Source organism: Pseudomonas sp. EB271-G4-1, assembly GCF_058791355.1.
Genome location: NZ_JBYTEO010000004.1, coordinates 1 through 113,544, shown reverse-complemented (window position 1 = coordinate 113,544; position 113,544 = coordinate 1). Strand labels below are relative to the sequence as shown.

Sequence of the window (113,544 nt, the reverse complement as noted above, 5' to 3'; positions counted from 1 at the left end):
TGAATAAAAGATATTGTTCGGGAATAAAAAATCCCGGTATTGTCCGCGTCACGCCAGCGATAGCACTTCACTGGCACCTAAATATCTAGCCGTCGCCACAAGCGACCGTGATTTTCGATAAGGACACTGCATGAAAAAGGTTCTGTTGTTCACCGCACTGGCGGCTGCCCTGACTGCGGGCCTGGCACAGGCTGGCGAGAAACTGGTGGTTGCGGCGACCCCGGTTCCACACGCCGAGATTCTCGAACTGATAAAGCCAACCCTCGCCAAAGAAGGCGTGGACCTGGAAATCAAGGTTTTCACCGACTACGTTCAGCCAAACGTGCAGGTCGACCAGAAGCGTCTGGACGCCAACTACTTCCAGACCCTGCCGTACCTGAAGAGCTTCAACGAAGGCAAAGGCACTCACCTGGAAACCGTGATCGGCGTTCACGTCGAACCGTTCGGTGGCTACTCGAAGAAAGTCAAAACCCTGGCCGAGCTGAAAGACGGCGCGACCATTGCCATCCCTAACGAAGGCAGCAACAGCGGCCGTGCCCTGATCCTGTTGCAGAAGGCTGGCCTGATCGAGTTGAAAGACCCGAAGAACGCCCTGGCCACCCCGAAAGACATCGCCAAGAACCCGCACAACTTCAAGTTCAAGGAGCTTGAGTCCGCCATGCTGCCGCGTGTGCTGGACCAGGTTGACCTGGACATGATCAACACCAACTACGCGCTGGAAGCGGGCCTGAACCCGGCCAAGGATGCACTGGTGATCGAAGGTGCCGATTCGCCTTACGTCAACTTCCTGGTTGCTCGTCCTGATAACAAGGACAGCGTCGCCATCCAGAAACTGGCCAAGGCCCTGACCAGCCCGGAAGTGAAAGCTTTCATCGAGAAGAAGTACAGCGGCGCGGTTTTGCCAGCGTTCTGATTCACGAGGTAAACCCGTTCCAGGTTGCCAACGCCGACAGCTGAGACAGCGTCGGCGTGATCGTTCCCACGCAGAGCGTGGGAACAATCCATGTGCCTCAATCCGGCCAATACCACGCCGGCTCATCCAGCATCCGCTGCCCGACAATCCCGGTTTGCCCGAGGTTTTTCTCCAGCACGATGCAATTGCACTGCGGGTCCTCTTGCAGTGCCGAAATCAGGCGTCGCGCATGGGACACCACCCACACCTGGCATTGCTCCGACGCCCGGATAATCAGCCTCGCCAGCGCTGGCAGCAGATCCGGATGCAGACTGGTTTCCGGTTCGTTCAGCACCATCAATGTCGGCGGCCGGGGCGTCAGCAGTGCCGCCACCAATAGCAAGTAACGCAACGTCCCGTCCGACAACTCAGCCGCCGACAACGGCCGCAGCAAACCTTCCTGATAGAACTCGATAGCAAAGCGTCCGCCGGGAAGCGGTTCGATGTGCAGTCGTGCACCGGGAAATGCGTCACTGATCGCGTTGCGCAATGCCTCGGGGTCGCCGATTTCGATAATGGTCTGCAATGCTGCCGCCAGGTCCCGACCGTCGTGGTGCAATACCGGGGTGCGGGTGCCCAGTTGTGGCTGACGCACCAGAGCGTCGGCATCGCTGCGAAAGTGATCGTAGAAGCGCCAGCGGCGGATGAACTCACGGGTCTCCAGGACTTCCGGCGAAGTACGCAGGCTGCCGACCTGATCGAACAGGCTGTCGAAATTCGGCGTGTGTTGCGCCAGCACGTCCCAGCTGCGGTTGGACCGACTGCGAATCAGCGGGCCGTCACGATCTACCAAAACGCTTGCTGGGCGATAGAACGTCCCGGCCCACAGACATTCGCGCTTGATTTGCGGGTCGAGGCTGAAACGTGACGGAATGGGTAAAGGGTTTCCAGGGAGCATGAAATGACCATTCGAATCGGGCAGCCCCAGGCTGATCGAGTATCCGAATTCTTCTCCGGTAAATCCCAATCGCAAACGCTTCACGCCCTGTCGCACCGACGTCTCTACCGGCACTTCGCCATTGCGCATGCGCCGGGTGATGGTTTCCGGGCCGGCCCAGAAGGTCGAATGAAGTCCACCCTCGCGAGCCAACGCATTGACCACGCCACCCTGAGCCGTTTCCGCCAATAGGCGCAGCGCGCGGTAGAGATTGGATTTACCACTGCCGTTGGGGCCAGTAATCAGGTTCAACCGACCCAGCGGAATGACCAGTTTGTTGATCGAGCGGTAATTGGCCACCGCGAGGGTCTTGAGCATGAAGGACGTTCTCTGTAGGCGCTGCCGGAGACTGCGATCTTTTTTGATTCTTATCATTTAAATGCAAAAGATCTCAGCCTTTCGCAGCTCCTGTGTAGGAAATGACGATTATTGCGTGGGCGAAGGTTAATCCCTGTTCTAAGCTCACATGCGAATCGCGCCCGTTAAACGCAAAGGAGTCTGCATGGTTGTTCCCGGATTGAAAATCGCGCTTGGCCTGAGCCTGTTGGCTTTGCTGAGCGCATGCAGTGAAGAGGCGCCGGTCGAAAAGAACCGGCCCCGGGTTTTCGTGCAAGAGGTCAAGCTGGCCGACTACGCCGTCAACATCACGTTGACCGGTGATGTCCAGGCCCGGGTGCAGACTGAGTTGTCGTTCCGCGTCGGGGGCAAGATCATCCAGCGTATGGTGGATGTCGGTGACCGGGTCTCGGCCAGGCAGGTGCTCGCCCGGCTCGATCCCAAGGACCTGCAGACCAACGTCGATTCGGCCCAGGCCCAGGTCGTCGCCGAGCAGGCCAAGGTCAAGCAGAACGCCGCGGCCTTCGTGCGCCAGCAGAAATTGTTGCCCAAGGGCTATACCAGCCAGAGCGAATACGATTCCGCCCAGGCGGCCTTGCGCAGCACCCAAAGTTCGCTCGCGGCTGCCGAGGCGCAACTGGCCAACGCCCGTGAACAATTGAGCTACACCGCGTTGATCGCCGACGCACCGGGCGTGATCACGGCGCGGCAGGCCGAGGTCGGCCAGGTGGTGCAGGCCACGGTGCCGATTTTCAGTCTGGCCCGGGACGGGGATCGGGATGCGGTGTTCAACGTCTACGAGTCGCTACTGGCCGAGCCACCGTCGGACAGGGCGGTGGTGGTCAGTCTGCTGGATAATCCGGCGGTCAAGACCACCGGGACCGTGCGGGAAGTCACTCCGGCCGTCTCCGAGCAAACGGGTACGGTGCAGGTCAAAGTCACCCTCGACAGCTTGCCGCCAGGGATGCAATTGGGCTCGGTGGTGAGTGCCACCGCCAATACCCGGGGCAAGTCCGCCGTGGAGCTTCCGTGGTCGGCGCTGACCAAAAATGTCAGCGAGCCGGCGGTGTGGCTGGTGGATGGGGAGGGCAAGGCGCAATTGCACAACGTCAAGGTTGGCCGCTACCTGACCGGTAAAGTCATCATCAGCGCCGGACTGACCGGCGGTGAAAAAGTCGTCGTCGCGGGCGGTCAGTTGCTGCACCCCGGTGTGACGGTGGAAATCGCCGAAGACACCTACAAGGATTTGTCTGTGGGGACTGCGCAATGAAGCGTCTGTTAGTGGTGCTCGCCGGTATGATGCTGCTGGCCTGCTCGAAAGAAGAACCCGCCCCGGAAATAGTGCGTCCAGTGTTGTCGATCACGGTCCAGGCCCTGGATGAGCAGAATCTCGGGCGTTTCGCGGGCAGCATCCAGGCCCGTTATGAAAGCAATATCGGTTTCCGAGTGCCGGGGCGCATAGCCAGTCGCAGCGTCGATGTCGGTGCCGAAGTCGACAAAGGGGCCTTGCTCGCCACGCTTGATCCCACCGACCAGCAGAACCAGTTGCGTTCGGCCGAGGGCGACCTGGCGAGTGTCCAGGCGCAACTCATCAACGCCCAGGCCAGCGCCCGGCGACAGCAGCAATTGTTTGATCGCGGGGTGGGCTCCCAGGCGCAGCTCGACAGCGCACTCACCGACCTGAAAACCACCCAGGCCTCGCTCGACCAGGCCAAGGCCGCGGTCAGCCAGGCCAGGGACCAGCTCAACTATGTCGAGTTGCGCGCCGATCACAAGGCCGTGGTCACGGCGTGGAGTGCCGAAGCCGGGCAGGTCGTCACCGCGGGTCAGCAGGTGGTCACTTTGGCGCAGCCGGACATCAAGGAAGCGGTGATCGACCTGCCCGACACCTTGATCGACCAGTTGCCCGCCGACGTGGTGTTCCAGGTTGCCTCGCAACTGAACCCGAACATTGCCACCACGGCCATTGTGCGTGAAATCGAACCCCAGGCCGAAAGTGCGACCCGAACCCGGCGCGCACGCCTGACGCTGACCGAAACACCGCCGGCGTTTCGCCTCGGCACGGCGATCAGCGTGACCTTGAGTAGCGCGATCAAGCCGCGCATCGAGCTCCCCCTGAGTGCCTTGCAGGAGGTCGACGGCAAAAACCGCGTCTGGATCATTGATGCGCAGACGCAAACGGTTTCTCCAAGGGATGTCAGCATCGTCAGCCGTACGCAAACTACGGTGGTGCTGGCCAACGATATCAAGGCTGGCGAGCGAGTCGTCAGTGCCGGTGTGAACAGCCTCAAGCCGGGGCAGAAAGTGAAAGTCGATGAGGGCAACCCACAATGAAAGGGAGTTTCAACTTATCCGAATGGGCCCTCAAGCATCAGTCGTTCGTCTGGTATTTGATGTTTGTTTCTCTGCTGATGGGCGTCTTCTCGTACCTGAACCTGGGTCGCGAGGAAGACCCGTCGTTCACCATCAAGACCATGGTGATCCAGACCCGCTGGCCCGGTGCAACCCAGGAAGAAACCCTCAAGCAGATCACCGACCGTATCGAGAAAAAGCTCGAAGAGCTTGATTCCCTCGACTACGTGAAAAGCTATACCCGCCCTGGCGAATCCACGGTCTACGTGTACTTGCGCGATACCACCAAGGCCAAGGACATCCCGGAAATCTGGTACCAGGTGCGCAAGAAAATCGGCGACATCCGCTACTCGTTTCCCCAGGGCATTCAGGGGCCGTCGTTCAACGACGAGTTCGGTGACGTGTTTGGTTCGATCTACGCCTTCACCGCCGATGGCCTGTCGTTGCGCCAGTTGCGCGATTACGTCGAGCAGGCGCGCGCCGATATCCGCGGTGTGCCGGGGCTGGGCAAGATCGAGATGGTCGGCCAGCAGGACGAAGTGCTCTACCTGAATTTCTCGACACGCAAACTGGCGGCGCTGGGCATCGACGAGCAGCAAGTCGTACAAGCCCTGCAGACCCAGAACGCCGTGACGCCGTCCGGGGTGATCGAAGCCGGTCCGGAGCGAATTTCCGTGCGCACGTCCGGGCAGTTCATTTCCGAGAAGGATCTGGCCAACGTCAACTTGCGGCTCAATGACCGTTTCTATCGCCTGGCCGATATCGCCGATATTCGCCGTGGTTACGTCGACCCGTCGACCCCGGAATTTCGCTTCAATGGCCAACCCGCCATCGGTTTGGCCATTGCGATGCAAACGGGCGGCAACATCCAGGACTTCGGTAAGGCCCTGCACCAGCGCATCAGCGAGCTCACGGCGGATCTGCCAGTAGGCGTCGGTGTGCACAACGTGTCCGATCAGTCTGTCGTCGTGGAAGCGGCCGTAGGCGGGTTCACCAGTGCGTTGTTCGAAGCCGTGGTGATCGTGTTGGTGGTCAGCTTCATCAGCCTCGGCGTACGCGCGGGGCTGGTGGTGGCGTGCTCGATCCCGCTGGTGCTGGCGATGGTCTTCGTGTTCATGGAATACAGCGGCATCACCATGCAGCGAATTTCCCTCGGCGCATTGATCATCGCTCTCGGACTCCTGGTGGATGACGCGATGATCACCGTCGAGATGATGGTCTCGCGTTTGGAACTGGGCGAAACCAAGGAACAGGCCGCGACCTTTGCCTACACTTCGACCGCCTTCCCGATGCTCACCGGTACGCTGGTAACAGTGGCGGGTTTCGTCCCCATTGGTCTCAATGGCAGCTCAGCCGGTGAATACACCTTCACCCTGTTTGCGGTCATTGCAGTGGCCATGTTGGTCTCGTGGGTTGTCGCGGTGTTGTTCGCCCCGGTGATTGGCGTGCACATCCTCAGTACCAATGTGAAGCCGCACTCGGCGGAGCCCGGGCGCCTCGGGCGGGCGTTCAATGGCGGCCTGCTGTGGAGCATGCGTAACCGCTGGTGGGCGATCGGCATAACGGTGCTGCTGTTCGGGTTGTCGGTGGTCGGCATGCGCTTTGTGCAGAACCAGTTCTTCCCGGCCTCGGATCGCCCGGAAATCCTGGTGGATCTGAACCTGCCGCAAAATGCCTCGATTGATGAAACCCGCAAAGCCGTGGATAAACTTGAAGCGACCCTCAAGGGCGACCCCGACATCGTGCGCTGGAGTACCTACATCGGCCAGGGCGCGATTCGTTTCTACCTGCCCCTCGACCAGCAACTGCAGAACCCTTACTACGCTCAGCTGGTGATTGTGAGTAAAGACTTCGAGACGCGCGCAGCCCTCAGTGACCGCCTGCGCGAACGCCTGCGCAAAGACTTCGTCGGCATCGGCAGTTTCGTCCAGGCCCTGGAAATGGGCCCACCCGTGGGGCGGCCGATCCAGTACCGCGTCAGCGGCCCGGACATCGACCAGGTGCGCAAGCACGCCATCGATCTGGCCAGCCAACTGGACAAGAACCCGCACATCGGTGAAATCATTTTCGACTGGAACGAGCCAGGCAAGGTACTGCGCATCGACATCGCCCAGGACAAGGCGCGCCAGCTCGGCTTGTCGTCCGAAGACGTGGCGAACCTGATGAACAGCATCGTCAGCGGCTCGACGGTGACCCAGGTCGACGACGATATCTATCTGATCAACGTGGTCGGTCGCGCCGTGGACGCCGAGCGGGGCTCACCGGATACCCTGCAGAACCTGCAGATCCTCACACCGGGCGGCACCTCCATTCCACTGCTGGCGTTTGCCTCCGTGCGCTACGAACTCGAGCAACCGCTGGTGTGGCGTCGCGACCGCAAACCGACAATCACCATCAAGACGGCGGTCATCGGTGATATCCAGCCAACCGATCTGGTGACACAGCTCAAGCCGGATATCGAAAAATTCGCCGCCTCGTTGCCGGCTGGCTACAAGGTCGCCACGGGCGGTACGGTGGAGGAAAGCGCCAAGGCCCAGGGGCCGATCAACAAGGTGGTGCCGTTGATGGTGTTCCTGATGGCCACCTTCCTGATGATTCAGCTGCACAGCGTGCAGAAGATGTTCCTGGTGGCCAGCGTCGCGCCGCTGGGGCTGATTGGCGTGGTGCTGGCGCTGGTGCCGACCGGAACGCCGATGGGCTTCGTGGCGATCCTCGGCATCCTGGCGCTGATCGGTATCATCATCCGCAACTCGGTGATCCTGGTGACCCAGATCGATGAGTTCGTGGCACAAGGTTCGTCACCCTGGGATGCGGTGGTGGAAGCTACCGAGCATCGTCGTCGACCGATCCTGCTGACCGCGGCGGCGGCGAGCCTGGGCATGATCCCGATTGCCCGGGAAGTGTTCTGGGGGCCGATGGCCTACGCGATGATTGGCGGGATCATCGTCGCCACCTTGCTGACGCTGCTGTTTTTGCCGGCCTTGTATGTGGCCTGGTACAAGATTCGCGAGCCGAAGAAAGAAGTGCGCTAAGACGAGCGCTGCGCGCTCATCGCGGGCAAGCCCGCGATGGCGTCAGTACTGACTACGAAGACTTGCGCCATACACTCGCCAACCAAGGCTGCTGCTCGCGCGGCAGCCCCGCTGGCCGGTAGTAATGCTCCAGCTCCACAAAGCCCGCTTCGGTCAGCAATTGCTGCCATGCCTTCAGGTCGTGATACGACCCATAGCGTGGCCCGTTCCAGCCTTCCTGGTTGTCGCCACGGGGATTGGAACTGAACAACACACCACCTGCCTTCAATGCCGTGCGCAGCTCTTTCAATACCCGGGGCAGCTCCTGGCGCGGGATGTGAAACAACACCGCATTGGCAAAAATCCCATCGAAGCGTTCCTGAGGCAAATCCAGCTTCAGGAAGTCCTGCTGCCAGACCTCGCAACCGCTGTCCTCCCGGGCCATTTGCGCAAACTTCTGCGAGCCATCAAGGCCTACCGCCGTGTGGCCCATGCGCGTAAAGGTCTGCAGGTCGCGACCGGGACCACAGCCAAAATCGAGAATGTCGAACGGCGGCTCGCCCTGAATATGCCGCAACAGCGCGTCGATGTTCTGGCTGACATCGTGATCGCGGGTGCCTTCGCGGAAACTTTCGGCCACCGAGTTGTAATGGTCCAGAGTCGTGGACGTGATCTGCTCGAGGTCGGCGGGAGTCTGTTTCATGGTCGGCTGCGCAGGTAAAGGGAGATGCGCAAACTATAAGCGCTTTCGCGCTTTAAAGATCGCAGCCTGCGGCAGCTCCTACAGAGGAGCTCCCTGTAGGAGCTGCCGAAGGCTGCGATCTTTTGATCTTGATTCAGCTCTTCTTCATCCCCAGGCACTCAATGGAATGATCCACCATCGCCTTGGCAATCTCCAGCAAATGCCAGACCGAGAACACCATTGCACGGTCGGCGCCCTTTAGATGGTCGCCACATTGATAGGCTGTGACCGAGGCGCAGCGCAGCAGATCGGCGATGTAGAGTTGGGTGTCTTCGAAGCTCACGTCTTTGCTGACGTTGTAGAACCGCAGTTCGTCGGGCGGGGAGGGTTGATCGCCGGTGAGGTAGAAATCAATGGCGCGGTAGAGCGCTGATCGATCCCTGAGCGGGTCTTTTTCGGGGGGTGGGTCGGGTACTGATCTTTCCATGTGTTGCTCCTATTGCTGCATGGGAGCCGACACTTTTCGCCTACTAAACGATTGGGTGGCGGCTGTACGCAGGTTAGTAGGCCGGTCAATAGGAGAAACCGGTGCACCCGAAGGTACCCCACGCACAGCCACCATTTTCTGCATGCGGCAAAGTGCCGGACATGAGCATGGAATTGCTATGCGCCTATTGTTCCGGGCTACTAAACCCGATCACTGATGAGCAGTGACGGACCGAGACTAACCACGGAGTTTGGCAGGCGCAAGCGAGCGGAATAATCTAGGAAACGTCCTGCAAAGGAAAGGGATTGAGCCTTCAGAATTGCCGATTTTCTTGTACGAAATATCGCCAAGATCGCAGCCTTCGGCAGCTCCTACAGGGTGTACACATTCCCTGTGGCGCCACCCTGTAGGAGCTGCCGAAGGCTGCGATCTTTTGATCTTGATCTAACGTTTGTTCAATCCCCGAGCCAACCGATCCCCACCCAACTGAATCACCGCCACCAACGCCACCAGCAACACGATCACCGTCAGCATGATCTGGCTATCGAAGCGCTGATACCCATACCGATAGGCAATGTCCCCCAACCCACCGGCACCAATCGCCCCCGCCATGGCAGATGAGTTGATCATCGTCACCAGGGTGATGGTGAAGCCCCCGACAATCCCCGGCAGCGCCTCAGGCAACAGCACATGCCAGACGATGTGCTCACGTCGGCAGCCCATGGCCTGTGCGGCTTCGATCAAGCCGTGATCGACTTCGCGCAAGCTGACTTCAGCGATGCGCGCAAAGAACGGCGTAGCGGCGATGGTCAATGGCACCACGGCTGCCCAAACGCCGTACGTGGTACCGACGATCAAGCGAGTGAACGGAATCAACGCCACCATCAGGATCAGGAACGGAATCGAGCGGAACAGGTTTACGAAGGCACCCAGTGCGCGGTTAAGCGCCGGGGCTTCGTAGATGCCGCCCTTGGAACTGGTGACCAGGATCACTGCCAGCGGAATGCCCGCCAGCAGTGCAATCAACGACGACACGCCGACCATCAGAAACGTGTCGATGAAACCCTGCAGCAAGCGATCAAACCACATAACCCAATACCTCTACCTGTTGCGCCCAATGGCCGGCGCGTTCGCGCAGTTCTTCGGCGCCGAGGGGCGAACCTGTCACCGCCAGCAGCAGTTGCCCGAGCGCATGCCCCTGAATCCGTTCCACGCCACCCTGCAGCAAGCGCACGCGGCCACCGAGTGCACTGAACAGTGCGGCAAGGTCCGGTTCGGCCTGGGCCGTTCCGGTGAACTGCAGGCGCAGTACCACCGCGTCCTCTGCGGACTGCGGTTGCGGATGCAAGCGGCTTTGCAGCTCTGGCGGCAGGGCGTGTTGCAACGGTGCGAGCAGGGTCTTGCTGACCTCATGCTGCGGGTTGCCGAAGACTTCCCACACCGGGCCTTGTTCGACGATGCGCCCGTGTTCCAGCACCACGACGCGATCACAGATCTCGCGGATCACCGCCATTTCATGGGTGATCAGAATGATCGTCAGGCCCAGGCGCTGATTGATCTCGCGCAGCAGGCCGAGGATCGATTGCGTGGTCTCCGGGTCCAGTGCCGAAGTGGCTTCGTCGCACAGCAGAATCGCCGGGTCGTGAACCAGGGCGCGGGCGATGCCGACGCGCTGTTTCTGGCCGCCGGACAGTTGCGCCGGGTAAGCCTTGTGCTTGGCTTGCAAGCCCACCAGTTCCAGCAGTTCACGAACCTTCTGCTCGCGCTTTTCCTTGGGTACACCGGCGACTTTCAGCGGCAGCTCGACGTTCTGCCAAACCGTCTTGGCGGACATCAGGTTGAAGTGCTGGAAGATCATGCCGATGCGCCGACGCAATGCCACCAGACGGTCTTCATCGAACTCGCCGATGTTCACTTGATCGATCAGCACGCGCCCCGACGTCGGCTGTTCGAGGCGGTTGATGGTGCGGATCAGCGACGACTTGCCGGCGCCGCTACGACCGATGATGCCGAACACTTCACCGTGCTGGATCGCCAGGTCGATGCCCTGCAACGCGGCCACCGGACCTTGCTTGCCGTCATAGGTTTTACCCAGGCCGATGAAGCGCACGTGAGCGCGGTTCAGGTCCGGGTGCAGTTCGGTCTGTTCAGCTTTCTGGGGCTCTGGAATATCCAGTCGCCGTTGGATCGCAGCTGTCATGCTCAGCTCTCCCAACCGGCTTGGTAGAGCTTGCCGTGGGCTTTATCCAAGGCTGCGCGAACGGCTGGCGAGTGCTGGTAGATGTCGACGAACTTGATCAGGCGCGGGTCGGTTTTGCTCTTCGGCTGGATCACGAACTGGATCACGTATTCCTTGTGGTCGAGGCCGTCGAACAGCAGGGCAGAACCGGCGTCGAAGGTTTTAGCCAGGCGAATATAGGCCGGGTAGCCCTGGACGAGATCGGCGTCGTCGTAGGCACGTACCAGTTGCACGGCTTCGACTTGCAGGATCTTGATGTTCTTCGGGTTGGCGATGATGTCTTCTTCGGTGGCCTTGTAGCCGACCCCCGGTTTAAGCGTGATCAAGCCGGCCTTGGCCAACAGCTGCAAGCCACGCCCGCTGTTGATCGGGTCGTTGGCGATGGCCACGCTGGCGCCTTGCGGTAGCTCGTCGAAGCTTTTGTACTTCTTCGAGTAGAGACCGACATTGTTGATGATCCCCGGTGCAAAGGGCACCAGGTCAAACCCTGAGGCATTCTTGGCGTTTTCCAGGAACGGGATGTGTTGGAAGTAGTTCACGTCGATGTCGCCGGCGGCGAGGCTGACGTTGGGCGCGATCCAGTCGGTGAATTCCACCAGTTCAACTTTCAGGCCTTGTTTGCCGGCCTCTTCTACGGCCGCTTCCAGAGGAATGGCGAAGGCGGCGGTGGTGCCGATTTTCAGCGGCGCGTCGGCGGCGAAAACCGTAGAGCTGAACAGGCCGAGGGCCAGGGCCAGTGCTTTGACTGGGTTAGAGAGAGAGTGCTTGGTCATGATGTTTATTCCAGTCAAGTTATGGCCGATCGTTCCCACGCTCTGCGTGGGAATGCCTCTCGGGACGCTCCGCGTCCCTGCGGCTGTGACGCGGAGCGTCACTGGCTGCATTCCCACGCAGAGCGTGGGAACGATCAGTTACAAGGGTTAGTGTCGGTAGTGAGATCCGGTGTGTTGCTCAGGCAAATGCGCCCCTTCGTGAAACAGCTTTTCGCGCAACGAGCCACCGTCATAGGCGGTCTTGTACGACCCACGCCGTTGCAACTCCGGGATCACCAGCTCAATGAAATCCACATAGCTTTCCGGTGTGACGATGCGCGTCAGGTTGAAGCCGTCCAGGCCGGTTTCGGCGATCCACGATTCCAGCTCATCGGCCACTTGCCCGGGCGAGCCGACCACGGTGATGTAGCGGCCACCCAGGGCGTGTTGCTCCAGCAATTTGCGCCGGGTCCAGTCGTTGTTCTGCAGGTTTTTGGTCGCCGACTGGATCGCGTTGCTCTTGACGTACTGGATCGGTTCGTCGATGCCATACTCGGAAAAATCGATGCCGGTGGAGGCCGAAAAATGCGCCACGCCGGCCTCGGCGCTGGCGTAGCTCAGGTATTCGGCGTGCTTGGCCCAAGCGAGTTCTTCAGTTGCGCCGACGATCACGTTCAAGCCCATGAACACTTTGATGTCCTCAGGGTTGCGCCCGGCCTCGACGGCGCTGGCGCGAACCTTGTCCACCTGGACCTTGGTCGACGGTTTGTTCTGGCCGCTGATGAACACGCACTCGGCGTGGCGCCCGGCGAACAGCAAACCGCGATCGGAACTACCCGCCTGGAATAGCACCGGGGTGCGCTGCGGTGACGGCTCGCACAGGTGATAACCCTCCACCTGATAGAACTCGCCCTTGTGTTCGACCTTGTGTACTTTTTCAGGCGCAGCGTAGATGCGCTGCTGCGGATCGTTGAGTACCGCGCCGTTTTCCCAACTGCCTTCCCAGAGTTTGTAGAGCACCTCCAGGTATTCATCGGCCTGGTCGTAGCGGCGGTCATGCTCGACTTGTTCGTTCAGGCCCATGGCCTTGGCCGCGCTGTCGAGGTAACCGGTGACGATGTTCCAACCGACTCGACCGCGACTCAGATGATCCAGCGTCGACATGCGCCGGGCGAACAGGTACGGCGGTTCGTAGGTGAGGTTGGCGGTGAGGCCGAAGCCAAGGTTTTTCGTCACCGCAGCCATCGCCGAAACCAGCAGCAACGGGTCGTTGACCGGCAGCTGGATCGACTCTTTGAGCGGCACGTCCACCGAGTTCTGGTACACGTCATAGACGCCGACGATATCCGCGATGAATAAGCCGTCGAACAACCCGCGTTCCAGCACCTGTGCCAGTTCGGTCCAGTATTCGATCGTCTTGTACTGGGTCGAGGTGTCCCGTGGATGCGTCCACAAGCCATGGTTGATGTGCCCGATGCAGTTCATGTTGAACGCGTTGAGCAGGATCTTCTTTTTCGCCTCGGCCATCAGATGGTCCCCCGCAGTGGCGGGTTTTCATCGTTGAGGTAGTAGTTGCCGACTGCGTGATATTTCCAGCGCACCGGGTCGTGCAGGGTATGCACCCGGGCGTTGCGCCAATGGCGATCCAGACCGTGCTCGATCAGGGTGGCCTGGCTGCCGGCCAATTCGAACAAGGTGGTGCCGGCGGCGAGGGAAATTTCAGTGCTGATGGCGCGAGCCTCGGCGACCGCAATCGACGCGGCAGCGACGCTCTCGGCATGAGTATCGGCCTGGGCCTTGTCGAGCAATTCACCAGCGCGCTCAAGCAAGGCTTCGGCAGCGTGCAGACGAATGCTCAAATGGCCGAAACTCTTGAGGGTCAGTGGGTCGTCGCTGGCTTTTTCATGGGTGGCGTCGATCCATGGCCGGGTTTTGGTGCGCACGAAATGCAGCGCGTCTTCATAGGCCGCGCGGGCGATGCCGGTGTCGATGGCGGCATGGAGAATCTGCGCCAGCGGGCCGACCGGTGTCGGCCGCTCGAAGGCGGTCTGGAACGGAATCACGTCTTCGGCGGCCACAAAGACCTCTTCGAACACCACCGAGCCGCTACCGGTGGTGCGCTGGCCGAAGCCGCTCCAGTCGTCGATCACCGTCAGGCCCTTGCTGTTGCGCGGGACAAAAGCCAGTTGCTGCACGCCGTTTTCATCGATCACCGAGGTCGGGATGCGCTGGGCGTAGATCGCGCCGGTGGCGTAGAACTTTCGACCGTTGATGCGATAGCCATCGCCATCGCGTGTCAGACGGGTGACGCGATCATGGGCGGTTTTTGTCCCCAGCTCTGCCAGTGCATTACCAAAGCGCTGGCCGGCCAGTACTTCGGCGTACAGGCGCTTTTTCTGCGCTTCGCTGCCATTCACGCGTAGCACTTCCAGCGCATAGAAGTGGTTCTGCGGGATTTGCCCGAGGGAACCATCCGCTTGGGCGATCAGTGCGATGACCTTGGCCAGGGTGACGTTGGAAACGCCCGCGCCGCCATACGCCTTCGGCACGCTGATGCCCCACAGGCCCGAGCGGGAGAACACCTCCAGCTCGGGGTGTGGCAAGCGACGTTCACGGTCGCGCAGGGCGCTGTCGCGTTTGAAATCTTCGGCCAGATCGCTGGCGACGATCAGGGCTTGCTCATCGCTGGTGATGACTGCGACGTGTTGAGAAAGGGTCATGTGTTTCTCCAGAGCTCTGGTAAAAAAGTGTCTGGCCGTCAAATCCAGGAATGCCGAGCCGGCAACGTGCCGTTCAGGTAATAGGCGCCAACCGCGTGGTATTTCCAGCGCACCGGGTCATGCAGGGTGTGCACCCGGGCGTTGCGCCAATGGCGGTCGAGGTTGAACTCGGCAAGGGTGGCGCGGCTGCCGGCCAGCTCGAACAGCTTTTCACTGGCCAGCAACGAGATTTCGGTGGTCAACACTTTGGCTTCGGCGACGGCAATCGAAGCGCGGGCAGCGGACTCAGCGGTGAGCGGTGCGGCGCTCACCTGGTCGAGCACCTGCCCGGCCTTGCGCAGCAGCGCTTCGGCGGCGTGCAGTTCGATTTTCAGCTTGCCGATATCGGCGATGACGTACAGGTCATCGCTGGCCCGTTCAACGTTGGCGTCAACCCATGGCCGGGCGCGGGTTTTCACGAACTTGATGGCGTCATCAATCGCGCCCCGGGCGATGCCGGCATCGATGGCCGCCTGGATCAGTTGCGAAACCGCGCCCTGAGTATTGGGCTTTTCATTGATCTTCCAGTTATCCACCACCAGCTCGGCGTCGACTCGCACGTTGTTGAGCAAAATGGTGCCGCTGGCGGTGGTGCGCTGGCCAAAACCGGACCAGTCATCGACGATGCGCAACCCCGGCGTACCGCGACGAACGAAGGCCAGCACTTGCTTGCCGTCGTCATTGAGCGCCTTGACCGCGACCCAGTGCGCGAACAGCGCGCCGGTGGAATAAAACTTCTGGCCGTTGAGGACAAAACCGTCGCCATCGGCAGTGATGCGCGCCTTGAGTTCAAGGGTGTTTTTAGCGCCACGTTCCGGTCCGGCATTACCAATGCGCCAGCCTTCGAGCACGCTTTTGAACAGCTGTTTTTTCTGCGCTTCGGTAGCGCTGCCGAGTATCAGGTTCAGGATGCCGAACTGGTTCTGCGGAATCTGCCCCAAGGCCGGGTCCGCCGCGGAAATGATCGCGAACACCTCGGCGAGGGTGACGAAGGAAACCTCTGGACCACCGTACTCGCGGGGAATGGCAATGCTGCCCAGGCCGCTTCGAGTGAATTGTTCGATTTCCGACCACGGCAACTTGCGTTGCTGGTCGCGCCTGGCCGCCTGCAAGAGAGCGACTTGCGCCAGTTCATGGGCGGCCTTGATGGCTTGGGCGTCGTTGCGCAGCACTTGCGCGGGCAACAACAATGGGGCGATGTCCAGGTCACTCTGGACGATTGCATCAGCCAGACTGGACATCAGTGCCACTCCTTGGCTACACGCAATGCCCTGGCGATCTGCACTGGGGTGATTGTGTTCCGGACCATACCTACCTCACATCTCATGAAAACGCCGCGGGGTGCGGCGAACGAAAACAAGAATGTCCGGTGGTCCGGTGTATATACCCTAATCTTGTATAAATATTTTTAAAACTAACTTTTAGGAATATGCATAGAAGGTCCCAAGATCGCAGCCATCGCTAGCGATGTTCCGCGGCCTGGAGGTGATCGCTCTTCGGCTCCTTGAGGTAGGGATTGGCACAACCAATCTTCAATGTCCGTGCGGGTGCCCAGCGAGAATTGTTGCCTACGCGATCGAGGATGCAGTAAGTCACTTCAAGTCGCAGGTCTTCGCCGGCTTCCAGAATGATCGCCGGAGGCACCCAGACCTGAACCGGCTGGCCCACATCGCGTTCCTTGAGTGGGGGCAAATCCATGCGGGCATCGCCCCATCGCAAGGTAATTTCGTCATCGGCGGCCATGTTCACATAGGGCTCGATGGTCACCGGCACGCCACGCTTGATCTGGTTAGGGTTCACTCCCTGGCGTCGAATTGTCCCGGGAATGTTTACCGGGGCCAGGCTCTGATTTTCGTCACCACTGAACGCAGATACCTGCCCGCCCGGACACTCGAGCTTGGACTGCACGCGCTGGGCGGGGGATACGATCGGTGCTTGTCCTATCTGCATGATTCGATAGTGGACGTATGAAGAGCCGCTAGCGATAAAACTCTCGGGTACCCGTAGCTGGACGGGTTGGCCAATCTCGTTGGCCGTCAGGACCCTGGAAGCGACGAAGCAGTTGTCCCAGAACAGTTCGATCAGGTCGCCTTCGTCCATCGCGGGGTAGGGCGGCACCTCGATCAGCAAGTGCGTCGCCGAGGCGAGGTTGATCCCTACCTTGTGCGATTGCGCGAGAGTCGGGGCGGCAAGTCCTGTTTTAGTTGAGGTGCTTTTCATGGAAGTCTCCTTGATGTTTTGCAATGAAGTCCGTTTGGGGAAAACAAAACGTGAATTCGAACAGCAAAACCGTTCATTACTTTGAGTTTAAATAATGACTGGGCGCGAGCGGTGCCGCTGGAAAGAGACTAGATAAGAGTTAGCTAGAGTAAGTGTCAATAGAGTGGGTTGGTTAAAAGGGATGTCTGGCGTTATTCAGAATTATCCTACGCTTTGAAGTTAATAAACTGTCCAGATACGTCGAATATACTTGCCAAGGGCGCCATCTTTTGAGGGTTGGTGTTGCTTGGGCGGTGGTCGAGAATCAGTCATTAAACTGTTGCGCTATACATATATGTATCGAGTGCACTGACAAAATATGCTTGTCGCGCACAGGTATATAAATATTCTAAGGATTGGGTTTTGTGGCAGGAAGGTGTCACTTCCATCCATGGAAGTTGACAAGTGTTACGAGGGATTTAATGGTGTGCGTTGTTCAGGAACTTGCTGAGAAACTGTTTCGTGCGCTCTTCCTTGGGGTTGGCAAACAATGCCTTGGCCTCGCCTTGTTCGACGATCACACCCTTGTCAAAAAACACCACGCGATTGGCCACGTCACGGGCGAAAGCCATTTCGTGGGTGACGATGACCATGGTGCGGTTCTCGTCGGCCAGGCCGCGGATGGTCGCCAGCACTTCACCCACAAGCTCCGGGTCGAGTGCCGAGGTCGGTTCGTCGAACAGAATCACTTCCGGTTCCATCGCCAGCGCGCGGGCAATCGCCACGCGCTGTTGCTGACCACCGGAAAGGCGGCGCGGGTAGGCGTCCTCCTTGCCTGCCAGGCCGACCTTGGCCAACAGCTTTTTACCCAGGGCAACGGCGTCGGCGTGCGGGATCTTCTTGACGATGATCGGGCCTTCGATAACGTTTTCCAGGGCTGTGCGGTGGGGGAACAGGTTGAAGTTCTGAAACACGAAGCCCACGTGCTGGCGCAAACGGCGCACCAGGCTCTGTTGCTGGTTCAATGGGCGGCTGGTATCGACTTCGATGTCGCCGACCTTGATCCGGCCGCTGGTGGGTGCTTCGAGGAAGTTCAGGCAGCGCAGGAAGGTGGTCTTGCCCGAGCCGCTTGGCCCGATGATTGCCACCACCTCACCTTCCTTCACTTGCAGATCGATGCCGTTGAGCACGACTTGACCCTTGAACTGCTTTGTCAGTTTTTCCACGACAATCATGGGGTCAGGACTCCTGGTCGTGCCGATTGACCCGTGCTTCCAACTGGTTCTGCAGGTGCGATAGCACCGTGGCCAGGACCCAGTAGATCAGCGCGGCGGCAAGGTACATGGTGAACACTTCGAAGGTGCGTGCGGTAATCAGTTGCGCCTGGCGGAACAGCTCCGGCACTTGGATGGTAGCGGCCAGCGCGGTGTCCTTGACCAGCGAGATAAAGCTGTTGCCCAGTGGCGGCAATGCGGTACGCATCGCTTGCGGCAGGATGGCCCGGCGCAATGTTTGCGCACGGGTCATGCCGATACTGGCAGCGGCTTCCCACTGCCCGCGTTCAATCGAACCGATCGCGGCGCGCAGGATTTCGCAGGCGTAGGCCGCCATGTTCAGCGAGAAGCCGATCAGGGCCGCGGGCAGTGGATCGAGTTCCATGCCCAATTGCGGCAAGCCGTAATAGATCACGAACAGTTGCACCAGCAACGGCGTGCCGCGAAAGAACGACACGTAGATGCGGGCCAGCCAGTTGACCGATTTGAAGCGCGACAGGCGCATCAACGCCAGACCGAACCCCATCACCAGGCCGAAGAACATTCCGCCCAGGCTGAGGATGACCGTGTAATACGCGCCCTTGAGCAGAAAGGGCGCGGAATCCAGTGCGAGTTGGAAAGCAGCTTCCATTATTTGGTGACGTCAGCTTGGAAGTACTTTTCCGAGATCTTGGCCAGGGTACCGTCGGCACGCAACTCGTCGAGAGCCTTGTTCACGGCAGCCAGCAGTTCCGGCTCGCCTTTGCGCAGGGCAATACCGGCTTCCTGGCGGGAGAACGCCTGGCCGGCAGCGACGGTTTTCGGTGCTTTCTTGGCGTATTCAAGCGCGGCGAGGCGGTCAATCAGGATGGCGTCTGTACGACCGTTGTTGAGGTCGGCGAACTTGGTCGGATCATCGTCGTAGGTGCGCACGTCGGCGCCTGGTACGTTGGCTCTTACCCACTGTTCGTAGTTGGTGCCAAGGCCCACGCCGACTTTCTTGCCGGACAGGTCAGCGGCGCTCTTGATGTTCAGCGCGGCTTCCTTGTCCTTCAGCACCAACGCCTGGATACCGGAAACGGTGTATGGCTCGGAGAAGTCATACTTCTTCTTGCGTTCGTCGGAGATGGTCACCTGGTTGACCACTATGTCCAAGCGCTTGGATTCGAGAGCGGCGAGAATGCCGTCCCACTTGGTTGGCTGAATCTTGGCCTTGACGCCCAGCTTCTGGGCCAGGGCTTCGGAGAGCTCGACCTCGAAACCCGAAAGCTTGCCGTTTTCATCGACGAAGCTGAACGGAGGATAAGTACCTTCCAGGCCGACGTTGATCACGCCTTTATCCTTGATCTGTTTCAGTTGCTCACCGGCCCATGCCTGGCCGATCAGGCCGGCGCTCAGCGCCAGACCTAGCGAACCCACCAGCAGATTTCGACGTAGTGCGGAAAAATTCATGACAAGCCCCTGTGTTTTCTTATGGAAGACGCTTAAGGAAAGTTGGCAAAATCGGGATTTGGACGACTGCGATATCCTGCCTTAAAGCAGCGCACGCGTCTCGTTACAAATTCGCCTGGGGCGTGACTATATGATGGCGCTTTTAGATTAGAAAATAATAAATTCTATTTTTATTATTTCTTAAGGGAATATGTGTTGCCCGGGAAGATCGCAGCCTTCGGCAGCACCTACAGAGGCTGCGATCTTTGATCTTGGCTCTTTACAGAAAGCTTGTATAGGCGAACAACGCTGGCGCTCCACCAGTGTGCAGGAAGATGATCGGCCCTTCATTGAAACGCTGGCGCCCGATCCCGTCCAACAACCCCGCCATGGCCTTGCCCGTGTAGACCGGGTCCAGCAGCAGGCCTTCCTGACCAGCCACCAGCTTCACCGCTGCCAACGTCCCGGCATTGGGCTCGCCATAGCGCGGTGCGAAGTATTCATCCCACAACTCAACCTTGAAGCTCGCCGGCAATGGCATCTCCAGCAACTCGGCGGTACGCTCGGCCAGGCCCTGGACTTTTGGCCGCTGATCTTCATCGCTGCGAGAAACGGTGACGCCGATGACTGGCAAATCCGGCAACGCTTCACTCAACGCCAGTGCCAGGCCACTGTGTGTCCCGGCACTGCCCGAGGCCAGGACGACGGCGGCGAAATTCAACCCGGTGTCCTTGATCTGCTCGGCCAGTTCCAGCCCGGCTCGTACATACCCCAAGGCACCCAGCGCATTCGAGCCACCGATCGGCACCAGGTACGGCTTCTTGCCGTTGCTGCGCAGACGGTTGGCCAAGGCTTGCAGTTGCTCATCGGCGTTATCCAGGTTCTCTACCAACTCAACCTTGGCATCGAACAGGTCCAGCAACAGCCGATTGCCGTTGCCGACGTAGTTGGCGTCGTCGGTGCCCAGCGGGTTTTCCAACAGGGCCACGCAACCCAGGCCCAGCTTGGCGGCAATGGCCGCGGTCTGGCGCACATGGTTGGACTGCAGAGCCCCGGCAGTGATCAATGTATCGGCGCCTTGGGCCAAGGCGTCGGCTGCCAGGAATTCAAGTTTGCGCAACTTGTTGCCGCCCATCGCCAGTGGCGTCAGGTCATCGCGTTTGACGTAGATGTCGCGACCCAGCCAGGCCGACAGGCGTTCGAGTTTTTCCAGGGCGGTGGGCTGACCGAGCAGGTCGAGACGATTAAAGCGGGCAAGCTGTTGTTTGATCATGGGTCCGTACTGGCGGTGGAAGGTCTCTGGACTATAGGCACGCCACTTTGTCGGGGCAACCGCCAATCGCTTATAGCCGTTTGTGCTTATCACAGCACAATTGGTTCTTAATTTGGCTTGCGGGCCTTGCCGTAAAGTAATCGCCGTTAGTGCGGCCAGACAGTCCGGCCGCCCGTGAGGAGTTTTTACCGTGAGTGAACGTTCCAGCCATTGGCAATTGCAAACCATCGTCAGCCAACTGCGCACGGCACGTGAGCAGTGGCGTGCACAAAACGGCCGCGCCAGCGGTGAGCAGGGTGGTCGCGAATTGCCGTCACGGGCGGCCATGGCGGATATTCTCGAAGCGCTCTGCGGTGCGCTGTTCCCGATGCGCCTGGGGCCGGTGGACTTGCGCGAAGAGAGTGAAGATTTCTACGTCGGCCACACCCTTGATGTGGCGTTAAATGCGTTGCTGGCCCAGGCGCGGCTTGAATTGCGCTACGCCGCACGGCACAGCGCCAAGGTCGACACTGAGGTCGAGGCTAAAACCATCCAGATCATCCAGGACTTCGCCCTCGCGTTGCCGGGGCTGCGCAGTCTGTTGGACACCGACGTCCTGGCGGCCTATCACGGCGACCCGGCGGCGCGTAGCGTCGACGAAGTGTTGCTGTGCTATCCCGGTATTCTGGCGGTGATTCACCATCGCCTCGCGCACCATCTGTATCGCGCCGGGCTGCCGTTGCTGGCACGGATCAGCGCGGAAATCGCCCACTCGGCCACCGGCATCGACATTCACCCGGGCGCGCAGATCGGCCGCAGTTTCTTTATCGACCATGGAACCGGCGTGGTGATCGGCGAGACCGCGATCATCGGCGAGCGGGTGCGGATCTATCAGGCGGTGACCTTGGGGGCCAAGCGTTTTCCCGCGGACGAAGACGGCCAGTTGCAGAAGGGCCAGGCACGGCATCCGATCGTCGAGGATGACGTGGTGATTTACGCCGGCGCGACGATTCTGGGGCGGATCACCATCGGCAAGGGCTCGACCATTGGCGGTAATGTCTGGCTGACCCGCAGCGTACCGGCAGGCAGTAACCTGACCCAGGCGAATTTGCAGCTTGATGACGGGGCGCAGAAGTAAGTCCTGAGACCTCCGCTGCTCGATATGCCGCCTTCGCGAGCAAGCCCGCTTCCACATTAGATGCGTACCTGCCTGGCAACTCGGTCTAATGTGGGAGCGGGCTTGCTCGCGAATGGTTTCAAGGCGAACCCTGGTAATGGCGTCCAGCAATTTTGCGGTGGGCCAATCCTCCAAAATCCGCGTAATACACCTCCTTGAGCTAGTGTTCAACCACGACCGCCGAACCTTGCGATTAGTCCTTAGCACCCTATTCATGTTTAACTTGAACGTTCATTCAAGTTAAACCGGTGGTTCGCTGCCCGCTCACAACAGGAGGCTTGCCTTTGCTGAGTCCGATTTCTACAGCCACGTCCAACCCCTTCGAGGTGCACCTTCAATGAGTGCATCGTCCATTCCCCCAAGCGGCCTGGTCCGCATGAATCCGCCGGTTTTCTACTTCGCGGCGACCTTCATTCTGTTGTTCGGTGTCGTGGTCATGGCCATGCCCGAACAGGCCGGCGCCTGGTTGCTGGCGGCGCAAAACTGGGCAGCCAACACCGTTGGCTGGTACTACATGCTGGCGATGACCCTGTATCTGGTCTTCGTGGTGGTCACCGCGTTATCGGGCTACGGCAAGATCAAACTCGGTGCCGACCACGACGAGCCCGAATTCAGTTATCTGTCCTGGGCCGGCATGCTGTTCGCTGCCGGAATCAGCATCACGCTGTTTTTCTTCTGCGTGTCCGAGCCCCTGACCCATATGCTGCAACCGCCTCAGGGCGAGGCGGGCACCGCGGATGCGGCGCGGCAGGCGATGCAGATCCTGTTTCTGCACTGGGGCCTGCATGGCTGGGGCGTGTTCGCCTTTGTCGGCATGGCGCTGGCCTACTTCGCCTACCGACATAACCTGCCGCTGGCCTTGCGCTCGGCGCTGTACCCGCTGATCGGCAAGCGCATCAATGGCCCCATTGGCTACGCGGTGGACGGCTTCGGCATTATCGCCACAGTCTTCGGTCTCGGCGCCGACATGGGCTTTGGCGTGTTGCACCTCAATTCGGGTCTGGACTACCTGTTTGGCATCGCTCACACGCAGTGGATTCAGGTCGGGCTGATCACGCTGATGATGGGCGCGGCGATCATCGTGGCGGTGTCCGGTGTCGACAAGGGTGTGCGAGTGATGTCCGACATCAACATGCTGCTGGCCTGCGCGCTGCTGCTGTTCGTGTTGTTCGCCGGGCCGACCCAGCACTTGCTCAATACCCTGATCCAGAACATTGGCGATTACCTTGGCGCCTTGCCGATGAAGAGTTTTGATCTCTACGCCTACGACAAGCCCAGCGACTGGTTGGGTGGCTGGACGGTGTTCTACTGGGCTTGGTGGATCGCGTGGTCGCCGTTCGTGGGCCTGTTCATTGCGCGGATCTCCCGTGGCCGGACCATCCGTGAGTTTGTCTTCGGTGTATTGCTGATTCCGCTGGGTTTCACCCTGGCGTGGATGTCGATCTTCGGCAACAGTGCCATCGACCAAGTGCTCAACCACGGCATGTCGGCGTTGGGCATGTCGGCCATCGACAACCCGTCGATGACCCTCTACCTGCTGCTGGAAACCTACCCGTGGAGCAAAACCGTGATTGCGGTCACGGTGTTCATCAGCTTCGTGTTCTTCGTCACCTCCGCCGATTCCGGCACCGTGGTGTTGTCGACGCTGTCCGCCAAGGGCGGCAACCCCGATGAAGACGGACCGAAATGGCTGCGGGTGTTCTGGGGCGCGATGACCGCGCTGGTGACCAGCGCGTTGCTGTTCTCCGGCAGCATTGATGCATTGAAGTCAGCCGTGGTCCTGACTTCATTGCCGTTCTCGCTGATTTTGCTGTTGATGATGTGGGGGCTGCATAAAGCGTTTTACCTGGAGTCGCAGAAGCAGATTGCACAAATGCATTCCCTGGCGCCGGTGTCCGGCTCGCGGCGTGGTGGCTGGCGGCAGCGCTTGAGCCAGGCGGTGCATTTCCCGTCGCGGGATGAGGTCTATCGCTTCCTCGATTCGACGGTGCGCCCGGCCATCGAAGAGGTGTCGGCGGTGTTTATCGAAAAGGGCCTGAGCGTCGTGACTCATCCCGAACCGGTCAACGACAGCGTCAGCCTGGAAATCGGTCACGGCGACGAACACCCGTTCATCTACCAGGTACAAATGCGCGGCTACTTTACGCCGTCGTTTGCCCGGGGCGGCATGGGCTCCAAGCAGCTCAACAATCGTCGCTATTACCGGGCTGAAGTGCATCTGAGCGAGGGTAGCCAGAATTACGATCTGGTGGGCTACACCAAGGAGCAGATCATCAACGACATCCTCGATCAGTACGAGCGGCACATGCAGTTCTTGCACCTGGTGCGTTGAGCGGCTCTTCAGGTCTCGGTGGTCAACACCATGAACAACACCAGCGCCGCCACCGGGATACCGAACACGGCGCTGCCAACCATCACCTCCGTGCCTAATGGCTGGCGGGCATGCACGATGCCCACCGCGCCATTGATCAGCGTCAGGGCCAGCCACAGCACGATAAAGCTGTAGGCGAGCACTTGGCGGGGGAAGCCGATTTTTTCGCCGATGTACAACATCAAGGCAAGCAGGATCAGCCCGAACGTGATGATGATGGTGGTGTGCATGGTGTTTGCCCCCCTTCAGGTGTGTGCTGCCACAAGATTCACCGCGATCCCTGTGGGAGCGAGCCTGCTCGCGAATGGTGTCGCTGCGGTTTTAGTGTGAGCATAGTTAAACCAGCCCGCCATTCACCCGCAGAATCTGCCCATTGACCCACGCCGCCTCCGGCCCGACCAGGAACGTCACGACACGGGCAATATCCTCTGGTTGCCCTAGGCGCTCCAGCGGCGCCATTTTGGCGAAATTCTGGATCTGCTCTTCGCTCTTTCCATGCAGGAACAAATCGGTCGCCACCGGCCCCGGTGCCACGGCATTGACCGTGATATTGCGCCCGCGCATCTCCTTGGCAAATACCTGGGTCAAAGATTCCACCGCGGCCTTGCTGGCGATGTACACGGCGTAGCCCGGCAGATTCAGGCCGACGGTACTGCTGGAAAAATTGATGATCTTCCCGCCGCTATTCAAGCGTGTGGCCGCTTCGCGCAGGGTGTTGAAGGTGCCGCGCGCATGGATGTTGAAGTTCTGTTCGAACAATTCGTCGCTGTGCTGCGCCAGGGGCATGACCTTGAGGATACCGGCGTTATTCACCAATACGTCGACCTTGCCCAACTGGGCTTCGGTCTCGTCGAACATCCGGCGCACGTCATCCGCACTGGCCACGTCGGCCTTGATCGCTATGGCTTGATGTCCGGCCTGACGCAACTCTACAACCAGTCTTGAAGCTTCGCTGGCGCTGCTGGCGTAGTTGATGGCGACCGCGAATCCTTCGCTGGCCAGTTGCCTGGCAATGACCGCACCGATGCCGCGGGAGGCGCCAGTCACGAGGGCCACCCTGGAAGTTTGAGTAATCATGCGATGCTCCTGTTGATGGGGTGTGGGGGCCAATTTCACATGTTTACCCAAGCCGATAAATGCAGCAGAGTTGCCTTGACTGTTCAATAATCGCCAACAATCAAGGGGGTCGCCGTGGATCAGGTCAAAGCGATGAAGGTGTTCGTGCGGATCTATGAGCGCAGCAGCTTTACGTTGGCTGCGAATGACCTGAATTTGCCGCGCGCAACCCTGACCCACACGCTGAATCAATTCGAAGCCTGGCTGGGCACACGCTTGCTCGAGCGCAGCACGCGCAAGGTGCGCCCCACGCTGGACGGCGAGACGTACTACCTGCGTTGTGTGCAACTGCTGGCAGAGCTGGAAGAGGCCGAATTGGCGTTTCGCGGCGTGGCGCCAAAAGGACGGCTGCGGGTCGACTTGCACGGAACCCTGGCCAAACATTTCGTGATCCCGGCCTTGCCGCAATTCATGGTGCGCTACCCGGACATCGAACTTTCCATCAGCGAGGCCGACCGCCTGGTTGACTTGATCGCCGAAGGGGTCGACTGCGTGCTGCGCGCCGGCACGTTGAGCGACTCCGCTCTGATCGGCAAACGTGTTGCCAGCCTGCGCCAGATCACCTGCGCCAGTCCCGCTTATCTGCGCAAATACGGCGAACCGAAAAGCCTCGACGACCTGAAAAATCACCGCGCGGTGAATTACGTCTCACGCACGACGGCCAAATTGTTCCCGTTCGAATTCATGGTCGATGGCGAGCTCAAGGAAGTGCCCATCGACGGTGCCGTTTCGGTATTCGGCGCGGAGATCTACGCGGCCTCGGCGATCGCCGGATTGGGCCTGATCCAGTGCCCGCATTACCGGATGGAAACGCAGATCGCCCAAGGGCTGATAAAGGAAGTCCTTATTGAAACACCGCCGCCACCGATGCCGGTTTCAGTGCTTTATCCACACAACCGGCACATGTCGCCACGAGTTCGGGTGTTTGTGGATTGGTTGGGGGAGGTGTTTGCGGATGCCGGTTGAAGATCGTTCCCACGCAGAGCGTGGGAACTATCGGCCATGAAACGTTTCAGCTTTTTTCGAATCCAGGGTTTTCTGACGTTTGTCCGGGCGTATGCTGGGCAACCAGATTCAAGACAGACAAGAGAGGATTCGATGACTTACACCGCTGCCGAAAACCGCTACGACTCCATCCCTTACCGCCGCGTGGGCCGTAGCGGGCTGGTACTGCCGGCGCTGTCCCTGGGCCTGTGGCACAACTTTGGCGACAGCACGCCGATCGACACCCAGCGTGCGTTGTTGCGCACGGCGTTCGACCTGGGCATCAACCATTTCGACCTGGCCAATAACTACGGTCCGCCGTACGGCAGTGCCGAGATCAACTTCGGGCGTTTGCTGCGTGAAGACTTCAAGCAGTACCGTGACGAGTTGATCATTTCGAGCAAGGCCGGTTGGGACATGTGGCCCGGTCCTTACGGTCAGGGCGGCGGTTCGCGCAAGTACGTGCTCGCCAGCCTTGACCAGAGCCTGCAACGCCTGGGCCTCGACTATGTGGACATTTTCTATTCCCACCGTTTCGATCCGGATACCCCGCTGGAAGAAACCGCCAGCGCCTTGGCTACTGCCGTACAACAAGGTAAAGCGTTGTACATCGGTATCTCGTCTTATTCCGGGGTGAAAACCCGCGAAATGGCGGCGCTGCTCAAAGAATGGAAAGTCCCGCTGTTGATTCACCAACCGGCCTACAACTTGCTCAATCGCTGGGTCGAAAAGGACTTGCTGGACACCACCGATGAGCTCGGTACGGGGGTGATTGCGTTCACGCCGCTGGCTCAGGGGCTGCTGACGGACAAATACCTCAACGGCGTGCCGGCGGATGCGCGAGTCAACCGTCCGGGCGGTGATTCGTTGCAGGCTTCGCACTTGTCCGAGGCCAACATTGCCCATGTGCGTGCGCTCAATGAGATCGCCAAGCGTCGCGGTCAAAGCCTGGCGCAGCTGGCGCTAGCCTGGACCCTGCGCGATCCGCGGGTGACTTCGGCGTTGATTGGCGCGAGCCGACCGGAGCAGATCATCGAGAACGTCGGGGCGTTGAAGAATTTGAGCTTCAGTGTTGAAGAGTTGGCGCAGATTGATCGGTTTGCCCAGGAGGGTGGGATCAATCTTTGGGAGAAGCCGTCGACCGCGGAGTAAGCGAGCACTGATCGTTCCCACGCAGAGCGTGGGAACGATCGGTTCAGCGAAAGAACGGCACATCCCCCAGCACCGTCGCCCGCTGCATCACCCGGCGCGCTGGGCGGTAATCATCCACGGCGTAATGCTGAGTCACGCGGTTGTCCCAGAACGCGATGTCGTCTTTCTGCCAGCGCCAGCGAATGGTGAATTCCGGGCGGGTGGTATGAGCGAACAGGAACTTCAAGATCGCCTCGCTCTCGGTTTCCGATAATTCGTTGATTTTCGAGGTGAAGCCCTCGTTGACGAACAATGAACGGCGCCCGCTCACCGGATGCGTGCGGATCACCGGGTGAGACAGCGGCGGATTCTTGCGCCGAGTCTCTTCCCATTGGGCCAGTGCTTCAGGTGTGTTGCCATAGCGCTCCAGTGGAAACGAACGGGTGAAATCGTGGGTGGCGGTCAGCCCTTCGAGCAGGTTTTTCATGGGCGCCGATAAGGCTTCATACGCCGCAATGCCGCTGGCCCACAGGGTATCGCCGCCAAACTCCGGCAGCAGCTTGGCGCTGAGGACCGCGCCCATGGCCGGGGTCGGGAGGAAGGTCACGTCGGTGTGCCAGATCGCGTTGTCACGCACGTCGGTGACGGCGGTGTCGAGGACCAGCACCTCCGGTTGCTCCGGCACGTTCGGGTAGATCGGATGGATGTGCAGGTCGCCGAAATTGGCGGCGAATCGTGCCTGCTGCTGCGGGGTGATCGGTTGGTCACGGAAGAACAGCACCTGGTGCTTGAGCAGCGCCTGCTCGATGGCGTCGCGTTGTTCCAGGTTCAGCGGCTGGCTGACGTCGACGCCGCTGATCTGTGCGCCGAGGGCCGAGCTTAGAGGGACGATGGTCAGGTTGCTCATGGTGGTTCTCTTCAATCCGGGTATCGAACAAAAACAGGAGGCATTAGTGAGCCTGGCCGTGCCATGGCACCAGCTTGCGTTGCAGGGCACGCAGGCCCATCTCCATCGCGAAGGCAATCAGCGCGATCACCAGAATCCCCAGCACCACCACATCGGTGACCAGGAACTGCGCAGCGGACTGCACCATGAAACCCAGGCCGCTGGTGGCGGCAATCAGTTCGGCGGCCACCAGCGTCGACCACCCCACGCCCAAGCCAATGCGCACCCCGGTCAATATGTCCGGCAAGGCGCTCGGCAGGATCACATGGCGGATCAATTGTGCACGGGTCGCGCCCAGTGACTGCGCGGCGCGCAATTTGGCCGGGTCGACGGTGCGCACGCCAGTGGCGGTAGCGATGGCAATCGGGGCGAAAATGGCCAGGTAGATCAGCAGCACTTTCGACAATTCGCCAATACCGCACCAGATCACGATCAGCGGCAGGTAAGCCAGCGGTGGAATAGGGCGGTAGAACTCGATCACTGGATCGAGAATGCCGCGTGCAATGCGGTTATGTCCGATAGCGATACCGACTGGCACGGCCGTCAGCACCGCAAAGCCAAGGCCCAGGCCGATGCGGCTGAGGCTCGCGCCCAAGTGCTGCCATAACGTCGAATCCATGTAGCCACTGGTGACCAGCAGCCAGCCTTTTTGCAGCACGGCGGACGGTGGCGGCAGAAACAGTGGCTCGATCATTCCTGTGGCGGTGACAGCCCACCAAATGAATATCAGCGCGATCAATGTCAGCACACTGATCCAGCGAGTACTCAAGCTACGGCGCAGCGCAATGGCTGTAGTACCTGGTTTAACCGCTGAGGCGGGAATTTCGTAGCTGCTCATGCGCGCTCCTGCCGCTGGGCGGCGCTGCGTTGGGAGAACACTTTGGCAAGCACGTGCTCGCGGGTTTCGATAAAGCGCGGATCGGACTTGATCGACCGTGCCGATTCACCCGCGGCGTAACGTTGACCGAAATCCAGATGCAGGCGCTCGACGATCTGCCCGGGATTGGGTGCCAGTAGAATCAGATCCGTGGCGAGAAACACCGCTTCTTCGATGTCGTGGGTAATCAGGAAGACAGGTTTGGCGGTGCGCCGCCAGACTTGCAGCAGCAGCTCTTGCATCTGTTCGCGGGTGAAGGCATCCAGGGCCCCGAAGGGTTCGTCCATCAGCAATACACGCGGATCGGCAGCGAGCGCGCGGGCCAGGCCGACACGCTGTTTCTGGCCGCCGGAGAGTTGCCAGATCCGGCGGTTTTCAAAACCGGCGAGGTCCACCAGCGCCAGCATTTCCCTTGCGCGGATTTCGCGTTTGCCCCGAGCAATGCCGGCCAGTTCCAGGCCGAAGCCTACGTTGGCCAGCACGTCCTGCCAGGGCAGCAGGGCGTCATCCTGGAACACCACGCCGCGCTCGGCACTCGGGCCTTTGACCGGTACGCCATCGAGGGTAATACGCCCGGAACTGGGCTCGACGAAACCGGCAATCAGGTTCAACAGCGAGGTCTTGCCACTGCCGGACGGGCCGAGGGCAACCAGCAACTGCTGGGGGCCGAGGGTCAGGGAAATATCCGCCAGCACAGGTTCCGGGCTGCCGGGGTACTGTGCGCTGATGCGCTCCAGCTGTAGCAAAGCCATCGCCATTAACTCCTGATCAATCCGTGATGAACTTGGCGCTGACGTACGGCGCGTAGTCCGGCAATACAGCATCAACCTTGCCTTGTCCCTTGAGGAACACGGCGGTGTCGGTGATCGCCTTGGTGGTCGGCGCGCCGAGGGTGACCACTTGATCAGCCGCCAGCGGGTAAACGTTGCCTTGCAGCAGCAGCGGAATGTCGCTGGCCTTGGCGCCGGACAGTTTTACCAGCTTGTCGACGTTGCCTTGATTGGCGAGCCAGGCTTGCGGGTCTTTGCGGTAATCGGCGTAGGCATCCAGGGTCACTTTGGCAAACGCGGTGACGATTTCCGGGTGCTTCTCGGCGAAGTCCTTGCGCACGATCCAGGCATCGAAGGTAGGCGCACCGAACTTGGCCAGTTCACCGGAGGTGATCAGGACCTTGCCGTTTTCCTTGGCCACACCCAAGGCCGGGTCCCACACGTAGGTGGCGTCAATGTCACCGCGTTTCCAGGCGGCAATGATCGCTGGCGGCGCCAGGTTCAGCACCGTGACTTTCGATGGGTCGATGTTCCAGTGCTTCAGCGCAGCCAGCAGGCTGTAGTGGCCGGTGGAAACGAAGGGTACGGCGATTTTCTTGCCGATCAGGTCTTGGGGAGTCTTGATCCCGGAACCTTCGCGGGCCACCAGCGCTTCGGCGGCGCCGATCTGGGTCGCGATGAGGAAGGTTTCCACTGGTACTTTGCGGGTGATCGCTGCTGTCAGCGGACTGGAACCGAGGTAGCCGATCTGCACGTCACCCGAGGCGATCGCGGCGATGATGTCGGCACCGTTATCGAATTTGCGCCAGTTGATGTCGGCCTTGGTGGCTTTTTCATACGCGCCGTCGGCCTGTGCGACTTTTGCCGGGTCGACGGTGGTCTGGTAAGCGACAGTCACGTCGGCTGCCTGGGCCAAAAAGCTCGCCGCCGCCAGAGAGGCGGCCGCCAGGAGGCGAAGGGGGAAATTCAGTTTCATCGGGAAGCTCCTTGTCAGGCGACTGAGAGTCGGCGTGAAAGGAGACTAAATGATATAAGAATTCGAAAATAAATAACTTTTTCGAATGAGCTTATGAGCGGAAAATTCTAAGCCGGAGCGTAGCTGATCGTTCCCACGCGCAGCGAAAGATCGCCTCCATGGACGCTGCGCGTTCGGCTTAGGGACGCAGAGCGTCCCGGGCTGCATTCCCACGCAGAGCGTGGGAACGATCAGTGCGCTAGTTGCTGATCGCCAGAATACTCGCCTGGTACGCACCAACGAACACATCGAAATCACCCACTTCGTTCTGCTCAAGCTCGGCTTGTTGGGCCAGCGATGAACGCGCCAGCTCTTCAAACCTGGCCTGTTGCTCTGCCGGCAACGGCTCGCTGCGGAAAAACTCGGCGTGTGCCCGGCTCTGACGCAGGGAAAATTGAGCAAAGCTTTCCTTGTGCTCGGCCATTGCCGCCAGCACCTGGGCCGATGGCGTCAGGGAAGGGTTCTGGACCTTGGCCATCTGCGCGTCCAGTGCTTTGCTATGGGCGTCGCCGCCATGGCTCTGGTCAAGCAGTGCGGCCAGTGGGGCAATCTGCTCCAGCAATTGGCCCGCCCACTCTTTCAGGTCGACCGGTTGCCCGTTGCGCTGCAATTGCAGGCCTGGGCGACGACCTTCCTTGACCACACTGAGGAAGTTGGAGGTCGCATTCGAGCAACTGGTGTTGGTCAACAACGGGCTGTCGTTCAGCGCGCAGTACAGCAGGAAGGCGTCGAGGAAGCGCGATTCGGTGAGATCGATGCCCATTGGCAGGAACGGGTTGATATCCAGGCAGCGCACTTCGACGTACTGGATGCCGCGGGCCATCAGCGCCTGGATCGGCCGCTCGCCGGTATAGGTTACGCGTTTGGGGCGGATGTTGGAGTAGTACTCGTTTTCGATCTGCAGGATGTTGGTATTGAGCTGGACCCACTCACCGTCCTGGTGGGTACCGACTTCGACATACGGCGCATAGGGTGTCGCCACCGCTTTGCGCAGGCTATCGGTATAGCTGTTCAGATCGTTGTAGCACGGTGTCAGGCCCGCTTGGGCGTTGCTCTGGTAACCCAGGTCACTCATGCGCAGGCTGGTGGCGTACGGCAAATAGAGGGTGTCCGGGTCCAGCTGTTCCAGCTGGTGCGAACGACCACGCAAGAAGCCAGCGTCCAGTGCTGGTGAAGCACCGAACAGGTACATCAGCAGCCAGCTGTAGCGCCGGAAGTTGCGGATCAGTGCGATATAGGACGACGACTGGAAATCGCGGTCGGTGCCGACAAAGCCTTCGGCCTGCTTGAGCAGCGGCCAGAGTTTTTCCGGCAGGGAAAAGTTGTAGTGAATGCCGGCAATGCATTGCATGGTCTTGCCGTAGCGCAGGGCGAGGCCTTTGCGGTAGACGTACTTGAGCTGCCCGATATTGGACGTACCGTAGTAGGCAATCGGGATGTCTTCCTCGGCCGGCAACGGACACGGCATCGAGGGGCTCCACAGGTACTCGTTGCCGAGCTTGCTGTAGGCAAAACGGTGAATGCTGTCCAGGCTCGCCAGCGTATCCGCCGGGTCGGGCAGGGCTGGGGTGATGAACTCCAGCAGCGACTCGGAATAGTCGGTGGTGATCTGTTCGTTGGTCAGCGCGGAACCCAATTCTTCCGGGTGCGGCGTTTGCGCAAGGCGACCTTCATCGGTCACGCGCAGGCATTCACGTTCGATGCCGTGAAGGCACTGTTCGAGCAGAGAGAGGTTAGCGCGCTCGCCGAGCAGGGCCAGGCGGCGGTTGAGAAGTTCGCTCAAGTTGGATTCCTTCACGCGTCAGTCGCCCCAATATGGGGGTGGGCAAGACGGTCTACAAGGGTGAAGTTAAAACTGGCGTTTTCGCCTGGTTTTTGTCGCCGTGCACGTTCTGATCGTCGCAATCCCCTGTGGGAGCGAGCCTGCTCGCGAAGAGGGAGTGTCAATCGACATTGAAGTCGCCTGATACACCACCTTCGCGAGCAGGCTCGCTCCCACAGGAAACTCCGGCGCTGCGGTCACAGCGTCGAAATTAACTCAAATCGATGACATCTAGCTACAGGACAGCGAACGTGCCTTGTGCTTTTGCGACCAGTTTGTCGCCTTGCATCACGTCGGCTTCGACCACCAGCGTGCGGCGGCCCGGGTGGATAACCCGCGCCGTGCACATCACCTCGCCGTTGGCGACGGCGCGGATGTAGTTGATCTTGCACTCGATGGTCGCGCTTTGCTGGTCAAAGCCGTGGGTGCTGGAGCAGGCCAGCCCCATGGCAATGTCCACCAGGCTGAACAAGGCCCCGCCGTGCAGCTTGTTGGCGCGATTGCGCAGTTGTGGCTCAAGCGCCAGGGCGACTTGCGCCACCCCGGTTTCCAGGCTGTGCAAACGGCAACCCAACAGCTTGAAAAATGCGCTTTCGGTGTACCCGGCAGGGATGTCCATCAGCGCTTCTTCAGCTGTTTGGCGTTGGCAAACAGTGACGCCATGGCGTTGTTGCTCGGCGCTGCAGCGGTGGTTTCCTTGCGCGGTGCGGTGTTCTGGGATTGGCGTGGCGCCGAACCCGGACGCGCACCACGAGCACCGTCGACTTTCTCGCCCGGGGTGTCGCTCATGCGCATCGACAGGCCCACGCGCTTACGCGGGATGTCGACTTCCATGACCTTCACTTTCACCACGTCACCGGCCTTCACCGCTTCCCGTGGATCCTTGATGAATTTCTCCGAAAGTGCGGAGATGTGCACCAAACCATCCTGATGCACGCCGATATCGACGAATGCTCCGAAGTTGGTCACGTTGGTCACGACGCCTTCGAGGATCATGCCCAATTCCAAGTCCTTGAGGTCTTCGACACCTTCCTGGAACTCTGCGGTCTTGAATTCGGGGCGCGGGTCGCGGCCGGGTTTTTCAAGCTCTTGCAGGATGTCGGTGACCGTTGGCAGACCGAAAGTTTCGTCGGTGAACTTCTTCGGGTCGAGGCGCTTGAGGAACGCGGCATCGCCAATCAGCGAACGGATATCGCGGTCGGTCTCGGCGGCAATTCGCTGTACCAGCGGATAGGCTTCCGGGTGCACTGCCGACGAATCCAGTGGGTTCTCGCCGTTCATGACGCGCAGGAAACCTGCTGCCTGCTCGAAGGTTTTTTCGCCAAGGCGCGCGACTTTCTTCAGCGCAGCGCGAGTCTTGAACGCACCGTGTTCGTCGCGATGGCTGACGATATTCTGCGCCAGGGTCGCGTTGAGGCCGGAGATCCGCGCCAGCAATGCCACGGAGGCGGTGTTGACGTCGACGCCCACGGCGTTCACGCAGTCTTCGACCACGGCATCCAGGCCCCGCGCCAGTTTCAACTGCGACACGTCATGCTGGTATTGGCCGACTCCGATGGATTTCGGATCGATCTTCACCAGCTCGGCCAGCGGATCCTGCAGGCGGCGGGCAATCGACACCGCGCCACGGATCGACACATCCAGGTCCGGGAATTCCTTGGAAGCCAGTTCCGATGCGGAGTAAACCGATGCGCCGGCTTCGGAGACCATGACCTTGGTCATCTTCATGGCTGGGTATTTCTTGATCAGTTCGGCGGCCAGCTTGTCGGTTTCACGACTGGCGGTGCCGTTGCCGATGGCGATCAGGTCCACCGAATGCTTGGCGCACAGGGCGGCGAGCACGGCGAGGGTCTGGTCCCACTTGTTGTGCGGCACGTGCGGGTAAACCGTGGCGTGATCGAGCAGCTTGCCGGTGGAATCGACCACCGCAACCTTGCACCCGGTGCGCAAGCCCGGGTCGAGGCCCAGGGTCGCGCGCGGGCCGGCCGGAGCCGACAGCAGCAGGTCGTGCAGGTTGTGGGCGAACACGTTGATCGCCTCGGTTTCAGCGCCGTCGCGCAACTCACCTAGCAGGTCGGTTTCCAGGTGGGTGTAGAGCTTGACCTTCCAGGTCCAGCGCACCACTTCACCCAGCCATTTATCGGCGGCGCGGTTCTGGTTCTGGATGCCGACGTGCTGGCCGATCATGCCCTCGCACGGGTGCATGGTGCCCGGCAGTTCATCGCCAACTTTCAGGGCGGAGCTGAGAATGCCTTCGTTGCGGCCACGGAAAATCGCCAGCGCGCGGTGCGACGGCATGCTCTTCAGCGGTTCGTCGTGTTCGAAGTAGTCGCGGAACTTGGCGCCTTCCTCTTCCTTTCCAGCAATTACGCGGGCACTGAGAGTGGCTTCCTGCTTCAGGTAGCTGCGCAGCTTGTCCAGGAGGCCTGCGTCTTCGGCGAAGCGCTCCATGAGGATGTACTTGGCACCTTCGAGGGCGGACTTCACATCGGCCACGCCTTTTTCGGCGTCGATGAAGCGGGCGGCTTCGGTTTCCGGGCTCAGGGTCGGGTCGTTGAACAGGCCGTCGGCCAGTTCGCCGAGGCCGGCTTCCAGGGCGATCTGGCCCTTGGTGCGGCGCTTCTGCTTGTACGGCAGGTACAAGTCTTCGAGGCGGGTCTTGGTGTCTGCGAGCTTGATGTCGCGTTCCAGCTGCGGGGTCAGCTTGCCTTGCTCTGTAATGCTGGCAAGGATGCTGATGCGCCGTTCGTCGAGTTCTCGCAGGTAGCGCAGACGCTCTTCCAGATGACGCAATTGGGTGTCATCGAGGCTGCCGGTCACTTCTTTCCGGTAACGGGCGATGAAGGGAACGGTAGAACCTTCATCGAGTAGCGCGACGGCCGCTTCGACCTGTTGTGGGCGTACACCGAGTTCCTCGGCGATGCGGCTGTTGATGCTGTCCATAAAACCACCTGACAAATTGTGAAAGCAGGCTCGCAGGCGCAACGATGAGGCCTTGGCGAGTCTGGTTGAGCGGCCTGGCCTGCGCCGCTACCTGGATCAAAGGTATCCCGTTGACCCGTGAAATCGAACAATTACTGCCGGCGCCATGAAAATAAAAAGCGGTCAACCGGGGTAACGATCAGACGTTGCCTGACACAAAAGGCCGCGCATTATAACCAGCGTTCTGCCATTCGGGGGCATCGCAGGTTGTAGGCATAATCACCGGATTTCTGGCGATAAAGGAAAAATCTGCTAACAATGCACACGGTGCGTATAACGGCAGCTACGCCATAATGCGCGCCGAGATCAAAGGAGCATCCAATGAGCAGCACTGCAAACATTGCTGAAGGCGAAAAAATTCTTATTGTTGACGACGATCCGGGCCTCAGCAGCCTGCTGGAGCGTTTTTTCGTCAGCAAGGGCTACCGTGCCCGCGCCGTACCGAACACCGAACAAATGGACCGCCTGCTGGCGCGTGAAGTGTTCAACCTGGTCGTCCTCGACTTGATGCTGCCTGGGGAGGACGGCCTGACCGCTTGCCGCCGCTTGCGTGGAGCGAACAATCAGATCCCGATCATCATGCTGACCGCCAAGGGCGACGAGCTGAGCCGGATCAAGGGCCTGGAACTGGGCGCCGACGATTACCTGGCCAAGCCTTTCAACCCGGACGAGCTGATGGCCCGCGTAAAAGCTGTCCTGCGTCGTCAGTCGGCTCCGGTGCCTGGCGCACCAGGCAGCGAAGACGAAAGCGTGACCTTCGGTGACTACGAGCTGTCCCTGGCCACCCGCGAACTCAAGCGTGGTGAAGAAGTGCACATGCTCACTACCGGTGAGTTCGCTGTGCTCAAGGCGCTGGTGATGAACGCCCGCCAGCCATTGACCCGGGACAAGCTGATGAACCTGGCCCGTGGTCGTGAGTGGGATGCCCTGGAGCGCTCCATTGACGTGCAAATTTCCCGTCTGCGCCGGATGATCGAACCCGATCCGTCCAAGCCGCGTTACATCCAGACCGTCTGGGGTGTGGGTTACGTATTCGTTCCGGATGGCGCCGCCACGAAGTAACTGGCGAAGTGATCGTCGATTTGTAGGCGCGAGTTTGTGCGGGCAGAGGGCCTGATGGCCTTGCCCGCAGACTCTCGACCGGCAATGTGCGAGCATCGCTCGCTCCTGCACGTGTTTAACGGTTGCCCATGAAAACCCCGGTTTGGTTTCCCCAGAGTTTCTTCTCCCGCACCCTTTGGCTGGTGCTGATCGTCGTCCTGTTTTCCAAGGCGCTGACCTTGGTTTATCTGCTGATGAACGAAGACGTGCTGGTGGACCGCCAGTACAGCCATGGCGTCGCCCTGACGCTGCGCGCCTACTGGGCCGCCGATGAAAACAATCGCGAAAAGATTGCCGAGGCTGCAACCCTGATCCGGGTGGTCGGCGCCGGTGTGCCGGAGGGTGAACAACACTGGCCTTACAGCGGGATCTACCAGCGGCAGATGCAAGACGAACTGGGGGCCGACACCGAGGTGCGCTTGCGCATGCACTCGCCCCCGGCGCTATGGGTGCGCGCGCCCAGCCTGGGCGATGGCTGGCTGAAAGTGCCACTGTATCCGCACCCGTTGCGTGGCCAGAAAATCTGGAATGTGCTCGGCTGGTTTCTCGCCATCGGCCTGCTGTCCACGGCTTCGGCGTGGATCTTCGTCAGCCAGCTAAACCAACCCCTCAAGCGCCTTGTGTATGCCGCGCGGCAACTCGGCCAGGGGCGCAGCGTGCGCCTGCCGATCAGTGATACACCCAGTGAAATGACCGAGGTCTATCGCGCTTTCAACCAGATGGCCGAAGACGTCGAGCAGGCCGGTCGCGAGCGCGAACTGATGCTGGCCGGGGTTTCCCATGACCTGCGCACACCGCTGACCCGGTTACGCCTGTCGCTGGAACTGATGGGTGACCATAACGACCTGACAGACGCCATGGTGCGCGATATCGAGGACATGGACGCCATTCTCGATCAGTTCCTGGCGTTCATTCGCGATGGGCGTGATGAATCGGTGGAGGAGGTGGACCTGAGCGATCTTGTCCGTGAAGTCGCCGCGCCGTACAACCAGAACGAAGAAAAGGTGCGTTTGCGTCTTGAGCCGATTCCACCGTTCCCGTTGCGTCGGGTGTCGATGAAGCGGCTGTTGAACAATCTGATTGGCAACGCGCTGAATCACGCGGGCAGTGGGGTTGAGGTGGCGGCGTATGTGTCGGGGGATACCAGTGCGCCTTATGTCGTCCTGAGCGTCATGGACCGTGGAGCCGGGATAGATCCATCGGAGCTGGAAGCGATTTTCAACCCGTTCACCCGGGGCGACCGCGCCCGGGGCGGCAAGGGCACGGGCCTGGGCCTGGCAATTGTGAAGCGAATTGCTTCGATGCATGGCGGCAATGTTGAATTGCGCAACCGTTCCGGCGGCGGCCTGGAAGCGCGGGTGCGCTTGCCGTTGGGGCTGATGCTACCGCGGGATGCCGTCTAACCCGATTGTTCCCACGCAGAGCGTGGGAACGATCGGTGTGTTAACCCTTGCCTTTGGTCCGCGTCATGTTCGGCCCGCCGTTCTTCTCCAGATGCTCGATGATGATCCCCGCCACGTTCTTGCTGGTGGTGGTTTCGATCCCCTCCAAACCTGGCGACGAGTTCACCTCCATCACCAGTGGCCCGTGATTGGAGCGCAGGATATCCACCCCGGCCACGGCCAGGCCCATCACTTTCGCCGCGCGCAATGCCGTCATGCGTTCTTCCGGGGTGATCTTGATCAGGCTGGCGCTGCCACCGCGATGCAGGTTGGAACGAAATTCCCCGGGTTTGGCCTGGCGTTTCATGGCTGCAATGACTTTGTCACCCACCACGAAGCAGCGAATGTCGGCGCCGCCAGCCTCCTTGATGTACTCCTGAACCATGATGTTCTGCTTGAGGCCCATGAATGCCTCGATCACCGACTCCGCCGCCGTGGCGGTTTCGCACAGCACCACACCGATACCCTGGGTGCCTTCCAGCACCTTGATCACCAAGGGTGCACCGTTGACCATTTCGATCAGGTCGGGAATATCGTCCGGCGAGTGGGCAAAACCGGTGACCGGCAATCCGATGCCCCGACGTGACAGCAATTGCAGCGAGCGCAGCTTGTCCCGCGAGCGAGCAATGGCCACCGATTCGTTGAGTGGAAAAACCCCCATCATTTCGAACTGGCGCAACACCGCGCAGCCGTAAAACGTGACCGAAGCACCGATTCGCGGGATCACCGCGTCGAAGCCTTCCAGTGGCTTGCCGCGGTAGTGGATCTGCGGCTTGTGACTGGCAATGTTCATGTAGGCGCGCAGGGTATCGACCACCACCATTTCATGGCCGCGTTCGGTACCGGCTTCGACCAGGCGGCGGGTGGAATACAGACGCGGGTTCCGCGACAGCACAGCGATCTTCATGCAACACCTGTGGAGGAGGTAGATACCGGGAACACCGGCTTGTCTTGTACATATTTGATGCCGGGATTGACTACCAACTGGCCATCAATCAGGGCTTTGGAACCGAGCAGCAGGCGATAGCGCATGGATTTGCGGCAGGCGAGCGTGAACTCTACCCGCCAGACCCGATCGCCGAGGGCCAGGGTGGTGCTGATCACGTATCGCACCTGCGCATGACCGTTGGAGCTTTTAATGGTTTTTCTCGTCACCAGCGGTGCTTCGCAGCGGCGGTGACGCAGCTGCACCACCGTGCCCAGGTGCGCGGTGAAGCGCACCCACTGCTCGCCGTCACGGTCGAAAGTCTCGATGTCGGTGGCATGCAGGCTGGAGGTGCTGGCACCGGTGTCGATTTTTGCCCGAAGGCCCGCGACTCCCAAATCCGGGAGCGCCACCCACTCGCGCAGACCGACAACGGTCAAATGGTCAAATGTCTTCAAAGTTGCTCAACCGGTAGAAACCGCTCTGGCCGCACGCGGCCGAATTCGCGGTATTCACGCAGAATAATGGTTAAAAGGCGACAGATATCTACGGCCCGGATTTCCAGCCTCACGGGGAGGTTCTGGAATGTCTGCATTGTAATCCGAGACGGCGTAATTCTTGGTACGAGAGAAACGGTAGTACAGTTCATCAATATTTCAGGACGAGGAAATCCCATGGCACAAAAAAACGACGAGGATGACAAAGTCCGGCTGGATAAATGGTTATGGGCGGCGCGTTTTTACAAAACCCGTGCCTTGGCCAAGGCGGCGATTGAAAGCGGCAAAGTGCACTGCCGGGGTGAACGCTGCAAACCGGGCAAGGAGCCGCGCATTGGCGATGAATTTGTGATTCGCACCGGTTTCGAGGAGCGCACGGTGGTGGTCCAGGCGCTTTCGATCGTGCGCCGTGGTGCACCTGAAGCACAGACGTTGTACGCCGAAACCGAAGCCAGCATCGCCAAGCGCGAGAATGCCGCGGCCGAGCGCAAGGCAGGCGTCCTGGGCGTGAGCACCGATGGCAAACCGAGCAAGAAACAGCGGCGGGATCTGTTCAAGTTTCGTGGCAGCAGCAACGAATGATTGCCCCGGCCACCGATCGCGCCAGTCGGGCCAGGACTTGTAATTGCGCCTGTGCGTAGCCATATGAGGTAATTAGTCTGCCGAGCATGTGCCATTCGTCGTAAAGCGCGCACAGCCACCGGTCTCAAGGCCACAACCTGGCAGCCATACGCTATAGCCAAGGCGTAACCTCGTTCTGTAACCATTTTTGTCACCCATTCAGATACCAGACTTATGACCGACTTACCGGATAACGACTTCACCCAACGCTTCATCTTCGATGACAGCGACACCCGTGGCGAGATGGTTTCGCTGGAACTCAGCTACGCTGAAGTCCTGGCCAAACACGCCTATCCGGAGCCGGTTGCGCAACTGCTCGGCGAACTGATGGCGGCTGCGGCGTTGCTGGTCGGCACCTTGAAGTTCGATGGCCTGCTGATCCTTCAGGCCCGCTCCGAAGGCCCGATTCCATTGCTGATGATCGAGTGCTCCAGCGAGCGCGACATCCGTGGCCTGGCCCGTTACGAGGCTGACCGGATTGCCCCCGATGCCACCCTGGCCGACCTGATGCCGGATGGCTCGCTGACATTGACCATCGACCCGCAGCAGGGCCAGCGCTATCAGGGCGTCGTCGATCTGGACGGCGAAACCTTGTCCGACTGCTTCACCAACTACTTCGTCATGTCTCAGCAGATTGGCACTCGCATCAAGCTCTGTGCCGATGGCCGCCGCGCCCGTGGCCTGTTGCTGCAGCAGTTGCCCGCCGATCGCCTGAAAGACGAGGAAGAACGTGCTGCCAGCTGGCAGCACCTCACCGCGCTGGCCACCACGCTGACAGCCGATGAATTGCTGGGCCTGGACAACGAAACCGTGCTCCATCGTCTCTATCACGAAGAGCAGGTTCGTCTGTTCGATGTGCAGAAACTGCGCTTCCGTTGCAGCTGCTCGCGCGAACGTTCAGCCAATGCGCTGGTCAGTCTGGGTATGGAAGATGCGCAAAACCTGGTGCTCGAGCACGGCGGTAATATCGAGATCGATTGCCAGTTCTGCAACCAGCAGTACCTGTTCGATGCCGCCGATGTCACTCAATTGTTCGCTGGTGCGGGTGTTGAGACGCCGTCAGATACCCGGCACTAAAACGGTTCAGCGCAGGTAAATTCACTGGAAAGTACCGCAATAGCGCCGTTACGACGGGAGGGCCCTACTTTTTTTGGGCTTTTCTGGCATAATCCGGCCCACTTTTTTCGCGGTAGTAGTGCACGACTTTCTACTACAAAACGTTTGGAGCACTCGGCCACTGGCCGACGGGGAACCTCATGACGCAAGCCAATAACGCCGTGTACACCGATCTGAGTGTTGATGATCTGGTCAAAGAAGCCCTCAACCGCGGTGAAGGCGAGCTTGCCGATACCGGCGCACTGGTTGTACGTACCGGTCACCGTACCGGCCGTTCGCCAGTCGATCGTTTCATCGTTGATGAGCCAACCACCACGGGCGCCATCGCCTGGGGCCCGATCAACCGCAAGTTCCCGGCTGACAAGTTCGATGCCTTGTGGAACCGCGTCGAGGCGTTCAACAACGCGCAAGAGCACTTTGTTTCCCACGTGCATGTAGGTGCCGCTTCCGAGCACTACCTGGCCGTGAAGATGACCACCCAGACCGCTTGGCAGAACCTGTTCGGCCGTTGCCTGTTCATCAACCCGGCACAGTACAACCCGGCTGGCCGTGAAGAATGGCAAGTGCTCAACGTTGCCAACTTCGAATGCGTTCCAGAGCGTGACGGCACCAACTCCGACGGTTGCGTGATCATCAACTTCGCGCAGAAGAAAGTGCTGATCGCTGGCATGCGTTATGCCGGTGAAATGAAGAAAGCCATGTTCTCGGTGCAGAACTTCCTGCTGCCGGCTGCCGACGTACTGCCAATGCACTGCGCCGCCAACATCGGCGAAGAAGGCGACGTGACCCTGTTCTTCGGTCTGTCGGGTACCGGCAAGACCACCCTGTCCGCTGACGAAAGCCGTTACCTGATCGGTGACGACGAGCACGGCTGGGGCGAGGGCGTGGTGTTCAACATCGAAGGCGGTTGCTATGCCAAGTGCATCGACCTGTCCGAGAAGAACGAGCCGGTTATCTGGAAAGCCATCAAGCACGGTGCAGTCCTGGAAAACGTCGTGATCGACGACGCCAAGCACGCCGACTACGCCGATGTCAGCCTGACCCAGAACAGCCGCGCCGCCTACCCGCTGGAGCACGTTGCCAAGCGTTCCGAGAAGAACCTCGGTGGCGAGCCAAACGCAGTGATCTTCCTGACCTGCGACCTGACCGGCGTTCTGCCGCCAGTGTCGATCCTCAACGAAGAACAAGCGGCCTACCACTTCCTGTCCGGCTACACCGCGCTGGTGGGCTCGACTGAAATGGGTTCGGGCAGCGGCATCAAGTCGACCTTCTCCACCTGCTTCGGCGCACCGTTCTTCCCGCGTCCGGCTGGCGAATACGCAGAGCTGCTGATCAAGCGCATCCGCGGCTTCGGCTCCAAGGTCTACCTGGTCAACACCGGCTGGACCGGCGGTGGCTACGGCGTCGGCAAACGCTTCAACATCCCGACCACTCGCGCGGTGATCGCAGCGATCCAGAGCGGCGCGTTGATCGGTGCCGAGACCGAGCACCTGGACACCATCAACCTCGACGTGCCAGTGGCCGTACCGGGCGTTGAGACTGGCCTGCTGAACCCACGTAACACCTGGGCCGATAAAGCCGCCTACGACGAAGCCGCCAAAGCACTGGCCGGCCTGTTCATCGAGAACTTCAAGAAGTTTGAAGTGAGCGACGCGATCAAGGCTGCCGGTCCTAAGTTGTAAGCGCTGGATTGAAGCCATGAAAAAGCCGCCCTTCGGGGCGGCTTTTTTTTGCGCGGCGTTTCAGGTTTTCAGATGCAGGACAAACGCCCCCACCAACACCAGCACAACCCCTGACACCTGCACCTTACCTAGGCGCTCCTTGAAAAAAACATACCCCAGGATCGCCGCAATCCCGCCAGACAATGTACTGATCACCGTCACCACTGAAACCGAGCCTGCCACAGCACCCCAGGCAAATGATGAAAACCCGCCGAGGTTCATCAGGCTGGCACCGGTCAGTGTCAGGCAATTTTTAAGCGGCGGGAATTTCAGGCCGTCGTCGATTCTGAGCACGATGCCTACCAGCACGATCAGCCCGACAAGATACGCGAGCCAGAGCATCGTCACCGGTCCGAGTACTGGCAGGACAAAACGTCCCTGCAGCCAGAAACTGGTGCCGTAGAACACCGCCGCCAGCAGCGCATAGGCAATGGAACTGCTCGCCTGCGTGCTGTGTGGCACCTTCGGGTCGGAATGCATGCTGGAGAGGACCACGCCAATGACGCACAGGGCGATGCACAGTAACTGCAGCAGGCTGATCTGCTCACCGCCAGCCCAGGACAGCAACGTGGTCACTACGCCGTAGGAGGTCACCAGCGGGGCGACGATGGAAGCTTTACCCAGGGCGAAGGCCTTGGACAAGGCCAACGCACCAGACACGGTCAGCACAGCGGCAGCGACGCCGATCAGCCAGACATCAAGCGGTGCGGCCATGGACCGGAGAATGAATACGGGGAAGACGATCAGCAGCAGGCTCATGATCGTAAATCCCAGCGCCTGACCGAAATACACGGCACGTTTGACGCCAACCGCTCGGGCGTTCAAGCCCACCAGAAAATCCGTACCGCCCCACAGCAAGGCGGCTAGCAAGCCCATCAATACGTCCACGCAATTTCCTTATTGTTATGCGCCGCGGACACTACAGGCCTTCGAGCTCCCGGGTGTCCCAGCGTTGATCCTTGATCGCTCGGTAGAGCATGCCGATGGTCAATGGTTCCTTCTTGCCGCGACCCTTGGCCTTACGCTTGAGAAAGACATCGTAGCCCTCGGGGTGAAAGTAGCGATAGCTGTCGTAGTCGACGAAATCGATGGCGAAGTGCTCTTCAAGGGTTTCGATCAAGTGTTGTGCATCGGCACCGTTGCAGCCGAGGTCGAAGTTAATCGAGGTGGTGAGGCTGATCGTTTTGCGTTCGGGGAGGCCGAGTTCTTCGTGCAGTAGCTGGATGAGTAGGTGAAGGGTGGGGTCGTCGGGGAGGTTGGGGGCGAGGTTCATTGCTGGGTGTCCGGGTGGGCTTGAACAGATCTTATGGGTCGTTGGACTGGAGTGGAAGGATTGAAACCGACGCTCATCCCGCAGAACCCGTTCACTTCAGGAAACGGTGGTTTTGAGCAGGCGTTGCCGGGCGATGTCGAGCAGGTCGTTGCCATCCTGGGTCAGCAGATACAACGCATTGACGATGTTCGGAATGTCGCTGGCGTCGGCTTGTTTGAAGCACAGGCAATACAGGGTTTCCAGCAGGTCGCTGGCGGCACGGATGCGTTGGCGGGCGGCGTCGAGGATTTCCAGGGGGTCGGCCTCGGTGTCGATCACCAGCACTGGGGTTTCACTGTTACTGGACTTGAGCAGGTGATAGCGGTCAGCCAGTGGATCTGTGGTGTTCATCAAAGTGGGTCCTGTGCGAAATCGGCAAGTGTGCCCGGCAGGCCGAGACACTTTTTCAGCCGCGCCGAAAACTATAGGAGGGTGCGTGGCCATGCGACAAGACGGCGTTGATGGACAGGTTTTGTAGGGTATTTACCGTTTTTTGAGGATGGGACTACGTTGGCGCTGGTTTTCGTGCGCGAAACGATTAGAGGTAAAAATGCCTACAGGAGTGTCCGGCGTTGTTGGGTGAGTCTCGGTAGGGAGGGCAACAGAAGCTGTAGGATTTTTCGACATCAACACGCTGTATCATCCCGTATCGTTTTTGCCCCCGACCTTTTCTCGACTCGCTGCGATCGCCGGCTAGGCTTTGCTCATCGCAGCAGTCAACGGAGTGACAGCTTATGCACAACACCCTGGAACAGGTTTTCGGTTATCCACAGTTTCGGCCCGGCCAGGAGGCAGTGGTCAGCGCGGTGTTGGCGGGGCGCTCGGCGGCGGCGATTTTCCCCACCGGTTCCGGCAAGTCCCTTTGCTATCAGTTGTCGGCGGTTCTGTTGCCGCACCTGACGCTGGTGGTCTCGCCATTGCTGGCGTTGATGCAGGATCAGTTGGCGTTCCTGCAACGCCACGGCATTGCCGCGGGCAGTATCGATTCGGCCCAGAGTCGCGACGACGCCAGCGATGTCATGGCCCGTGCCAAGTCCGGCGAACTGAAAATCCTTATGGTCTCCGTGGAGCGCTTGAAGAACGAGCGTTTTCGTAATTTCCTACAGCAGGTGCCGATCTCGCTGCTGGTAGTGGACGAGGCGCATTGCATCTCGGAATGGGGGCACAACTTTCGCCCGGACTACCTCAAGCTTCCGGACTATCAGCGCCAGTTCAACATCCCCCAGGTGTTGTTGCTGACCGCCACGGCGACCCCGAAAGTGATCGCCGACATGCAGGCGAAATTCTCCATCGAACCTGCGGATGTAGTGACCACTGGCTTTTATCGGTCGAACCTCAATCTGTGGGTGGAGCCGGTTCGCAGCCAGGATAAGCGCAGGCGCCTTGTGGAATGGATGAGCCAGCGACCCGGGCAGCCGAGCATTGTCTACGTCACCCAGCAGAAAACCGCCGAGCACATTGCTGAACATCTACTGCGCAATGGCATTCAAGCTGAGGCCTATCACGCCGGTTTGCCCCACGAACAGCGCGAAGGCATCCAGAAGCGCTTCATGGGCGGACAGTCCAATTGCATCGTCGCCACCATCGCCTTCGGCATGGGCATCGACAAGAGCGACATCCGTAACGTGGTGCATTTCGACCTGCCCAAGTCCATCGAAAACTACAGCCAGGAAATCGGCCGTGCCGGGCGTGACGGGCAGCCATCTGACTGCCTTGTGCTGGCCAATCGCGACAGCCTCAACGTGCTGGAAAACTTCGTCTATGGCGACACGCCTGAACAGGACGGTATCCGCTATGTGCTCGACGAGATGCAGGTCGCCGCGCCCGAGGGGCAGTGGGAGTTTCTCCTGGGGCCTCTGGGGGACCAAAGCAACATTCGCCAGCTACCGCTCAAGACCTTGCTGGTTCAACTGGAGCTTCGTGGCTTGATCGCCCCGCGTTATGCCTACTACGCCGAATACCGCTTCAAATATCTGCAGGAGCCTGAGGCATTGCTGGCTCGCTTCGAGGGCGAGCGCAGGGATTTCGTCGCGGCGATCATCCAGACGTCCACCCGTGCACGTACCTGGGCTACGGTAAATTTCGATGCGTTGTATGAACAGCACCGGGCCGAGCGCAGTCGGGTGGTGAAGGCCCTGGATTATTTCCAGGAAAAGGGCTGGGTCGAGCTTGAAAGCAAGCAGATGACCGAGGTCTACAGCCTGTTGCAAACCGATTTCGACAGTGCCGTGTTGAGTGAAGAGCTGCACGCCGGTTTCAGACGGCATGAACAGACCGAGATTGCGCGGATTCACGCCATGCTGGACCTGTTCGCTACCGATCGCTGTCTGGGCTATCGCCTGGCCGAGTATTTCGGCGACGAAAATGTGCCCCGCCAGTGCGGGCACTGTTCGGTTTGCCACGGGCAGGTGGCGCGGCTGCCTGCACCGCCGGCGTTACCGGCGCTTGTGGATAAAAACTTCGAGGCACTGTGTGCTGATTTTATCCACAGGCATGAACAACACACAGGGAAGGCGCCGTCGGCTGAGCGCGTGACACGGTTCTTGTGCGGGATCAGCGTGCCGCTGTTTACCAAGCTCAAGGTGCGGACGATTTCGGGATGTGCGGCGTTGGAGGATTATCCGTATGCCGAGGTTCGTGAGTGGGCGCAGGCACACCTCTAAATCGGTGTCTGGCGGAGCGGCATCCATCCGCTGAATGTCGCTCATCACAGGAATAAATTTCAAAAAGGCGCGGCGGCTGACTATGGTGAGGGCTGTCTTCGGATCGCCAACAAGAGAATAATCATGAGCCAGACACCGTTCAATATTCAGCGCGCAGCCGTCATCGGCGCGGGCACCATGGGCCGCGGCATTGTCATGTGCCTGGCCAACGCCGGGGTAGCGGTACAATGGGTCGATAACAATCCGCAGATGCTTGAACAGGCACTGGTCACTGTGTCGGACACCTATGCCCATAGTGTTCGACAGGAACGCATCGACCAGGTCGAGGCCGATGCCCGCATCGCTCGGGTCACGGCGGCCGCTGATTATGCGGCTATCCGTGACGTCGACTTGGTCATCGAAGCCGTCTACGAAAACCTCGAGCTCAAGCAGTCAATCTTCCGCGAACTGGACGGCCTGCTAAAACCTCAAGCCATTCTGGCGAGCAACACCTCTGCTCTGGACATCGACGCCATTGCCGCGGTGACTGGCCGACCACAGCAGGTCCTGGGCCTGCACTTCTTCAGCCCGGCGCACATCATGAAGCTGCTGGAAATCGTCCGTGGTGCCCAGACTGCACCGGCGGTCATCGATGCCGCGCTGGCGCTGGGCAAGCGCATGGGCAAGGTCAGCGTGGTGTCGGGCAATTGCGACGGCTTTATTGGCAATCGCATGCTAAACACCTACGTGCTGGAAGCCCGCAAAATGCTGCTTGAGGGCGCTTATCCCTATCAGGTCGATGCGGCGCTGCAAGGCTTTGGCTTCGCCATGGGACCATTCCGTATGTTCGATGTGGTTGGCGTCGACCTGCAATGGCGCGCTCGGCAACTGTCCGGTGTGGGGCAGGATGCACCAGAGGTACAGGTGGATAACCGTCTGTGCGAGCAGGGCCGTTTCGGTCAGAAGAGCGGCGACGGCTACTACCACTACGAGCCGGGCAGTCGCCAGGCTGAGCACGACCCGCTAGTCGATGCATTGGTGTTGGAAGTCAGCGAAGGGCTGGGTTTCCATCGCCGTGAAATCAGCCCGGAGGAAATTCTGGAACGCTGCTTGCTGGCATTGGTCAACGAGGGTGCGAAGATCCTTCAGGAGGGCATCGCCGGATCGGCTCACGACATTGATCTGGTGTACCTCAATGGATACGGATTCCCGGCGGACAAGGGTGGTCCAATGGCCTGGGCGGATCAGCAAGGGTTGGCGGACATTCATCAACGCCTGCTGGCGCTTGAGACCCGCCAGGGTGATCACTGGCGCCCGGCGCGGTTGATTGGTGAGTTGGCGGCGGCAGGTAGAGGGTTTGCGGACAAGTGATTGATGTGGTGCCTGCGAGGGCGCCATCGCGAGCAGGCTCGCTCCCACAGTTGATCTTCAGTGAACCCAAATTTTATGTACGACTAAGATCCCTGTGGGAGCGAGCCTGCTCGCGAAGAACGATAACGCGGTTTCACCTTAGACTGGCGAACACACTCAGGAATCCACACCGATGCCCCAACGCTGCGACTATCCGCACTTCCAACCCATCACCACACGCTGGCACGACAACGATGCCTACGGTCACGTCAACAATGTCACCTACTACAGTTTTTTCGACACGGCGGTGAACACCTACCTGATCGAAGTCGGTGGCCTGGATATACACGATGGCGAGGTAGTGGGTTTCGTGGTGAGTTCAGCCTGCGACTACTTTGCTTCCATCGCCTTCCCGGACCGGATCGAGGTCGGCTTGCGGGTCGGCAAGTTGGGCAACAGCTCGGTGCAGTACGAGTTGGCAGTGTTCAAGCAAGGGGAAGACGAGGCCTGCGCAGCCGGACGCTTCGTGCATGTGTTTGTCGACCGGGCATCGAATCAGCCGGTGGCGATTCCGGCCGGGTTGCGTAACGCATTGGAGTGTCTGGTGGTTTAAACCAGGCAAAAAAAATCGCAGCCCTCGGGCTGCGATTTTTATCTGTCAGTGAACCCTTTCGGGATCAGTGACGATGGCGGTAGTACTTGTGATGCTTGCGATGGCCATAGGCATGACCGCGACCTGGGTGGCCGTCACGGTAGTAACGACGATCATCATGACCACGGTAGCGACGATCATCATCGTCGTCATCATCGGCCTTGTTGCCCATGTAGTTGCCCAGCGCGCCACCGGCGCCGCCGCCTGCTGCGGAGCCGATCAGGCTGCCCGTGGTGCCGCCCATGCTGCGACCGACCACGTTACCGCCTGCTGCGCCCAACGCACCGCCAATGGCCGCTTCGCCACGGCTGCGTTTGTCTGCGCCAACTGCGCTACCACCCGCGCCACCCAGGGCCGCGCCGATAGTGGAACCTGTACTGCCGCCAAGCGATTGGCCGACGACTGAGCCCAAAACCCCGCCCAATGCGCCGCCCACACCTGCTTCGGTGGTGCCGCCAGCGGAGGCCATGCCACTGACCAGGCCAAGGGACAACAAGAGAATCGAGGAGAACTTCATGGAGGAACCTCAAGGGGATGACGACGCGATCCTGAGGCCGTGTAAGGAGTGTGACAATCGAAATCCGACGAGTAACACGACTTCAGCACATTTCTATAAGTTACTGTTTTTTGGGCGGAACTTAATGGTTTTTCGCCGGTCTTTTATTACTTCGGATAGGCCGTTTTCATGAGAAAACGGCCTTTTTTGTGGGCGTTTGGAAATTGTTTTGCCGGCGATCTTTTGATTTTGCTTTAAGCAGACTTTGCCATGATCAATCCGGTCTCACTCGCCGCTTCCAGCCGGATCGCCACGAACTTGGATGTCGGTGTATGGCTGCCATCCCCGGTGCTTTCCAACGGCACCAGCGGGTTCACTTCCGGATAGTACGCCGCCGCTTGCCCCGCTGGAATATCAAATGACAGCAGCGTGAAGCCTTTCACCCGGCGCTCAAGTCCGTCATCCCAGATTGAAACGATATCGGCCTTCTGCCCCGGCTTGAAGCCCAGGCGAATGATGTCGGCTTCGTTGACAAACAGCACGTCACGCTGCCCCTTCACTCCGCGATAACGGTCATTGAGGCCATAGATCGTGGTGTTGTACTGATCGTGGGAGCGCATCGATTGCATGATCAGGTCCGGCAACACACCGGTAGCACGGGTGCGCTCATGCACCAGGTCCTTGGGCAACGCATTTGGGCGGAAATTGGCCCGGCCTGATGCAGTGTTCCACTTGCGCGCACCGGCGCTGTTGCCCAGGTAGAACCCGCCCGGGTTCTTGACTCTCTCGTTGAAGTCCTTGAAGCCGGGAATGGTATCGGCAATCAAGTCGCGGATGCGGCTGTAGTCTGCCACCAGCCAGTTCCAGTCCACTGGCTGGTGGCCCAGCGTGGCTGCCGCGATGCCTGCCAGGATCGCTGGCTCCGAACGCATCTGCTGCGAGAGCGGCTCCAGCTGGCCATTGGAGGCGTGGACCATGCTGAACGAGTCTTCGACGGTCACCGCTTGAGGACCTTGGGTTTGCCGGTCGATATCGGTCCGGCCCAGGCACGGCAGGATCAGGGCGTCTTTACCGTGAGTCAGGTGGCTGCGGTTGAGCTTGGTGCTGATCTGCACGGTCAGGTCGCAGTTACGCAGGGCCTGGAAGGTGCGCGAGCTGTCCGGAGTGGCTTGGGCGAAGTTGCCGCCCAGGCCGATGAAAACCTTGGCCCGACCTTCGGCCATGGCATGAATCGCCTCGACCACGTTGTGGCCGTTTTCGCGCGGCACCTTGAACTGGAAGCGTCGTTCAAGGGCATCGAGGAACGCCGTGGGTGGCCGTTCGTTGATGCCCATGGTCCGGTCGCCCTGCACGTTGCTGTGGCCACGCACCGGGCACAGGCCGGCGCCCGGCCGACCGATGTTGCCGCGCAGCAACATCAGGTTGGCGATTTCCTGGATGGTCGCTACCGAATGGCGATGCTGGGTGATCCCCATGGCCCAGCACATGATGACGTTCTTGCCCTTGGCGTACATGCGCGCCGCTTGCTCGATTTCCACCAGAGGCAGGCCGGATTGCTCGACGATCTGTTGCCATGGGGTGTCGTCGATGGCGGCCAGGTAGTCCAGGACATTGACACTGTGTTCATTGAGGAAGGCGTGATCGAACACCGCAGGCTCGCCCGCTTTCTGTGCGTCGCGCTCCCATTGCAGCAGGAATTTGGCCATGCCACGCATGATCGCCATGTCGCCGCCCAATGCCGGTCGGAAGAACGCGGTATTGGTCGGTTTGTCGCCGTTGGTAAGCATTTCAATCGCGTGTTGCGGGTGCTGGAAGCGTTCCAGGCCGCGCTCTTTAAGCGGGTTGATGCATACCACCTGGGCGCCGCGTTTCACTGCCTCTCGCAACGGTTCGAGCATCCGTGGATGGTTGGTGCCGGGGTTCTGGCCCCAGACGAAAATGGCATCGGCGTGTTCGAAATCGTCGAAGGTGACGGTGCCTTTGCCGACGCCGACACTTTGCGCCAATGCCACGCCGCTAGCCTCGTGGCACATGTTCGAACAATCAGGGAAGTTGTTGGTGCCGTAGGCGCGCACGAACAGCTGGTACAAAAAGGCTGCTTCGTTACTGGCCCGGCCCGAGGTGTAGAACTCGGCCTGATTCGGGCTCGACAAGCCGTTCAGATGTTTGGCGATCAGCGCAAAGGCGGCGTCCCAACTGATCGGCTTGTAGCGGTCGGTCTCTGCGTCATAGCTCATCGGCTCGGTCAGCCGACCCTGATACTCAAGCCAGTAGTCGCTTTGTTCGAGCAACGACGTGACGCTGTGCCTGGCGAAAAACTTGGCATCGACGCGGCGCTTGGTCGCTTCCCAGTTCACCGCCTTGGCGCCGTTCTCGCAGAACATCACCATGCCGCCTTCATTGGAATCGCCCCAGGCGCAACCGGGGCAGTCGAAGCCGCCGTTCTTGTTGGTCTTGAGCATCATGCGCAGGTTTTTCAGCGCGTTGTCGCTGGTCAACCAGGCCTGGGCGACACTGATCAGTGCGCCCCAGCCTCCGGCGGCGCCTTTGTATGGCTTGTATCGAGGAACGGGTGTCTGGTCGGCTTGACGGTGTTGACTCACGCTTGGTTCTCCAACGCTGGGCTGTAGACCCGCGGCGCATTCTTTTGTGGCAGATGAATGAGATTGAGGTTGTGGCGACGGGCCCATTGCACGGCGAGCCCGGTGGGCGACGATAGGCTGACCAGCGTCTGGATGCCGGCGCGCAAGACTTTCTGGATCAATTCGAGGCTGCATCGACTGGTGACAATCGCCAGTCCGCCAGCCGTCGAAATGTTTTGGCGGACCAAGCCGCCGATCAATTTATCCAGCGCGTTGTGCCGGCCGATATCTTCGCGACCCAGCAACAGTTGGCCTTGGTCGTTCATGAACACGGCCGCGTGCACCGCCCCGCAGTGTTGGCCAAGCGGCTGGAACGCGCCGATGCGCTGGCGCAGGCCCTCCAGCCATTCAGCCGGTGGCAGGGGCGCGCCGGGCAATACTTCGAGCTCGGGCAATGCCTGCTCCACCGCTTCAACACCGCAAAGGCCGCAACCGCTGGTACCGGCCAGCTGCCGACGCTGTTGCTTGAGGTTCCAGAACGCGCGATTGGCGATGGTCACCTGCGCGTACTGCGCTGAGCCCGAGCCGCTGAGTTGCAGGTCATAGATATCCGAGGCGTCCTGGATAATGCCGCTGCCCAGGCTGAAGCCGACGATGAAATCTTCAAGGTCGGTGGGCGTCACCAGCATCACCGCCTGGCTGATGCCGTTAAAGGCAATCGCCAGTGCGACTTCCTCGGCCAGCGCGGTGCTGGCTGACTCCGTGTGCTCAAGGTTGCTGTAGCTGTAGGTGTGGCTGGCGGCGGGCGCAGGCGTTTCGAGGGCAGGCGCCGCGCAGGCTGGGCGCTTGGCGTTCATGGCATCACCGAGGGATTGATCAGCTTTAAGACTAGGCGCGGCAACTTGCCACGTCTAATCGCTATTACTGATCTGCCGATAGATGCCGTCGATCAAGCGCCAATCAGTGATTGTTGATAAACCGCGAAACACGCTTCAGCCAAGGCCGAACGTGGCGCGCTGCGACGCATGATCAGGCCCAGCCGGCCAAGGGTTTGGGCGTTTTCGATCGGTTGCAGGCGCAAATGCTCGGTCAGCCCTTCCAGTCCACCGTCCAACGGCATCACCGCGCAGCACAAGCCGCCATGCACAGCTTGTAACAGTTGATGCACGGCATCGGTTTGCAACAAAGGCTGTGGGTTGAGGCCGCGGCTGTGGAAGTTGTGGTCGATGGATTGGCGAAAGTGCATGCCGCTGGTGAGCATGCCCAGCGGCAACTCGATCAACGATTCCCAGCTCAGCGGTGCTTCGCCAAAGGTAAAGAAGCGCTGATCGTAGAGCAGGCCCATGCGGGTTTCACTGAAGGCGAAGGAGTCAAAGCGCTCGGCATCCAGGCGTTCGAGGTAGGACACGCCGAGGTCCAGGCGATTGTTCGCCAGTTGTTCGAGGATCTGTTCGGAGCTCAGTGCCGAGAGTTCAAAGCGCAGGTTCGGGTGTTCTGCGTGCAGGCGCTGCAGCAGCGGCAACGGATCGAAGCTCGACAGCGGCACCACGCCCAGGCGCAAGGTGCCGACCAGATTGCCGCGACAGGCCGCCGCCTCGGCGTACAAGCCGTCATAGGCGGCCAAGACGGTGCGCGCCCAAGCCAGCACCCTCTCGCCAGGTGCAGTAAAGCCTTCAAAGCGCTGGCCGCGATTGACCAGCGGCAGATCGAGTTCCTCCTCGAGGCTGCGCAGACGCATGGACAGGGTCGGCTGGGTAATATGGCAGCGTGCGGCGGCTTGGCCGAAATGGCGGGTTTCATCCAGAGCGATGAGGAATTTCAGCTGCTTGATGTCCATCTTCGCTCCAGGGTGCGGGAAGGGGTCGATTCTAGCGCAAGCGGCGTCATTGGTCGGTTTGGATTGGCAAACGGCTGCCGTGGTCTAGGCTTTTGCGTCTGGAACCCGAAACCCAAGGAGAGCGAAACGATGAGCCTGTTCAGTTTTCTCAAAGAAGCCGGTGAAAAAATCCTCGACGCGTTGACGCCGGACAAGGCTGAAGCCAATAGCGAGGCATTGACCAAGCATGTGCAGAGTGCGTTGACGGGGATCGATACTTCCAAGATTCAGGTGAAGGTCGAGGGCGATAAGGTCATCGCCAGCGGCGAAGCGAAGACGCAGGAAGAAAAGGAAAAAATTCTCCTGACGCTGGGCAACGTGGCGGGTGTCAGCGGTGTTGAAGACCAGATCACCGTGACCGGTCCAGTGGTCGTGGCCGCGAAGTTTGTCGTGGTCGAGAAGGGCGACACCTTGAGCGCCATTTCCCTGCGCGTGTACGGCAATGCCAACCTGTACAACAAAATCTTCGAAGCCAACAAACCGATGCTCAAGGATGTGAACAAGATCTATCCGGGGCAATCGTTGCGTATTCCTGAATAATGTGAGGCCCTGTAGGAGCTGCCGAAGGCTGCGATCTTTTGACTTTGATCTTTAAAAACAAGATCAAAAGATCGCAGCCTGCGGCAGCTCCTACAGGAAATCAAAGGCCGGTTATCAAATCCCGATAGTCCTCGACCGCCGCAAACTCCGCCGTGTCCTTGGGCCCTTTGCGGCTATCCGGTTCCTTCACCGCCAGCAGATGCCCCACGCCGAACTCCCGGGCACTGCGCAGGATCGGCAGTGTGTCGTCGATAAACAGGCTGCGCGCCGGGTCGAAGTCGATGTCGGCCTGCAAGGCATCCCAGAACTGCGGGTTTTCCTTGGGGAAACCGTAATCGTGGGAGCTGATCAAACGCTCGAAATACGGCGCCAGCTCGATTCTTTCCAGCTTCAATGACAGCGAATCGCGATGCGCATTGGTGATCAGCACCACACGCTTGCCTGCACGCTTGATCGCCGCCAGGAAGATGTCCGCATCCGGGCGCAAGGCGATCAGATGAGCCGTTTCCAGTTTCAGCTCGCGCACGGGTAGTTTCAGTTCGGTACTCCAGAAATCCAGGCAGTACCACTGCAGCTGACCGGCATTGCGTTCAAATAACGGCTGCAGTTCCAGTTCGGCCATTGCCCGGCTCACCCCGTGCAGTTCGGCATAACGCTGGGGCAAGTGCTCCAGCCAGAAATGGTTGTCGAAGTGCAGGTCCAGCAGCGTGCCGTCCATGTCCAGCAGAACGGTATCGATGTCGTGCCAGGGCAGCAGGGACATAAAAACTTCTCCAACGGTAAAAAAAGGTATCCGGGGACAACAATCAGGATAGGCCGGGTATAGTAACCCGCTATCGCCCAGGAGCCGCTCATGCGCCAGAAACCCACCATCCTCGCCCGCGAGATTGTCGCCACCAGCCGTTTGTTCTGCGTCGAGGAGCTGAAGCTGCGTTTTTCCAATGGCGTGGAGCGCACCTATGAGCGATTGGTCGGCAAGGGCGCAGGCTATGGTGCCGTGATGATCGTGGCGATGCTCGATGCCGACCATGCCGTATTGGTCGAAGAGTACTGCGGCGGTACCGATGCATACGAATTATCCCTGCCTAAAGGCTTGATCGAGCCAGGCGAGGACGTTTTGGCGGCAGCCGAGCGCGAGCTCAAGGAAGAGGCAGGTTATGGGGCGCGACAGTTGGAACATCTGACCGAGCTGTCGTTGTCACCTGGTTACATGAGCCAGAAAATCCAGGTGGTGTTGGCCACTGACCTGTACGAAGAGCGCCTGGAAGGTGACGAGCCGGAGCCGATGGGCGTGGACAAGATCAACCTGCGCGAATTGTCGGCCCTGGCGCAGAACCCGAAGTTCACCGAAGGCCGTGCCTTGGCGGCGTTGTACCTGGCCCGTGACCTGCTGACCCAGCGCGGGGTGTTCCAGCCATGAATTTTCCCCATCCGTTGATGGCGCCGGTGGTCGAGCTGGCATTGAAGGCCGGCGAGGCGATCTTGCCGTTCTGGCGCGTCGGCACGGCCGTGACTGCCAAGACTGACGATTCACCCGTGACTGCCGCAGACATGGCTGCTCATCATCTGATTCTGGCCGGGCTGACGGCGCTTGATCCGAGTATTCCGGTGTTGTCCGAAGAAGACGCCAACATCCCGCAGAGTGTTCGCGCCAGTTGGCAGCGCTGGTGGTTGGTCGATCCGTTGGACGGGACCAAGGAATTCATCAGCGGCAGCGAAGAGTTCACCGTCAACATCGCGTTGATCGAGCAGGGGCGCGTGGTATTCGGCGTGGTGTCGATGCCGACTAACGGGCGTGTCTATGTCGGTGGTGCCGGTTTCGGCGCGTGGCGTTGCGATCAGGGGGGTACGCCCGTGGCGATTTCGGTGCGTGATGTACCGGGCCCCGGCCAATCGTTCACCGTGGTGGCCAGCCGTCGCCATTCCAGTCCACAGCAGGAACGCTTGCTGGCCGGATTGAGCGCCAGCCTGGGTGAACTGGAACTGGCCAGTATCGGCAGCTCCCTGAAATTCTGCCTGTTGGCCGAGGGGGCGGCGGATTGTTATCCGCGGCTGGCGCCGACTTCGCAGTGGGACACGGCGGCGGCGCAAGGCGTGCTGGAAGGGGCGGGTGGCGAGGTGCTGGATCTCAATGGCGCACCGTTCTGCTATCCGGCGCGGGAATCGCTGCTGAACGAATTTTTCCTCGCACTGCCGGCCAAGGCTGCATGGCGGGAGAAACTGTTGGCGCTGGCTCGAGATTAAAATCAAAAGATCGCAGCCTGCGGCAGCTCCTACGGGTATACACATAACCCCTGTAGGAGCTGCCGCAGGCTGCGATCTTTTGATTTACCGGTGCAACACGTATTGCCCGACAAACTTCACCGCATCCTCATCGCTACCCGCGTTCACCACCCGCGTGTGCAGGACCAGCCGCGCCCGTCCGTATCGCTGATACATCGCCAGGAATTTCTTCCACACCTGCGCACCCGGCGCCTGGCAAATGGCATGTGCATCCCCTGTCACCGGCAGCGGGTAGTGGATCTGCCCTTCCTGAATAACGATGTGTCCGTCGGTTATCCCTTCTTCTTTGAGGCGCAAATGCAGCCAGCCCCAACCGGCCAGTACCGCGCCACAATACAGGCTGCCGCCGAACATGGTGCTCTTGTGATTGACGTTAGCGTCCAGCGGCAAGTACAGGCGCAGTTGTTGATCGTGCCAGTCGAGCACCTTGAGGCCCATGTCCCGGGTGAGGGGAATGTCGTGGTGGAGGACGGATTCCAGTTGACGACTGTCGCGGCTCATTCAGGGGCCTCTTGTTTGCAGTGGATAAGTGGGCGGCGGCTCAATCGAGGTCGTCGCTATGGGTGGCGGTGCCACTATCGGCGAAGCTCAGGCCGTGCTTGCGCAATTTGTCATGCAAGGTCTTGCGTGGAATGCCGAGCGCTTCGGCGACGCTGCGCACTGAACTGTGCGAGCGCGCCAGTTCGGCGGCAATCAGGGTTTTTTCGAAGTTTTCCACTTGCTCGCTCAACCCGCCGCTGACCATTTCTACCGTCGTGCCAACCGTGCCTTGCACCTCATTGTTGTCCAGCGCCAGTTCCAGGCCCAGGGCGAAGCGTTCGGCAGCATTCTGCAGTTCGCGCACGTTGCCGGGCCAGGCGTGACGCAACAGCAGGGCGCGTTGTCCGGGTTGCAGTTCATGGGGCGGCAAGCCATGGCGGGCGCTGGCTTCATCGGCGAAATGCTGGAACAGCACCAGCGCGTCTTCACCGCGTTCGCGCAGCGGTGGAATGCGCAATGGCGCGACGTTCAGGCGATAGTACAAGTCGGCGCGGAATCGGCCCTGATCGGCGGCCTGGCGCAGGTCTTCCTTGGTGGCGGCGATGATGCGGATGTCCAGCGGGATCAGTTGATTGCCGCCCAGGCGTTCGACCACCCGCTCCTGCAGCAAGCGCAGCAATTTCACCTGGACGTCCAGGCTCATGCTTTCGATCTCATCGAGAAACAACGTGCCACCGTTGGCAAATTCGAACTTGCCGATGCGGCGTTTCTGCGCGCCCGTGAAAGCGCCGGGCTCATGCCCGAACAACTCGCTTTCGACCACCGACTCGGCCAGCGCTCCGGCGTTGATCGCCACGAACGGACCACTGCGCCGACTCGACAGGTCATGCAAGGCTCGTGCAACCACTTCTTTACCGGCCCCGGTCTCGCCGAGGATCAGCACGTCTGCCCGAGTTGCCGCCAAGGCGCCGATTTGCTCGCGCAGACGCAGCATCGAGGGCGACTGCCCGACCAGACGCGTGCTCAATTCATTGCGATCGCTCAGGGCCAGGCGCAGGCTGCGGTTGTCCAGCACCAGTCGGCGCAAGGCCAGGGCACGGCGCACGCTGTCGAGCAGCGCATCGCTGGCGAAGGGTTTTTCCAGAAAATCATAGGCACCGGCGCGCATGGCTTGCACCGCCAGCGGCACATCGCCGTGGCCGGTGATCAGCAGCACCGGCAGTTCCGGATCCTGGGCGTGGAGCTCGGTCAGCAGTTCGATGCCGTCCATGCCCGGCATGCGGATATCGCTGACGACCACGCCTGGCCAGTCGCGCTCCAGTTGTGCGGCCAGGCCCTTGGCTTCGGCCAGCGGCAGAATCTTCAGGCCGGCGAGGTCCAGGGTCTGGCTCAAGGCCTGGCGCAGGTGGGGATCGTCGTCGATCAACACGACCTGGATGCGGTTGTCGATGGTCATGCACTTCGGTCCTCGGACGGTTGCAGGCTCACACCCGGTGCACCTGCGCGCAGTTTCAGGGTAATCAGGGCGCCGCCCTCCTTGTGGTTGGCGAACGACAGTTCGCCGCCGAAGGCGCGCATCAGGGTCTCGCATATCGCCAGCCCCAATCCAAGCCCCTGGGTACGGGTCTTGGTGGTGTAGAAGGGCTCGCTGGCGCGGCCCAGGGCCTCCAGGCAGAAACCGGGGCCGTTGTCGCGAATGTACAGGTTGACGCCTTCGCCCGTGGATTGGGCACTCAGCCAGAGTTTACGCGGCGGACCTTTTTCCGTCAGGGCATCGAGGGCGTTGGCCAGCAGGTTGCCCAGCACTTGGCGCAGGCGGGTTTCTCCGGCCTCGACCCACAACGTGGCGGCGGGCAAGTCGCGGATCAGTTCGACTTCCATACTGCGTCGACGCTTGGCCAACAAGGCCAGGGCATCGTCCAGCGCTGGCTGCAGGGCGACGCTTTCCGGAGCGTGGCGGTCGCGCCGGGCAAAGGCGCGCAGGTGAGCGATGATCGACGCCATGCGTCCGGTCAGTTCGCTGATCAGCTTGAGGTTGCCACGGGCATCGTCGGTGCGCTCGTGGTCGAGCAACACTTCGGCGTTTTCCGCGTAGCTGCGGATGGCTGCCAGCGGTTGGTTGAGCTCGTGGCTGATGCTCGCCGACATCGTTCCCAGCGCCGAGAGCTTGCCGGCCTGCACCAGGTCATCCTGGGCGCGAACCAGTTCTTGCTGGGCCTGCTCGCGCTCCAGCACTTCCTGTTTGAGTCGGCGGTTGAGACCCTCAAGGTCGCTGGTACGTTCAGCCACCCGGCCTTCCAGTTCGCGCCGGGCCTTGGCTTCGAAGGCGATGCGTTCCAGGTAATGACGGCGGCGTTGCATCATCAGGCCGAGCAACAGCATCAACACCAGCAGCGTCGCGCCACCGATGGCGACTACCGTGCGCACCGGACGATCGATCAGGGTGCGCGGGGCGAGGATGCTGACGTTCCAGCCGGTTTCCGCGATCGGCTGAGTCTGGGTCAACCAGGCGTTGGGATTGAGCTTGAGCGGCTTGGGTTCGCGGGTGGGGTAGGGCTGGATCGCGGTGATGGCCTTGCGCTCTTCTTCGCTCAACTCACGGGTCGAACGAAAGCGCCATTCCGGCCGCGAAGTGAGGATGACCACGCCGTTGTGATCGGTCAGCAGCAGTTGCTCCGGGGTTTTGCCCCATAGGCTTTCGGTGTGGTCGAGGTCGACCTTGACTACCAGCACGCCGATGATTTTTTCGCCCTCTCGCACGGCAGCGGCGAAGAAGTAGCCCCGTTTGGCGGACGTGGTGCCCAGCCCGAAAAATCGTCCGAGCCGCCCGGCCATGGCTTCGCTGAAGTACGGCCGGAAGGCAAAGTTGCGGCCGACGAAACTGTCGTGCTTGTCCCAGTTGGAGGCGGCCAGGGTCTTGCCCGTCGTGTCCATCAGGTACATGACTTCGGCGCCGGTCTGGGTGCTGATGTTCTTCAACAGGCGATTGGCGTTGCCCTGGGTGACACCATCGTCTGGCGCGCCAAGCACGGCGCGCAAGGCCGGCAGGTCGCCGAGGATCTGCGGCAGTACTTCATAACGGTGCAGGGTGCCCAGCAGGTTGGCGACGTAGAGATCGAGGGTCTGGCGATTCTGCCCAGCCAATTCGCTGCGGTAATAGCGCTCGGCCAGGTGCTCCAGCGGCCACAGTAAGGGTGCCAGGCACAGTGCGAGCAGGGCCAGGCTGCGCCAGCGGGGTCTGCGGGGAAGGGTTGGAGTCATGAGCATCGAGCGCCTGTGGGTACAGGTGCATTATGCCTAGGCTTGCCGACGCAGTCTGCGCACCTTGCGGCCGGTGCGAGCGGTGTGTCAGTCGAAGACGTCGGCATCCTTGAAAAATGCCGCGGCCTGGTCCCTGGCCGACAGTTGCGGCGCAGTATCGAGCGGCCAGTCGATGGCCAGGTCGGGGTCGTCCCAGCGAATGCTGCGTTCGGCCGATGGGTTGTAGTACTCAGTGGTTTTGTACAAAACCTCGGCGAACTCACTCAACACCAGGAAACCGTGGGCGAAACCCTTGGGAATCCACAGTTGGCGATTGTTCTGCGCAGAAAGACGCACGGCTACCCACTGGCCGAAATGTGGCGAGCTGCGCCGCACATCAACAGCCACATCAAGGATTTCCCCGGCACAGACCCGAACCAGTTTGTCCTGGGTATTCTCAAGTTGGTAATGCAGCCCGCGCAGCACGCCTTTTTGCGAGCGCGAATGGTTGTCCTGAATGAATTGAGTGCTCAGGCCAGTGGCTTCCTTGAAAACCTTCGCATTGAAACTTTCGTAGAAAAAACCACGATCGTCACCGAAAACCTTGGGCTCGATGATCAAAACACCGGGCAGGTCGGTGGTCACAACATTCATGGGTTTCTCCAACGATGGGCATTGATGGTCGCCATTCTTGCCCAGAGTGCCTGTAAGGGCGAGTGTCGTGTGCTTTTTTCTTCGAAGTTGACCGATCCAGCCGCTTGCCAGCCGGCTGAAGGGGGGTTGCGTATCGCCCCGAGCAGTGGCGATATAGGCGCCTAATAAAATTTCAGGGGTCGTTGTATGCCGCTCGCCACGTTGATTCATCGCGCCAGTTTGCCCAGTCCGCAAGTCTCTGCCGAGCAAGCGCTTGAGCTTTTGCAGGCGCATTACGGGTTCGACGGAACGTTGCAGGCCCTTGGCAGCCAGCAGGATCTGAACTTTCGCGTCGACAGTGCTCAAGGGCGTTTTGTCCTGAAAATATGCCGGGGAGACTATTCGGCGCTGGAGTTGCAAGCCCAGCATGCCGGGCTCAAGCACCTGGCTGAGCATCCGGATGTGCACGTACCGCGTGTGATCGCGGCGAAAAACGGGGCGGACCTGTTGTCCCTGGAGGTCGCTGGCCAAGCGGTGCATGTGCGTTTGCTGGACTACATCGAGGGACAGTCCCTGACGCACCTCGAGCATTTCAATCGAACGGTGGTCGCCGGTTTCGGGCGGCTGTGCGGTGAAATGGACCTGGCACTGGCGGATTTTGAACATCCGGGGCTGGTGCGAACCCTGCAATGGGACGCGCGTCACGCCCACGCATTGATCGCGCATTTGTTGCCGGTGATCAAGGATGAAGCCCAGCGCCGACTGATCGTTGAAGCGTCCGAGCAGGCCGAGCGCCATTTGTTGCCGCTGCAAGACAAGTTGCCGGTGCAAGCCATTCACATGGACATCACCGACGATAACGTGGTGTGGCAGCGCGATGCGCAACGCCATTGGCAACTGCAAGGTGTGATCGATTTCGGCGACTTGATCCGTACCTGGCGCATAACCGACCTGTCGGTGACCTGTGCAGCATTGCTGCACCATGGTGAAGGTGATCCGTTCTGCATTTTGCCAGCGGTGCAGGCGTATCACGCGGTCAATCCGTTGCAGCATGAAGAGCTGCTGGCGCTGTGGCCGCTGATCGTCGCCCGCGCGGCGGTGTTGGTGCTCAGTGGTGAACAACAGGTGAGCATCGATCCGGGCAATACCTATAGCCGCGACAACCTGGTCCACGAATGGGAGATCTTCCGTGTGGCCACGTCGGTGCCATTGGCGCTGATGGAAGCGGCCATCCTGTCGGCTGTCGGGCAGAGCCTTCCGGGCATTGGCAGCGAAGGCTTCGCCCCGCTGCTGCCGAGCCTGGTGGGGCGTGAGTTTGCGTTGATCGACCTGGGCGTGCTCAGCCCGCATTTCGAGGCCGGTAACTGGGAGCAGGCAGGCATCGATCAACGCCTGTTGGATGAGGCCGCCGCTGTCCACGGCCTGGTGGCCAGTCGTTATGGGCAATACCGTTTGTCACGCACGCGCCCGGACACGGCCGGCGAGCCGGACACCTGCCCTCTGCACGTCGAATTGCGCGTACCCCATGGCACGACCGTCGAAGCGCCGTTCGCCGGGGTGGTGCACCAGCCGATGCCCGGGGTGCTGCAACTGGACGGTCCGCAACTGAGCGTGCGGCTGTGGGGTGTCACGCCATCGCTGCATAGCGGCGCGGCGCTGGTCAAGGGCCAGGTGCTGGGCTCGGTCAGCGGGCCGTTGATCGTGCAGCTGTGCCGAGGGGCTTCGTTCAGCGCGCCGTTGTTTTGCACACCTTCACGAGCCGCCGCATGGCAAGCGCTGTGCCCATCGCCCGCGATGCTTCTGGGGTTGGCTTGCGATGCGCAGGAGGAACTCGATTCACAGACCTTGCTGGCACGCCGCGGCGCCAGTTTCGCCCGCACGCAAAAACACTATTATGTCGACCCGCCGCGCATCGAACGCGGCTGGCGCAACCACCTGATCGACATGCAGGGCCGTTCTTACCTCGACATGCTCAACAACGTCGCGGTACTCGGCCACGGCCATCCGCGCATGGCGGCAGTCGCCAGCCGCCAGTGGTCGTTGCTCAACACCAACTCGCGGTTCAACTATGCCGCCGTGGCCGAGTTCTCCGAGCGCCTGCTGAAATTGGCGCCCGAGGGCATGGACCGGGTGTTCCTGGTCAACAGCGGCAGCGAGGCCAACGACCTGGCCATTCGCCTGGCATGGGCCTATAGCGGCGGGCGCGACATGCTCAGCGTGCTGGAGGCCTATCACGGCTGGACCGTAGGCGCGGATGCGGTATCGACTTCGATCGCCGACAACCCCAAGGCCTTGAGCAGCCGCCCGGACTGGGTGCACCCGGTGACCGCGCCGAACACCTATCGCGGTGAATTCCGCGGCCCTGACAGCGCGCCGGACTACGTGCGCAGCGTCGAACACAACTTGGCGAAAATCGCCGGGCAAAATCGTCAACTGGCCGGGTTCATTTGCGAACCGGTATACGGCAATGCCGGTGGCATCTCGCTGCCACCGGGTTATTTGCAGCAGGTTTACACAATGGTTCGTGCCCAGGGCGGCGTGTGCATCGCCGACGAAGTGCAAGTGGGTTATGGGCGCATGGGGCATTTCTTCTGGGGCTTTGAAGAGCAGGGCGTGGTCCCGGACATCATTACCATGGCCAAGGGCATGGGCAACGGCCAGCCACTGGGCGCGGTGATCACCCGCCGGGAAATCGCCGAAGCGCTGGAGGCCGAGGGGTATTTCTTTTCGTCCGCCGGTGGCAGCCCGGTCAGTTGCCAGATCGGCATGGCGGTGCTGGATGTGATGGAAGAGGAAAAACTCTGGGAAAACGCCCAGGTTGTTGGCGGGTACTTCAAGGAGCGGCTTGAAGCGCTGATCGATATTCATCCGTTGGTTGGCGCCGTGCACGGCTCCGGGTTCTATCTGGGGGTGGAATTGATCCGCAACCGTGAAACCCTGGAACCGGCCACCGAAGAAACCACCGCGCTGTGCGATCGCTTGCGAGAGCTGGGGATTTTCATGCAACCGACGGGCGATTACCTCAACGTGCTGAAGATCAAGCCACCGATGGTCACTTCGCGCCAGAGCGTGGATTTCTTCGTGGACATGCTCTCGAAGGTGCTAAGCGAAGGACTGTAAGTATCACCGCTAATCCCCTGTAGGAGCTGCCGCAGGCTGCGATCTTTTGACTTTTTGGCGCCAGTAACGGCTTTGAAGATCAAAAGATCGCAGCCTGCGGCAGCTCCATGGGGTATGTGAAAGTCGATTGTTATCGGGTTTAAGTGAGAGATTTAAGACGAAAGGCGAACTAAACGCTTCAAAAGCCGATTTTTATCGGATATAAAGTCGCCAATGCCAGGGTGTGGATGAACCATGCCCGACCGTCACGCACTTGCCCGGAGATGCTTCATGAGCCGTAACGTTACTGTCGCTGCCACGCAAATGGCCTGTTCCTGGGACCTCGAAGGCAACATTGAGGTCGCTGAAAGACTGGTCCGTGAAGCCGCCGCCAAAGGCGCGCAAATCATCCTGATCCAGGAATTGTTCGAAGCGCCGTACTTCTGCCAGAAGCCGAATCCGGATTACCTGCAACTGGCGACAACGGTGGAAGATAACGTCGCCATCAAGCACTTCCAGAAAGTCGCCAAGGAGCTGCAAGTCGTGTTGCCGATCAGCTTCTACGAACTGGCGGGCCGTGCGCGGTTCAACAGCATCGCGATCATCGATGCCGACGGCAGCAACCTCGGGATTTATCGTAAAAGCCACATTCCAGATGGACCTGGCTATCACGAGAAGTACTACTTCAACCCGGGCGATACCGGCTTCAAGGTGTGGAACACCCGCTACGCGAAAATCGGCGTGGGCATCTGCTGGGACCAGTGGTTCCCCGAGGCTGCGCGCAGCATGGCGCTGCAAGGCGCGGAAATCCTGTTCTACCCGACTGCCATCGGCAGCGAGCCCCACGACAAGACCATTTCGTCCCGTGATCACTGGCAACGCGTGCAACAGGGCCACGCCGGCGCTAACCTGATGCCGCTGATCGCCAGTAATCGCATCGGCAACGAAGAACAAGACGGCTACGACATTACCTTCTATGGTTCGTCGTTCATCGCCAACCAGTTCGGCGAGAAGGTGCAGGAACTGAACGAAACCGAAGAAGGCATCCTGGTTTACACCTTCGACCTCGACCAACTCGAACACATCCGTAGCGCGTGGGGCTCGTTCCGTGACCGTCGTCCGAACTTGTACGGCGCGCTGAAAACCCTCGACGGTACCCTGGAGTCCTGATCGACATGACCACTTTGAAAAGCACCCCTCGCGCAGACGGCTTCTACATGCCGGCCGAGTGGGCACCCCAGACCCAGACCTGGATGATCTGGCCTGAGCGCCCGGACAACTGGCGCCTGGGCGGCAAGCCTGCACAAGCCGCGCACGTCGCGGTGGCCAAGGCTATCGCCCGTTTTGAACCCGTCACCGTGGCGGTGTCCGCCGGCCAATACGAAAACGCCCGTGCACGCCTCGACGTTCCGAATATCCGCGTTGTCGAGATGTCCAGCGACGACGCCTGGGTTCGGGACACCGGCCCGACCTTCGTCATCAACAACAGCGGCGAAGTCCGGGGCGTGAACTGGGATTTCAACGCGTGGGGTGGTTTCGACGGCGGCCTGTATTCGCCGTGGAACCGCGACTCGCAAGTGGGCGGCAAGATCCTCGAAATCGAGCGCAGCCCACGTTATCGAACCGAGGGCTTCGTGCTCGAAGGCGGTTCGATCCATGTCGATGGCGAAGGCACACTGATCACCACTGAAGAATGCCTGCTCAACCGAAATCGCAATCCGCACCTGAACCGTGCAGAAATCGAAGCGGTACTGAAAGATAATCTGGCTGTGGATAAGATCCTCTGGCTGCCGGACGGTCTGTTCAACGACGAAACCGATGGCCATGTGGATAACTTCTGCTGCTATGTGCGTCCGGGTGAAGTGCTGTTGGCCTGGACAGACGATCCACAGGACCCGAACTACCCACGCTGTCAGGCGGCCATGAAGGTGCTGCAAAATAGCACCGACGCCAAGGGCCGCCCGTTCACGGTGCACAAGATGCCGATTCCGGGGCCGCTGTATGCGACTGAGGAGGAATGTGACGGTGTCGATCCGGTCGACGGGACTCAGGAGCGTAACCCGAGCGTGCGTCTGGCCGGCTCTTACGTCAACTTCCTGATCGTCAACGGCGGCATCATTGCCCCGAGTTTCGATGACCCGCTGGATGGTCCGGCAAAAGAGATTTTGCAGACGTTGTTCCCGCAGCACGAAGTGGTCATGGTTCCAGGTCGTGAACTGTTACTGGGGGGCGGTAACATTCACTGCCTTACCCAACAGCAGCCAGCACCACACAAGGAATGAGTGCCCTCGTAACAGCTTGAGATAATTGCAAAAAAATCAGGCAAACGTTTTCGCGCACCGCCTGGTATAGAGCCCGCAGTCCTTCTGGTCGGCGGGCTTTTTTGTATCCGCTCGTCGACATTCCAGGCACCTTGGCATAGCTCTTGTATCGCTCATGGCGCAAAACAGGGAGGGGGAGAACTTAGTTGTTCTGTCATAAACCTTGGATAAGTTAGGCCGCTCGCAAACCAGGAGAGAGCGCTGAAATGAACGCCGATGTGAATGTGGTGAGCGACCGGGCGTTGCATCCCCTGGCGGTAAATGCTGAATCGCTCCAGACTCTGGCGAATTGGTTCAAGTCCAAAGGAACGCGTCAGACCACAAAAAGTGATCCGCGCCGGACGATGATCGAACGCTACCCCGCTGGTTTATTCAGCGAGGCAGAACTGGATGCGTTATGGGATGTGATGGAAGGATAAGAAGAAAAACAATGGATTGATAAAAGAAAAGCGCTGCCAGGATGGCAGCGCTTTTTTTGTGGGCGCAGGTTGCTTCACGCCGGACAACCGTTTGAGTTTTTCTGCCAAGGAACCTCACTTCTTAGACGAATTACGCCTATTTACAGACGATTCATGAAATTGACATATAGTTAACCCCGCAGCTACGATCCGGCCCAACGCCTGTGGCAGACCGCCATGACCGAAAAATAATAAAAAGGCCCGCCGCGACTGATCGTGGGCGGGCCTTTTTCTTTGCGGAATGAAATAAGAGTGCGATAGCGCCGTTTCAGCCGATCAACACAGCGCGTTTCAACCCGTAATAAGGAAAACAACATGTTGAACAAGCGAATCAGCCTGATCGCTCTGGGGATTTTGAGCGCTACGCAGGCCATGGCTAACGACCAGGCCGAATCCAAGGGCTTTGTTGAAGAAAGCAGCCTAAAAGTGCTGCTGCGCAACGCCTATATGAACCGTGACTACAAAGACGGCAACCCGGACAAGTCCGAGTGGGGCCAAGCGGCCATCGGTACGTTCTCGTCCGGCTTCACCCAAGGCACCATCGGTGTGGGTGTGGATGCCTTTGGTCTGTACGCGCTCAACCTGGAGCGCAATGAAGATCGTAGCGGCGCCCAAGGCATCGATTTTTTCAAAAAGGGTGCCAGCGGCGAACCGGCTGACGACCTGGCCAAAGCTGGCGCAGCGGTCAAATTCCGCCTGTCCAGCACAACGCTGACTTACGGCGACCAAATGCCGGTCCTGCCGGTACTGAGCTACGACAACGGTCGCCTGCTGCCGGAAAGCTACACCGGCACCCTGATCACCTCCAAGGAGATCAAGGGCCTGGAACTGAACGCCGGTCGCTTCACCGCCGAATCGCGCAAAAGCGCCGAAGGCCATGACAGCGGTGGCCTGAAGTCGATCAACGTGTTGGGTGGTAGCTACCAGTTCACCGAACAATTCAAGGCTGCGTTGTACGCGTCCGACGTCGAAGACGTGCTGAAGAAGCAATACGTGAACGCCAACTACGTGTTCCCGTTCGACAAGGATCAGTCCCTGACCCTGGACTTCAACGGCTATCGCACCAAGCTGGAAGATTCCTACGTTCGCGACAACAACATCACCGGCGACGACAACAAGATCTGGAGCCTGGCAGCCACCTTCGCCACCGGCCCACACTCGTTCACCCTGGCGCACCAGCGCAGCACCGGCGACAGCAACCTGGGCTACGCCTACGGCGGCTACCAGAAGGATCAAGGTCGCGTCGGTGACGGTGGCAACACCATCTACCTGGCCAACTCCTACTGGTCGGACTTCAACGCCGAAGACGAACGCAGCTGGCAACTGGGCTACGGCCTGGATTTCAGCACCTTCGGTGTACCGGGCCTGAGCTACAACTTCGCTTACGTACGCGGTGACAACATCACCACCTCCACCAGCGAAGGCGGTACCGAGCGCGAGATCTTCAACCAGTTCAAGTACGTCGTGCAAAGCGGCCCGGCCAAAGACCTGAGCATCAAGCTGCGCAGCTCCATCCTGCGCGTGTCGCAGAAGTCGAGCGAATACAACGTCAGCGGTAACGAAGTGCGGGTTTTCGTGGATTACCCGATCAACGTTTTCTGATGATGGGTTGTGTTATCGAGGCCTGATTCAAGGCCGAAAAGAAGAAGCCCCGACTGGTTCGGGGCTTTTTTTCTTGTGCTAAATGGGTCATGTCGTCAAAAGTCGATTTCGGGTACATGTGTTGTGAACGTGTCGCCCGCGGCGACATGTTCCGAGGACGTGTCGCAAAAAGTGGAAAAGTGCGACACGTTATGCCCTCATGTCTACACTGGCGACATGAGAGAGGTCAATCTCTGCTCAAAACACATACAAAATGATCAGGAACGCATCCATGACCGAACCGTTGCTGCCATGGCAGGCAGACAGGCCATACAACCAGCTTCCACTGCTGCCGCCGGGAGTCGAGCTGGAAACACGTGCAGTCCTCAAAAAATGTATTGAGGCACGCACGGCCTTGGCCGAGTTGAAGCAGGCAGCAGAGTTGATTCCTAACCAGACGGTTCTGATCAATACCATTCCGTTGCTCGAAGCCAAGGCTAGCTCGGAAATAGAAAGCATCGTCACCACCACGGATTTGCTGTTCCAGCATGCGCAAGACACGGATAACCACGCAGACCCGGCCACCAAGGAGGCGCTGCGCTATCGAACGGCGCTGAGCCAAGGTTTCCAGTCCTTGGCTGAACGTCCGCTATCCACCAACACCGCCGTGGAAATCTGCCGTACGTTGAAGGGCGCGAAACTGGATATTCGCCGTACACCTGGCACGCAGCTCGCCAATGACCGGACCGGTGAGGTCATCTATACCCCGCCCGAAGGAGAAGAACACCTGCGCAACCTTCTCGCCAACTGGGAGCGCTTTCTGCACAACGAAACCGATCTCGATCCACTGGTTCGCATGGCGGTCGGGCATTATCAATTTGAGGCCATCCATCTTTTTGTCGACGGCAATGGTCGTACCGGGCGCGTCATCAATACTCTGTTTCTGATTCAGGAAGGCTTGCTGAACCTGCCGATTCTGTATCTCAGCCGCTACATCATTGCCCAGCGTGCCGATTACTATCGACTCTTGCTGGAGGTGACGACCCAGCAGGCGTGGGAGCCATGGCTGTTGTTCATGCTCAGTGCAGTAGAGGAAACCGCGCGTTGGACGACAGCCAAAATTGCCGCAATCCGCGCATTGTCCGAACACACCACTCAATTTGTGCGTGACCAAGTACCCAAAACCTACTCACGGGAGTTGTTGGACGTCATCTTCGAACAGCCCTACTGCCGCATCAGCAACGTGGTCGACAAGAAAGTTGCTCAACGACAGGCTGCTTCACGTCACCTGAAAGATCTGGTGACCATTGGTGTGTTAGAGGAGATTCAAGTGGGGAAGGAGAAGCTGTTTATCCATCCGAAGCTGATGCAGTTGCTAAGCCGCGACAGTAATGAGTTTAAACGTTACGCCGACTAACGCGCGAAAATGAAAAGCCCCGAATGATTCGGGGCTTTTTCTTCAGAACGAACGGAGAATATTCCCGGCGGAGCCATCGTTGACGGAGAGACCTATTACACTACGTAACTAATGATGTTCCCGTCCCCACCTTTATCCCCTCCAGCGAACTCCCTACATTGAGCTCCAACGCCTCTCCCATCATCCCGACGGGAAGGTCACTGGAGTTTCCCTCATGCCTTTCGTAAGCGTACGCATCACCCGCGATGGCGTTACCACTGAGCAGAAAGCTCAGGTGATCGCCGAGATCACTGAAACACTGGAACGCGTCCTCAACAAACGCCCTGACCTGACCCACATCGTGATCGAGGAAGTCGACACCGATAACTGGGGCTACGCCGGGATCACCACTACCCAGTACCGCAAGCAACTGGCGGACGAGGGGCAGTCATGACGCCTTCAGTCACCATCGATTTCGTCTCCGATGTGGTGTGCCCATGGTGCGCACTGGGGGCGACGGCGCTGGAGCAGGCGATCGAGAACGTGGCGGGTGAAGTTGCGGTCGAGCTGACCTACAAGCCTTTCGAGCTGAACCCGAACATGCCGCCCGAAGGCGAGAAAGCGGTCGAGCATTTGATGCGCAAATACGGACGTACCGCCCAGGACGTCGCCAATGGCAAAGCAATGCAGATCGAACGCGGCAATGCCATCGGCTTCAAGTTCGACCTGGAGAAGCGCACCCACTTCTACAACACCTTCGACGCCCACCGGTTGTTGCTCTGGGCGCTGGAAGAAGGACGCCAGGTGGCACTGAAGAAGATCCTGCTTCGCGCTTACTTCAGCGAAGGCCAGAACCCGAGCGATCAGCAGACGCTGGTACGGCTGGCGGGTCAAGCCGGATTGGACGAGGACCGTGCACGCGAGGTGTTGGCGTCGGGCGCCTTTGCCAACGAGGTGCGTGAGCTTGAAGCGTTCTATCACCAGCACGGCATCAATTCGGTCCCGGCCCTGGTACTCAACGGCCGTCACCTGGTGTCCGGTTCGCAGTCGGTCGAGTACTACGAACAGATGTTGAGACAAATGGCGCAAGCCTGATTACCAAGTTGTTTTCAAACCATCATTTATGAGTAGAGGTTCATCATGAGCAATTCGAAAAAAGTCGTTGTCATCACTGGCGCATCCCAAGGTCTCGGCGACGGCATGGTCAAGGCCTTCCGCGAGCTCGGCTACCAGATCGTCGCGACCTCGCGCTCGATCAAGCCATCCACCGATCCAGACATCCTCACCGTGGCCGGCGACATCGGCGAGCCAGAGACTGCACAGCGCGTAATCCGTGAAGCGATCGCACGCTTCGGTCGTGTCGACACCCTGATCAACAACGCCGGGATCTTCATCGCCAAGCCGTTCACCCAGTACACCGCTGAAGACTACGCCAATGTGCTATCGGTGAACGTCAACGGCTTCTTCTACATCACCCAACTGGCCATCGCCGAGATGGAAAAACAAGGCAGCGGCCACGTCGTCAACATCACCACCAGCCTGGTGGACCATGCTATCGATGGCGTGCCTTCGGTACTGGCCTCGCTGACCAAAGGTGGCTTGAACGCGGCAACCAAATCCCTGGCCATCGAATACGCCAAGCGCGGCATTCGGGTGAATGCAGTATCGCCCGGCATCATCAAGACCCCGATGCACGGCGAAGAAACCCACGCCGCACTGGGCGCTCTGCACCCGGTCGGGCATATGGGCGAGATCGATGACATCGCCAACGCGGTCGTGTACCTGGACGGGGCCAAGTTCGTCACTGGCGAAATCCTCCACGTGGATGGCGGGCAGAGCGCGGGTCACTAAGATCTGGGTTTTCCAGGCAGCAGAAACAACAAAGCCCTCGTATTGCTTCGAGGGCTTTGTTTTTCGAACAGTATCAGGATGCAGTTTCTTTCACGATTTCGAACCAGTACGAATCAGGAAGTCTGCCGATCAATATCGCGTCGAAGCACGACAGCAGTGGTGATGTCTTCAACGGTTTCGTGGCTGGCTACTGCATCTCTGACCCGATTCAGATCATCGATCGTTCGCGATTCGATCTCGATGACCAGATCAAGCTGGCCACTGACCGAAGAGACGCGTCGTACCTGCGAGTTCTGGGCAAGCAGGTCCAGCAGGCTGATTGCGGGCGTGCGCTTGAGGCTAACGAGAAGGATCGCGCGAATCACATTGGCATCGATTTCGCCGATATCAGCCCGATAGCCTCGGATCACACCATTGCGCTCAAGGTTGATGACGCGCTCGCTGGTGGCGCTTCTTGAAAGTCCGATTCTCGCGGCCAGGGCCTTCAGGGCAATGCGAGCCTCTCTGGACAGGATTTCGAGTATTTCGCGATCTTTCGTGTCCAGGTCGCGCATCAGAACTCCCTAAATTTGCTACCGGATTTGTGCCGGTCGATTCCGACAATATGCAGGCCAAAGTCGACCGCATACCTACTGCCGTCCAAGGCTTCGCGTGCCAAGCTATCTGAAAAAAATGGCTTGGAAAACAATTACCATGACTAATCTTTCTCATCCCGCCCCCCAGTTCTCGACGGGGGATGCCGAAAAGCTCGGTGAACAGCTTTTCAACGTTATCGGTACGGCCACGCCACTGGACGGCGAACGAGACCGCAACTATCGGTTGAAGACAGGAACCGATGCGGGGTGGATCCTGAAAGTCGTCAACTCGACGGAACCGCGAATTGAAAGCGAGTTTCAGACGGCCATTCTCAGTCACCTTGCCAGTAACAGCCCCGAGCTTGCCGTGCCCTTTCTCAAGAAAAGCCGCGAGGGTGATTTTCTCGCCTCGGCGGTGGCAGCTTCTGGCGAAACCCATGCGGTTCGCCTGGTCAGCTGGTTGCAAGGAACGCCGCTTGCCGAGGTCGAGCGTACGTTCGAATTGATGCGTAGCCTCGGTCAGTCTTTCGGTGATGTGGATCATGCACTCCAGGGTTTCATGCATGCGGGCGCGGTACGTGATCTCGACTGGGATTTGCGTCACGCCGCACGTTCGCGCTCACGCCTGCATTTCGTGAAAGACATTGGCAAAAGAGCAATTCTGCAACGGTTCATTGATACGTTCGAAAAAACGGTTCAACCCAAGCTCGCGCGTTTGCGCACTCAAGTCATTCACAATGATGGCAATGACTGGAACATCCTCGTCGACTCCGGGAACCATCAGAAAGTCTCAGGCATCATCGATTTCGGCGATGCGGTCCATACGATCCTGATTGCCGAAGTTGCCATCACCTGTGCTTATTCCATTCTCGACATGGAAGATCCAATCGGCGCGGCCGCCGCCCTCACGGCCGGTTTCCATGAGAAATACCCTCTGCATCCGGAGGAGGTCGACGTCCTCTTCAATCTCATAGCGATGCGTCTGGTCACGAGCGTCACCTTGTCGGCATCGCGATACGGCCAGGCTCAAGACAATCCCTACCTTGCCATCAGCGAAGCGCCGGCCTGGCGCCTGCTGGAGAGGATGGATCGCATGAACCCTCGACTGGCGACGGCAATCTTGCGCAAAGCCTGCGGTTTTGACGCGATCGAAGGCGCTGGCGCGGTTCGCTGCTGGGTAGTGGAAAACAGTAAGTCTTTCGCGGATATCGTGCGTCCATCGGCTGCGACCATGAACAAAGCGATTGCTCCGTTCGGCGATGCTTCGCACGTGATGACGATTGCCTCAGCCGAGCAGCGACCAGCGCAGGCAACCCAGTGGTGGAATGAGTTTTCCACCGCGCACAAGGTGCCGCTTGGCATTGGACCATGGGGCGAGGAAAGAACCATCTACACCGACGCGGCATTCGAATCGCGGTTCATTGAAGGGCAGCGTCGGATCATTCACGTCGGTGTCGATTTGATCATGCCCGCCGGCACGCCTCTCTATACACCTGTTGCAGGTGTGGTGCAGAGCGTCGAGGTCGAGCGCGAGCCGCTTGGCTATGGGGGCTTGATCATGCTCAAGCACTCACCAGAAGGCTGCCCACCCTTCCTGACACTTTGGGGGCACATGGCTCATGAAGCGCTGGCGCGCCTCAAACCCGGCGACCACCTTGAGGCTGGCGCGCTTGTCGGATACATGGGCGCAGATGCGGAAAACGGTGGGTGGATTCCCCATGTGCATTTTCAGATGTCCACCGACACCGGATTGAAAGCCAGCGAGTTCATTGGCGTAGGTGAGCGGGCTTATCTAGATGTATGGGCCGACCTTTTTCCCGATGCATCGACTCTCGCGGGAATTCCTCCGGAAACCTACAGCCAGGACGGCCGCACCAAGGCAGAGATCGTTGCCAAGCGTAAGGAACTGTTGCTTCCAAACTTGTCGATTTCCTATTCAGATCCGATCAAGTTCGTTCGCGGTGACGGGGTTTGGTTGATCGATAACTTTGGAAGAGCGTATCTGGATTGCTTCAATAACGTGTGCCATCTCGGCCACTCCCATCCAGATGTGGTGCAAGCGCTTTCACGGCAGGCTGCGCGCCTGAACACCAACACGCGATACCTGCACGATAATATCGTGGAGTACGCAGAGCGGCTCACCGCTACGTTACCTGAAGGTTTGGCGGTCGCTTCCTTCGGCTGTTCAGGCAGTGAAGCAAACAGCCTGATGCTTCGTATGGCGCGCAATCACACGGGGCGTAACGACGCCATTGTGCTGGATTGGGCGTACCACGGCACGACACAGGAGCTGATCGACCTCAGCCCTTACAAATATAAGCGCAAGGCCGGTAAAGGGCGTGCAGACCATGTGTTCGAGGCGGCTGTCCCGGATGCTTACCGAGCTGCGCAAGACTGGCCGTTCGAGGAACTTGGCAAGCGATTCGCTGAAAGTGTGGCGGATCAGATCGAGATCATGCGCAAGCAAGGCAGATCCCCAGCTTTCTTTTTGGCGGAGTCCATTCCAAGTGTCGCCGGGCAATTGTTCTTCCCGCAAAACTACTTGAAAGAAGTTTACGCAATGGTTCGGGCAGAGGGCGGTCTTTGCCTGGCTGACGAAGTCCAGGTCGGCTTTGGTCGAGTCGGTAGCCACTGGTGGGCATTTGAAACCCAAGGCGTCGTTCCCGATGCAGTTTCCATGGGCAAACCCATTGGTAACGGACATCCCATGTCCGCAGTCGTGACCACGCGTGAGATTGCCGACAGCTTCAACAATGGCATGGAGTATTTCAATACTTTTGCCGGCAGTCCGGTTTCCTGTGCGGTAGGGCTTTCTGTGCTCGATGTAATTGAGCGCGATAACTTGAAACTCAACGCACTAACCATGGGTAACTATCTGCTCGACGGCTTCCGAAAATTGCAGCAGCGATACGATGCAATTGGCGATGTGCGCGGGCTGGGTCTTTTTCTGGGGATAGAACTTGTCACCGATCGCAAGACGAAAACTCCAGCCACTGCGCTGGCCAAAAAAGTAGCCGACGGTGCCAGGGAACGAGGTGTTTTGATCGGTACTGAAGGCCCTTATGACAATGTCCTGAAAATGCGTCCGTCGATGATTTTCAGTCAGAAGAATGCGGACTTTCTACTTGAAGTCCTGGACGAAAGCTTCAAGGCCGCACTGCAGTAAGCCGTTTAGGTCGGTGGCTTGCGACCAGGGGCACTTGCTCAGTCTCGTCGCACGCTGTCTTCCCGGCATAGTGTCGGTCAACTCCGGCAATGTGTCAGGCAGGCTGGCACCTTGCCGGGTGCTTTCCAGAATTGCCTGTGCAAAGCTTTTCCTGAAGGCTGGGTGAAGAGCCCCAAAAAAAATAAATAATAATTCTTCCGAGGTGCAATCCAATGCTAATTAAAAAGCTCAAGGACTTGATTGTTGCTTCCACCGTGTTGGCTGGGGCACTGGTTTTCACCTCCGCTGTTCACGCTGATGATTTGAAGTCGATTCAGGATGCCCAAGAGATTCGTATCGCGATGAGTGGCCAATACGTTCCTTTCAGCTTTGTTAACGAGAACAACAAGGTTGTCGGATTCGACGCCTCCATCAGCGAGGCACTGGCAGAGCGGATGGGGGTAAAAGTGACGATCATCACGACCCCGTTCGACGGAATCATTGCGGGTCTTCTTGCGAAAAAATACGACGCCATTATCGCGTCCATGACCATCACCCCGGAACGCCAGAGGGCCGTGGATTTCGTTGGGCCCTATTACCATGCTGGTCGTACGATCGTGGTGAAGGACAACTCTTCGATCAAAAGCTTTGATGATCTTAAAGATGTCACTGTTGGCGTTACGCTCGGAGATGCCCACGATAAATGGGCCAGGGCTCGCGGCAACTTGAAGGTGAGGTCGTATAAGGGGCTTCAGGAAATGCTGGTTGACCTGGATGCCGGTCGTATCGACGCGCTGGTGATGGACAGTGTTCCGGTGTTGGTCGCAGTCAAGGAGACCGGGCAGAAGGTCCGCATCATTACTCCGCCCGAGAGCGATGGTGGCATTGAAGGCATGGGTATTGCCCTGCGCAAAAATAATCCTGAGCTCAAGGCGACGATGCAGAAGGCGCTTGAAGAAATGCTCGCCGACGGCACCTACGAAAAGATCTCCATGAAGTGGATTGGCAACGATATCCGCTAATTCATCTTTAGCGTGGCCCGACTTTTCGTCGGGCCAGTCAATCGGCCTTTTCCGAGCGTTTCTATGGATCTGACACTCATACAGCGCACATTCCCGTTTTTCCTGGAAGCGTCCTGGATTACGGTGCAAATCTCGGTACTTGCACTCCTGCTGGGTTTCCTGGTCGCTATCGTGCTGGTTGCTGCGCGGTTGTCCACTTTTCTCATATTTAGGAGCCTCGCAAGAATCTACATCAGTGTTTTTCGCGGCACTCCCTGTCTGGTTCAGCTATTCATCATTTACTTTGGTGGGCCGCAGGTCGGCCTTGAATTGGAGCCGTTTGCCGCGGGCGTGATCGGCTTGGGCCTGAACATCGCAGCCTACATGGCGGAATCAATCCGTGGCGCAATCATCAACGTTGATCCTGGCCAGGAAGAAGCTGCACGTTCAATTGGTTTTGGGCGCGGGCAAACTTTATGGCTTATCAAGCTGCCACAAGCTGCAAAACTGATGATAAGGCCGCTGGGCGTAAATGCTGTCGCGCTTATAAAAGGGTCTGCGTTGGTGTCGACGATCTCCGTTGTTGAACTGTCCTATACTGCGCAACGTTTTATCAGTTCAACGTACAAGCCTTTTGAGATTTTCATGGTGTCAGCATTGCTTTATATCGTGATGGTCTATTCGGTTAGATTTATTGTTGACTACCTCGATAATCGCTTCGCGGCAAGGTGAGAGCATTCAGATGCAAAACCTGGATCTTAGTATCGTTACTCCCTATTCCGAATTGCTGGCGACGGGCCTTTGGTGGACGGTCGTGATGTTTCTAAGCTCAAGCGTATTGAGCTTGATCGCCGGGGTAGCCTTTGCACTGATCGTTCTGTATGCGCCTAAAATCCTGGCGCTACCCGTGCGCTTTATGACCTGGCTGCTCATGGGGACCCCACTCCTGCTTCAGTTGTATTTGATTTATTACGGTCTTGTGCAAGTGGGAATCGATATTCCTGCACTGGTGGCTGGCATCATAGGCCTTAGCCTGCACTTCGCCGTCTACAATGCCGACGTCATTCGTGCTGGTGTGATGTCAGTAGACCCTGGTCAAATTGAAGGTGCCCGGTCCATAGGCTTCAGTCGTGGACAGACTCAGCGCTACATCATCGTGCCGCAAGCGCTGCGCAGGACTATTGCGCCGCTTGGAAATAACATGATTGTCCTGCTCAAGGACACTTCACTTGTTTCGATCATCGGAATTGCCGAGTTGGTATATAGCGCGCAACTTGCAGTAAGCGAGACCTATAGCCCGTTTGAGTTTTATCTGACGGTCGCGGTTATTTATTATGCAGCCAATCTTGTTCTCGAGGCTGGTTTGCATCTTCTCGAAAGTAAGGTAGAGATGTCACGATGACCAGAAATAAATTCATGGTTGAGGTGAAGGGCGCTCGTAAGGCCTACGGAGCACTTGAAGTACTCAAGGGAATCGATCTTTGCGTAACTCGCGGGCAAATCATCGCTATCATCGGCCCCAGTGGCTCTGGCAAAAGTACGCTCCTGCGGTCAATCAACCACCTGGAGGTTTTGAACGATGGCGAGATCTGGCTAGAGGGTGAGCAAGTCAATCGGGCGTTGAAGGGTCGTGCGTTTGAACAGCATATAAATGCTGTGCGCCAGCAGATGGGCATGGTATTCCAGCACTTCAATTTATTTCCGCACTTGACCGTGTATGAAAATATAGCCCTTGGCCCGATCAAGCTTAAAGGGCTTTCGAAGAAAGAAGCTCGTGAGTTGGCAATGGAATATTTGTCAAAAGTTGGGCTGGCCAACAAATTCGATGAGTATCCTTCTCGACTGTCAGGGGGGCAGAAGCAGCGCGTTGCCATCGCCAGGGCACTGGCTATGCAACCGAAAGTCATGCTGTTCGATGAGGCCACATCGGCGCTGGACCCAGAGCTCGTCGAAGAGGTCAATCAAGTCATGAAGCAGCTCGCGGCCGAGCATATGACAATGTTGATCGTCACCCATGAAATGCGTTTTGCAGGCGAAGTTGCAGACCGGATTGTCTTTATGGACGGTGGGGTTGTCGTAGAGGAAGGGGCGCCAGCAGAGATCTTGCAGAATCCGGTCCACGAACGAACCCGGTCGTTCTTGAAGAAGCATCTGCACGATAGATGAGGTGCGCTTTGCTTTATCGCAGATAAACAAAAGGCCCGCATCGCTGCGAGCCTTTGTTTTGTATGGTGCCGGCACCAGGAATCGAACCCGGGACCTACTGATTACAAGTCAGTTGCTCTACCATCTGAGCTATACCGGCATGTCAGGGCGACGATTATAGCGATTGGGAAGGTTCTGTAAACCCCTGAATTCAGACTATTTTTGCGCGGGCTTCTGTTGAGGTCTTTCGACCCACTCTGGTTGTCATCGCGCGGTGCAAAACGAGGTCTCGGCGCTGCATTTTCTTGCGTGCTTTGGGACCGATCCATCGTTGATTATGTCTTTTGATCGAATGCTTATGCACAACGGGATTTTCGATTCACCCGGTTTACAGTGTTTTTGTGGATCCGTTCTCATTAGTTCGCAAATGCCTGTTTTTTGGGTTTTTTATTCAGTGAACGAAATTTGATCAGCGTTGTTTCAGGGCTGAAGCAGCTGTAAAGATTGGATCCATGAATATTTCATCAACAGAGTTATCCACAGGCTGTGAGGCGTTAAGGGTGTTCCGCCAGCAGCAGGATGTTACGCGGTGTGATCGAGGATTCGCAGAAGGTGCCGAGGCGAACGGTGTAACCCTGTTCTTGCAGGAAAAGGGCCCGATCGAGCACCAGCCAAAGCTCCAATGGGCGTCGGAAAAGTCCGCGCAGGAGCTCTAGATTGCGTACCTGGGCAAGGCGCTGCCATCCGGCGGCCTCGAGCTCGGGCCAATTTTGGGCGCCGACTGTGGATAACTCTTTGAGTTCGGCCAAGTGCTGGCAGTATTCGGCAAAGGATTTTTCCAGCCAGGCGCTTGGCAGGGATGGGGTTGGCAGGTACTCGTCGACGCCGCGCAGTTGCCTTTGCAACAAGTCAAAGCCCAGGCGTCGGGCCATCGAGGTGTCGCGTTGGCGTCGTACGCGGGCGCCGGCGGTGACGGTTTCACTCATTGGCAGCCCCAGGTCGTCGAGGGACAGCTGCAGGTCAGAGTATTGCGCGGCCGAGGACATCGGCGAATACCGTGTCAGGTGGGTCCGGTTGTAGCAGCAAGGGGCGATGGCCAGTTGCTTGCAGCCGGCTGCGCTGGCGAGCCGGATCAGTCTCACGTGCAAATCGCCGCAGGCATGCAGTGCGACGGGTGTATGTCGAGCTTCCAATAGCGCTGCCGCATTGGCCGCCAGTACGTCCTGTTCGACATGCAGCGCGTGCAGTCGATGGTGCTGGCTGAGTGCCTGGCCGCTGGCAACCAGCGCTGGATCGTATTCCAGGCAGGTGAGTTGCTGTCCGGGTTGTAGCAGGCGGCGGCCCAGATGTCCCTTGCCCGAGCACCAGTCCAACCAATGCCTGGCGGGATCAGCAAACTGCAGTCGACCGGCAAAGGCTTCAATTTGCTGCCACTTGCGCCCTGGTACATCCACATTCAATCGATGAGCCGGCGCTTCGAGCGTATGAGCAGGCAATTCATCCAGCGCACTCAGTGCCAGGGACATGTCCGCCAATGCAGCAAAAGGCTGCGGCGCATCGACAAGGGCAGGGTGGTTGTGAGCGCTTTCCGCCTCTTCCAGCGATCGCCCGCGAAGCCAAGTGGCGAGTTCGGGGTAGGTGGTTTCCCAGGGCAGTTGCAGATGTGTGAAGGGGCGAGGTTTCCACAGGGCCTGATGCGCTGTCAGAAAAGTGTCCAGCGCGGTGAAACGGGCGAGCAGTTCCTCGCCCGTCAGCACCTGAGGATCAACGCCCTTGGCAGGCATCGACGCGCAACCAGCGCTCCAGCAGCTTGAAGCCGCGTACCAGCACGTAGGCCATCAGCAGATAGAACATGCCAGCGGCGAAGAAGATCTCCACCGGCAGGTAGGTCCGGGCGATGATGGTACGGGCCATGCCGGTCAGTTCCAGCAACGTCACGGTGCTGGCGAGGGCGCTGGCCTTGAGCATCAGGATCACTTCGTTGCTGTAGGCCGGCAGGCCAATGCGCGCCGCGCGGGGCAGCATGATGTAGATCAGCGCCTTGGCTTTGGACATGCCCAGCGCCCGAGCCGCTTCGATCTCACCCGGCGGTATCGCCTGGATCGCGCCGCGCAGGATTTCAGCGATGTAGGCGGCGGTGTGCAGGGTCATGGTGGCTGTCGCACACCAGAACGGGTCGCGCAGGTAGGGCCACATTGAGCTATTACGGATCGCGTCGAACTGCGCCAGCCCGTAATAGACGAGGAACAGTTGGACCAGCAACGGCGTACCGCGGAAAAAGAAGATGTAGGCGTAGGGAAACGCTCGCACCCACCACAGGCGCGACGAACGCGCGATGCCCAGTGGGATCGCCAGCAACAGGCCGGCGATGACGGCAATGGCGACCAGTTCCAGGGTCAGGGTTGCGCCCTGGGCCAGTTTCGGCAGCCACTTGATGATGACTTCCCAGTTCATTGGGCGCTCCTCGCGAAGCCGCGAGCGGCGCGTTTTTCCAGGAAGTGCATGCCGGTCATGGCCAGAATCGTCAGACTCAGATACATGAACGCCGCGACCATATAAAAGGTGAACGGTTGCTTGGAGACGGTCACGCCGATTTGCGCGTGACGCATGATTTCTTCCAGGCCGATCACCGACACCAGCGCGGTGTCCTTCATCAGGATCATGAACAGGTTGCCCAGGCCCGGCAGGGCGATGCGCCACATCTGCGGCATGATCAACTTGGTGAAGATGCGAAATTTCGACAGGCCCAGGGCCACGCCGGCTTCACGATGGCCTTTGGGTATGGCGAGGATCGCGCCGCGAAACACTTCCGTGGCGTAGGCGCCAAAGCACAGGCCCAGGGCAATCACGCCCGCAGCGAAGGCATTGAGCTCAAGGTCGGGGTTACCGAAAAACTCGCCCAGGGCGCGCATCAGGTTAACGGTGCCGAAGTAGATCAACAGCACCCAGAGCAGCTCCGGGATGCCGCGAACCAGTGTCGAGTATGTGCCGCCAAGCCATTGCAACGGCTTGTACGGGGAAGTCTTGGCCAAGGCGCCGAGCAGACCGAGCACCAGCCCCAGGCACAGGGCCGAGAGTGCCAGTTTCACAGTCATCAGCGCGCCAGCGGCGAGCGCCGGGCCGAATCCGTAGAGGTCGATAATCATGGATTTCTTTTCAAATCGCGGCAGGCAATACCGTGACCGGCGCCATCAGGCGCCGGTCAGGCAGGTCAGGATCAATAGATGCTGAACGGGAAGTACTTGTCGTTGATCTTCTTGTAGGTGCCGTCGGCAACGATTTCCTTGAGCGCAGTGTTCAGCTTCTCGCGGATAGGGTCGTTCTTGCGAACGGCGATACCGATCTTGTCGCTTTCTTCCACTGGGTCGCCTTTGAACTCGTAGGACTTGCCTGCGTCGCTCTTGAGCCACTCGTAGTTGACGTATTTGTCGGCCAGGATGCCGTCAAGGCGACCGGAAGTCAGGTCCAGGTAAGCGTTTTCCTGGGTGTCGTAGAGTTTGACTTCAACGCCTTCCATGTTGTCTTCCAGCCAGGTACCCGCCAGCGTCGCGCGCTGCGCGCCGATCACTTTGCCCTGCAGGGAAGCCTTGTCGGTCTTGAAGTCGACGTCTTTCTTGGCGATGAACTGCAGCTTGTTGGAGTAGTACGGGTCGGTGAAGTCCACCGCTTGCTTGCGCTCGTCGGTGATCGACATCGAGGAGATCAGGAAGTCGAACTTCTTGGCGTTCAGGGCGGGGATGATGCCGTCCCAGTCGGAGGTCACGACGGTGCACTCGACTTTCATCTTGGCGCACAGGGCGTCGCCGATTTCCTTGTCGAAGCCGACGACATTGCCACTGGCATCTTTATTGTTGAACGGCGGGTAGGCCGCTTCGATGCCCATCTTCAGGGTTTCGGCCATGGCACCGGCGCTGAACGCCAGGGTAACGGCGGCGGCCAGGAAGACCTTCTTGTAATTGCGCATGCGGTTAGCTCCGTTAGCGGTTGCTGGACATGAATTGTTTGCAGCGCGCCGAAAGCGGGTTTTCAAACACCTGCTGTGGCGATCCTTGCTCTTCTACCAGGCCCTGGTGGAGGAACACCACTTCGCTGGAGACCTGACGGGCAAAGCCCATCTCATGGGTGACCAGCAGCATGGTGCGGCCTTCTTCGGCCAGTGCGCGGATGACATTAAGTACTTCCTGGACCATTTCCGGGTCAAGCGCGGAAGTGGGCTCGTCGAACAGGATGACCTTGGGCTGCATGGCCAGGGTGCGGGCGATGGCCGCACGTTGTTGCTGGCCGCCGGACAATTGCGCCGGGTAGGCGTGGCGCTTGTCGGCGATGCCGACCTTGGCCAGCAGGGCTTCGGCGACTTCGATGGCTTCGGCCTTGCTCTGGCCAAGTACGCGGCGCGGGGCCTCGATGATGTTGTCGAGCACGCTCATGTGCGGCCACAGGTTAAAGTTTTGAAATACAAAACCTATTTCGCTGCGCAGTCGGTTGATCTGCTTGCCGTCGGCAGCGACCAGTTCGCCGTTCTTCGCGGCCTTGAGCTTGAGTTCCTCGCCGGCCACCAGGATCTGACCCTGGTGTGGGTTTTCCAGCAGGTTGATGCAACGCAGGAACGTGGACTTGCCGGAACCGGAGGAGCCGAGGATCGAGATCACGTCGCCGTCGCGGGCGGTCAGCGAGATACCCTTGAGTACCTCCAGCGAGCCGTAGCGTTTGTGCAAGTTGCGGATTTCAAGCGCGGGCGTGGCCTCAGCCATGTGCGTTCCTCATTGTGTATTCGCTCCTGCTGTTGGTGGCCTTCCTGGCGAGGCGGCCAAGCTAGCATAGCGTTTCAAGGGCAGCCAACAGCGCTACGGGCAGTAAACGGGTGGTATGTGGCAGGTTGTCGCATCGGTACAGCAGACTGTCGCCCCATCAACAACCGAACAGCCGTTTGAACCCTGCTTTCAGACAAAAGCGCGGTGGCTGTCGCGTAAAAAAGGGCGCGATGTTGCCAGCTTTGGCGGGGGGTTGGAAGCGCTAAAGGGCCAAAGGTGCCGGATCTGCCCTTTTATCGTGCATCGAGGAATTTCTACGTGTGTTTCCGGTGCGCTGGATTGCTCCTAAAGTGAGTCGCAGGGTAACGCTTTGGCAAAGTGCCATTAATATCAATGGCTTGCGATGACTGTCCGGTCAGGATGAAATTCCCGAGCTAGACGGCTTTGAAACATTTTGGCGCAATTATTGCGTGCAGATTCCGGAACGCCCCGTTTGTTTCTTTTTACAAGAAGGAACACAAGCGGGATGCATGCATTCGCTTTTCCTTACAAAGGTAGTTTCAATGAGCAGTATCCAAAGCTCTAACGGCCTCGAACAGGGGCTCAAACCGCGGCATGTCACCATGCTTTCGATCGCCGGGGTTATCGGCGCCGGCCTGTTCGTTGGCTCGGGCCACGCCATCGCTGCAGCAGGCCCGGCCGTGCTTCTGGCTTACGCCGCCGCCGGCATGCTGGTAGTGCTGGTGATGCGCATGCTCGGTGAAATGGCTGTTGCCTCGCCGGACACGGGCTCCTTCTCGACATACGCCGATCGCGCGATTGGTCACTGGGCCGGTTTCACCATCGGCTGGCTGTACTGGTGGTTCTGGGTCCTGGTGATTCCGTTGGAAGCCAACGCCGCCGCAACCATCCTGCACGCCTGGTTCCCAGGTGTGGATATCTGGGCCTTTGCCTTGGTCATCACGATGCTGTTGACCGTGACCAACCTGTTCAGCGTGAAGAACTACGGTGAGTTCGAGTTCTGGTTTGCCCTGATCAAAGTGTTGGCCATCATCGGCTTCATCGTTCTGGGCGTCATGGCCATTTTCGGCTTCCTCCCGGGCAGCCAGGTCAGCGGCGTTTCCCATCTGTTCGACACCCAGGGCTTCCTGCCAAACGGCATGGGCGCGGTGTTGGGCGCCATCCTGACCACCATGTTCTCCTTCATGGGCACCGAGATCGTGACCATTGCGGCTGCGGAATCGAAGAACCCTGGCAAGCAAATCTCCAAGGCCACCAACTCTGTGATCTGGCGGATCGGCTTGTTCTACCTCGTATCCATTTTCATCGTCGTGGCCCTGGTGCCTTGGAACGATCCGGTGCTGGCGAGCCTGGGCTCCTACCAGACCGTGCTTGAGCGCATGGGCATTCCTAACGCCAAGATGATTGTCGACATCGTCGTACTGGTCGCCGTGACAAGCTGCCTGAACTCGGCGCTGTACACCTCGTCGCGCATGCTCTTCTCCCTGGGCAAGCGCGGCGATGCGCCGGCCATGTCTACTCGCACCAACAAAAGCGGCACCCCTTACTGGGCGGTGATGCTGTCCACTGGTGCTGCGTTCCTGGCAACCTTCGCCAACTACGTGGCCCCGGCTGCGGTGTTCGAGTTCCTGTTGGCCAGCTCCGGCGCCATTGCGCTGCTGGTATACCTGGTGATCGCGATCTCGCAACTGCGCATGCGCAAGCAGCGTATGGCTCGCGGCGAGAAAATCGTGTTCAGCATGTGGTTGTTCCCGGGCCTGACCTACGCGGTGATCATTTTCATCGTCGGTGCCCTGACCATCATGCTGTTCCAGGAAGCTCATCGTGTGGAAATCCTCGCGACTGGCCTGCTCAGCGTGCTGGTGGTGGCTGCTGGTTTGCTGGTGGCTCGCCGTCGCAAGCTGGAAAAAGGTGGCGCGGTGGTGTTGAACTGATTCATACCGCGTAACGCAAAACGGCCGCTGTCAGTGATGACAAGCGGCCGTTTTTGTTTCAGGCGTAACCGTTACTCGGCTTTTTCTTTCGGCGTTTCCAGCGACTCGCGGTAGACATCCAGTGCTGCGCTGAAATCGGCGATGAACTGTGGCTCGCTCAGCCATGCCTGGGCGGCGTCGCGGTCCATGCCGTCGGCCCACATGCGGTAGTCGATCAGCATATCGGCGGCCAGGTGAGTGGCGGCCATGCCTTCGTCATCGGCGTTTTCCATGTCCAGCAGTTCTGGGTGGTCGATGATGATGAAGGCGAGATTCGTCAGCAGCACGGCAAGCATTTCCTTGCGGCTGATGGCTTCGGCATCGCGCATTTTGCTGAACATTGCCAGGGTGTAGTCCGGGATCGGCTCGCCGATTTCGCCAAGGTCATCGTCCAGCGCGGCGGGTTTTCTGCCGTGGATATTGATTTGCTTGGCTTTGGCTTTTGCGCGTTTTGCGCGTTTCTGTTGCTTGTTCAGGGAGGCCATGGGAACTCAGTTCGGTTTCTGTTGGGTTTGTGCCGCGATGGCGTCGGACGCCGCCACGTAGTCAGCCTGGAAGGCTGGTGATTCGATCCACGCCAGGGCGCCCGCTTCGTCGGTTTCGGCCGACCATTGGCGATATTCAATCAGTGCGGCGAGGATAAAGTCCATCGCGCCTTCTTCGCCTTCCTGCTCGTACACCAGTTCCAGCAACGGGTCTTCGAGGAAGGCCGCGCACATGGCTTGCTGGCTGATCTTCTCGGCGGCGATCATTTTCTTGAACAATTCGGTCAGGTCCACCGATTCGAAATCGATGCGGTCGTCGTTCGGGTCGAGCTCGACCGGCGCGGCAGCCCGCTGGGTGCGGTTCTGCTTGGCCTTGGCCTTGGCGCGGGAGGCGCGTTTGTGCTGCTTGTTGGCGGAGGCCATGGGCGTCGTTCCGTATTTCGTTGAAAAGGGCTGGTGGCTCAGTTGCGTGGCACTGTTTGCCCGGGTGTACCGGGGGCCAGCTCGCCGTTTTGCAGCCAGGACAGTGCGATGGGCCATAGTGTGGCTTGGTATGCGCTGCGAAAAAAGGCGAAATGTCCAACTTCTTGTTCGCCGATGTCTTCGGGGGTTATGCGCAGGTGGGTGTTTGTGCTGCCAGTGAAGTAGCGGAGCAGGCGTTCGATGGCGGGGATTGTGCCGTAGGGATCGTCGCTGATGCTGATCGCCAGGGTTTTCGCGGTGACCGCAGCGAAGTTCCTGACATGGCTGTCCTGGCCGCTGGGGCGCTTTTCGTAACGAGCGGTGGGCGTGCTCCAGTCTTGGACTACACCGGCCGGGGTGTCTTCCAGCCAGCCGAGGCGTTTGCCGGGAAAATATCCGCACAGCCTCGTCACCACCGGCATTACCACGTGCCACTTGGCAAACATCCGCCAGCGGTGAGCGGGTGCATAGTCGCGCCAGTAAGCGAATTGCGCGCCGACCGTTACCAGGTGGCGAATGAGCTGGCCGGATGCACCCAAGCCCGCTGCGCAGCCTCCAAAGCTGTGACCGACCACGTCGATCGACTGGCCGGGAAAGTCACGCTGTACGCGCTTGAGCATCGCCTCGAAGTCCAGGGCGCCCCAGTCGGACCAGGTCGCTTTCAGTCCTTTCATAGACGCTGGCCGTGATTCGCCAATGCCGCGGTAGTCGTAGGTGATGACATCGAAGCCGTTGGCAAACAGGTAATCGGCGAAACGCGAGTAGTGTCGGCAGCGGACCGAGGTGGCAGCGTTGATGATGACCACTGCCCGGGAAGTGTCCTGCCGCGCATGCCGCCAGGTGAAGCCGCCGAGGATGAAACCGTCGGCGGCAGCTTGCTTGAACGGTTCGCCCGAAGTGCCAGGCGTCAGTGGCAGCTCGATTTGAGTCGGGGCGAGTGAGGGGGCGTCCTGCAAATTCATTGGCGTCGGACCTTTGCGGGTAGCTGCCTAAGATAGTCCTCATGTCGCGCCTGAACAATCGAGCCGCTTTACTCAGGCATCTGGTCGAAAAGGCGCTCTTCGAGCCTTGCTCGTTCCCGATCCAGTTCCGCTCGCAGCTCATCCTCGCTCGGTAGTACCAACTTGTATTTGCTGGCGAAGAGTTGCTCATTGCCCTGGAGGACCGAATAGCGCACTACAGACTCGTTTTTTTGCGCGCAGAGAATAATGCCGACAGTTGGGCCGTCTTCCTCGCTTCGTTTGATATCGTCATACATGCGCACATACATGTCCATCTGGCCCACATCCTGATGTGTCAATTCTCCGCGCTTGAGATCGAAAATAACAAAGCATTTGAGCAGGTAATTGTAAAACACCAGATCGATGTAGAAGTCTCGACCTTCGGTGCTGATGCGTTGTTGGCGGGCAATGAAAGCAAACCCCTTACCCAGCTCAAGCAGAAAACCCTGGAGTTGCTCGATCAGGGCCTGCTCAAGTCTGGTTTCCAAGACGATTCCGGTATTGGGTAGGCCAAGAAACTCCAGCATCACGGGATCCCGGATGAAATTCCGGGGATCGTTGCTCATTGGATCAATGTTGGTGGCGGCCTCTGCCATGACTGCAAACTTGTCACGACTCATCAGGAGACGTTCGTAGTAGAGCGTATTGATCTGGCGCTCAAGACTGCGGCTCGACCAGTTTTGGCCAGCTGCTTCGTCCATGTACCACTTGCGCGCCTTCTCATTGTCCACGCGTAGAAGCCTGCGGTAGTGCGTCCAGCTCAATTCGAGACGCAGTGCGTCTCGAATTGGAAACGCCTGATAGAACAGGCGCATCTTTCGCAAGTTGGTTTCGTCAAAACCCTTCCCGAACTCCACTGTCAGCACCTTCGCAAGCGTTGCCAGCAACTGCTTGCCGTATACCGCGCGCCGGGAGCCCTCTTGTTCAAACTCCACTATATGTCGTCCGATGTTCCAGTAGGTTTGCACCTGGGCGGTATCGACTGCTCGCAGTAGCTTATGTCGCGCCTGCCGGATTAACTCACCAAGATGGCCAACCAGTGAGGTGATTTGTGGATCTTGTGTGTGATGGGGTTCGAGGGCGCTCATGAAGTCTTCCGCGGCAGGTTTAACAGGCAGAAGAGGATGGCAAGAGTGGGCTGTCAGTGATGCAGGACGCAACTGAGAAGCGCGAAGGAAATGCCAGCTACGTCGGCACGATCGGGCTGATGGTAGGTGAGGTCATCGGAGCGATCCTTGTAGTACGTTTCGTAGCGCATTCAAGTACAAATCGTTCTAAAACATGACGACCGCGCCGGAAATCAAAATTAGGTAACGAAAGGGTTCCGCGGAGCCCGGGAGGCGTCATCATGAAGTATGTTCAGACACTGTTCCTGCCCTTTGTTGTCGCTATCGGCATGTCGATGTTTCCGGTCATCGGACAGGCCGCCAGCCTCGAACCGGTCGACACTTCGGGTGTGCAGGTCCAACGCCAGGAACAAAACGGAATTGCCTACCTGTCCGGTGGTATCGGTGAAGATGAGGCGAAAGCCATCCAGCAAACCAAGGGTTACAACCTGCATATGACATTCTCCGTCGGTGTAGGTAATGAATACATTCCGGATGTCAATGTCGCCATTCAAAACGCGCAGGGGAAAAGTGTGTTGACCCTGACTGAGGCAGGTCCGCTGGTTTACGTTCAGCTGCCGCCTGGCAAGTACACGGTCGTTGCATCGCGTGCTGGTCAGGAGCGACGTGATACCGCGGATGTTGGCTCGGGGGCTGCGCGCAACCTGGTATTTCACTGGAGTGACAGTTAGCCGTGTCGTAAGGCGTGTGGCGAATTCCTCAACTCTCACATCCGCAAACAGCTGGCTCCACAGCTGTTTGCGGAGCACCGCGCGCTAGAGTTTGCGGTGTGCAAACGCGCGATGGATGGTTTGCAGAACAAACACCTGGGGGATGTGTTAGCGGATGCTGCTGATATTGCCCTTGTTGCCTTTTACAACTGGTAGGAGGGAGTGCCAGGTAGACGTAGGAATTTCAAAGGCGGTAGATTTGTTAGATCCCGAGCATAAAAAAGAAATCTTGCCTGCTGCTCCAGAACCTCGTCGCTACCCAGTTTTTTCTTGGGAACCGAGCACATTTTTACTATTTTTCCTCGCCGCGAGAGTAGAGCACCATCCTGCGAAACCAATAAAAACTGACCGTATCGGCGGTTGGCATGGGAGTAGCGTGTGCTCGATCTCAACTACTGGCAGCAGCGGGCTGCCCACCAAACATTCATTGAAAATGCCTTGATCGCAGGGCAGCCGGTCGCGTGCGCCTCGGGGGCGACTTTCGAGGTGATCAATCCGGCGACCAATCAGCGGCTGGCCTGTGTCGCGGCATGCGGCGAGGATGAAGTGAATCTTGCGGTACGTTCGGCTCGCCAGGCGTTCGAAGAGGGAACGTGGGCTCACATGGCTCCGGTGGAGCGCAAGAAGATCCTGATCAGGCTTTCCGAACTGCTCCTGGCCAACCGCGAGGAGCTGGCATTGCTTGACTCGCTGAGCATGGGCAAGCCGGTCATGGATGCCTACAACATCGATGTGCCTGGCGCGGCCAGTGTGTTCGCCTGGTACGGTGAAGCCCTGGACAAGCTCTACGATCAGGTCGCGCCCACCGCGCGCAATGCCCTCGCCACCATTACTCGCGAGGCACTGGGAGTGGTCGCCGCCGTGGTGCCATGGAACTTCCCGCTGGACATGGCGGCCTGGAAGCTCGCTCCGGCATTGGCCGCCGGTAATAGCGTGGTCCTCAAGCCCGCCGAGCAATCGCCGTTTTCAGCCTTGCGCCTGGGTCAACTGGCGCTCGAAGCCGGCATCCCGAAAGGGGTGTTGAACGTTGTCCCCGGCCTGGGTGAAAGCGCTGGCAAGGCCCTGGGCCTGCATCCTGATGTGGACTGCCTGGTGTTTACCGGCTCGACCCAGGTCGGTAAATATTTCATGCAGTACTCGGCGCAGTCCAACCTCAAGCAGGTCTGGCTGGAGTGCGGCGGCAAGAGCCCGAACCTGGTCTTCGAAGACTGCCAGGACCTGGACCTGGCTGCGGAAAAAGCCGCGTTCGGCATTTTCTTCAACCAGGGCGAGGTCTGCTCGGCCAACTCCCGGCTCTACGTGCAACGTTCTATCCATGATGAATTCGTCGAGCGCTTGATCACCAAGGCTCGGGCCTGGCTGCCCGGTGATCCGCTGGACCCTGAAAGCAAAGCCGGTGCGATCGTGGATAGCGAGCAAGCCGCTCGCATCATGCAGGCGATCGAACAAGCACGTGGTGATGGCGCGAAACTCCTGGCAGGCGGCGAGCGCCTGACGATCAATGGCTCTTCGAACTTCATCCAGCCGACGATTTTCGCTGGCGTGGATAGAAACATGCGCCTGGCGCGTGAGGAGATTTTCGGTCCAGTGCTGGCCATCAGTGCCTTCGACTCAGAAGAAGAGGCGATTGAGTTGGCCAACGACAGCATCTATGGTCTCGCCGCGTCAGTCTGGAGCGATGACCTGAACCGCGCTCATCGTGTGGCTCGGGCATTGAAGGCCGGGACTGTCTCGGTCAACACCATGGATGCACTGGATGTCGCCATTCCTTTCGGCGGCGGCAAGCAGTCCGGCTTCGGGCGCGATCTTTCCCTCCATTCATTCGACAAGTACACGCAACTTAAAACCACCTGGTTCCAGCTTCGTTAACACCGCTTCCATAGGCCACGTCGCAAGGCGTGGCAGGGGAAAACCCGACTGCACGCACTCCTTGGAGTGGCGTGCTTTTCCTGCTTGTGGGGCATATGGGGCGGCCGTTTGGCACCCTTTGGTCGACTCACCCTATCGGGTGATATCGGCAGTTTTCCGAGCGTGGGAACATCATTTCAACCCCGGCACCAGTCACCTCGTGTCGTTCCCAACCGTTCTTTTGGCGAGTCTTTGAAGTGGAAAACGATCGGTTTGTTTCTGCGCAATGGTTCGAACAGATGGCCAAGGTGACCGAGAGTATCGGTCAACCGGGATTCACCGCGACGCTGTTCGAAACCCTGGGCTGTATCTGGCCCATTCAGGCGACGACGCTGTACCAGTATCCGCATGGCGGCATGCCCAGCGCGCTGTTCGAACTTGACGGCCCCTGGCTGCCGCAAGGCAATGTGCGCCAGTACCTGTCCGGGTTCTATCTGCTCGACCCGTTCTACGGTGCCTGTGTAGAGGGCTTTAGCTCCGGTTGCTACGACCTTGCTGATGTCGCTCCCGACCACTTCGAGCTCAGCGAGTATTACCAGTCGTTCTATCGGCACTCGCACCTTCAGGATGAGTTGAACTACATCCTGCAGTTGTCTCCCGGGCTGAGCCTGGCTGTCTCGCTGGCGTTCACGGAAAAACTGGACGCCGCCACGACGCAGCAGTTCAAGCGCATTGCGCCCTGGGTCCTGACCTTGCTGAAAAAGCATTTTGTCGGCCTGGACACGCGCGGCGCTCGTTTCGAAAACCTGTTGGAGCAGCGCATCCACTCGGCACTGGATAACTTCGGCTCGTCGATCCTGACCGAGCGCGAATGTCGAATCGCGCAACTGATCCTGCGTGGCCATTCGACCCGCTCCCTGGCCGAGCGCCTGGGGGTGTCGGAGGACACCATCAAGTCTCACCGTAAAAACGTCTACTGCAAGCTCGACATCGGCACGCAATCGGAATTGTTCTCACTGTTCATCGATTCGTTGGCCGAAGCTCAGGGCGTGCTCAGCAAAGACCCGCTTGAAAGCTACATGAGCAAGAGCCGCTGAACGGACTTGCTCCCCCTCGCGTGACTACCAACAAAAGAGAAAAAAGCCATGAATGCACCCTTCGAACCGAAACGGCAGACTCAGGATTATCAGAAGTCCGATGCCGCCCACCATATCCATGCATTTGTGGATCAGAAGGCGCTCAATGCCGAAGGCCCTCGAGTGATGGTACGCGGCGAGAGACTGTATCTCTGGGACAACGATGACAAGCGCTACCTGGACGGCATGTCGGGCCTGTGGTGCACACAGCTCGGCTACGGTCGCAAGGACCTGACCGCCGCGGCGGCTGCGCAGATGGACCAATTGCCGTACTACAACATGTTCTTCCACACCACACATCCAGCGGTGATCGAGCTGTCGGAGCTGCTGTTCAGCCTGCTGCCGGGTCACTACAGCCACGTCATCTACACCAACTCCGGCTCCGAAGCGAACGAGGTGCTGATCCGTACCGTTCGCCGTTACTGGCAGGTCGTTGGCAAGCCACAGAAGAAAATCATGATCGGCCGCTGGAACGGTTATCACGGTTCGACCCTGGCAGCCACTGCGCTGGGCGGGATGAAGTTCATGCACGAGATGGGTGGCCCGATTCCAGACGTCGCGCACATCGATGAGCCTTACTGGTACGCCCAGGGCGGCGAGCTGACCCCGGCCGAGTTCGGTCGTCGCTGTGCCCTGCAACTGGAAGAGAAGATTCTTGAGCTGGGTGCCGAAAATGTCGCGGGCTTTATCGCCGAGCCTTTCCAGGGCGCTGGCGGCATGATTTTCCCGCCCGAGAGCTACTGGCCGGAAATCCAGCGCATCTGCCGCCAATACGATGTGCTGCTGTGTGCCGATGAAGTGATCGGTGGTTTTGGTCGCACGGGCGAGTGGTTCGCACACCAGTATTTCGGTTTCGAGCCGGACACCCTGTCGATCGCCAAGGGCCTGACTTCCGGTTACGTGCCGATGGGTGGCCTGGTGCTGGGCAAGCGCATTGCCGATGCGCTGGTGGAGCAGGGCGGCGTCTTCGCCCACGGCCTGACCTATTCCGGACACCCGGTCGCGGCCGCGGTCGCGCTCGCCAACCTCAAGGCGTTGCGTGACGAAGGCATCGTGCGCCAGGTGAAGGAGGATACCGGACCGTACTTGCAGCGGATCCTGCGCGAAGTGTTTGGCAACCACCCGATGATCGGCGAGATCCAGGGCGCGGGCCTCGTCGCGGCCTTGCAGTTCGCTGAGGACAAGGCTACGCGCAAACGCTTCACCAACGAAAACGATCTGGCGTGGCAGTGCCGCACCTTTGGTTTTGAAGAGGGTGTGATCATTCGTTCGACCTTGGGCCGCATGATCATGGCGCCGGCACTTGTGGCAACGCGCGCGGAGCTGGACGAGCTGGTTGAAAAGACCCGTATCGCGGTAGACCGCACTGCACGGATCGCGGGAAAGCTCTGAGCTCATCTGTGGGCCAGGCATGCTCGGGGCGGTGATCAACAGCGTTGCATCGCCCTGTATGCCTATCGATTGAACAAGTGGCTGTCGGAAATCGGGCAGCCCACCCTTCAGCAGATCATTCACTAACGGTAACCGTTCTTCGGATACCGCAGCGTCCTGCATTCAAATTTTCAGGAGTCAGCAATGAATACAATAACAAGCGTGGCCGACACTCCTTCCCATCACTCCCCATCGGAATCGGTTTCGCCTGGCAGGTTTCGACAATCCCTGGGTCTTACCGCTCTGGTCCTCTTCGGCCTGGCGTACATGGTCCCGCTGGCGGTGTTCACCACCTATGGCCTGGTGACCCAGATGACCGAGGGCCACTTGCCTACCGCCTACCTGCTGACCCTTGCCGCCATGCTGCTGACTGCCTACAGCTACGGACGCATGGTGCAGGCACATCCGTATTCGGGATCGGTGTACTCCTATACGCGTAAGGCCTTCGGTAGCTACTTTGGCTTCATGGCCGGCTGGACCTTGTTGCTGGACTATATCTTCCTGCCGCTGCTCAGTTATCTGCTGATCGGCATCTACATGTCCGAATACTTCCCCGCAGTTCCCGCGGCGGTGTGGGTGGTTGGCTCCATTGCCCTGGTGACCTTCCTTAACCTGATCGGTATCGAATCCATCACCCGGGTCAACTTGCTGCTCGTGGTTGTCCAGTTGGTCTTCATCGTCGTGTTCGTGGCGTTGTCGATCCATAACCTGGGGGATCAGTCGGAGCCGGTTTCGTTGCTCGCACCCTTCCACCACGAGGGCTTCAGCGTTCCGCTGATCATGACCGGCGCAGCGGTCCTGTGTCTCTCCTTCCTCGGCTTCGACGCCGTGTCGACCATGGCCGAGGAGACGCCAAACCCGCGGCGTCTCATCCCCCTCGCCATCATGGTGGTGAGCATGCTTGGTGGCCTGCTGTTTGTCCTTGTTTCGTATTTCGCGCAAATGGTCTATCCACAATGGAACACCTTTGCCGACCCGGACTCGGCGTCGCTGGACGTCATGCGCCGCGTGGGGGGTGAACTGCTGGTGACCGCCTTTACCGCCACCTACGTGGCCGGGTGTTTTGCCTCGGCGATGGTCTCCCAGGCCAGCGTCTCCCGGGTGCTGTTCGCCATGGGGCGGGATGGTGCGCTGCCGCGGGTGTTCGGCAGGCTGGTCTCGAAGAAGCGGGTGCCGGCCACGGCGATCATGCTGGTCAGTCTGTTCTCGCTGATTGCCCTGTTCATCACCCTGGATACCGTGGCCAACATGATCAGCTTCGGCGCGCTCTTCGCGTTCTCGGCGGTGAACCTGGCGGTGATCAAGCATTACCTCGTCGACCAGAAGATGCGCGGCCTGCGCAATTGCCTGATCTACGGTCTGGTGCCGGCCCTGGGCTTCCTCAGCACCATTTGGCTTTGGACCAGCCTGTCCAGCATGTCGTTCATGATTGGTCTTGGCTGGATGGGGTTAGGGTTACTTTGTTTGATGGGCGTTACGCGTGGGTTCCGGATGAAGCTGCCGGAGTTGCAGATGGCGGAGTGAACGACTGCTGAGGCCGGGCTACTCCAGCCGCCCCTTGTGATCGCTTGCCAAGCTTTCACGGGGGGCATGCAAGGGTACAAAGCCTGAAAAGCAAAAAACCCGCACTAGGCGGGTTTTTGTGTGCTTCCAGGTGTGCTTGGCATCACCTGAAAACGGAAGGTGGTGCCCAGAGACGGAATCGAACCGCCGACACGGGGATTTTCAATCCCCTGCTCTACCGACTGAGCTATCTGGGCAACGGGGCGCATTAAACGGGTTTTTCAGAGGGTCGTCAAGCAAGTTATCAAAAAAATTTAATTATTACCGTCGCTTACGATCCGACCCCCCGATTTCACGGGCTTACTCGGCAGGCGGAACGTAGCCTTCGGCCTTGGCGTAATCCTCGCCGGAGAAGTACTTGTCCATCTCGCCCTGAAGATATTTGCGGTCTTCGGCGTTCATCATGTTCAGGCGCTTTTCGTTGATCAGCAGCGTTTGGTGTTTTTGCCAATCGGCCCAGGCCTTGGCCGAGACGTGGTCAAGAATGTCCTGGCCTTTGGCACCCGGGAATGGAGCGCGCTCCAGGGCGGGCAATTCTTCTTTGTACTTGCGGCACATGATGGTGCGGGTCATGACGACTCTCCTGCGTTCAATACGGCAGCCGCGCGTTCGAGCAAGGTCTTGACCGGGGCGGCAAGGCCCAGGCGCGGCGGGGTGGCGAGGTTATACCAGAGCCAGTCGGCCTCGGCCACGTGCTGGCCGGCCTCCTGGACCTGAACCAGCCAGGGTTCGATGGATAACTGGAAATGGCTGAAGGTGTGCACCAGGTTCGGCAGTGCCTGCGGGTTGCCCAACTCCAGCGAGTGCTGCGAGGCGAGATGTTGCAGGTCGTCGAGGTCATCGAGTTCCGGCAAGCTCCACAAGCCGCCCCACAGGCCCGTGGAAGGTCGACGGTAAAGCAGGATCGCACCTTCGGCATTGGCAAGCATCGGCATCAGCGTGCGTTTCTGCGGGATGGCTTTGCGTGGCTTGGGAATCGGGTAGCGGGTTTCCAGGCCGAGCATGTGCGCTTCACAGCCTTTTTCCAGCGGGCAGAGCAGGCAGCTCGGCTTGCTGCGGGTGCAGAGCGTGGCGCCCAGGTCCATCATCGCCTGGGTGTAGGCGTTCACCCGATCGTGCGGCGTAAAGCGCTCAGCGTTCGCCCATAGCTGTTTGGCGACCTTCGGCTCGCCCGGGTAACCCTCTTGCGCGGTAAAGCGTGCCAGAACGCGTTTGACGTTGCCGTCGAGGATCGGCGCGCGCAGGCCCATGCTGATACTGGCGATCGCACCCGCCGTGGACAGGCCGATGCCGGGCAGGTCGGTGAGTTTTTCCACGTCCCGGGGGAATTCACCGCCGTACTGCTCGACGACGATTTTGGCAGTCTTCTGCAGATTCCGCGCGCGGGTGTAGTAACCAAGGCCCGTCCACAGGTGCAGCACTTCGTCCTCGGGTGCCGCCGCCAGGGCTTCGACCGTCGGCAGCGAGGCCATGAACCGGTCGAAGTAATTCAGCACGGTGCTGACCTGGGTTTGTTGCAGCATGATTTCCGAGACCCACACCCGATAAGGGGTGATGCCCTGTTGCCAGGGCAAATCGTGGCGGCCGTGGCGGTCGAACCATTCCAGCACCGCCAATGAAAACTGCTCGGCTCTCATCGCTTGAACAGCCCCTTGAGTGCGTCCTTGAGTTCCGGGCTGACCTTGTCGCCCAGTTTCTCGTCGATTTTTTCGCTGATGCGCTCGCCCGCCAGTTTGCTCGCGACCTGGCCCATGCGTTCGTTATCCAGGCGGCAGGCCTTGGCGCCGAGCTCCAGTGGGCCGCGGCAACGCAACGGCCACTGGATGCCGACAAATTTCTCGCTCACCTGGCAGGCCGGGTCCGGCATGTCGCTCTTGTCGCCTTCGACAATGATGCCCACGCGATAATCCATGCCCAAGACCCGCAGGTCGATGTCGCCGTCGCCGTTGACGGTCATGCCCGGGATGCGCACTTTCAGGTCCGGGTTGCTCGCGACGCCGTTTCGAAAGGTCAGGTTACCCTTGAGCTCCTGGAACGGTGTGTCCTTGCCCCTTGGCTCGCCGCTGAGGGACTTGCGGTTGAGCGTGGCGATGCCTTTGCACAACTGTTGTTCGAGGTTGGCATTGAGCAGCACGCCATTGTTGATGACGAAACTGGCGTTGCCATTAAGGGTTTCGATCAGCGCTTTCTGGCTGTTGCCGCTACCGGTGAGGGTGCTGTTGAGTGTTACCAGGCCTTTGACCGGTGGCTCCTTGCCCTGGCTTTCGAGGATTTTTTCCGCTGGCACCCGGCTGATTTGCGTCTGCATGTTCAGCACCGGCGCCTGCTGGCGCACATCAAGGGTGCCTTTGGCTTCGAAGTTGCCCTCGTACAGGTCGCCGCGCAGGCTGCTCAGCGTCAACAATCCACCCTGGCCGTTGGCCTTGAGCACCGCGTTGTGGATCGGCAGTTTTTCCAGGGTTAACTGGCCGAAGGTCAGGTCGGCGTCTACATCCAGCTTGCTCAGGCGTTCCACCGGCAGCAGGCGTTCGTTGCTCCAGGCTTCTTTGGTTGGGGATTGCGGCAGGGGTGTGCTGCCGGCCCCGGCCATGGCATCAGCTTCGGTGCTGGCGACTTCGGCCTGACGCACTTGCTTGGCGCTGTTAGCCTCGGCCGACTTCGGCGCCAGGTAACGGTCGACGTTGAAGGTGTCCGCCTTGAGGGTTGCGCGCAGGGATTGCTTGGCGAAATCCTCGACAGCGATGCGACCGGTAAAGGTGCTGTCGTCGACTTTCAGGTTGATGTCATCGAGCGTGAGGCTGGAGGGCGTGCCGGTCAGGCGCGTGGCCAGTTCGACCTTGCTCAGGCTGCCTTCGGCCATCGCCGGGAGTTTCTGGCCGATGCTGTCGACGAATTTCGCCAGGTCGAACTGGGCAATCGACAAGCCGCCGTTAACCTGCGGGGTTTTATCGAGGTCATTGACCTTCAGCTCGCCCAGCGCTCGCAGTTGGTTGGCGGAGACCTTGATCCCGGTCCACTCGGCGACGTTGGCAGCCTTGTCCAGCAACAGCTGGCCTTGCGCAGCGAAGGTCACGGTCTTGCCTTGCAGCGGATCGCCGGCGACTTCACCGGACAGCTTCATGTCTTCGAGCTTGTAGCGCTGCAGCGCGCGTTCGAAACGCAATTCGCCGTTGAGCTCGGTGCGCACCCGCAGAACCGGCTGGTTGGTGCCCAGGAACGCGGTGAGCTTGACCGGGATGTTGGTGGAGTCGTGCACCGGCCCGGTACTGAGCTGGATGCTTTCGGCGCTGAATTGCTTGCCGGTTTTTTCGTCGCTGTATTCCACGCGGGCGTTGTTGACGGTCAGGCTGTCGATGTCCAGGCGAATGGGCTGTGCCGGTTTTTCCGCCTGGGCGGTGGTTGGCTGCTCAGGTTCGCTGGTGGCATCGGCAGGCGTGGCCGTGGTTGCAGGCTTGGGCACCTTGCCGATGTCTTCCCAGTTGCCGTGGCCATCTTTGTCGCGGTTCAGGCGCAGGTTCAGGCCTTCGACGCGCACATCGCTCATCTGCACCTCGCGGCGCAGCAATGGCAGCACGCGGACCGACAGGCCGAGCATCTGCAGGTCGGCGAAGGGCTCGGCGGGCTTGGCCAGGGTAGCGACCGCTGCATCGTGCAGTTCCAGGCCCAGCCAAGGGAACAGGCTCCAGCCGATATCGCCATTGAGCGTCAGCTCGATGTGGGCCTTGTCGCGGGCAATCTGGCGTATCTCGTCTTTGTAGTCGTTGGGATCGAAGAGGTGGGTCAGGGCAAAGCCCAGCGCCACTACGATCAGCAACAGCCCGAGAAGTACCAGACCCAGGATTTTGCCGAACGCTTTCATGGGCGAGTCCTTGTAGTTAGTCGAATTCGAAATTTAGCCGGGGAGTATAGCGCTCCGCAGCGCCCGACCGGGCAGATCACAAGGACAGAGCGTCGAGCATCCAGGCAAAAAGTGATTTTGCCTGCGTGTAGACAGGATCTGTACCGGAGAAGAAGTGGTTAATCAGTTCGACAATGATCGCAAGGGAGGTTCCTTCAGGTGGTACGAAAACGGACAACTTCGAAAACGTGATGTCAGTTTGGTTTTTCGACCATTGGCAAATGCTACCCTGCACCGGTTCGTCCGCCCCTCTGCGACGTGATGTCGCAGGAAAAACGAGCTTTTCCCTAAAAAACGGTCATGTCTGCGTGCATTAAGGCTGAGGGTGAAAAGTGGCTGGCGAACACTACTGACAATTGGGGGATAAACAATGACCACGAGCATCACGGCAGACGGCCTTCAAGCCGGCCAGCCCGCGTTCCTTTCCAAGGAGCGCATTATCGCCAGGCCCGGTTTCAACCGATGGCTGGTGCCACCGGCCGCGCTGGCTATCCATCTGTGTATCGGCATGGCGTATGGCTTCTCGGTATTCTGGTTGCCGCTGTCCAAAGCGCTCGGCATCACCGCACCAGTGGCTTGTGCGCCCGACATGAGCTTCATCGCTCAAGTGTTTTCTTCGCAATGCGACTGGCCGATTTCGATGCTCGGCTGGATCTACACCCTGTTCTTCATCTTCCTGGGTTGCTCGGCCGCCATCTGGGGTGGCTGGCTGGAGCATGCCGGGCCGCGCAAGGCGGGTGTCGTCTCGGCGCTGTGCTGGTGTGGCGGTCTGCTGATTTCCGCGCTGGGGGTCTATACCCACCAGATCTGGCTGATGTGGATCGGCTCCGGGGTCATTGGCGGTATCGGCCTGGGCCTGGGCTACATCTCGCCGGTGTCGACCTTGATCAAGTGGTTCCCGGACAAGCGCGGCATGGCGACCGGCATGGCGATCATGGGTTTCGGCGGGGGTGCAATGGTCGGTGCGCCCTTGGCGGCGGCGTTGATGAGTCATTTTGCCTCGCCCACCAGTGTCGGCGTGTGGCAAAGCTTCCTGGTCATGGCTGCGATCTATTTCGTGTTCATGATCGGCGGCGCGCTGTCCTATCGAGTGCCGCCGACCGGCTGGAAGCCTGAAGGCTGGACGGCACCTGCGAAAAAAGCCTCGAACGCGATGATCACCCACCGTCACGTGCACGTTAACGTGGCGTGGAAGACGCCACAATTTCGCCTGGTATGGCTGGTGTTGTGCCTGAACGTATCCGCCGGTATCGGCATCCTCGGCATGGCTTCGCCACTGTTGCAGGAGGTTTTTGCCGGCAAGTTGCTGGGCAATGACCTGACATTTGGCCAACTGGACGCCTCGCAACTGGCTTCGATTGCCGCCATCGCTGCGGGCTTCACCGGTTTGCTGAGCCTGTTCAACATCGGCGGGCGTTTCTTCTGGGCCTCGTTCTCGGATTACCTGGGCCGTAAAAACACCTACTTCGTGTTCTTCGCCCTGGGCTTTGCTTTATACGGACTGATTCCGAACCTTGGGCATCTGGGCAGTGTCGCGCTGTTCGTGGCAGCCTTCTGCATCATCCTGTCGATGTACGGCGGTGGTTTTGCCACGGTCCCCGCTTATCTGGCGGACCTGTTCGGCACGCAAATGGTCGGTGCGATCCACGGTCGCCTGCTGACGGCATGGGCGGCGGCAGGTGTGTTGGGTCCGGTGCTGGTGAACTACCTGCGTGAATATCAGCTGAGCATCGGCGTCGAGCGTGCAGCGGCGTACGACATCACCTTGTACATCCTGGCGGGCCTGCTGGTACTGGGCTTTATCTGCAACCTGCTGGTGCGTCCGGTGGCCGACAAGTACTTCATGACCGACGCCGAGCTGGCTGCCGAACAGGCTCTGGGTCACGACAAAGGGGCTGACAGCAGCACCGTGCTGGAGTGGAAAGCCGATGCCGGCACCAAGCCGTTGGCGGTAGCTGCCTGGCTGGTGGTGGGTATTCCGTTGGCATGGGGTGTGTGGGTGACGCTGCAAAAAACAGCGGTACTGTTCCACTAAGAAGCTGAGGGTCTGGCCTGACATCTTCAGGCCAACACCAACCCCTGTGGGAGCGGGCTTGCTCGCGATTGCGGTCTGACAGTCGACAGAGATGTTGAATGTGCAGCCCCTTTCGCGAGCAAGCCCGCTCCCACATTTGTCTGGTGGTGCCTGAAAATGGCTTGTATGGACATGTCTATCCCCGACGACCGGGGATTCTATCCGTCAGCGATATCACCTCCCGTGTTTCTGTTTCGCGCCCGCGCCCCTATAATGGTTGCCTTTTTCGCCCAATGATTTTGCGGAGCTGGTGATGGCCGAACGTATGGCGTCAGTCGAGCGCGACACTCTGGAAACCCAGATCAAAGCCTCGATCAACCTGGATGGCACCGGAAAGGCCCGATTTGATATCGGTGTACCTTTTCTTGAGCACATGCTGGACCAGATCGCCCGTCACGGGCTGATCGACCTGGATATCGTCAGCAAAGGCGACCTGCATATCGATGACCACCACACGGTGGAAGATGTCGGTATCACCCTGGGTCAGGCATTCACCAAAGCCATCGGCGACAAGAAAGGCATCCGTCGCTACGGCCACGCCTACGTGCCGCTCGATGAAGCGCTGTCGCGCGTGGTAATCGACTTCTCCGGCCGCCCTGGCCTGCAGATGCATGTGCCGTATACCCGCGCCACCGTCGGCGGTTTCGATGTTGACCTGTTCCAGGAATTCTTCCAGGGCTTCGTCAACCACGCCAACGTCACCCTGCACATCGACAACCTGCGTGGGCACAACACCCACCACCAGATCGAAACTGTGTTCAAGGCTTTCGGCCGCGCCCTGCGCATGGCCGTGGAACTCGATGACCGCATGGCCGGGCAAATGCCTTCGACCAAGGGCGTCCTGTAATGCAGACAGTCGCGGTTATCGATTACGGCATGGGCAACCTGCACTCGGTGGCCAAGGCCCTCGAGCACGTGGGGGCTGGCAAGGTCCTGATCACCAGCGATGCGAACGTGATTCGCGAAGCCGACCGGGTGGTTTTCCCCGGTGTTGGCGCGATCCGCGACTGCATGGCGGAGATCCGTCGACTGGGTTTCGATTCACTGGTACGTGAAGTCAGCCAGGATCGTCCGTTCCTCGGCATCTGCGTTGGCATGCAGGCCTTGCTCGAACACAGCGAAGAGAACGACGGCGTCGACTGCATCGGCCTGTTCCCGGGCCAGGTGAAGTTCTTCGGCAAGGATCTTGTCGAGGACGGCGAACACCTGAAAGTCCCGCACATGGGCTGGAACGAAGTAAAGCAGAAGGTGAGTCACCCGCTGTGGCACGACATTCCAGACATGGCGCGGTTTTACTTCGTGCACAGCTACTACATCGCCGCCGGTAATGCGCGGCAGGTGGTCGGTGGCGGTCATTACGGGGTCGACTTTGCCGCAGCGCTGGCCGAAGGCTCGCGTTTCGCCGTGCAGTTCCACCCGGAGAAAAGCCATACCCATGGCCTGCAGTTGCTGCAGAACTTCGCCGCGTGGGACGGTCGCTGGTAATGGCGGTCAAGAAGAAGCCGCCGATCCTGACCCTCACTCCTGAACAGGAGAGTGAGGCCAATCACAAGATCAAGCGCTTCATGGAGGATCGCTTCGAACTGGACCTGGGTTCGTTCGAAGCGGCCGAAATCCTTGAGCTGTTCACCCGCGAAATTGCTCCTCACTATTACAACAGGGCGATATTCGATGTGCAGGCGCACCTCAAGGAGAGGTTCGAAAGCATCGAAAGCGACCTGTGGGCGCTCGAGAAAAACTGATTTCCGAGCCAAGCTGAACATTCAAATTTGAAGGTTTGCCAGATGCTGATTATTCCCGCTATCGATCTTAAAGACGGTGCCTGTGTTCGTCTGCGCCAGGGCCGCATGGAAGATTCCACAGTGTTCTCCGATGACCCGGTGAGCATGGCTGCCAAGTGGGTGGAGGGCGGTTGCCGTCGTCTGCATCTGGTCGACCTGAACGGTGCGTTCGAAGGCCAGCCGGTCAACGGCGAAGTGGTCACCGCGATTGCCAGGCGCTACCCGAACCTGCCGATCCAGATCGGCGGTGGCATCCGTTCCCTGGAAACCATCGAACACTACGTGAAAGCGGGCGTGAGCTACGTGATCATCGGCACCAAGGCCGTGAAAGATCCGGCCTTCGTTGCCGAAGCCTGCCGCGCGTTCCCGGGCAAGGTAATTGTCGGCCTGGACGCCAAGGACGGTTTCGTCGCTACCGATGGCTGGGCTGAAATCAGCACCATCCAGGTGATCGACCTGGCCAAGCAATTTGAAGCCGACGGCGTGTCCGCCATCGTTTATACCGACATCGCCAAAGACGGCATGATGCAGGGTTGCAACGTGCCGTTCACCGCTGCGCTGGCGGCTGCCACGAAGATCCCGGTGATCGCTTCCGGTGGCATCCACAACCTGGGTGACATCAAGACCCTGCTCGACGCCAAGGCGCCAGGCATCATCGGTGCGATCACCGGTCGTGCGATTTATGAAGGCACCCTCGACGTCGCTGAAGCGCAAGCTTTCTGCGATTCGTACAAAGGCTGAGGACTGACCATGGCGCTGGCCAAACGCATCATCCCTTGCCTGGACGTGGATAACGGCCGGGTCGTCAAAGGTGTGAAGTTCGAGAACATCCGTGACGCGGGCGACCCGGTGGAGATCGCCCGTCGTTATGACGAGCAGGGTGCCGACGAGATTACTTTCCTCGACATCACTGCCAGCGTCGACGGTCGCGACACCACGCTGCATACCGTCGAGCGCATGGCCAGCCAGGTGTTTATCCCGCTGACCGTGGGCGGTGGCGTACGCACCGTGCAGGACATTCGTAACCTGCTCAATGCCGGTGCGGACAAGGTCTCGATCAACACCGCTGCCGTGTTCAACCCGGAATTCGTCGGTGAAGCGGCGCAGCACTTCGGTTCGCAATGCATCGTGGTTGCCATTGATGCGAAGAAGGTCTCGGGACCTGGCGAAACCCCGCGCTGGGAAATCTTCACCCACGGTGGGCGCAAGCCCACCGGGCTCGACGCGGTCGAATGGGCGAAGAAGATGGAAGGCCTGGGTGCCGGTGAGATCCTCCTGACCAGCATGGACCAGGACGGCATGAAAAATGGCTTCGACCTGGGTGTCACCCGCGCCATCAGCGATGCATTGGGCATTCCGGTGATCGCTTCCGGCGGTGTCGGCAACCTGCAGCACCTGGCCGACGGCATTCTCGAGGGCCACGCCAGTGCAGTGTTGGCAGCGAGTATTTTCCACTTCGGTGAATACACCGTTCAAGAAGCCAAGGCCTATATGGCCCACCGCGGTATTGTGATGCGCTGAACAAACCAGTACAGGCCAGTGGACATCATGGCGGGCTCAGGGCACTCTTGAGTACGCCATGGATTTCGGTAGCCAGACATGTTTAAACGCATTCTTCTTGTCCTCGCCAGCGCTTCCTTGTTGCTCATCAGTAGCGCACGCGCCGCCGACAGCTCCACCACGGAACTGGTGTTGCTGACGGAAAACTTCCCGCCGTACAACATGGCCAAGAACGGCAAGAACTTCGCTCAGGACGAGAACATCAATGGGATCGCCGTGGACATCGTCCGCGAGATGTTCAAGCGCGCCAACGTCACTTATAGCCTGACCCTGCGTTTCCCCTGGGAGCGTGTCTACAAACTCGCGCTGGAAAACCCCGGTTACGGAGCATTCGTGATGGCCCGTTTGCCGGACCGCGAGCGGCTTTTCAAATGGGTCGGGCCGATCGGTCCGGATGACTGGATCATGCTGGCCAAGGCTGACAGCAAAATCTCCCTCGAGACCCTGGAGGACGCGCGCAAGTACAGGATTGGCGCGTACAAGGGCGATGCGATTGCCGAGACGCTCGCCAAGCAGGGCCTGAAGCCCATCGTGGTGCTACGTGATCAGGATAATGCGAAGAAGCTGGTCAGCGGACAGATCGACCTGTGGGCCACCGGCGACCCGGCCGGGCGCTATCTGGCGCGCCAGGACGGGGTAAACGGGCTGAAGACCGTGTTGCGTTTCAACAGCGCCGAGCTGTACCTGGCGCTGAACAAGGACGTACCGCAGGCAACTGTCGCCAAGTTACAAGCTGCACTGGATCAGATGCGCAAGGACGGCGTGGTCGACGAGATCATGGGGCGGTATCTATAGTTGCTGCTGGAATTTCTACTGGTTAAAGGGTGGGTGTGACTTCATCCGTCTTTTAAGATGAGAATTCAGTCAGGTGTAAATTGCTCATGTCGGTGTAATTAAGTTCTGTAGTGACTTGAGTTCTGTCTTCGCGCAGCAGTCTGTAGTTACTCTGCATTTGATATACCGCCACAGTTCTGTTTTTCGAGACGACGATAAAGACTTCTGTGGCAGCATGGGCGGACCATCCGCCTGACTCATCAGAATGAGCAAATTTCTTGTCCAATCTCCCCGAAAAGTTGATGAGAGGCGCCTGCACGTTGATTGGCCATTCACTATCGAATTCGATAGACGTGACGAGGGCGAATGCCGTCAGGCTTTGACGTGTCTGAACTCTGTGTACTATCCACTTGAAGGTTTTACTCGCGGCGTCTTCATTATGGCCGCTTCCCACGAGCACATACTGGTCTGTCCTCTCCAAGAGGTATGAAGGCGTTGTGCGTAGTTGCTCAATCGGGCTCAGAACCGGGTCTATTACGGTAAACCAGGGAAGTTTGGCGATGTAAGTGGTTTCGGCTTTTTCGAGTTGTGTAGGCTGCCCGATCCCGGACAGTACTGGTGCCTGCAGCTGGGGGTTGATTTGAAGCGGGATGCTCATTCGCAATGAATAAGTAGTGAGTGTCGTCGGTTTGGAATAGCCTCTAACACCGGCAAAGGTACCGGGTGAAATGTAGATTTCACCGTTTTGCGCGATGGGTGGGCAGATGCTCCAAGCGCTGAGATCCTGTCGCGCACCACTGCTTTTATCGCTCCAGATCAAGTTGCCGACAGTTGAGGCTACTACCAGGTCCTCCCTGATGCATCGAACCACGTTGAGCGAAGGTTTTTCACGGTCGGAACACACCATCCCCATTGCAACGTAGCCATCGGGAGGGATCGGGCGCCAAATCGTGCAGTCCGCAACGGTTGTTGAGCCTGCACTTCTCCAGACTTGTTCGAAGTCGATAGGTGGGCTGAGTGCATTAACTTTGGTGCTTTCTCCACTTTTTGGTCCTTCGCAGACGACCACGGCCACTTTTTTACTATTAATACTGTCATGTCCAGGAATGACTAAATCGCCCAGAGAGAAATAGCCCGGCAGCAAATCAGGGGCTGGCGCAGCGCGCCAAAAGGTTGCGGGCTTCGCTTGTGATCGCCCGCTGTCCCAGAGTCGCTGAAACTCTGTCGTAAAGTTGATTAGCAAGTTATCGACTTTTATCGAGCCTATTGGTTTTGTAGCGCTGTTCTCGGTGTTCATGGTTATTCCTGATATGTAAAAGGCGACTCAGGGCCGCGACCTGTTGCAGGTCTCAATATCTGGAATTGGAAGAGGTGTCGGGCGGTAGCTATGTATAGGTGCGTGGCGAGTTGTTACCGGTAAATTCCGTCTTTGCCATGGGCAACCATGGCGCGATTGCCGCGCACACTGACCATCTGCTTGATATCAATCCACTCGATGCCCTGAGCCTTGAGCTTGGGCAGTTCACGCTCCAACACCGCCAGCGTCTGTGGATACGGATGCCCGATCATCACCGCCGAACCCTGCTTACGCGCAAGGCTGATTGCTGTCTGCAACTGGGTGAAGATTGCCGCTTCAGTGCGCTCATCATCCAGAAACACATCACGCGAAATACTCGCCAATCCAATCTTCTGCGCTTCGGCCGCTGCCACAGTCTGCGCGCTGGTGCGACTATCCACGAAGAGCTTGTGCCGACGCTGCAGGTCAGCCATCAACCAGGCCATGGCTGGGCGTTGGGCAGTCATGCGGCTGCCCATGTGGTTATTGATGCCAGCGGTATAGGGTACGACCTTGAGTGCTGCGTTCAGGCGTTTATCGAGCTCTTCGACAGGCAAGTCGGGATGCCAGGCGAACGGACCGGTGGCCGGGTCCATGGGCATGTGCAGGATGACGATCTTGCCGGCACGATGGGCTTCGCGGGCGAATTCGGTGGCGTGAGGGGTGTCGGGCATGATTGCCGCCGTCACCGGCCCCGGAAGGGCCAGTACCTGGCGATCCCGGGGCAGGTTTTGCCCCAGGTCATCGATGATCAGGCTGATATAAGCCTTTTGAGGGGCGGGCGCAGCGTGAACAACACCCGCCAGGCAACACAACAGCCCCAGGACTACCCGCGCAAGCATCTCAGCGGCCGGATGTGATGCTCAGCCCTTTGAGCAGGCTCAGGGCCTGGGCCAGTTGGTAATCGTCGTCTTGCGGCATCGGCTTGGACTTGCCGCCGGAACTGCTCGGTTTGTCGGCGCCACCGTTGCCGTTGCCCAGGTGACCTTGCAGGTCGGCTTCCTTGAAGTAGTCGCCGTCTTGCTCGTTGGTGATCTTGGCCTTGCGCACTTCGATGTCCGGGACGATACCCTGGGCCTGGATCGAGCGGCCGTTGGGCGTGTAGTACAAGGCTGTGGTGATCTTCAGCGCTCGGTCGTTGTTCAGTGGCAGCACGGTTTGCACCGAGCCTTTGCCGAAACTCGGCGTACCCATGATCACCGCGCGTTTCTGGTCTTGCAGGGCGCCGGCGACGATTTCCGAGGCCGAGGCGCTGCCGCCATTGATCAGCGCGACCATTGGCACGGCTTCGCTTTCGTCCTTGCCGGTGGCAGAGAAACGCAGTTCAGAGTTGGCGATGCGGCCCTTGGTGTAGACGATCAGGCCCTTGGTGATGAAATGGTCGACCACTTCCACCGCCGATTGCAGTACGCCGCCCGGGTTGTTGCGCAGGTCGAGGATGATGCCCTTGAGTTTCTTGCCGTTGTCTTTGCGCAGCTTCGCCAGGGCCTTGGACACTTCTTCGCCGGTCTTGACCTGGAATTGGGTGATGCGGATGTAGCCATAGCCGGATTCGAGCAGCTGGCTCTTCACGCTCTTCACCTGAATGATGGCGCGGGCCAGGGTCACATCGAACGGCGTGCCGCCGTCACGTACCAGGGTCAGGGTGATTTTCTGGCCGATCTTGCCGCGCATCTTGTCCACGGCTTCGGTCATGCTCTGTCCGCGGGTGGGTTGGCCGTTGATCTTGACGATGAAGTCGCCTGCCTGGATGCCAGCCTTGGAGGCCGGTGTGTCATCGATTGGCGACACCACTTTGATGAAGCCGTCCTCGGCGCCGACTTCGATGCCCAGGCCGCCGAATTCGCCACTGGTGCTTTCCTGCAGTTCAGCGAAGTCTTCTGGTCCCAGGTAGGCGGAGTGCGGGTCAAGGTTGCTGAGCATGCCCTTGATCGCGTTTTCCAGCAGGGTCTTGTCGTCTATCGGTTCGACATACGCGGCCTTGATACGATCCATGACCTCGGCAAAGGTGCGCAACTCTTCCAGCGGCAGTGGCGCCTTGGTGGTCGCGGCAGTGCCCGCAGGCGCGACTGCCGGGGCCGGTTGAGCGGCGAACGCCAGAGGCGCGCCGATCACCAGGGCGATCGCCAGGGCCAGCGAGGTAAGGCGGGACAAATGCAGCATGTCGAACGAACTCCTAATGTAGGTGACTCAGCGCCTATCCTTGCGCGCGGCACCATTGCGCCGGATCACTCGGGTGACCCTGCTGACGAATAGCAAAGTACAGCGCTGGTGTGTCCTGCCCGCCACTGTTACCGACAGTGGAGATGGATTCACCGGCTTTTACCACGTCACCCGCAGACTTGAGCAGTGTCTGGTTGTGACCATAAAGACTCAGGAAACCGTTGCCATGGTCGAGAATCACCAGCAGCCCGGCGCCGCGCAACCAGTCGGCGAACACCACTCGACCGCCATGCACCGCATGCACCGCACTGCCTGCAGAAGCGCCGATCATTACGCCGTCCCACTTGGTCCGGGCGTCGTCGCCACGGCTTTCACCGAAGCGCGCCAACAGTCGACCATCGACAGGCCATGGAAGTTTGCCGCGAGTTGAAGCAAATGCGCCGCCAAAGGTTTCACCGGAACTGGAAACCAGTGGGCCGGGTGTTGATTTAACCGGTTTGCGTGGGGCATCGTCGTTGGCATCTGCCAGCGCCTGGGCCTCACGTAAACGCTTTTTTTCGGCTTCCTGCTGGGCGATCAGCGCTTTTTGTCGCGCCTCTTCTGCCTCACGAGCCTGGCGGGCCAAGGTTTCTTCAATAGTTTTAAGGACTTTAGACAGGTCTGCCTGATCCTGCTCACGGGCTGCCAGTTTCTGGTCGCGAGCTTTCACGTCGTCGTTGAGCTTGGCCAGGACTTGCTGGCGCTCCTGACGTACCTTCTCGAGTTCGCTACGCTGGGTTTCCAGGCTGCTTTGCTGTACCAGCAATTGCGCCTGCTGCAGGCCGATGTCTTTTTCGACATTGGCGAGCTGGCGCAGGGTTTCGTTGAAATTCTTCAGCTGCTCCAGGCGAGCCTGGCTCAGGTAGTCGTAATAGGTGAGCGTGCGGGCGAACTTCTCTGGGTTCTGCTGGTTGAGCAGCAGTTTCAAGTATTCCTGCCGGCCGTTCTGATAAGCCGCGCGGGCCTGGATGGCAATCAGTCGCTGTTGTTCAGTGCGCGCGCTCTGGAGTTTTTTTTTCTCTGCATCGAGTCGTTGTAACTCGGTTTCGCTTTTCTTCAGCTCTTTTTGCAGGGCATCGACCTGCTTCTCGAGCTTGCCCATCTCGGTTTCAGTGCCCTTGAGGTCTTTCTGCACGCCGGACTTTTCTTCCTGCAGCTTGCCCAGCAGTTTTTTCAACTCGGCAATGTCCTGACGCGTGGCGTCCAATTGTTGCTGGGTTTGCGCGCGCTCATCGGCGAAGGCCGGCTGGAGCAGGCAAGTCAGGGCGAGGGCTATCAGGACGCGGAGCATAGAGGCGGGCGACACCAAAGAAAGGGACGTCCTAGTATGCCCGCCATGAGCAGCAAAAAAAATGCCCATTTCTGACTGTGTGATGACTGGAAGGGGAGGTGGGGGGGATTTAGTCTGTAAAACCACCACAAACCACTGTGGGAGCTGGCAGGCCAGCTCCCACAGTGGTTTGTGGCGTTTGAGCGTGCGGGTTACACCAGAATCGAAGTCCCGGTCATTTCCGCCGGTTTTTCAAGGCCTAGCAGCTTCAGCATGGTCGGCGCCACATCTGCCAGCACGCCGCCTTCGCGAACCTTCAGGTCACGCTTGCCCACATAGATGAACGGCACCGGTTCGGTGGTGTGCGCGGTGTGGGCCTGGCCGGTGGTTTCGTCGGACATCTGCTCGACGTTGCCGTGGTCCGCGGTGATCAGCGCTTCGCCGCCGACTTTTTCCAGGGCATCGACGATGCGACCGACGCACTGGTCAAGGCACTCAACAGCCTTGACCGCTGCCTCGAACACACCGCTGTGGCCGACCATGTCGCCGTTGGCGTAGTTGACCACGATTACGTCGTAACGCTGGTTTTCGATGGCGTCGACGATGCGGTCGGTGACTTCAGGCGCGCTCATTTCCGGCTGCAAGTCATAGGTAGCGACTTGAGGCGACGGGATCAGGATGCGTTCTTCGCCCGGGAACGGTTCTTCACGACCGCCAGAGAAGAAGAAGGTCACGTGGGCGTATTTCTCGGTTTCGGCGATACGCAGCTGGGTCTTGCCGTTTTTCGCCAGGTAGTCGCCCAGCACGTTTTCCAGGCTGCCGGCGGCAAAGGCCGAAGGTGCGGGAATGCTGGCGGCGTATTGGGTCAGCATGACGAAACCGGCCAGTTTTGGCTGACGGGTACGTTCAAATTCCTTGAAGTCGTCCTCGACGAAAACGCGGGTCAGCTCGCGCGCGCGGTCGGCGCGGAAGTTCATGAACACCACGGCGTCGCCGTCTTCGACTTTCACCGGCTCGCCAATGGAAGTGGCCTTGACGAATTCATCGCTTTCGCCGCGCTCGTAAGCCGCTTGCAGACCTTCCTGAGCGGTGGCGGCGTTGAATTCGCCCTGGCCTTCGACGATCAGGTTGTAGGCCTGGGAGACACGGTCCCAGCGGTTGTCGCGATCCATGGCGAAATAACGACCGATGAGGCTGGCGATCCGGCCTTTACCCAGGGCCTTGAAGGTAGCGTCCAGCAGTTCGATCGACGATTGCGCGCTTTTCGGCGGGGTATCGCGGCCGTCGAGGAAGGCGTGCAGGTAGATTTTTTCGGCGCCGCGCTTGGCGGCCAGTTCGGCCATGGCGACCAGGTGATCCTGGTGGCTGTGCACACCGCCATCGGACAGCAAGCCCATGAAGTGCACGGCCTTCCCGGCAGCGACAGCTTTGTCCACCGCGGCACAGATGGTCGGGTTCTCGAAGAACTCGCCGTCGCGGATCGATTTGGTCACACGGGTGAAGTCCTGATACACCACGCGACCGGCACCGAGGTTCATGTGGCCGACTTCGGAGTTGCCCATCTGGCCGTCCGGCAAGCCGACGTCCATGCCGCTGCCCGAAATCAGGCCGTTGGGCACGGTGGCCCACAGGCGGTCCAATACAGGCTTCTTGGCGGCAAAGATCGCGTTGGATTCAGGGCTCTCACTGTGACCGAAGCCGTCGAGAATAATCAGGACCAAAGGTTTAGGCGTGGTAGTCATGGAGTCCACTCGTGGCTGAGATAAAAGAGGGCGATGGAAAAGGGAGTGGCAGTTTAAAGCGAAGTTCCGGCCACGTCACCGCCGGACGGGGTTTGGCCCACCATAGTGGCTGTGTATACTGGCCGACATTTTAACGCCCTGGAACCTCCTTCGATGGTTGCTCACCTGATTGAATTTGCCACTAACCACTACATCCTCGTCGGTATCTTCGTCGTACTGCTGGCGTTGCTGATTGCCTATCAGATGCAGGGCGGCGGCCGTAGCCTGAGCACTGGCGAATTGACTGGCCTGGTCAACAAAGACGCGGGCGTGGTAATCGACATTCGTCCTGCCAAGGATTTCGCTGCCGGTCACATTGTTGGTGCGTTGAATATTCCTCACGACAAACTGGCTGCCCGTGTTGTCGAGCTGGAAAAGCACAAGGCCAAGACCATCATCCTGGTCGACGCCATGGGCCAGACGGCCGGGACTCACGCTCGCGAACTGGTAAAGGCTGGCTTCACCGCCGCCAAACTGTCCGGTGGTGTTTCCAGCTGGAAAGCCGACAATCTGCCGCTGGTGAAGTGATATGAGCAACGTCGTCGTCTATTCCAGCGATTACTGCCCTTATTGCTCCCGAGCCAAATACCTGCTCGAGAACAAAGGCGTGGCCTTCGAAGAGATCAAGGTCGATGGCAAGCCGCAGGTGCGTGCCGCAATGGCTCAGAAGGCCGGGCGTACGTCCGTGCCGCAGATCTGGATCGGCAGCACCCACGTTGGCGGTTGTGATGATTTGTTTGCCCTGGAGCGCGCCGGCAAGCTCGACGCGCTGCTCAAGGCCTGAATTCCATACCCTATAAAAGCCCAAGATCAGAAAGGATCTGAGATGACTGACCAACAGAACACTGCAGCTAGCGAAGAAGAAACCGCACCGCAATTCTCCTTGCAGCGCATCTACGTACGTGACTTGTCCTTCGAAGCCCCGAAAAGCCCGGCGATCTTCCGCCAGCAGTGGGAGCCGAGTGTCGGTCTGGATCTCAATACCCGTCAAAAGGCGCTGGAAGGCGACTTCCATGAAGTTGTGCTGACCCTGTCGGTCACCGTGAAGAACGGTGAAGAAGTGGCATTCATCGCCGAAGTGCAACAGGCCGGTATCTTCCTGATCAAGAACCTGGACGACGCTTCGATGAGTCACACGCTGGGCGCGTTCTGCCCGAACATCCTGTTCCCGTACGCTCGCGAAGCGCTGGACAGCCTGGTGACCCGCGGCTCGTTCCCGGCCCTGATGCTGGCTCCGGTGAACTTCGATGCCTTGTACGCGCAAGAGCTGCAACGCATGCAAGCGGCGGGCGAGACTCCGACCGTCCAATAAAAGCTTCGTTTGCTCCATGAAAAAAGCGCCTATCTAGAGGCGCTTTTTTCATGGAGCAAACGAAACCTTCGAGTAGGAGCTGCCGAAGGCTGCGATCTTTTGATCTTAAAAATCAAAAGATCGCAGCCTTCGGC

Annotated in this window: 104 protein-coding genes and 2 tRNA genes; 49 read left to right on the top strand and 57 right to left on the bottom strand. The window is 59.2% G+C overall.

The window, feature by feature from the left end:
- The first annotated feature begins 130 nt into the window (after positions 1-130).
- On the top strand, positions 131-913 hold the full coding sequence (locus tag AC3WWR_RS03505) for a MetQ/NlpA family ABC transporter substrate-binding protein (RefSeq protein WP_007972924.1): 783 nt from the start codon (positions 131-133) through the stop codon (positions 911-913).
- Positions 914-1,010: 97 nt separating this feature from the next.
- On the opposite strand, the gene AC3WWR_RS03500 is transcribed toward AC3WWR_RS03505, so the two are convergent.
- Positions 1,011-2,207 (bottom strand): AAA family ATPase, encoded by a 1,197-nt coding sequence (locus AC3WWR_RS03500; protein WP_492598462.1) that lies wholly within the window; start codon positions 2,205-2,207, stop codon positions 1,011-1,013.
- A gap of 184 nt (positions 2,208-2,391) precedes the next feature.
- Here AC3WWR_RS03500 and AC3WWR_RS03495 point away from each other — a divergent pair, with 184 nt between their 5' ends.
- The 3 genes from AC3WWR_RS03495 to AC3WWR_RS03485 are packed head-to-tail and all read left to right on the top strand — an operon-like array spanning position 2,392 to position 7,609.
- Positions 2,392-3,495: an efflux RND transporter periplasmic adaptor subunit gene (locus tag AC3WWR_RS03495; RefSeq protein ID WP_492598461.1), complete on the top strand. Its 1,104-nt coding sequence runs from the start codon at positions 2,392-2,394 to the stop codon at positions 3,493-3,495.
- A complete protein-coding gene (locus AC3WWR_RS03490; RefSeq protein WP_042955232.1) occupies positions 3,492-4,559 on the top strand; it encodes an efflux RND transporter periplasmic adaptor subunit in 1,068 nt (355 codons plus the stop codon). Before AC3WWR_RS03495 ends, AC3WWR_RS03490 begins: the two co-directional genes overlap by 4 nt.
- A complete protein-coding gene (locus tag AC3WWR_RS03485; protein ID WP_020795823.1) occupies positions 4,556-7,609 on the top strand; it encodes an efflux RND transporter permease subunit in 3,054 nt (1,017 codons plus the stop codon). The genes AC3WWR_RS03490 and AC3WWR_RS03485 overlap by 4 nt, the downstream gene beginning before the upstream one ends.
- Before the next feature lie 52 nt (positions 7,610-7,661).
- On the opposite strand, the gene AC3WWR_RS03480 is transcribed toward AC3WWR_RS03485, so the two are convergent.
- The 13 genes from AC3WWR_RS03480 to AC3WWR_RS03420 form a co-directional block, all read right to left on the bottom strand.
- Positions 7,662-8,291, bottom strand: coding sequence for a class I SAM-dependent methyltransferase (locus AC3WWR_RS03480; RefSeq protein ID WP_020795822.1), 630 nt, complete (start codon positions 8,289-8,291; stop codon positions 7,662-7,664).
- Between the two features lie 133 nt (positions 8,292-8,424).
- Positions 8,425-8,757 carry a DUF6124 family protein gene (locus AC3WWR_RS03475; protein ID WP_020795821.1) on the bottom strand — a complete coding sequence of 111 codons (333 nt, stop codon included), beginning with the start codon at positions 8,755-8,757 and terminating at the stop codon, positions 8,425-8,427.
- Positions 8,758-9,201: 444 nt separating this feature from the next.
- Positions 9,202-9,846, bottom strand: coding sequence for a methionine ABC transporter permease (locus AC3WWR_RS03470; RefSeq protein WP_020795820.1), 645 nt, complete (start codon positions 9,844-9,846; stop codon positions 9,202-9,204).
- Entirely contained in the window at positions 9,836-10,957 is a 1,122-nt protein-coding gene (locus AC3WWR_RS03465) for a methionine ABC transporter ATP-binding protein (protein WP_492598460.1), read from the bottom strand. The genes AC3WWR_RS03470 and AC3WWR_RS03465 overlap by 11 nt, the downstream gene beginning before the upstream one ends.
- A gap of 2 nt (positions 10,958-10,959) precedes the next feature.
- On the bottom strand, positions 10,960-11,769 hold the full coding sequence (locus AC3WWR_RS03460; RefSeq protein WP_083349988.1) for a MetQ/NlpA family ABC transporter substrate-binding protein: 810 nt from the start codon (positions 11,767-11,769) through the stop codon (positions 10,960-10,962).
- A 147-nt stretch (positions 11,770-11,916) separates the two neighbouring features.
- The gene (locus AC3WWR_RS03455) at positions 11,917-13,275 is read right to left on the bottom strand and encodes an LLM class flavin-dependent oxidoreductase (RefSeq protein WP_151143825.1); all 1,359 of its coding nucleotides are present in this window, start codon (positions 13,273-13,275) and stop codon (positions 11,917-11,919) included.
- On the bottom strand, positions 13,275-14,468 hold the full coding sequence (locus AC3WWR_RS03450) for an SfnB family sulfur acquisition oxidoreductase (RefSeq protein ID WP_020795816.1): 1,194 nt from the start codon (positions 14,466-14,468) through the stop codon (positions 13,275-13,277). The genes AC3WWR_RS03455 and AC3WWR_RS03450 overlap by 1 nt, the downstream gene beginning before the upstream one ends.
- A 38-nt stretch (positions 14,469-14,506) precedes the next feature.
- The gene (locus AC3WWR_RS03445; protein WP_020795815.1) at positions 14,507-15,748 is read right to left on the bottom strand and encodes an SfnB family sulfur acquisition oxidoreductase; all 1,242 of its coding nucleotides are present in this window, start codon (positions 15,746-15,748) and stop codon (positions 14,507-14,509) included.
- Positions 15,749-15,968: 220 nt separating this feature from the next.
- Complete coding sequence (locus AC3WWR_RS03440) at positions 15,969-16,727, bottom strand: hypothetical protein (protein WP_020795813.1); 759 nt, start codon at positions 16,725-16,727, stop codon at positions 15,969-15,971.
- A 458-nt stretch (positions 16,728-17,185) separates the two neighbouring features.
- Positions 17,186-17,941 carry an L-cystine ABC transporter ATP-binding protein TcyN gene (gene tcyN, locus AC3WWR_RS03435; RefSeq protein ID WP_020795812.1) on the bottom strand — a complete coding sequence of 252 codons (756 nt, stop codon included), beginning with the start codon at positions 17,939-17,941 and terminating at the stop codon, positions 17,186-17,188.
- Positions 17,942-17,945: 4 nt separating this feature from the next.
- Positions 17,946-18,611: a cystine ABC transporter permease gene (gene tcyL / locus AC3WWR_RS03430; protein WP_020795811.1), complete on the bottom strand. Its 666-nt coding sequence runs from the start codon at positions 18,609-18,611 to the stop codon at positions 17,946-17,948.
- Entirely contained in the window at positions 18,611-19,411 is an 801-nt protein-coding gene (gene tcyJ / locus AC3WWR_RS03425; protein ID WP_020795810.1) for a cystine ABC transporter substrate-binding protein, read from the bottom strand. Before tcyJ ends, tcyL begins: the two co-directional genes overlap by 1 nt.
- A gap of 259 nt (positions 19,412-19,670) precedes the next feature.
- Positions 19,671-20,663 (bottom strand): D-cysteine desulfhydrase, encoded by a 993-nt coding sequence (locus tag AC3WWR_RS03420; protein WP_020795808.1) that lies wholly within the window; start codon positions 20,661-20,663, stop codon positions 19,671-19,673.
- A 190-nt stretch (positions 20,664-20,853) separates the two neighbouring features.
- Between AC3WWR_RS03420 and epsC the strand changes: the two genes are divergently transcribed.
- Together epsC and betT are read left to right on the top strand one after the other, a co-directional pair.
- Positions 20,854-21,780 carry a serine O-acetyltransferase EpsC gene (gene epsC / locus AC3WWR_RS03415; protein ID WP_020795807.1) on the top strand — a complete coding sequence of 309 codons (927 nt, stop codon included), beginning with the start codon at positions 20,854-20,856 and terminating at the stop codon, positions 21,778-21,780.
- A 415-nt stretch (positions 21,781-22,195) separates the two neighbouring features.
- On the top strand, positions 22,196-24,151 hold the full coding sequence (gene betT, locus AC3WWR_RS03410) for a choline transporter BetT (protein ID WP_168759123.1): 1,956 nt from the start codon (positions 22,196-22,198) through the stop codon (positions 24,149-24,151).
- 8 nt (positions 24,152-24,159) lie between these two features.
- On the opposite strand, the gene AC3WWR_RS03405 is transcribed toward betT, so the two are convergent.
- Together AC3WWR_RS03405 and AC3WWR_RS03400 are read right to left on the bottom strand one after the other, a co-directional pair.
- Complete coding sequence (locus AC3WWR_RS03405; protein ID WP_020795805.1) at positions 24,160-24,420, bottom strand: hypothetical protein; 261 nt, start codon at positions 24,418-24,420, stop codon at positions 24,160-24,162.
- 106 nt (positions 24,421-24,526) lie between these two features.
- Positions 24,527-25,267, bottom strand: a complete 741-nt coding sequence (locus AC3WWR_RS03400) for an SDR family oxidoreductase (protein WP_020795804.1) — start codon at positions 25,265-25,267, stop codon at positions 24,527-24,529.
- A gap of 114 nt (positions 25,268-25,381) precedes the next feature.
- On the opposite strand from AC3WWR_RS03400, the gene AC3WWR_RS03395 reads away from it, so the two are divergent.
- Positions 25,382-26,272 (top strand): LysR family transcriptional regulator, encoded by an 891-nt coding sequence (locus tag AC3WWR_RS03395; protein ID WP_492598459.1) that lies wholly within the window; start codon positions 25,382-25,384, stop codon positions 26,270-26,272.
- Between the two features lie 132 nt (positions 26,273-26,404).
- Positions 26,405-27,442 carry an L-glyceraldehyde 3-phosphate reductase gene (gene mgrA / locus AC3WWR_RS03390; protein ID WP_033040852.1) on the top strand — a complete coding sequence of 346 codons (1,038 nt, stop codon included), beginning with the start codon at positions 26,405-26,407 and terminating at the stop codon, positions 27,440-27,442.
- A gap of 43 nt (positions 27,443-27,485) precedes the next feature.
- Here the strand turns inward: mgrA and tauD are convergent, their stop codons facing one another.
- The 7 genes from tauD to AC3WWR_RS03355 form a co-directional block, all read right to left on the bottom strand.
- Complete coding sequence (gene tauD / locus AC3WWR_RS03385; protein ID WP_020795801.1) at positions 27,486-28,328, bottom strand: taurine dioxygenase; 843 nt, start codon at positions 28,326-28,328, stop codon at positions 27,486-27,488.
- Positions 28,329-28,371: 43 nt separating this feature from the next.
- Positions 28,372-29,205 (bottom strand): taurine ABC transporter permease TauC, encoded by an 834-nt coding sequence (gene tauC / locus AC3WWR_RS03380; protein ID WP_020795800.1) that lies wholly within the window; start codon positions 29,203-29,205, stop codon positions 28,372-28,374.
- Positions 29,202-29,996: a taurine ABC transporter ATP-binding subunit gene (gene tauB, locus AC3WWR_RS03375; RefSeq protein WP_492598458.1), complete on the bottom strand. Its 795-nt coding sequence runs from the start codon at positions 29,994-29,996 to the stop codon at positions 29,202-29,204. The genes tauC and tauB overlap by 4 nt, the downstream gene beginning before the upstream one ends.
- Before the next feature lie 16 nt (positions 29,997-30,012).
- Complete coding sequence (tauA, locus tag AC3WWR_RS03370; protein ID WP_492598457.1) at positions 30,013-30,990, bottom strand: taurine ABC transporter substrate-binding protein; 978 nt, start codon at positions 30,988-30,990, stop codon at positions 30,013-30,015.
- Positions 30,991-31,228: 238 nt separating this feature from the next.
- Positions 31,229-32,812 carry a glutamate--cysteine ligase gene (gene gshA, locus AC3WWR_RS03365; protein WP_020795797.1) on the bottom strand — a complete coding sequence of 528 codons (1,584 nt, stop codon included), beginning with the start codon at positions 32,810-32,812 and terminating at the stop codon, positions 31,229-31,231.
- Between the two features lie 274 nt (positions 32,813-33,086).
- On the bottom strand, positions 33,087-33,470 hold the full coding sequence (locus AC3WWR_RS03360; protein ID WP_492598456.1) for a PaaI family thioesterase: 384 nt from the start codon (positions 33,468-33,470) through the stop codon (positions 33,087-33,089).
- Positions 33,470-35,794: a Tex family protein gene (locus tag AC3WWR_RS03355; protein WP_020795795.1), complete on the bottom strand. Its 2,325-nt coding sequence runs from the start codon at positions 35,792-35,794 to the stop codon at positions 33,470-33,472. The genes AC3WWR_RS03360 and AC3WWR_RS03355 overlap by 1 nt, the downstream gene beginning before the upstream one ends.
- Before the next feature lie 360 nt (positions 35,795-36,154).
- Between AC3WWR_RS03355 and ompR the strand changes: the two genes are divergently transcribed.
- Positions 36,155-36,895 (top strand): osmolarity response regulator transcription factor OmpR, encoded by a 741-nt coding sequence (ompR, locus tag AC3WWR_RS03350; protein WP_020795794.1) that lies wholly within the window; start codon positions 36,155-36,157, stop codon positions 36,893-36,895.
- Positions 36,896-37,023: 128 nt separating this feature from the next.
- Positions 37,024-38,337, top strand: a complete 1,314-nt coding sequence (locus tag AC3WWR_RS03345; RefSeq protein WP_020795793.1) for an ATP-binding protein — start codon at positions 37,024-37,026, stop codon at positions 38,335-38,337.
- A gap of 40 nt (positions 38,338-38,377) precedes the next feature.
- Here the strand turns inward: AC3WWR_RS03345 and rimK are convergent, their stop codons facing one another.
- Both rimK and rimB read right to left on the bottom strand, forming a co-directional pair.
- Complete coding sequence (gene rimK / locus AC3WWR_RS03340) at positions 38,378-39,283, bottom strand: 30S ribosomal protein S6--L-glutamate ligase (protein ID WP_020795792.1); 906 nt, start codon at positions 39,281-39,283, stop codon at positions 38,378-38,380.
- Positions 39,280-39,759, bottom strand: coding sequence for a retropepsin-like aspartic endopeptidase RimB (rimB, locus tag AC3WWR_RS03335; RefSeq protein ID WP_008057587.1), 480 nt, complete (start codon positions 39,757-39,759; stop codon positions 39,280-39,282). The genes rimK and rimB overlap by 4 nt, the downstream gene beginning before the upstream one ends.
- Positions 39,760-39,975: 216 nt before the next feature.
- On the opposite strand from rimB, the gene AC3WWR_RS03330 reads away from it, so the two are divergent.
- The 3 genes from AC3WWR_RS03330 to AC3WWR_RS03320 all read left to right on the top strand — a co-directional run bounded on the left by AC3WWR_RS03330 (position 39,976) and on the right by AC3WWR_RS03320 (position 43,217).
- A complete protein-coding gene (locus tag AC3WWR_RS03330; protein WP_020795790.1) occupies positions 39,976-40,380 on the top strand; it encodes an RNA-binding S4 domain-containing protein in 405 nt (134 codons plus the stop codon).
- Positions 40,381-40,593: 213 nt separating this feature from the next.
- The gene (hslO, locus tag AC3WWR_RS03325; RefSeq protein WP_033045428.1) at positions 40,594-41,496 is read left to right on the top strand and encodes an Hsp33 family molecular chaperone HslO; all 903 of its coding nucleotides are present in this window, start codon (positions 40,594-40,596) and stop codon (positions 41,494-41,496) included.
- 179 nt (positions 41,497-41,675) lie between these two features.
- Positions 41,676-43,217 (top strand): phosphoenolpyruvate carboxykinase, encoded by a 1,542-nt coding sequence (locus AC3WWR_RS03320; protein ID WP_020795787.1) that lies wholly within the window; start codon positions 41,676-41,678, stop codon positions 43,215-43,217.
- 60 nt (positions 43,218-43,277) lie between these two features.
- Here the strand turns inward: AC3WWR_RS03320 and AC3WWR_RS03315 are convergent, their stop codons facing one another.
- The 3 genes from AC3WWR_RS03315 to AC3WWR_RS03305 form a co-directional block, all read right to left on the bottom strand.
- Positions 43,278-44,132 (bottom strand): DMT family transporter, encoded by an 855-nt coding sequence (locus AC3WWR_RS03315; RefSeq protein ID WP_042955235.1) that lies wholly within the window; start codon positions 44,130-44,132, stop codon positions 43,278-43,280.
- A gap of 43 nt (positions 44,133-44,175) precedes the next feature.
- On the bottom strand, positions 44,176-44,529 hold the full coding sequence (locus AC3WWR_RS03310; protein ID WP_020795785.1) for a DUF1493 family protein: 354 nt from the start codon (positions 44,527-44,529) through the stop codon (positions 44,176-44,178).
- 96 nt (positions 44,530-44,625) lie between these two features.
- Entirely contained in the window at positions 44,626-44,919 is a 294-nt protein-coding gene (locus AC3WWR_RS03305) for a hypothetical protein (protein ID WP_110751885.1), read from the bottom strand.
- A 383-nt stretch (positions 44,920-45,302) separates the two neighbouring features.
- Here AC3WWR_RS03305 and AC3WWR_RS03300 point away from each other — a divergent pair, with 383 nt between their 5' ends.
- The 3 genes from AC3WWR_RS03300 (at position 45,303) to AC3WWR_RS03290 (ending at position 49,173) form a co-directional block, all read left to right on the top strand.
- Positions 45,303-47,231, top strand: a complete 1,929-nt coding sequence (locus AC3WWR_RS03300; protein WP_492598455.1) for a RecQ family ATP-dependent DNA helicase — start codon at positions 45,303-45,305, stop codon at positions 47,229-47,231.
- Positions 47,232-47,354: 123 nt separating this feature from the next.
- Positions 47,355-48,581, top strand: coding sequence for a 3-hydroxyacyl-CoA dehydrogenase (locus AC3WWR_RS03295; RefSeq protein ID WP_033038757.1), 1,227 nt, complete (start codon positions 47,355-47,357; stop codon positions 48,579-48,581).
- Between the two features lie 172 nt (positions 48,582-48,753).
- Positions 48,754-49,173, top strand: coding sequence for an acyl-CoA thioesterase (locus tag AC3WWR_RS03290; protein WP_020795781.1), 420 nt, complete (start codon positions 48,754-48,756; stop codon positions 49,171-49,173).
- A gap of 64 nt (positions 49,174-49,237) precedes the next feature.
- Here the strand turns inward: AC3WWR_RS03290 and AC3WWR_RS03285 are convergent, their stop codons facing one another.
- From AC3WWR_RS03285 to AC3WWR_RS03270, 4 genes are all read right to left on the bottom strand, one after another.
- On the bottom strand, positions 49,238-49,729 hold the full coding sequence (locus AC3WWR_RS03285) for a glycine zipper domain-containing protein (RefSeq protein ID WP_020795780.1): 492 nt from the start codon (positions 49,727-49,729) through the stop codon (positions 49,238-49,240).
- A 233-nt stretch (positions 49,730-49,962) separates the two neighbouring features.
- The gene (locus AC3WWR_RS03280) at positions 49,963-52,311 is read right to left on the bottom strand and encodes an FdhF/YdeP family oxidoreductase (RefSeq protein WP_492598454.1); all 2,349 of its coding nucleotides are present in this window, start codon (positions 52,309-52,311) and stop codon (positions 49,963-49,965) included.
- Entirely contained in the window at positions 52,308-53,147 is an 840-nt protein-coding gene (gene fdhD / locus AC3WWR_RS03275) for a formate dehydrogenase accessory sulfurtransferase FdhD (RefSeq protein ID WP_033044278.1), read from the bottom strand. The genes AC3WWR_RS03280 and fdhD overlap by 4 nt, the downstream gene beginning before the upstream one ends.
- 92 nt (positions 53,148-53,239) lie before the next feature.
- The gene (locus tag AC3WWR_RS03270; RefSeq protein ID WP_033044281.1) at positions 53,240-54,127 is read right to left on the bottom strand and encodes a LysR family transcriptional regulator; all 888 of its coding nucleotides are present in this window, start codon (positions 54,125-54,127) and stop codon (positions 53,240-53,242) included.
- 129 nt (positions 54,128-54,256) lie between these two features.
- Between AC3WWR_RS03270 and lysM the strand changes: the two genes are divergently transcribed.
- The gene (lysM, locus tag AC3WWR_RS03265) at positions 54,257-54,706 is read left to right on the top strand and encodes a peptidoglycan-binding protein LysM (protein WP_020795775.1); all 450 of its coding nucleotides are present in this window, start codon (positions 54,257-54,259) and stop codon (positions 54,704-54,706) included.
- A gap of 100 nt (positions 54,707-54,806) precedes the next feature.
- Here lysM and yrfG read toward each other — a convergent pair whose 3' ends face one another.
- A complete protein-coding gene (gene yrfG, locus AC3WWR_RS03260; RefSeq protein WP_492598453.1) occupies positions 54,807-55,469 on the bottom strand; it encodes a GMP/IMP nucleotidase in 663 nt (220 codons plus the stop codon).
- Positions 55,470-55,559: 90 nt separating this feature from the next.
- Here yrfG and nudE point away from each other — a divergent pair, with 90 nt between their 5' ends.
- On the top strand, positions 55,560-56,126 hold the full coding sequence (nudE, locus tag AC3WWR_RS03255) for an ADP compounds hydrolase NudE (RefSeq protein ID WP_020795773.1): 567 nt from the start codon (positions 55,560-55,562) through the stop codon (positions 56,124-56,126).
- Positions 56,123-56,950 (top strand): 3'(2'),5'-bisphosphate nucleotidase CysQ, encoded by an 828-nt coding sequence (gene cysQ / locus AC3WWR_RS03250; protein WP_020795772.1) that lies wholly within the window; start codon positions 56,123-56,125, stop codon positions 56,948-56,950. Before nudE ends, cysQ begins: the two co-directional genes overlap by 4 nt.
- An 84-nt stretch (positions 56,951-57,034) precedes the next feature.
- On the opposite strand, the gene AC3WWR_RS03245 is transcribed toward cysQ, so the two are convergent.
- From AC3WWR_RS03245 to rfbC, 4 genes are all read right to left on the bottom strand, one after another.
- A complete protein-coding gene (locus tag AC3WWR_RS03245) occupies positions 57,035-57,490 on the bottom strand; it encodes a YiiD C-terminal domain-containing protein (RefSeq protein WP_020795771.1) in 456 nt (151 codons plus the stop codon).
- A 40-nt stretch (positions 57,491-57,530) separates the two neighbouring features.
- Positions 57,531-58,925, bottom strand: coding sequence for a sigma-54-dependent transcriptional regulator (locus AC3WWR_RS03240; RefSeq protein ID WP_020795770.1), 1,395 nt, complete (start codon positions 58,923-58,925; stop codon positions 57,531-57,533).
- A complete protein-coding gene (locus AC3WWR_RS03235; RefSeq protein WP_033040185.1) occupies positions 58,922-60,730 on the bottom strand; it encodes a sensor histidine kinase in 1,809 nt (602 codons plus the stop codon). Before AC3WWR_RS03235 ends, AC3WWR_RS03240 begins: the two co-directional genes overlap by 4 nt.
- Before the next feature lie 87 nt (positions 60,731-60,817).
- Positions 60,818-61,363 (bottom strand): dTDP-4-dehydrorhamnose 3,5-epimerase, encoded by a 546-nt coding sequence (rfbC, locus tag AC3WWR_RS03230; protein WP_020795768.1) that lies wholly within the window; start codon positions 61,361-61,363, stop codon positions 60,818-60,820.
- 186 nt (positions 61,364-61,549) lie between these two features.
- Between rfbC and AC3WWR_RS03225 the strand changes: the two genes are divergently transcribed.
- From AC3WWR_RS03225 to AC3WWR_RS03185, 9 genes are all read left to right on the top strand, one after another.
- Entirely contained in the window at positions 61,550-64,462 is a 2,913-nt protein-coding gene (locus AC3WWR_RS03225) for an aminotransferase (RefSeq protein ID WP_492598452.1), read from the top strand.
- Positions 64,463-64,732: 270 nt separating this feature from the next.
- Positions 64,733-65,611: an N-carbamoylputrescine amidase gene (gene aguB, locus AC3WWR_RS03220; RefSeq protein ID WP_492598451.1), complete on the top strand. Its 879-nt coding sequence runs from the start codon at positions 64,733-64,735 to the stop codon at positions 65,609-65,611.
- Between the two features lie 5 nt (positions 65,612-65,616).
- Positions 65,617-66,723, top strand: coding sequence for an agmatine deiminase (gene aguA, locus AC3WWR_RS03215; protein WP_492598450.1), 1,107 nt, complete (start codon positions 65,617-65,619; stop codon positions 66,721-66,723).
- A 245-nt stretch (positions 66,724-66,968) separates the two neighbouring features.
- On the top strand, positions 66,969-67,181 hold the full coding sequence (locus AC3WWR_RS03210) for a hypothetical protein (protein ID WP_020795763.1): 213 nt from the start codon (positions 66,969-66,971) through the stop codon (positions 67,179-67,181).
- A gap of 354 nt (positions 67,182-67,535) precedes the next feature.
- A complete protein-coding gene (locus tag AC3WWR_RS03205) occupies positions 67,536-68,822 on the top strand; it encodes an OprD family porin (protein ID WP_020795761.1) in 1,287 nt (428 codons plus the stop codon).
- 271 nt (positions 68,823-69,093) lie between these two features.
- The gene (gene fic / locus AC3WWR_RS03200; RefSeq protein WP_492598449.1) at positions 69,094-70,218 is read left to right on the top strand and encodes a protein adenylyltransferase Fic; all 1,125 of its coding nucleotides are present in this window, start codon (positions 69,094-69,096) and stop codon (positions 70,216-70,218) included.
- Between the two features lie 214 nt (positions 70,219-70,432).
- Complete coding sequence (locus AC3WWR_RS03195) at positions 70,433-70,651, top strand: tautomerase family protein (protein WP_020795759.1); 219 nt, start codon at positions 70,433-70,435, stop codon at positions 70,649-70,651.
- The gene (locus AC3WWR_RS03190) at positions 70,648-71,292 is read left to right on the top strand and encodes a DsbA family oxidoreductase (protein ID WP_020795758.1); all 645 of its coding nucleotides are present in this window, start codon (positions 70,648-70,650) and stop codon (positions 71,290-71,292) included. The genes AC3WWR_RS03195 and AC3WWR_RS03190 overlap by 4 nt, the downstream gene beginning before the upstream one ends.
- Positions 71,293-71,337: 45 nt before the next feature.
- Positions 71,338-72,048, top strand: coding sequence for an SDR family NAD(P)-dependent oxidoreductase (locus tag AC3WWR_RS03185; RefSeq protein ID WP_020795757.1), 711 nt, complete (start codon positions 71,338-71,340; stop codon positions 72,046-72,048).
- Between the two features lie 113 nt (positions 72,049-72,161).
- On the opposite strand, the gene AC3WWR_RS03180 is transcribed toward AC3WWR_RS03185, so the two are convergent.
- Positions 72,162-72,602 (bottom strand): Lrp/AsnC family transcriptional regulator, encoded by a 441-nt coding sequence (locus AC3WWR_RS03180; RefSeq protein ID WP_033040011.1) that lies wholly within the window; start codon positions 72,600-72,602, stop codon positions 72,162-72,164.
- A gap of 139 nt (positions 72,603-72,741) precedes the next feature.
- On the opposite strand from AC3WWR_RS03180, the gene AC3WWR_RS03175 reads away from it, so the two are divergent.
- From AC3WWR_RS03175 to AC3WWR_RS03155, 5 genes are all read left to right on the top strand, one after another.
- A complete protein-coding gene (locus AC3WWR_RS03175; protein ID WP_492598448.1) occupies positions 72,742-75,789 on the top strand; it encodes an aminotransferase class III-fold pyridoxal phosphate-dependent enzyme in 3,048 nt (1,015 codons plus the stop codon).
- Between the two features lie 212 nt (positions 75,790-76,001).
- Positions 76,002-76,790 (top strand): ABC transporter substrate-binding protein, encoded by a 789-nt coding sequence (locus AC3WWR_RS03170; RefSeq protein ID WP_083350000.1) that lies wholly within the window; start codon positions 76,002-76,004, stop codon positions 76,788-76,790.
- A gap of 63 nt (positions 76,791-76,853) precedes the next feature.
- A complete protein-coding gene (locus tag AC3WWR_RS03165; protein WP_033040004.1) occupies positions 76,854-77,501 on the top strand; it encodes an amino acid ABC transporter permease in 648 nt (215 codons plus the stop codon).
- Positions 77,502-77,511: 10 nt separating this feature from the next.
- On the top strand, positions 77,512-78,171 hold the full coding sequence (locus AC3WWR_RS03160; protein WP_033040002.1) for an amino acid ABC transporter permease: 660 nt from the start codon (positions 77,512-77,514) through the stop codon (positions 78,169-78,171).
- Positions 78,168-78,935 (top strand): amino acid ABC transporter ATP-binding protein, encoded by a 768-nt coding sequence (locus tag AC3WWR_RS03155; protein WP_033039999.1) that lies wholly within the window; start codon positions 78,168-78,170, stop codon positions 78,933-78,935. Before AC3WWR_RS03160 ends, AC3WWR_RS03155 begins: the two co-directional genes overlap by 4 nt.
- A 63-nt stretch (positions 78,936-78,998) precedes the next feature.
- On the opposite strand, the gene AC3WWR_RS03150 is transcribed toward AC3WWR_RS03155, so the two are convergent.
- The 6 genes from AC3WWR_RS03150 to AC3WWR_RS03125 form a co-directional block, all read right to left on the bottom strand.
- A tRNA-Thr gene (locus tag AC3WWR_RS03150) sits at positions 78,999-79,074 on the bottom strand.
- 394 nt (positions 79,075-79,468) lie between these two features.
- Positions 79,469-80,698 (bottom strand): methyltransferase, encoded by a 1,230-nt coding sequence (locus AC3WWR_RS03145; RefSeq protein WP_492598447.1) that lies wholly within the window; start codon positions 80,696-80,698, stop codon positions 79,469-79,471.
- On the bottom strand, positions 80,679-81,368 hold the full coding sequence (locus tag AC3WWR_RS03140) for an ABC transporter permease (RefSeq protein WP_033038935.1): 690 nt from the start codon (positions 81,366-81,368) through the stop codon (positions 80,679-80,681). Before AC3WWR_RS03140 ends, AC3WWR_RS03145 begins: the two co-directional genes overlap by 20 nt.
- Entirely contained in the window at positions 81,365-82,060 is a 696-nt protein-coding gene (locus AC3WWR_RS03135) for an ABC transporter permease (RefSeq protein WP_020795754.1), read from the bottom strand. The genes AC3WWR_RS03140 and AC3WWR_RS03135 overlap by 4 nt, the downstream gene beginning before the upstream one ends.
- A 71-nt stretch (positions 82,061-82,131) precedes the next feature.
- Positions 82,132-82,878 (bottom strand): ABC transporter substrate-binding protein, encoded by a 747-nt coding sequence (locus AC3WWR_RS03130; RefSeq protein WP_020795753.1) that lies wholly within the window; start codon positions 82,876-82,878, stop codon positions 82,132-82,134.
- Positions 82,879-82,891: 13 nt separating this feature from the next.
- Complete coding sequence (locus AC3WWR_RS03125) at positions 82,892-83,665, bottom strand: ABC transporter ATP-binding protein (RefSeq protein ID WP_007972784.1); 774 nt, start codon at positions 83,663-83,665, stop codon at positions 82,892-82,894.
- 563 nt (positions 83,666-84,228) lie between these two features.
- Here AC3WWR_RS03125 and gabP point away from each other — a divergent pair.
- A complete protein-coding gene (gabP, locus tag AC3WWR_RS03120) occupies positions 84,229-85,620 on the top strand; it encodes a GABA permease (RefSeq protein ID WP_020795752.1) in 1,392 nt (463 codons plus the stop codon).
- A gap of 71 nt (positions 85,621-85,691) precedes the next feature.
- Here gabP and AC3WWR_RS03115 read toward each other — a convergent pair whose 3' ends face one another.
- The 4 genes from AC3WWR_RS03115 to AC3WWR_RS03100 form a co-directional block, all read right to left on the bottom strand.
- Positions 85,692-86,144 carry a hypothetical protein gene (locus tag AC3WWR_RS03115; RefSeq protein ID WP_033038931.1) on the bottom strand — a complete coding sequence of 151 codons (453 nt, stop codon included), beginning with the start codon at positions 86,142-86,144 and terminating at the stop codon, positions 85,692-85,694.
- A 6-nt stretch (positions 86,145-86,150) separates the two neighbouring features.
- Positions 86,151-86,567, bottom strand: coding sequence for a hypothetical protein (locus tag AC3WWR_RS03110; RefSeq protein ID WP_151143847.1), 417 nt, complete (start codon positions 86,565-86,567; stop codon positions 86,151-86,153).
- A 38-nt stretch (positions 86,568-86,605) separates the two neighbouring features.
- On the bottom strand, positions 86,606-87,568 hold the full coding sequence (locus AC3WWR_RS03105; RefSeq protein ID WP_492598446.1) for an alpha/beta hydrolase family protein: 963 nt from the start codon (positions 87,566-87,568) through the stop codon (positions 86,606-86,608).
- A gap of 68 nt (positions 87,569-87,636) precedes the next feature.
- Positions 87,637-88,695, bottom strand: a complete 1,059-nt coding sequence (locus AC3WWR_RS03100; RefSeq protein WP_020795748.1) for a PDDEXK nuclease domain-containing protein — start codon at positions 88,693-88,695, stop codon at positions 87,637-87,639.
- 260 nt (positions 88,696-88,955) lie between these two features.
- On the opposite strand from AC3WWR_RS03100, the gene AC3WWR_RS03095 reads away from it, so the two are divergent.
- From AC3WWR_RS03095 to AC3WWR_RS03075, 5 genes are all read left to right on the top strand, one after another.
- Positions 88,956-89,405: a hypothetical protein gene (locus AC3WWR_RS03095; RefSeq protein WP_020795747.1), complete on the top strand. Its 450-nt coding sequence runs from the start codon at positions 88,956-88,958 to the stop codon at positions 89,403-89,405.
- Positions 89,406-89,822: 417 nt separating this feature from the next.
- Entirely contained in the window at positions 89,823-91,313 is a 1,491-nt protein-coding gene (locus AC3WWR_RS03090; RefSeq protein ID WP_033041034.1) for an aldehyde dehydrogenase, read from the top strand.
- Positions 91,314-91,591: 278 nt separating this feature from the next.
- Positions 91,592-92,389, top strand: coding sequence for a helix-turn-helix transcriptional regulator (locus tag AC3WWR_RS03085; protein ID WP_050511579.1), 798 nt, complete (start codon positions 91,592-91,594; stop codon positions 92,387-92,389).
- Between the two features lie 48 nt (positions 92,390-92,437).
- Positions 92,438-93,820, top strand: a complete 1,383-nt coding sequence (locus AC3WWR_RS03080; protein ID WP_020795744.1) for an aspartate aminotransferase family protein — start codon at positions 92,438-92,440, stop codon at positions 93,818-93,820.
- Between the two features lie 183 nt (positions 93,821-94,003).
- A complete protein-coding gene (locus AC3WWR_RS03075) occupies positions 94,004-95,383 on the top strand; it encodes an APC family permease (RefSeq protein ID WP_492598445.1) in 1,380 nt (459 codons plus the stop codon).
- Positions 95,384-95,543: 160 nt separating this feature from the next.
- Here the strand turns inward: AC3WWR_RS03075 and AC3WWR_RS03070 are convergent.
- From AC3WWR_RS03070 to AC3WWR_RS03055, 4 genes are all read right to left on the bottom strand, one after another.
- Positions 95,544-95,619: transfer RNA gene (locus AC3WWR_RS03070), tRNA-Phe, on the bottom strand.
- Positions 95,620-95,722: 103 nt separating this feature from the next.
- Positions 95,723-95,995, bottom strand: coding sequence for an oxidative damage protection protein (locus tag AC3WWR_RS03065; protein WP_033043799.1), 273 nt, complete (start codon positions 95,993-95,995; stop codon positions 95,723-95,725).
- Positions 95,992-97,059, bottom strand: coding sequence for an A/G-specific adenine glycosylase (gene mutY / locus AC3WWR_RS03060; RefSeq protein ID WP_033043801.1), 1,068 nt, complete (start codon positions 97,057-97,059; stop codon positions 95,992-95,994). The genes AC3WWR_RS03065 and mutY overlap by 4 nt, the downstream gene beginning before the upstream one ends.
- Positions 97,056-99,281 (bottom strand): AsmA family protein, encoded by a 2,226-nt coding sequence (locus tag AC3WWR_RS03055; protein ID WP_020795740.1) that lies wholly within the window; start codon positions 99,279-99,281, stop codon positions 97,056-97,058. Before AC3WWR_RS03055 ends, mutY begins: the two co-directional genes overlap by 4 nt.
- Before the next feature lie 409 nt (positions 99,282-99,690).
- Between AC3WWR_RS03055 and AC3WWR_RS03050 the strand changes: the two genes are divergently transcribed.
- The 7 genes from AC3WWR_RS03050 to AC3WWR_RS03020 all read left to right on the top strand — a co-directional run bounded on the left by AC3WWR_RS03050 (position 99,691) and on the right by AC3WWR_RS03020 (position 105,530).
- Positions 99,691-101,355 carry an OFA family MFS transporter gene (locus tag AC3WWR_RS03050; protein ID WP_020795739.1) on the top strand — a complete coding sequence of 555 codons (1,665 nt, stop codon included), beginning with the start codon at positions 99,691-99,693 and terminating at the stop codon, positions 101,353-101,355.
- Between the two features lie 292 nt (positions 101,356-101,647).
- Positions 101,648-102,241 (top strand): imidazoleglycerol-phosphate dehydratase HisB, encoded by a 594-nt coding sequence (hisB, locus tag AC3WWR_RS03045; protein ID WP_007939452.1) that lies wholly within the window; start codon positions 101,648-101,650, stop codon positions 102,239-102,241.
- A complete protein-coding gene (gene hisH, locus AC3WWR_RS03040; protein ID WP_020795738.1) occupies positions 102,241-102,879 on the top strand; it encodes an imidazole glycerol phosphate synthase subunit HisH in 639 nt (212 codons plus the stop codon). Before hisB ends, hisH begins: the two co-directional genes overlap by 1 nt.
- A complete protein-coding gene (locus AC3WWR_RS03035; RefSeq protein ID WP_020795737.1) occupies positions 102,879-103,136 on the top strand; it encodes a DUF2164 domain-containing protein in 258 nt (85 codons plus the stop codon). The genes hisH and AC3WWR_RS03035 overlap by 1 nt, the downstream gene beginning before the upstream one ends.
- A gap of 42 nt (positions 103,137-103,178) precedes the next feature.
- A complete protein-coding gene (gene hisA / locus AC3WWR_RS03030) occupies positions 103,179-103,916 on the top strand; it encodes a 1-(5-phosphoribosyl)-5-[(5-phosphoribosylamino)methylideneamino]imidazole-4-carboxamide isomerase (protein ID WP_020795736.1) in 738 nt (245 codons plus the stop codon).
- 9 nt (positions 103,917-103,925) lie between these two features.
- The gene (gene hisF / locus AC3WWR_RS03025) at positions 103,926-104,696 is read left to right on the top strand and encodes an imidazole glycerol phosphate synthase subunit HisF (protein WP_007897430.1); all 771 of its coding nucleotides are present in this window, start codon (positions 103,926-103,928) and stop codon (positions 104,694-104,696) included.
- A gap of 78 nt (positions 104,697-104,774) precedes the next feature.
- Positions 104,775-105,530 carry a substrate-binding periplasmic protein gene (locus tag AC3WWR_RS03020; protein WP_020795735.1) on the top strand — a complete coding sequence of 252 codons (756 nt, stop codon included), beginning with the start codon at positions 104,775-104,777 and terminating at the stop codon, positions 105,528-105,530.
- A gap of 52 nt (positions 105,531-105,582) precedes the next feature.
- Here the strand turns inward: AC3WWR_RS03020 and AC3WWR_RS03015 are convergent, their stop codons facing one another.
- From AC3WWR_RS03015 to gpmI, 5 genes are all read right to left on the bottom strand, one after another.
- On the bottom strand, positions 105,583-106,806 hold the full coding sequence (locus AC3WWR_RS03015; RefSeq protein ID WP_033043802.1) for a Vps62-related protein: 1,224 nt from the start codon (positions 106,804-106,806) through the stop codon (positions 105,583-105,585).
- A 113-nt stretch (positions 106,807-106,919) separates the two neighbouring features.
- Positions 106,920-107,687: a divergent polysaccharide deacetylase family protein gene (locus AC3WWR_RS03010; RefSeq protein ID WP_033043803.1), complete on the bottom strand. Its 768-nt coding sequence runs from the start codon at positions 107,685-107,687 to the stop codon at positions 106,920-106,922.
- 1 nt (position 107,688) lies between these two features.
- Entirely contained in the window at positions 107,689-109,008 is a 1,320-nt protein-coding gene (locus AC3WWR_RS03005; RefSeq protein ID WP_033043804.1) for a S41 family peptidase, read from the bottom strand.
- A 34-nt stretch (positions 109,009-109,042) separates the two neighbouring features.
- Positions 109,043-110,338, bottom strand: coding sequence for a murein hydrolase activator EnvC family protein (locus AC3WWR_RS03000; RefSeq protein ID WP_033043805.1), 1,296 nt, complete (start codon positions 110,336-110,338; stop codon positions 109,043-109,045).
- A gap of 191 nt (positions 110,339-110,529) precedes the next feature.
- Positions 110,530-112,059 (bottom strand): 2,3-bisphosphoglycerate-independent phosphoglycerate mutase, encoded by a 1,530-nt coding sequence (gene gpmI / locus AC3WWR_RS02995; RefSeq protein ID WP_020795730.1) that lies wholly within the window; start codon positions 112,057-112,059, stop codon positions 110,530-110,532.
- A gap of 153 nt (positions 112,060-112,212) precedes the next feature.
- Between gpmI and AC3WWR_RS02990 the strand changes: the two genes are divergently transcribed.
- Genes AC3WWR_RS02990 through secB form a run of 3 tightly spaced genes read left to right on the top strand, consistent with a single transcriptional unit; the run spans position 112,213 to position 113,410 of the window.
- Complete coding sequence (locus AC3WWR_RS02990) at positions 112,213-112,626, top strand: rhodanese-like domain-containing protein (RefSeq protein WP_033043806.1); 414 nt, start codon at positions 112,213-112,215, stop codon at positions 112,624-112,626.
- A gap of 1 nt (position 112,627) precedes the next feature.
- Positions 112,628-112,882 (top strand): glutaredoxin 3, encoded by a 255-nt coding sequence (gene grxC / locus AC3WWR_RS02985; protein WP_008058538.1) that lies wholly within the window; start codon positions 112,628-112,630, stop codon positions 112,880-112,882.
- A 42-nt stretch (positions 112,883-112,924) separates the two neighbouring features.
- Positions 112,925-113,410, top strand: coding sequence for a protein-export chaperone SecB (gene secB, locus AC3WWR_RS02980; RefSeq protein ID WP_008058540.1), 486 nt, complete (start codon positions 112,925-112,927; stop codon positions 113,408-113,410).
- The last annotated feature ends 134 nt before the right edge of the window (positions 113,411-113,544 follow it).

Bases quoted from the DNA above. Each gene is read 5' to 3' on its own strand.
- AC3WWR_RS03505 (WP_007972924.1), top strand. From the start codon at position 131: ATGAAAAAGGTTCTGTTGTTCACCGCACTGGCGGCTGCCCTGACTGCG.
- AC3WWR_RS03500 (WP_492598462.1), bottom strand. From the start codon at position 2,207: ATGCTCAAGACCCTCGCGGTGGCCAATTACCGCTCGATCAACAAACTG.
- AC3WWR_RS03495 (WP_492598461.1), top strand. From the start codon at position 2,392: ATGGTTGTTCCCGGATTGAAAATCGCGCTTGGCCTGAGCCTGTTGGCT.
- AC3WWR_RS03490 (WP_042955232.1), top strand. From the start codon at position 3,492: ATGAAGCGTCTGTTAGTGGTGCTCGCCGGTATGATGCTGCTGGCCTGC.
- AC3WWR_RS03485 (WP_020795823.1), top strand. From the start codon at position 4,556: ATGAAAGGGAGTTTCAACTTATCCGAATGGGCCCTCAAGCATCAGTCG.
- AC3WWR_RS03480 (WP_020795822.1), bottom strand. From the start codon at position 8,291: ATGAAACAGACTCCCGCCGACCTCGAGCAGATCACGTCCACGACTCTG.
- AC3WWR_RS03475 (WP_020795821.1), bottom strand. From the start codon at position 8,757: ATGGAAAGATCAGTACCCGACCCACCCCCCGAAAAAGACCCGCTCAGG.
- AC3WWR_RS03470 (WP_020795820.1), bottom strand. From the start codon at position 9,846: ATGTGGTTTGATCGCTTGCTGCAGGGTTTCATCGACACGTTTCTGATG.
- AC3WWR_RS03465 (WP_492598460.1), bottom strand. From the start codon at position 10,957: ATGACAGCTGCGATCCAACGGCGACTGGATATTCCAGAGCCCCAGAAA.
- AC3WWR_RS03460 (WP_083349988.1), bottom strand. From the start codon at position 11,769: ATGACCAAGCACTCTCTCTCTAACCCAGTCAAAGCACTGGCCCTGGCC.
- AC3WWR_RS03455 (WP_151143825.1), bottom strand. From the start codon at position 13,275: ATGGCCGAGGCGAAAAAGAAGATCCTGCTCAACGCGTTCAACATGAAC.
- AC3WWR_RS03450 (WP_020795816.1), bottom strand. From the start codon at position 14,468: ATGACCCTTTCTCAACACGTCGCAGTCATCACCAGCGATGAGCAAGCC.
- AC3WWR_RS03445 (WP_020795815.1), bottom strand. From the start codon at position 15,748: ATGTCCAGTCTGGCTGATGCAATCGTCCAGAGTGACCTGGACATCGCC.
- AC3WWR_RS03440 (WP_020795813.1), bottom strand. From the start codon at position 16,727: ATGAAAAGCACCTCAACTAAAACAGGACTTGCCGCCCCGACTCTCGCG.
- tcyN (WP_020795812.1), bottom strand. From the start codon at position 17,941: ATGATTGTCGTGGAAAAACTGACAAAGCAGTTCAAGGGTCAAGTCGTG.
- tcyL (WP_020795811.1), bottom strand. From the start codon at position 18,611: ATGGAAGCTGCTTTCCAACTCGCACTGGATTCCGCGCCCTTTCTGCTC.
- tcyJ (WP_020795810.1), bottom strand. From the start codon at position 19,411: ATGAATTTTTCCGCACTACGTCGAAATCTGCTGGTGGGTTCGCTAGGT.
- AC3WWR_RS03420 (WP_020795808.1), bottom strand. From the start codon at position 20,663: ATGATCAAACAACAGCTTGCCCGCTTTAATCGTCTCGACCTGCTCGGT.
- betT (WP_168759123.1), top strand. From the start codon at position 22,196: ATGAATCCGCCGGTTTTCTACTTCGCGGCGACCTTCATTCTGTTGTTC.
- AC3WWR_RS03405 (WP_020795805.1), bottom strand. From the start codon at position 24,420: ATGCACACCACCATCATCATCACGTTCGGGCTGATCCTGCTTGCCTTG.
- AC3WWR_RS03400 (WP_020795804.1), bottom strand. From the start codon at position 25,267: ATGATTACTCAAACTTCCAGGGTGGCCCTCGTGACTGGCGCCTCCCGC.
- mgrA (WP_033040852.1), top strand. From the start codon at position 26,405: ATGACTTACACCGCTGCCGAAAACCGCTACGACTCCATCCCTTACCGC.
- tauD (WP_020795801.1), bottom strand. From the start codon at position 28,328: ATGAGCAACCTGACCATCGTCCCTCTAAGCTCGGCCCTCGGCGCACAG.
- tauC (WP_020795800.1), bottom strand. From the start codon at position 29,205: ATGAGCAGCTACGAAATTCCCGCCTCAGCGGTTAAACCAGGTACTACA.
- tauB (WP_492598458.1), bottom strand. From the start codon at position 29,996: ATGGCTTTGCTACAGCTGGAGCGCATCAGCGCACAGTACCCCGGCAGC.
- tauA (WP_492598457.1), bottom strand. From the start codon at position 30,990: ATGAAACTGAATTTCCCCCTTCGCCTCCTGGCGGCCGCCTCTCTGGCG.
- AC3WWR_RS03360 (WP_492598456.1), bottom strand. From the start codon at position 33,470: ATGGACATCCCTGCCGGGTACACCGAAAGCGCATTTTTCAAGCTGTTG.
- AC3WWR_RS03355 (WP_020795795.1), bottom strand. From the start codon at position 35,794: ATGGACAGCATCAACAGCCGCATCGCCGAGGAACTCGGTGTACGCCCA.
- ompR (WP_020795794.1), top strand. From the start codon at position 36,155: ATGAGCAGCACTGCAAACATTGCTGAAGGCGAAAAAATTCTTATTGTT.
- AC3WWR_RS03345 (WP_020795793.1), top strand. From the start codon at position 37,024: ATGAAAACCCCGGTTTGGTTTCCCCAGAGTTTCTTCTCCCGCACCCTT.
- rimK (WP_020795792.1), bottom strand. From the start codon at position 39,283: ATGAAGATCGCTGTGCTGTCGCGGAACCCGCGTCTGTATTCCACCCGC.
- AC3WWR_RS03330 (WP_020795790.1), top strand. From the start codon at position 39,976: ATGGCACAAAAAAACGACGAGGATGACAAAGTCCGGCTGGATAAATGG.
- hslO (WP_033045428.1), top strand. From the start codon at position 40,594: ATGACCGACTTACCGGATAACGACTTCACCCAACGCTTCATCTTCGAT.
- AC3WWR_RS03320 (WP_020795787.1), top strand. From the start codon at position 41,676: ATGACGCAAGCCAATAACGCCGTGTACACCGATCTGAGTGTTGATGAT.
- AC3WWR_RS03315 (WP_042955235.1), bottom strand. From the start codon at position 44,132: ATGGGCTTGCTAGCCGCCTTGCTGTGGGGCGGTACGGATTTTCTGGTG.
- AC3WWR_RS03310 (WP_020795785.1), bottom strand. From the start codon at position 44,529: ATGAACCTCGCCCCCAACCTCCCCGACGACCCCACCCTTCACCTACTC.
- AC3WWR_RS03305 (WP_110751885.1), bottom strand. From the start codon at position 44,919: ATGAACACCACAGATCCACTGGCTGACCGCTATCACCTGCTCAAGTCC.
- AC3WWR_RS03300 (WP_492598455.1), top strand. From the start codon at position 45,303: ATGCACAACACCCTGGAACAGGTTTTCGGTTATCCACAGTTTCGGCCC.
- AC3WWR_RS03295 (WP_033038757.1), top strand. From the start codon at position 47,355: ATGAGCCAGACACCGTTCAATATTCAGCGCGCAGCCGTCATCGGCGCG.
- AC3WWR_RS03290 (WP_020795781.1), top strand. From the start codon at position 48,754: ATGCCCCAACGCTGCGACTATCCGCACTTCCAACCCATCACCACACGC.
- AC3WWR_RS03285 (WP_020795780.1), bottom strand. From the start codon at position 49,729: ATGAAGTTCTCCTCGATTCTCTTGTTGTCCCTTGGCCTGGTCAGTGGC.
- fdhD (WP_033044278.1), bottom strand. From the start codon at position 53,147: ATGAACGCCAAGCGCCCAGCCTGCGCGGCGCCTGCCCTCGAAACGCCT.
- AC3WWR_RS03270 (WP_033044281.1), bottom strand. From the start codon at position 54,127: ATGGACATCAAGCAGCTGAAATTCCTCATCGCTCTGGATGAAACCCGC.
- lysM (WP_020795775.1), top strand. From the start codon at position 54,257: ATGAGCCTGTTCAGTTTTCTCAAAGAAGCCGGTGAAAAAATCCTCGAC.
- yrfG (WP_492598453.1), bottom strand. From the start codon at position 55,469: ATGTCCCTGCTGCCCTGGCACGACATCGATACCGTTCTGCTGGACATG.
- nudE (WP_020795773.1), top strand. From the start codon at position 55,560: ATGCGCCAGAAACCCACCATCCTCGCCCGCGAGATTGTCGCCACCAGC.
- cysQ (WP_020795772.1), top strand. From the start codon at position 56,123: ATGAATTTTCCCCATCCGTTGATGGCGCCGGTGGTCGAGCTGGCATTG.
- AC3WWR_RS03245 (WP_020795771.1), bottom strand. From the start codon at position 57,490: ATGAGCCGCGACAGTCGTCAACTGGAATCCGTCCTCCACCACGACATT.
- AC3WWR_RS03240 (WP_020795770.1), bottom strand. From the start codon at position 58,925: ATGACCATCGACAACCGCATCCAGGTCGTGTTGATCGACGACGATCCC.
- AC3WWR_RS03235 (WP_033040185.1), bottom strand. From the start codon at position 60,730: ATGACTCCAACCCTTCCCCGCAGACCCCGCTGGCGCAGCCTGGCCCTG.
- rfbC (WP_020795768.1), bottom strand. From the start codon at position 61,363: ATGAATGTTGTGACCACCGACCTGCCCGGTGTTTTGATCATCGAGCCC.
- AC3WWR_RS03225 (WP_492598452.1), top strand. From the start codon at position 61,550: ATGCCGCTCGCCACGTTGATTCATCGCGCCAGTTTGCCCAGTCCGCAA.
- aguB (WP_492598451.1), top strand. From the start codon at position 64,733: ATGAGCCGTAACGTTACTGTCGCTGCCACGCAAATGGCCTGTTCCTGG.
- aguA (WP_492598450.1), top strand. From the start codon at position 65,617: ATGACCACTTTGAAAAGCACCCCTCGCGCAGACGGCTTCTACATGCCG.
- AC3WWR_RS03210 (WP_020795763.1), top strand. From the start codon at position 66,969: ATGAACGCCGATGTGAATGTGGTGAGCGACCGGGCGTTGCATCCCCTG.
- AC3WWR_RS03205 (WP_020795761.1), top strand. From the start codon at position 67,536: ATGTTGAACAAGCGAATCAGCCTGATCGCTCTGGGGATTTTGAGCGCT.
- fic (WP_492598449.1), top strand. From the start codon at position 69,094: ATGACCGAACCGTTGCTGCCATGGCAGGCAGACAGGCCATACAACCAG.
- AC3WWR_RS03195 (WP_020795759.1), top strand. From the start codon at position 70,433: ATGCCTTTCGTAAGCGTACGCATCACCCGCGATGGCGTTACCACTGAG.
- AC3WWR_RS03190 (WP_020795758.1), top strand. From the start codon at position 70,648: ATGACGCCTTCAGTCACCATCGATTTCGTCTCCGATGTGGTGTGCCCA.
- AC3WWR_RS03185 (WP_020795757.1), top strand. From the start codon at position 71,338: ATGAGCAATTCGAAAAAAGTCGTTGTCATCACTGGCGCATCCCAAGGT.
- AC3WWR_RS03180 (WP_033040011.1), bottom strand. From the start codon at position 72,602: ATGCGCGACCTGGACACGAAAGATCGCGAAATACTCGAAATCCTGTCC.
- AC3WWR_RS03175 (WP_492598448.1), top strand. From the start codon at position 72,742: ATGACTAATCTTTCTCATCCCGCCCCCCAGTTCTCGACGGGGGATGCC.
- AC3WWR_RS03170 (WP_083350000.1), top strand. From the start codon at position 76,002: ATGCTAATTAAAAAGCTCAAGGACTTGATTGTTGCTTCCACCGTGTTG.
- AC3WWR_RS03165 (WP_033040004.1), top strand. From the start codon at position 76,854: ATGGATCTGACACTCATACAGCGCACATTCCCGTTTTTCCTGGAAGCG.
- AC3WWR_RS03160 (WP_033040002.1), top strand. From the start codon at position 77,512: ATGCAAAACCTGGATCTTAGTATCGTTACTCCCTATTCCGAATTGCTG.
- AC3WWR_RS03155 (WP_033039999.1), top strand. From the start codon at position 78,168: ATGACCAGAAATAAATTCATGGTTGAGGTGAAGGGCGCTCGTAAGGCC.
- AC3WWR_RS03145 (WP_492598447.1), bottom strand. From the start codon at position 80,698: ATGCCTGCCAAGGGCGTTGATCCTCAGGTGCTGACGGGCGAGGAACTG.
- AC3WWR_RS03140 (WP_033038935.1), bottom strand. From the start codon at position 81,368: ATGAACTGGGAAGTCATCATCAAGTGGCTGCCGAAACTGGCCCAGGGC.
- AC3WWR_RS03135 (WP_020795754.1), bottom strand. From the start codon at position 82,060: ATGATTATCGACCTCTACGGATTCGGCCCGGCGCTCGCCGCTGGCGCG.
- AC3WWR_RS03130 (WP_020795753.1), bottom strand. From the start codon at position 82,878: ATGCGCAATTACAAGAAGGTCTTCCTGGCCGCCGCCGTTACCCTGGCG.
- AC3WWR_RS03125 (WP_007972784.1), bottom strand. From the start codon at position 83,665: ATGGCTGAGGCCACGCCCGCGCTTGAAATCCGCAACTTGCACAAACGC.
- gabP (WP_020795752.1), top strand. From the start codon at position 84,229: ATGAGCAGTATCCAAAGCTCTAACGGCCTCGAACAGGGGCTCAAACCG.
- AC3WWR_RS03115 (WP_033038931.1), bottom strand. From the start codon at position 86,144: ATGGCCTCCCTGAACAAGCAACAGAAACGCGCAAAACGCGCAAAAGCC.
- AC3WWR_RS03110 (WP_151143847.1), bottom strand. From the start codon at position 86,567: ATGGCCTCCGCCAACAAGCAGCACAAACGCGCCTCCCGCGCCAAGGCC.
- AC3WWR_RS03105 (WP_492598446.1), bottom strand. From the start codon at position 87,568: ATGAATTTGCAGGACGCCCCCTCACTCGCCCCGACTCAAATCGAGCTG.
- AC3WWR_RS03100 (WP_020795748.1), bottom strand. From the start codon at position 88,695: ATGAGCGCCCTCGAACCCCATCACACACAAGATCCACAAATCACCTCA.
- AC3WWR_RS03095 (WP_020795747.1), top strand. From the start codon at position 88,956: ATGAAGTATGTTCAGACACTGTTCCTGCCCTTTGTTGTCGCTATCGGC.
- AC3WWR_RS03085 (WP_050511579.1), top strand. From the start codon at position 91,592: ATGGCCAAGGTGACCGAGAGTATCGGTCAACCGGGATTCACCGCGACG.
- AC3WWR_RS03080 (WP_020795744.1), top strand. From the start codon at position 92,438: ATGAATGCACCCTTCGAACCGAAACGGCAGACTCAGGATTATCAGAAG.
- AC3WWR_RS03075 (WP_492598445.1), top strand. From the start codon at position 94,004: ATGAATACAATAACAAGCGTGGCCGACACTCCTTCCCATCACTCCCCA.
- AC3WWR_RS03065 (WP_033043799.1), bottom strand. From the start codon at position 95,995: ATGACCCGCACCATCATGTGCCGCAAGTACAAAGAAGAATTGCCCGCC.
- mutY (WP_033043801.1), bottom strand. From the start codon at position 97,059: ATGAGAGCCGAGCAGTTTTCATTGGCGGTGCTGGAATGGTTCGACCGC.
- AC3WWR_RS03055 (WP_020795740.1), bottom strand. From the start codon at position 99,281: ATGAAAGCGTTCGGCAAAATCCTGGGTCTGGTACTTCTCGGGCTGTTG.
- AC3WWR_RS03050 (WP_020795739.1), top strand. From the start codon at position 99,691: ATGACCACGAGCATCACGGCAGACGGCCTTCAAGCCGGCCAGCCCGCG.
- hisB (WP_007939452.1), top strand. From the start codon at position 101,648: ATGGCCGAACGTATGGCGTCAGTCGAGCGCGACACTCTGGAAACCCAG.
- hisH (WP_020795738.1), top strand. From the start codon at position 102,241: ATGCAGACAGTCGCGGTTATCGATTACGGCATGGGCAACCTGCACTCG.
- AC3WWR_RS03035 (WP_020795737.1), top strand. From the start codon at position 102,879: ATGGCGGTCAAGAAGAAGCCGCCGATCCTGACCCTCACTCCTGAACAG.
- hisA (WP_020795736.1), top strand. From the start codon at position 103,179: ATGCTGATTATTCCCGCTATCGATCTTAAAGACGGTGCCTGTGTTCGT.
- hisF (WP_007897430.1), top strand. From the start codon at position 103,926: ATGGCGCTGGCCAAACGCATCATCCCTTGCCTGGACGTGGATAACGGC.
- AC3WWR_RS03020 (WP_020795735.1), top strand. From the start codon at position 104,775: ATGTTTAAACGCATTCTTCTTGTCCTCGCCAGCGCTTCCTTGTTGCTC.
- AC3WWR_RS03015 (WP_033043802.1), bottom strand. From the start codon at position 106,806: ATGAACACCGAGAACAGCGCTACAAAACCAATAGGCTCGATAAAAGTC.
- AC3WWR_RS03010 (WP_033043803.1), bottom strand. From the start codon at position 107,687: ATGCTTGCGCGGGTAGTCCTGGGGCTGTTGTGTTGCCTGGCGGGTGTT.
- AC3WWR_RS03005 (WP_033043804.1), bottom strand. From the start codon at position 109,008: ATGCTGCATTTGTCCCGCCTTACCTCGCTGGCCCTGGCGATCGCCCTG.
- AC3WWR_RS03000 (WP_033043805.1), bottom strand. From the start codon at position 110,338: ATGCTCCGCGTCCTGATAGCCCTCGCCCTGACTTGCCTGCTCCAGCCG.
- gpmI (WP_020795730.1), bottom strand. From the start codon at position 112,059: ATGACTACCACGCCTAAACCTTTGGTCCTGATTATTCTCGACGGCTTC.
- AC3WWR_RS02990 (WP_033043806.1), top strand. From the start codon at position 112,213: ATGGTTGCTCACCTGATTGAATTTGCCACTAACCACTACATCCTCGTC.
- grxC (WP_008058538.1), top strand. From the start codon at position 112,628: ATGAGCAACGTCGTCGTCTATTCCAGCGATTACTGCCCTTATTGCTCC.
- secB (WP_008058540.1), top strand. From the start codon at position 112,925: ATGACTGACCAACAGAACACTGCAGCTAGCGAAGAAGAAACCGCACCG.